This is a genomic window from Acinetobacter sp. TUM15071, assembly GCF_008980925.1.
Lineage (GTDB): Bacteria > Pseudomonadota > Gammaproteobacteria > Pseudomonadales > Moraxellaceae > Acinetobacter > Acinetobacter dispersus.
Genome location: NZ_BKGB01000013.1, coordinates 1 through 109,862, shown reverse-complemented (window position 1 = coordinate 109,862; position 109,862 = coordinate 1). Strand labels below are relative to the sequence as shown.

The 109,862-nt window shown below is 39.5% G+C and carries 110 protein-coding genes, 1 tRNA gene and 1 riboswitch; of the genes, 44 read left to right on the top strand and 67 right to left on the bottom strand.

Going from position 1 to position 109,862, the window contains the following annotated elements; all coding sequences use genetic code 11:
- The first annotated feature begins 210 nt into the window (after window positions 1–210).
- The 4 genes from GBI66_RS13475 (at window position 211) to GBI66_RS13460 (ending at window position 5,756) form a co-directional block, all read left to right on the top strand.
- Window positions 211–1,599 carry a spinster family MFS transporter gene (locus GBI66_RS13475; RefSeq protein ID WP_373885795.1) on the top strand — a complete coding sequence of 463 codons (1,389 nt, stop codon included), beginning with the start codon at window positions 211–213 and terminating at the stop codon, window positions 1,597–1,599.
- Between the two features lie 160 nt (window positions 1,600–1,759).
- Complete coding sequence (locus tag GBI66_RS13470; protein WP_373885794.1) at window positions 1,760–2,971, top strand: OprD family outer membrane porin; 1,212 nt, start codon at window positions 1,760–1,762, stop codon at window positions 2,969–2,971.
- Window positions 2,972–3,247: 276 nt separating this feature from the next.
- Entirely contained in the window at window positions 3,248–4,534 is a 1,287-nt protein-coding gene (locus GBI66_RS13465) for an acyl-CoA dehydrogenase family protein (RefSeq protein WP_171494315.1), read from the top strand.
- A gap of 22 nt (window positions 4,535–4,556) precedes the next feature.
- Window positions 4,557–5,756: an acyl-CoA dehydrogenase family protein gene (locus GBI66_RS13460; RefSeq protein ID WP_151716471.1), complete on the top strand. Its 1,200-nt coding sequence runs from the start codon at window positions 4,557–4,559 to the stop codon at window positions 5,754–5,756.
- 63 nt (window positions 5,757–5,819) lie between these two features.
- Here the strand turns inward: GBI66_RS13460 and gorA are convergent, their stop codons facing one another.
- On the bottom strand, window positions 5,820–7,172 hold the full coding sequence (gene gorA, locus GBI66_RS13455; protein WP_151716470.1) for a glutathione-disulfide reductase: 1,353 nt from the start codon (window positions 7,170–7,172) through the stop codon (window positions 5,820–5,822).
- Between the two features lie 157 nt (window positions 7,173–7,329).
- Window positions 7,330–8,574, bottom strand: coding sequence for an alkane 1-monooxygenase (locus tag GBI66_RS13450; RefSeq protein ID WP_151716469.1), 1,245 nt, complete (start codon window positions 8,572–8,574; stop codon window positions 7,330–7,332).
- 189 nt (window positions 8,575–8,763) lie between these two features.
- Between GBI66_RS13450 and GBI66_RS13445 the strand changes: the two genes are divergently transcribed.
- Window positions 8,764–9,696 carry an AraC family transcriptional regulator gene (locus GBI66_RS13445; RefSeq protein ID WP_151716476.1) on the top strand — a complete coding sequence of 311 codons (933 nt, stop codon included), beginning with the start codon at window positions 8,764–8,766 and terminating at the stop codon, window positions 9,694–9,696.
- 43 nt (window positions 9,697–9,739) lie between these two features.
- Here the strand turns inward: GBI66_RS13445 and lpxA are convergent, their stop codons facing one another.
- The 12 genes from lpxA to rimO form a co-directional block, all read right to left on the bottom strand.
- Window positions 9,740–10,528 (bottom strand): acyl-ACP--UDP-N-acetylglucosamine O-acyltransferase, encoded by a 789-nt coding sequence (lpxA, locus tag GBI66_RS13440; RefSeq protein ID WP_151716468.1) that lies wholly within the window; start codon window positions 10,526–10,528, stop codon window positions 9,740–9,742.
- Window positions 10,525–11,010, bottom strand: coding sequence for a 3-hydroxyacyl-ACP dehydratase FabZ (gene fabZ, locus GBI66_RS13435; RefSeq protein WP_005152665.1), 486 nt, complete (start codon window positions 11,008–11,010; stop codon window positions 10,525–10,527). Before fabZ ends, lpxA begins: the two co-directional genes overlap by 4 nt.
- 6 nt (window positions 11,011–11,016) lie before the next feature.
- Window positions 11,017–12,087: a UDP-3-O-(3-hydroxymyristoyl)glucosamine N-acyltransferase gene (gene lpxD / locus GBI66_RS13430; protein WP_151716467.1), complete on the bottom strand. Its 1,071-nt coding sequence runs from the start codon at window positions 12,085–12,087 to the stop codon at window positions 11,017–11,019.
- A 3-nt stretch (window positions 12,088–12,090) separates the two neighbouring features.
- Window positions 12,091–12,591: an OmpH family outer membrane protein gene (locus tag GBI66_RS13425; RefSeq protein ID WP_005212145.1), complete on the bottom strand. Its 501-nt coding sequence runs from the start codon at window positions 12,589–12,591 to the stop codon at window positions 12,091–12,093.
- A 44-nt stretch (window positions 12,592–12,635) separates the two neighbouring features.
- Window positions 12,636–15,152: an outer membrane protein assembly factor BamA gene (gene bamA / locus GBI66_RS13420; protein ID WP_151716466.1), complete on the bottom strand. Its 2,517-nt coding sequence runs from the start codon at window positions 15,150–15,152 to the stop codon at window positions 12,636–12,638.
- A gap of 34 nt (window positions 15,153–15,186) precedes the next feature.
- The gene (gene rseP / locus GBI66_RS13415; RefSeq protein ID WP_151716465.1) at window positions 15,187–16,542 is read right to left on the bottom strand and encodes an RIP metalloprotease RseP; all 1,356 of its coding nucleotides are present in this window, start codon (window positions 16,540–16,542) and stop codon (window positions 15,187–15,189) included.
- A gap of 5 nt (window positions 16,543–16,547) precedes the next feature.
- Window positions 16,548–17,744 (bottom strand): 1-deoxy-D-xylulose-5-phosphate reductoisomerase, encoded by a 1,197-nt coding sequence (gene ispC / locus GBI66_RS13410; protein ID WP_151716464.1) that lies wholly within the window; start codon window positions 17,742–17,744, stop codon window positions 16,548–16,550.
- On the bottom strand, window positions 17,745–18,569 hold the full coding sequence (locus tag GBI66_RS13405; protein ID WP_005188935.1) for a CDP-archaeol synthase: 825 nt from the start codon (window positions 18,567–18,569) through the stop codon (window positions 17,745–17,747).
- Window positions 18,570–18,571: 2 nt separating this feature from the next.
- Window positions 18,572–19,321 (bottom strand): polyprenyl diphosphate synthase, encoded by a 750-nt coding sequence (uppS, locus tag GBI66_RS13400; RefSeq protein ID WP_151716463.1) that lies wholly within the window; start codon window positions 19,319–19,321, stop codon window positions 18,572–18,574.
- Between the two features lie 7 nt (window positions 19,322–19,328).
- On the bottom strand, window positions 19,329–19,883 hold the full coding sequence (gene frr / locus GBI66_RS13395; protein ID WP_004807417.1) for a ribosome recycling factor: 555 nt from the start codon (window positions 19,881–19,883) through the stop codon (window positions 19,329–19,331).
- 343 nt (window positions 19,884–20,226) lie between these two features.
- Window positions 20,227–20,955, bottom strand: coding sequence for a UMP kinase (pyrH, locus tag GBI66_RS13390; RefSeq protein ID WP_005188940.1), 729 nt, complete (start codon window positions 20,953–20,955; stop codon window positions 20,227–20,229).
- A gap of 51 nt (window positions 20,956–21,006) precedes the next feature.
- Window positions 21,007–22,350, bottom strand: a complete 1,344-nt coding sequence (gene rimO / locus GBI66_RS13385) for a 30S ribosomal protein S12 methylthiotransferase RimO (RefSeq protein ID WP_151716462.1) — start codon at window positions 22,348–22,350, stop codon at window positions 21,007–21,009.
- 328 nt (window positions 22,351–22,678) lie between these two features.
- Here rimO and glnL point away from each other — a divergent pair, with 328 nt between their 5' ends.
- The 5 genes from glnL to GBI66_RS13360 all read left to right on the top strand — a co-directional run bounded on the left by glnL (window position 22,679) and on the right by GBI66_RS13360 (window position 27,757).
- The gene (gene glnL, locus GBI66_RS13380; RefSeq protein ID WP_151716461.1) at window positions 22,679–23,788 is read left to right on the top strand and encodes a nitrogen regulation protein NR(II); all 1,110 of its coding nucleotides are present in this window, start codon (window positions 22,679–22,681) and stop codon (window positions 23,786–23,788) included.
- A complete protein-coding gene (glnG, locus tag GBI66_RS13375; RefSeq protein ID WP_151716460.1) occupies window positions 23,775–25,268 on the top strand; it encodes a nitrogen regulation protein NR(I) in 1,494 nt (497 codons plus the stop codon). Before glnL ends, glnG begins: the two co-directional genes overlap by 14 nt.
- Before the next feature lie 146 nt (window positions 25,269–25,414).
- A complete protein-coding gene (locus tag GBI66_RS13370) occupies window positions 25,415–26,056 on the top strand; it encodes a TetR/AcrR family transcriptional regulator (RefSeq protein ID WP_151716459.1) in 642 nt (213 codons plus the stop codon).
- Between the two features lie 111 nt (window positions 26,057–26,167).
- On the top strand, window positions 26,168–27,088 hold the full coding sequence (gene argF, locus GBI66_RS13365) for an ornithine carbamoyltransferase (RefSeq protein WP_005152630.1): 921 nt from the start codon (window positions 26,168–26,170) through the stop codon (window positions 27,086–27,088).
- 144 nt (window positions 27,089–27,232) lie between these two features.
- Complete coding sequence (locus GBI66_RS13360) at window positions 27,233–27,757, top strand: protein tyrosine phosphatase family protein (protein ID WP_005188959.1); 525 nt, start codon at window positions 27,233–27,235, stop codon at window positions 27,755–27,757.
- Here the strand turns inward: GBI66_RS13360 and ispF are convergent.
- Complete coding sequence (gene ispF, locus GBI66_RS13355; RefSeq protein WP_005188960.1) at window positions 27,745–28,236, bottom strand: 2-C-methyl-D-erythritol 2,4-cyclodiphosphate synthase; 492 nt, start codon at window positions 28,234–28,236, stop codon at window positions 27,745–27,747. The two genes, GBI66_RS13360 and ispF, sit on opposite strands and share 13 nt — an antisense overlap.
- A 98-nt stretch (window positions 28,237–28,334) precedes the next feature.
- Between ispF and GBI66_RS13350 the strand changes: the two genes are divergently transcribed.
- Window positions 28,335–28,982, top strand: coding sequence for a hypothetical protein (locus tag GBI66_RS13350; RefSeq protein WP_151716458.1), 648 nt, complete (start codon window positions 28,335–28,337; stop codon window positions 28,980–28,982).
- A 47-nt stretch (window positions 28,983–29,029) separates the two neighbouring features.
- On the opposite strand, the gene GBI66_RS13345 is transcribed toward GBI66_RS13350, so the two are convergent.
- The 4 genes from GBI66_RS13345 to GBI66_RS13330 all read right to left on the bottom strand — a co-directional run bounded on the left by GBI66_RS13345 (window position 29,030) and on the right by GBI66_RS13330 (window position 33,803).
- Window positions 29,030–30,274, bottom strand: a complete 1,245-nt coding sequence (locus tag GBI66_RS13345) for a D-amino acid dehydrogenase (RefSeq protein ID WP_151716457.1) — start codon at window positions 30,272–30,274, stop codon at window positions 29,030–29,032.
- 179 nt (window positions 30,275–30,453) lie between these two features.
- Window positions 30,454–30,543, bottom strand: a riboswitch (glycine riboswitch).
- 136 nt (window positions 30,544–30,679) lie between these two features.
- Window positions 30,680–31,171, bottom strand: coding sequence for a hypothetical protein (locus GBI66_RS13340; protein ID WP_032858008.1), 492 nt, complete (start codon window positions 31,169–31,171; stop codon window positions 30,680–30,682).
- A 114-nt stretch (window positions 31,172–31,285) separates the two neighbouring features.
- A complete protein-coding gene (gene fumC / locus GBI66_RS13335) occupies window positions 31,286–32,680 on the bottom strand; it encodes a class II fumarate hydratase (RefSeq protein ID WP_151716456.1) in 1,395 nt (464 codons plus the stop codon).
- Between the two features lie 115 nt (window positions 32,681–32,795).
- A complete protein-coding gene (locus GBI66_RS13330) occupies window positions 32,796–33,803 on the bottom strand; it encodes an SDR family NAD(P)-dependent oxidoreductase (protein WP_151716455.1) in 1,008 nt (335 codons plus the stop codon).
- 69 nt (window positions 33,804–33,872) lie between these two features.
- On the opposite strand from GBI66_RS13330, the gene tusD reads away from it, so the two are divergent.
- Genes tusD through GBI66_RS13310 form a run of 4 tightly spaced genes read left to right on the top strand, consistent with a single transcriptional unit; the run spans window position 33,873 to window position 35,273 of the window.
- Complete coding sequence (tusD, locus tag GBI66_RS13325) at window positions 33,873–34,241, top strand: sulfurtransferase complex subunit TusD (protein ID WP_151716454.1); 369 nt, start codon at window positions 33,873–33,875, stop codon at window positions 34,239–34,241.
- A gap of 43 nt (window positions 34,242–34,284) precedes the next feature.
- Window positions 34,285–34,635: a hypothetical protein gene (locus GBI66_RS13320; RefSeq protein WP_005188979.1), complete on the top strand. Its 351-nt coding sequence runs from the start codon at window positions 34,285–34,287 to the stop codon at window positions 34,633–34,635.
- Window positions 34,636–34,646: 11 nt separating this feature from the next.
- Window positions 34,647–34,922 (top strand): hypothetical protein, encoded by a 276-nt coding sequence (locus GBI66_RS13315; protein ID WP_151716453.1) that lies wholly within the window; start codon window positions 34,647–34,649, stop codon window positions 34,920–34,922.
- Window positions 34,923–34,961: 39 nt separating this feature from the next.
- Entirely contained in the window at window positions 34,962–35,273 is a 312-nt protein-coding gene (locus tag GBI66_RS13310) for a TusE/DsrC/DsvC family sulfur relay protein (RefSeq protein ID WP_005188985.1), read from the top strand.
- A gap of 8 nt (window positions 35,274–35,281) precedes the next feature.
- Here the strand turns inward: GBI66_RS13310 and GBI66_RS13305 are convergent, their stop codons facing one another.
- Window positions 35,282–36,145, bottom strand: coding sequence for a DMT family transporter (locus GBI66_RS13305; RefSeq protein ID WP_151716452.1), 864 nt, complete (start codon window positions 36,143–36,145; stop codon window positions 35,282–35,284).
- Between the two features lie 125 nt (window positions 36,146–36,270).
- Here GBI66_RS13305 and GBI66_RS13300 point away from each other — a divergent pair, with 125 nt between their 5' ends.
- Window positions 36,271–37,668 (top strand): PLP-dependent aminotransferase family protein, encoded by a 1,398-nt coding sequence (locus tag GBI66_RS13300; RefSeq protein ID WP_151716451.1) that lies wholly within the window; start codon window positions 36,271–36,273, stop codon window positions 37,666–37,668.
- Window position 37,669: 1 nt separating this feature from the next.
- Here GBI66_RS13300 and GBI66_RS13295 read toward each other — a convergent pair whose 3' ends face one another.
- The 8 genes from GBI66_RS13295 to GBI66_RS13260 form a co-directional block, all read right to left on the bottom strand.
- Window positions 37,670–38,152, bottom strand: coding sequence for a helix-turn-helix domain-containing protein (locus GBI66_RS13295; RefSeq protein WP_005188988.1), 483 nt, complete (start codon window positions 38,150–38,152; stop codon window positions 37,670–37,672).
- Window positions 38,153–38,333: 181 nt separating this feature from the next.
- Entirely contained in the window at window positions 38,334–39,563 is a 1,230-nt protein-coding gene (locus tag GBI66_RS13290; RefSeq protein WP_151716450.1) for a molybdopterin molybdotransferase MoeA, read from the bottom strand.
- Complete coding sequence (moaCB, locus tag GBI66_RS13285) at window positions 39,563–40,486, bottom strand: bifunctional molybdenum cofactor biosynthesis protein MoaC/MoaB (RefSeq protein ID WP_005188992.1); 924 nt, start codon at window positions 40,484–40,486, stop codon at window positions 39,563–39,565. The genes GBI66_RS13290 and moaCB overlap by 1 nt, the downstream gene beginning before the upstream one ends.
- 17 nt (window positions 40,487–40,503) lie before the next feature.
- The gene (locus GBI66_RS13280; RefSeq protein ID WP_151716449.1) at window positions 40,504–41,043 is read right to left on the bottom strand and encodes a molybdenum cofactor biosynthesis protein MoaE; all 540 of its coding nucleotides are present in this window, start codon (window positions 41,041–41,043) and stop codon (window positions 40,504–40,506) included.
- A gap of 2 nt (window positions 41,044–41,045) precedes the next feature.
- On the bottom strand, window positions 41,046–41,297 hold the full coding sequence (locus GBI66_RS13275) for a MoaD/ThiS family protein (protein ID WP_151716448.1): 252 nt from the start codon (window positions 41,295–41,297) through the stop codon (window positions 41,046–41,048).
- A gap of 24 nt (window positions 41,298–41,321) precedes the next feature.
- Window positions 41,322–42,353: a GTP 3',8-cyclase MoaA gene (moaA, locus tag GBI66_RS13270; protein WP_151716447.1), complete on the bottom strand. Its 1,032-nt coding sequence runs from the start codon at window positions 42,351–42,353 to the stop codon at window positions 41,322–41,324.
- Window positions 42,354–42,645: 292 nt separating this feature from the next.
- On the bottom strand, window positions 42,646–44,925 hold the full coding sequence (locus tag GBI66_RS13265; RefSeq protein ID WP_151716446.1) for a molybdopterin-dependent oxidoreductase: 2,280 nt from the start codon (window positions 44,923–44,925) through the stop codon (window positions 42,646–42,648).
- A gap of 18 nt (window positions 44,926–44,943) precedes the next feature.
- Window positions 44,944–45,822, bottom strand: a complete 879-nt coding sequence (locus GBI66_RS13260) for a MaoC/PaaZ C-terminal domain-containing protein (RefSeq protein ID WP_151716445.1) — start codon at window positions 45,820–45,822, stop codon at window positions 44,944–44,946.
- A gap of 295 nt (window positions 45,823–46,117) precedes the next feature.
- On the opposite strand from GBI66_RS13260, the gene GBI66_RS13255 reads away from it, so the two are divergent.
- Entirely contained in the window at window positions 46,118–47,149 is a 1,032-nt protein-coding gene (locus GBI66_RS13255) for an AraC family transcriptional regulator (RefSeq protein ID WP_005189006.1), read from the top strand.
- A 17-nt stretch (window positions 47,150–47,166) separates the two neighbouring features.
- On the opposite strand, the gene GBI66_RS13250 is transcribed toward GBI66_RS13255, so the two are convergent.
- Entirely contained in the window at window positions 47,167–48,471 is a 1,305-nt protein-coding gene (locus tag GBI66_RS13250; protein ID WP_228267297.1) for a hypothetical protein, read from the bottom strand.
- Window positions 48,472–48,900: 429 nt separating this feature from the next.
- Here GBI66_RS13250 and GBI66_RS13245 point away from each other — a divergent pair, with 429 nt between their 5' ends.
- A complete protein-coding gene (locus GBI66_RS13245) occupies window positions 48,901–49,779 on the top strand; it encodes an SDR family oxidoreductase (protein WP_151716444.1) in 879 nt (292 codons plus the stop codon).
- Window positions 49,780–49,828: 49 nt separating this feature from the next.
- Here the strand turns inward: GBI66_RS13245 and GBI66_RS13240 are convergent, their stop codons facing one another.
- On the bottom strand, window positions 49,829–51,238 hold the full coding sequence (locus GBI66_RS13240) for an iron-containing redox enzyme family protein (protein ID WP_151716443.1): 1,410 nt from the start codon (window positions 51,236–51,238) through the stop codon (window positions 49,829–49,831).
- Between the two features lie 443 nt (window positions 51,239–51,681).
- On the opposite strand from GBI66_RS13240, the gene GBI66_RS13235 reads away from it, so the two are divergent.
- The 3 genes from GBI66_RS13235 to GBI66_RS13225 all read left to right on the top strand — a co-directional run bounded on the left by GBI66_RS13235 (window position 51,682) and on the right by GBI66_RS13225 (window position 53,058).
- Window positions 51,682–51,864 (top strand): hypothetical protein, encoded by a 183-nt coding sequence (locus tag GBI66_RS13235; RefSeq protein ID WP_151716442.1) that lies wholly within the window; start codon window positions 51,682–51,684, stop codon window positions 51,862–51,864.
- Window positions 51,865–51,957: 93 nt separating this feature from the next.
- Entirely contained in the window at window positions 51,958–52,278 is a 321-nt protein-coding gene (locus tag GBI66_RS13230; RefSeq protein WP_005212099.1) for a hypothetical protein, read from the top strand.
- A gap of 102 nt (window positions 52,279–52,380) precedes the next feature.
- Window positions 52,381–53,058, top strand: coding sequence for a DUF421 domain-containing protein (locus tag GBI66_RS13225; RefSeq protein ID WP_151716441.1), 678 nt, complete (start codon window positions 52,381–52,383; stop codon window positions 53,056–53,058).
- A gap of 30 nt (window positions 53,059–53,088) precedes the next feature.
- Here the strand turns inward: GBI66_RS13225 and GBI66_RS13220 are convergent, their stop codons facing one another.
- The 7 genes from GBI66_RS13220 to GBI66_RS13195 form a co-directional block, all read right to left on the bottom strand.
- Window positions 53,089–53,316, bottom strand: coding sequence for a hypothetical protein (locus tag GBI66_RS13220; protein ID WP_151716440.1), 228 nt, complete (start codon window positions 53,314–53,316; stop codon window positions 53,089–53,091).
- Between the two features lie 51 nt (window positions 53,317–53,367).
- Window positions 53,368–53,796, bottom strand: a complete 429-nt coding sequence (locus GBI66_RS13215) for a hypothetical protein (protein ID WP_005212095.1) — start codon at window positions 53,794–53,796, stop codon at window positions 53,368–53,370.
- A gap of 277 nt (window positions 53,797–54,073) precedes the next feature.
- Window positions 54,074–54,328, bottom strand: coding sequence for a hypothetical protein (locus GBI66_RS13210; RefSeq protein ID WP_005189037.1), 255 nt, complete (start codon window positions 54,326–54,328; stop codon window positions 54,074–54,076).
- A 185-nt stretch (window positions 54,329–54,513) separates the two neighbouring features.
- Window positions 54,514–54,675 carry a hypothetical protein gene (locus GBI66_RS19490; RefSeq protein WP_005189039.1) on the bottom strand — a complete coding sequence of 54 codons (162 nt, stop codon included), beginning with the start codon at window positions 54,673–54,675 and terminating at the stop codon, window positions 54,514–54,516.
- Window positions 54,676–55,138: 463 nt separating this feature from the next.
- Window positions 55,139–55,681: a glycine zipper domain-containing protein gene (locus GBI66_RS13205; protein WP_151716439.1), complete on the bottom strand. Its 543-nt coding sequence runs from the start codon at window positions 55,679–55,681 to the stop codon at window positions 55,139–55,141.
- A 245-nt stretch (window positions 55,682–55,926) separates the two neighbouring features.
- On the bottom strand, window positions 55,927–56,406 hold the full coding sequence (locus GBI66_RS13200) for a hemerythrin domain-containing protein (RefSeq protein ID WP_151716438.1): 480 nt from the start codon (window positions 56,404–56,406) through the stop codon (window positions 55,927–55,929).
- Window positions 56,407–56,489: 83 nt separating this feature from the next.
- Window positions 56,490–56,942 carry a hypothetical protein gene (locus GBI66_RS13195; RefSeq protein ID WP_005189051.1) on the bottom strand — a complete coding sequence of 151 codons (453 nt, stop codon included), beginning with the start codon at window positions 56,940–56,942 and terminating at the stop codon, window positions 56,490–56,492.
- 344 nt (window positions 56,943–57,286) lie between these two features.
- Between GBI66_RS13195 and GBI66_RS13190 the strand changes: the two genes are divergently transcribed.
- Together GBI66_RS13190 and dsdA are read left to right on the top strand one after the other, a co-directional pair.
- Window positions 57,287–57,739: a hypothetical protein gene (locus GBI66_RS13190; RefSeq protein ID WP_151716437.1), complete on the top strand. Its 453-nt coding sequence runs from the start codon at window positions 57,287–57,289 to the stop codon at window positions 57,737–57,739.
- Between the two features lie 82 nt (window positions 57,740–57,821).
- Complete coding sequence (gene dsdA / locus GBI66_RS13185; protein WP_151716436.1) at window positions 57,822–59,147, top strand: D-serine ammonia-lyase; 1,326 nt, start codon at window positions 57,822–57,824, stop codon at window positions 59,145–59,147.
- A 60-nt stretch (window positions 59,148–59,207) separates the two neighbouring features.
- Here dsdA and GBI66_RS13180 read toward each other — a convergent pair whose 3' ends face one another.
- Window positions 59,208–60,116, bottom strand: coding sequence for a LysR family transcriptional regulator (locus GBI66_RS13180; protein WP_151716435.1), 909 nt, complete (start codon window positions 60,114–60,116; stop codon window positions 59,208–59,210).
- 247 nt (window positions 60,117–60,363) lie between these two features.
- Between GBI66_RS13180 and GBI66_RS13175 the strand changes: the two genes are divergently transcribed.
- Window positions 60,364–61,521 (top strand): YbfB/YjiJ family MFS transporter, encoded by a 1,158-nt coding sequence (locus tag GBI66_RS13175; RefSeq protein ID WP_151716434.1) that lies wholly within the window; start codon window positions 60,364–60,366, stop codon window positions 61,519–61,521.
- Here the strand turns inward: GBI66_RS13175 and GBI66_RS13170 are convergent.
- The 5 genes from GBI66_RS13170 to GBI66_RS13150 all read right to left on the bottom strand — a co-directional run bounded on the left by GBI66_RS13170 (window position 61,518) and on the right by GBI66_RS13150 (window position 70,664).
- On the bottom strand, window positions 61,518–62,144 hold the full coding sequence (locus tag GBI66_RS13170) for a molybdenum cofactor guanylyltransferase (protein ID WP_151716433.1): 627 nt from the start codon (window positions 62,142–62,144) through the stop codon (window positions 61,518–61,520). The two genes, GBI66_RS13175 and GBI66_RS13170, sit on opposite strands and share 4 nt — an antisense overlap.
- Window positions 62,141–64,921 (bottom strand): nitrate reductase, encoded by a 2,781-nt coding sequence (locus GBI66_RS13165; protein ID WP_151716432.1) that lies wholly within the window; start codon window positions 64,919–64,921, stop codon window positions 62,141–62,143. The genes GBI66_RS13170 and GBI66_RS13165 overlap by 4 nt, the downstream gene beginning before the upstream one ends.
- 184 nt (window positions 64,922–65,105) lie before the next feature.
- On the bottom strand, window positions 65,106–66,725 hold the full coding sequence (gene nirD / locus GBI66_RS13160) for a nitrite reductase small subunit NirD (RefSeq protein ID WP_151716431.1): 1,620 nt from the start codon (window positions 66,723–66,725) through the stop codon (window positions 65,106–65,108).
- 11 nt (window positions 66,726–66,736) lie between these two features.
- Entirely contained in the window at window positions 66,737–69,283 is a 2,547-nt protein-coding gene (gene nirB, locus GBI66_RS13155) for a nitrite reductase large subunit NirB (protein WP_151716430.1), read from the bottom strand.
- Between the two features lie 28 nt (window positions 69,284–69,311).
- Window positions 69,312–70,664: an MFS transporter gene (locus GBI66_RS13150; protein ID WP_151716429.1), complete on the bottom strand. Its 1,353-nt coding sequence runs from the start codon at window positions 70,662–70,664 to the stop codon at window positions 69,312–69,314.
- Between GBI66_RS13150 and GBI66_RS19485 the strand changes: the two genes are divergently transcribed.
- From GBI66_RS19485 to accC, 6 genes are all read left to right on the top strand, one after another.
- Window positions 70,582–70,776 (top strand): hypothetical protein, encoded by a 195-nt coding sequence (locus GBI66_RS19485; RefSeq protein WP_171494309.1) that lies wholly within the window; start codon window positions 70,582–70,584, stop codon window positions 70,774–70,776. The genes GBI66_RS13150 and GBI66_RS19485 overlap by 83 nt on opposite strands.
- Before the next feature lie 421 nt (window positions 70,777–71,197).
- Window positions 71,198–71,788 (top strand): ANTAR domain-containing response regulator, encoded by a 591-nt coding sequence (locus GBI66_RS13145; RefSeq protein ID WP_005189070.1) that lies wholly within the window; start codon window positions 71,198–71,200, stop codon window positions 71,786–71,788.
- Complete coding sequence (locus GBI66_RS13140; RefSeq protein ID WP_151716428.1) at window positions 71,789–72,820, top strand: ABC transporter substrate-binding protein; 1,032 nt, start codon at window positions 71,789–71,791, stop codon at window positions 72,818–72,820.
- A 731-nt stretch (window positions 72,821–73,551) separates the two neighbouring features.
- The gene (gene aroQ, locus GBI66_RS13135) at window positions 73,552–74,001 is read left to right on the top strand and encodes a type II 3-dehydroquinate dehydratase (RefSeq protein WP_151716427.1); all 450 of its coding nucleotides are present in this window, start codon (window positions 73,552–73,554) and stop codon (window positions 73,999–74,001) included.
- 26 nt (window positions 74,002–74,027) lie between these two features.
- The gene (accB, locus tag GBI66_RS13130) at window positions 74,028–74,447 is read left to right on the top strand and encodes an acetyl-CoA carboxylase biotin carboxyl carrier protein (protein ID WP_004807532.1); all 420 of its coding nucleotides are present in this window, start codon (window positions 74,028–74,030) and stop codon (window positions 74,445–74,447) included.
- Between the two features lie 17 nt (window positions 74,448–74,464).
- Entirely contained in the window at window positions 74,465–75,829 is a 1,365-nt protein-coding gene (gene accC / locus GBI66_RS13125; protein WP_151716426.1) for an acetyl-CoA carboxylase biotin carboxylase subunit, read from the top strand.
- A 51-nt stretch (window positions 75,830–75,880) separates the two neighbouring features.
- Here accC and GBI66_RS13120 read toward each other — a convergent pair whose 3' ends face one another.
- A complete protein-coding gene (locus tag GBI66_RS13120) occupies window positions 75,881–76,360 on the bottom strand; it encodes a hypothetical protein (RefSeq protein ID WP_005189081.1) in 480 nt (159 codons plus the stop codon).
- Window positions 76,361–76,564: 204 nt separating this feature from the next.
- Here GBI66_RS13120 and GBI66_RS13115 point away from each other — a divergent pair, with 204 nt between their 5' ends.
- Window positions 76,565–78,055, top strand: coding sequence for an amidase (locus GBI66_RS13115; protein WP_151716425.1), 1,491 nt, complete (start codon window positions 76,565–76,567; stop codon window positions 78,053–78,055).
- Between the two features lies 1 nt (window position 78,056).
- On the opposite strand, the gene GBI66_RS13110 is transcribed toward GBI66_RS13115, so the two are convergent.
- A complete protein-coding gene (locus tag GBI66_RS13110) occupies window positions 78,057–79,229 on the bottom strand; it encodes an MFS transporter (RefSeq protein WP_151716424.1) in 1,173 nt (390 codons plus the stop codon).
- A gap of 178 nt (window positions 79,230–79,407) precedes the next feature.
- Window positions 79,408–80,796, bottom strand: coding sequence for an amino acid permease (locus tag GBI66_RS13105; protein WP_151716423.1), 1,389 nt, complete (start codon window positions 80,794–80,796; stop codon window positions 79,408–79,410).
- A 356-nt stretch (window positions 80,797–81,152) separates the two neighbouring features.
- Between GBI66_RS13105 and fahA the strand changes: the two genes are divergently transcribed.
- The 4 genes from fahA to GBI66_RS13085 all read left to right on the top strand — a co-directional run bounded on the left by fahA (window position 81,153) and on the right by GBI66_RS13085 (window position 84,706).
- Window positions 81,153–82,457 carry a fumarylacetoacetase gene (fahA, locus tag GBI66_RS13100; RefSeq protein WP_151716422.1) on the top strand — a complete coding sequence of 435 codons (1,305 nt, stop codon included), beginning with the start codon at window positions 81,153–81,155 and terminating at the stop codon, window positions 82,455–82,457.
- Window positions 82,444–83,076, top strand: coding sequence for a maleylacetoacetate isomerase (maiA, locus tag GBI66_RS13095; protein WP_151716421.1), 633 nt, complete (start codon window positions 82,444–82,446; stop codon window positions 83,074–83,076). Before fahA ends, maiA begins: the two co-directional genes overlap by 14 nt.
- Window positions 83,077–83,095: 19 nt before the next feature.
- Window positions 83,096–83,644, top strand: a complete 549-nt coding sequence (locus tag GBI66_RS13090; protein ID WP_004653219.1) for a VOC family protein — start codon at window positions 83,096–83,098, stop codon at window positions 83,642–83,644.
- A gap of 282 nt (window positions 83,645–83,926) precedes the next feature.
- Window positions 83,927–84,706 (top strand): IclR family transcriptional regulator, encoded by a 780-nt coding sequence (locus tag GBI66_RS13085; RefSeq protein ID WP_151716420.1) that lies wholly within the window; start codon window positions 83,927–83,929, stop codon window positions 84,704–84,706.
- A gap of 68 nt (window positions 84,707–84,774) precedes the next feature.
- Here GBI66_RS13085 and hppD read toward each other — a convergent pair whose 3' ends face one another.
- A complete protein-coding gene (gene hppD / locus GBI66_RS13080; protein ID WP_005189102.1) occupies window positions 84,775–85,830 on the bottom strand; it encodes a 4-hydroxyphenylpyruvate dioxygenase in 1,056 nt (351 codons plus the stop codon).
- 474 nt (window positions 85,831–86,304) lie between these two features.
- Here hppD and GBI66_RS19655 point away from each other — a divergent pair, with 474 nt between their 5' ends.
- The 4 genes from GBI66_RS19655 to GBI66_RS13060 all read left to right on the top strand — a co-directional run bounded on the left by GBI66_RS19655 (window position 86,305) and on the right by GBI66_RS13060 (window position 91,104).
- A complete protein-coding gene (locus GBI66_RS19655) occupies window positions 86,305–86,538 on the top strand; it encodes a hypothetical protein (protein ID WP_151716419.1) in 234 nt (77 codons plus the stop codon).
- Between the two features lie 442 nt (window positions 86,539–86,980).
- A complete protein-coding gene (locus GBI66_RS13070; RefSeq protein WP_151716418.1) occupies window positions 86,981–88,372 on the top strand; it encodes a GntP family permease in 1,392 nt (463 codons plus the stop codon).
- Window positions 88,373–88,408: 36 nt separating this feature from the next.
- Entirely contained in the window at window positions 88,409–89,572 is a 1,164-nt protein-coding gene (locus GBI66_RS13065; RefSeq protein WP_151716417.1) for an iron-containing alcohol dehydrogenase, read from the top strand.
- A gap of 35 nt (window positions 89,573–89,607) precedes the next feature.
- Entirely contained in the window at window positions 89,608–91,104 is a 1,497-nt protein-coding gene (locus GBI66_RS13060) for a CoA-acylating methylmalonate-semialdehyde dehydrogenase (protein WP_151716416.1), read from the top strand.
- A gap of 44 nt (window positions 91,105–91,148) precedes the next feature.
- Here GBI66_RS13060 and GBI66_RS13055 read toward each other — a convergent pair whose 3' ends face one another.
- Window positions 91,149–91,898 carry an IclR family transcriptional regulator gene (locus tag GBI66_RS13055; RefSeq protein WP_151716415.1) on the bottom strand — a complete coding sequence of 250 codons (750 nt, stop codon included), beginning with the start codon at window positions 91,896–91,898 and terminating at the stop codon, window positions 91,149–91,151.
- Between the two features lie 272 nt (window positions 91,899–92,170).
- Between GBI66_RS13055 and GBI66_RS13050 the strand changes: the two genes are divergently transcribed.
- Window positions 92,171–93,841: an FMN-binding glutamate synthase family protein gene (locus GBI66_RS13050; RefSeq protein ID WP_151716414.1), complete on the top strand. Its 1,671-nt coding sequence runs from the start codon at window positions 92,171–92,173 to the stop codon at window positions 93,839–93,841.
- A 53-nt stretch (window positions 93,842–93,894) separates the two neighbouring features.
- Here the strand turns inward: GBI66_RS13050 and GBI66_RS13045 are convergent, their stop codons facing one another.
- The 9 genes from GBI66_RS13045 to GBI66_RS13000 all read right to left on the bottom strand — a co-directional run bounded on the left by GBI66_RS13045 (window position 93,895) and on the right by GBI66_RS13000 (window position 101,453).
- The gene (locus GBI66_RS13045) at window positions 93,895–94,476 is read right to left on the bottom strand and encodes a hypothetical protein (protein ID WP_373885793.1); all 582 of its coding nucleotides are present in this window, start codon (window positions 94,474–94,476) and stop codon (window positions 93,895–93,897) included.
- A gap of 71 nt (window positions 94,477–94,547) precedes the next feature.
- On the bottom strand, window positions 94,548–95,276 hold the full coding sequence (locus GBI66_RS13040) for a hypothetical protein (RefSeq protein ID WP_151716413.1): 729 nt from the start codon (window positions 95,274–95,276) through the stop codon (window positions 94,548–94,550).
- A gap of 50 nt (window positions 95,277–95,326) precedes the next feature.
- Window positions 95,327–95,845, bottom strand: a complete 519-nt coding sequence (locus GBI66_RS13035) for a DUF4124 domain-containing protein (RefSeq protein ID WP_151716412.1) — start codon at window positions 95,843–95,845, stop codon at window positions 95,327–95,329.
- An 83-nt stretch (window positions 95,846–95,928) separates the two neighbouring features.
- On the bottom strand, window positions 95,929–96,957 hold the full coding sequence (locus tag GBI66_RS13030) for an alpha/beta hydrolase (RefSeq protein ID WP_151716411.1): 1,029 nt from the start codon (window positions 96,955–96,957) through the stop codon (window positions 95,929–95,931).
- Window positions 96,957–98,093, bottom strand: a complete 1,137-nt coding sequence (locus GBI66_RS13025; RefSeq protein WP_151716410.1) for a YdcF family protein — start codon at window positions 98,091–98,093, stop codon at window positions 96,957–96,959. Before GBI66_RS13025 ends, GBI66_RS13030 begins: the two co-directional genes overlap by 1 nt.
- A gap of 8 nt (window positions 98,094–98,101) precedes the next feature.
- Complete coding sequence (gene murB, locus GBI66_RS13020) at window positions 98,102–99,136, bottom strand: UDP-N-acetylmuramate dehydrogenase (RefSeq protein WP_005189129.1); 1,035 nt, start codon at window positions 99,134–99,136, stop codon at window positions 98,102–98,104.
- 13 nt (window positions 99,137–99,149) lie between these two features.
- Window positions 99,150–99,659 carry a low molecular weight protein-tyrosine-phosphatase gene (locus tag GBI66_RS13015; protein ID WP_151716409.1) on the bottom strand — a complete coding sequence of 170 codons (510 nt, stop codon included), beginning with the start codon at window positions 99,657–99,659 and terminating at the stop codon, window positions 99,150–99,152.
- An 837-nt stretch (window positions 99,660–100,496) separates the two neighbouring features.
- Entirely contained in the window at window positions 100,497–100,964 is a 468-nt protein-coding gene (locus GBI66_RS13005; RefSeq protein ID WP_151716407.1) for a BLUF domain-containing protein, read from the bottom strand.
- 39 nt (window positions 100,965–101,003) lie between these two features.
- Window positions 101,004–101,453, bottom strand: coding sequence for a BLUF domain-containing protein (locus GBI66_RS13000; protein WP_005189145.1), 450 nt, complete (start codon window positions 101,451–101,453; stop codon window positions 101,004–101,006).
- Window positions 101,454–101,998: 545 nt separating this feature from the next.
- Here GBI66_RS13000 and GBI66_RS19750 point away from each other — a divergent pair.
- Complete coding sequence (locus GBI66_RS19750; RefSeq protein ID WP_005203261.1) at window positions 101,999–102,334, top strand: hypothetical protein; 336 nt, start codon at window positions 101,999–102,001, stop codon at window positions 102,332–102,334.
- 114 nt (window positions 102,335–102,448) lie between these two features.
- Here the strand turns inward: GBI66_RS19750 and GBI66_RS12990 are convergent, their stop codons facing one another.
- From GBI66_RS12990 to bla, 4 genes are all read right to left on the bottom strand, one after another.
- Window positions 102,449–102,658 carry a cold-shock protein gene (locus GBI66_RS12990; protein WP_005189149.1) on the bottom strand — a complete coding sequence of 70 codons (210 nt, stop codon included), beginning with the start codon at window positions 102,656–102,658 and terminating at the stop codon, window positions 102,449–102,451.
- Window positions 102,659–102,762: 104 nt separating this feature from the next.
- Window positions 102,763–102,984, bottom strand: coding sequence for a hypothetical protein (locus GBI66_RS12985; RefSeq protein ID WP_005189152.1), 222 nt, complete (start codon window positions 102,982–102,984; stop codon window positions 102,763–102,765).
- Window positions 102,985–103,180: 196 nt separating this feature from the next.
- A tRNA-Met gene (locus tag GBI66_RS12980) sits at window positions 103,181–103,257 on the bottom strand.
- A 212-nt stretch (window positions 103,258–103,469) separates the two neighbouring features.
- Window positions 103,470–104,327 carry a class A beta-lactamase gene (gene bla / locus GBI66_RS12975; RefSeq protein WP_151716406.1) on the bottom strand — a complete coding sequence of 286 codons (858 nt, stop codon included), beginning with the start codon at window positions 104,325–104,327 and terminating at the stop codon, window positions 103,470–103,472.
- A gap of 227 nt (window positions 104,328–104,554) precedes the next feature.
- Between bla and GBI66_RS12970 the strand changes: the two genes are divergently transcribed.
- A complete protein-coding gene (locus GBI66_RS12970; RefSeq protein ID WP_151716405.1) occupies window positions 104,555–105,187 on the top strand; it encodes a glutathione S-transferase family protein in 633 nt (210 codons plus the stop codon).
- A 147-nt stretch (window positions 105,188–105,334) separates the two neighbouring features.
- Here the strand turns inward: GBI66_RS12970 and GBI66_RS19475 are convergent, their stop codons facing one another.
- The 5 genes from GBI66_RS19475 to GBI66_RS12950 form a co-directional block, all read right to left on the bottom strand.
- Window positions 105,335–105,508 carry a hypothetical protein gene (locus GBI66_RS19475; protein ID WP_159884052.1) on the bottom strand — a complete coding sequence of 58 codons (174 nt, stop codon included), beginning with the start codon at window positions 105,506–105,508 and terminating at the stop codon, window positions 105,335–105,337.
- Between the two features lie 49 nt (window positions 105,509–105,557).
- Window positions 105,558–106,019: a hypothetical protein gene (locus tag GBI66_RS12965; RefSeq protein WP_151716404.1), complete on the bottom strand. Its 462-nt coding sequence runs from the start codon at window positions 106,017–106,019 to the stop codon at window positions 105,558–105,560.
- 230 nt (window positions 106,020–106,249) lie between these two features.
- Complete coding sequence (locus tag GBI66_RS12960; protein ID WP_005189164.1) at window positions 106,250–106,450, bottom strand: hypothetical protein; 201 nt, start codon at window positions 106,448–106,450, stop codon at window positions 106,250–106,252.
- Between the two features lie 106 nt (window positions 106,451–106,556).
- A complete protein-coding gene (locus GBI66_RS12955; protein WP_151716403.1) occupies window positions 106,557–106,787 on the bottom strand; it encodes a hypothetical protein in 231 nt (76 codons plus the stop codon).
- Between the two features lie 77 nt (window positions 106,788–106,864).
- Entirely contained in the window at window positions 106,865–107,086 is a 222-nt protein-coding gene (locus tag GBI66_RS12950; protein ID WP_005189167.1) for a hypothetical protein, read from the bottom strand.
- Between the two features lie 301 nt (window positions 107,087–107,387).
- On the opposite strand from GBI66_RS12950, the gene GBI66_RS12945 reads away from it, so the two are divergent.
- Window positions 107,388–108,548 carry an iron-containing alcohol dehydrogenase gene (locus GBI66_RS12945; RefSeq protein ID WP_151716402.1) on the top strand — a complete coding sequence of 387 codons (1,161 nt, stop codon included), beginning with the start codon at window positions 107,388–107,390 and terminating at the stop codon, window positions 108,546–108,548.
- Window positions 108,545–108,985, top strand: a complete 441-nt coding sequence (locus tag GBI66_RS12940; RefSeq protein ID WP_151716401.1) for a thioesterase family protein — start codon at window positions 108,545–108,547, stop codon at window positions 108,983–108,985. The genes GBI66_RS12945 and GBI66_RS12940 overlap by 4 nt, the downstream gene beginning before the upstream one ends.
- Window positions 108,986–109,026: 41 nt before the next feature.
- On the opposite strand, the gene GBI66_RS12935 is transcribed toward GBI66_RS12940, so the two are convergent.
- On the bottom strand, window positions 109,027–109,862 hold an 836-nt coding region (locus GBI66_RS12935), incomplete at its 5' end, for a DNA polymerase III subunit gamma/tau C-terminal domain-containing protein (RefSeq protein WP_308464064.1).

The window sequence follows — 109,862 nt, the reverse complement described above, 5'->3', positions numbered from 1 at the left end:
AATACTTATCTCTTATTTCCTATAAAAATCATTCTATTTTTTCAGTCAAATTAAAAATTAAGCTTTATTTAAGAATAGCTATTGAATCAAATCCATAAAATAAAATAGACTAAAAATGACACTAAATTATAAAAATAAAATTTATTTAGTATCACTTAATCCTCAGTCATCATAGGAAGATGCAGAATGAATGATAACCACCCAGAAAGTATGCTCAGGAATGAGCAAAAGGCAGAACTATCGCCAGAACAAGTGATTCGTATACATCCTGAGCCGCATTCAGAACACGAGCATTATGGCTACCAATGGTATGTCGTCGTGATTTGCATGCTGGCTTATATTCTTTCATTTGTAGATCGTCAAATTTTATCCTTAATGATCGAACCCATTAAACATGACCTGATGCTGTCTGACACTCAATTTAGTCTATTGCAAGGTCTGGCTTTTTCTTTGTTCTATGCCTTTATGGGCATCCCGATTGCCGCACTCGCTGATAAGAAATCACGGATTAAGATTATTTCGATTGGTATTGCATTCTGGAGCTTAGCAACAGCCGCATGTGGCTTAAGTAAAAACTTTGCTCAGATGTTTCTCGCACGATTAGGTGTAGGTGCTGGTGAAGCTGCATTATCCCCTGCTTTTTACTCCATCGTGACCGATTTATTCCCCAAAGAGAAACTAGGCCGTGCGTTAGGGCTATATGCGATTGGTGCTTTTATTGGCTCTGGTTTGGCTTTTTTAATTGGCGGTTATGTGATTAGTCTTTTAAAAAATGTTGATTCAGTCGTCCTGCCAGTCATTGGTCAATTAAAAACATGGCAACTCACCTTCTTTATCGTCGGGCTTCCAGGTGTTTTACTCGCTTTAGTTATGATTTTAACGGTAAAGGAACCGACACGAAAAGGCTTAAAAGTTGATCAAAATGGGCAGGTAATCCAAGCATCATTTAAAAACTCTATTGCCTTTATCAAAACCCATAAAAAGACCTTCTTTTGTCACTTTATTGGTTTCTCGTTCTATACCATGATGTTGTATTCACTGCTTGGATGGGCACCTGCATTTTACATGCGACACTTTGGCCTAGATGCCAGCCAAACAGGCTATATTCTCGGCAGTATTATTTTGGTTGCAAACACGGCTGGAGCACTATTTTGTGGATGGCTCATCGATTATTTCTCTAAAAAGGGTTATAGCGATGCAGCGATTCGAGCAGGAATGATCGGCTGTGCTGCACTTATTGTTCCAAGTGTGCTGTTTACCCAAGTCGATAATATGTACTTATCCTTTGCCTTAATTTTTGTGGCTATGTTTTTCTCGACCTTTCCGATTCCTGCATCAGCTGCTGCAACTCAAATGCTTACCCCTAATCAATTACGTGCTCAGGTCTCAGCGAAATTTTTACTGGTTTCAAATTTGATTGCCCTAGGTATAGGTACAACCGCTGTTGCGTTATTAACAGATAAATATTTCCAAAATACATTGATGGTGGGTAACTCTATCTCGATTGTAAATGCAGTTGCAGGCTTACTCGGTGTATTTCTGCTCTACAAAGGCTGTAAATATTATCGTGAAAGTATCCAACACGAACAGCTCAGCTAAAAGTTGTTACCTCCCTTCCTTCAAGCTGTATGAAGGAAGGTGCTCAATCTGAATTTTAAAATAATAGCGCCGAGGTATGGCGTACAAAAATTGGATATGGATTATGAATCACGTACATAAATTTAACCCGCTATACTTAAGAGCAGCAATTTTATTCGTCATGCTTGGATGCTCCAGCTCGATAGTTGTTGCAGCTGAAAACAGCCAATCTACTCAGGAAGAGTGGAAATTTACCCTGAAAAATGCCTATATCAACCGCGACTATGACAACCCAAACCTTAAAGATACAGGCAGTTGGTCACAGGCAGCTTCGTTATTTTATACATCTCAACTACATGACACGCCGCTACAAATCGCAGATAAGCCTGTCACGATTGGTGCAGATGCTTCTGTTCAATATGCGGTACGTTTAAGTAAAGACAAGCATGTAGCCGATACCGTCTTACCATTTGACACACAAACCCAATCACAAGCGTCTGATTATTTAAAATATGGAGCAACGCTTAAACTCGGTTACGACAAAACCCTATTCAGTATTGGTGAACTATGGCTAGATCTCCCTGTCACCGCAGTTGATAACAGCCGCCAATTACTCGCTTCTTATTGGGGAGCCAACTTAAAGTCTCAACTCTCTGATCAGCTCTATGCCGAAATAGGCCGAGTCACCAAAGTATCTCCTCGTAATGAAGAAGATTTTCGCAAGTTTTCCTTCACTGCCAATGGCAAAACCGAATATTCCGATGGTTTAAATTATCTGGATTTACGCTATCAGTTCACCCCATCCCTCAAAGCAGAATATTACTTTGCTAATTTAGAAGACTTGTACAACAAGCACTATCTAGGCTTAGACCATACATGGAAGCAGCCAAATTTCAGCCTTAACTCCAAGTTCAAATATTTCAATGCCAAAAATGTTGGCAATAACTTTGATATTGATGCCCAAAATATTGGAATTCTGGAAATGTTAAAAGCGAATAATCAGTCCTTTGGTTTGGGCTATCAGCAGATTATCGGTGAGTCTGCCTACCCGCTACCAGATGGCTTCCTGCCTGAAACCTATTTTATTAACTGGAATGCCACAGGCTTCTTTAAAAAGAATGAAAAGTCTTATCACCTGATGTATGGCTATGATTTTAAGGACTACGTGCCTGGGCTAAATGCGATGGTGAAATATGTCTATGGTCATGATTTTAAAGCAACCAATGGTGAGAAAAATCATGAGACTGAATCCAATCTCATTCTGAACTATGCCTTTCAACAGCCCTATCTCAAAGGCTTTGCACTGCAATACATCCGCATTGACTATGATGTGAAACACGGTAATGACTTTGGCGAGGACCGTTTGTTTGTGAACTATAGTAAACGCTTCTAAGAAGAAATCATGATCACTGGCAGACATTTCGATATGACCCAGTGATCATACAACGATTCAATAACATCAGCAGTCTGTCAGTTTGGTCAATTTTTTTTAATTTCATTTTTTGTTATTTTTTAAAAGTCATTAAAAAACAAATGGATAAAATAGCATAGTTAGTCAAATTACCCTTTATCTTTCTCCAATCGGCATGTCAAACAAGACATAGTCTTTTTCATTGGAGCATGTCAGCATAATTTTACAACCATCCTCTAGGATAAAACCATGTCGAATATGATGAATAAAGCGCAAGGATTTGGGCTATCTTTGATCACAAAAATCGCAGGAAGCGAAGTACTTGATCAACTCAAATTAAGAAAATTTGTAGAGAAATCATTGTATCAAGGTTCTAAAACGGGCTTTAAAGTACTTACAAAAACACAAAAAGCATTTAAGCCACAAGCGATCGATAAACAACGTCTCCCAAATCAGGTCAATAAAAATCTGTTTGATCTCAGTCTGACTGAAGAACAGCAAATGACCGTTGACGCGATGTCACAATTTGCTGAAGAAGTTTTATATGCTTTGGCGCATGATGCAGACCATAATGCCCAGTTTCCAGAACAACTTTGGCAGCATCTAGTCGATTTAGGCTTGAATTACTATGCTTTACCAGAAGCTTTAGGCGGTGTGGCTGCCGAACAAAATATTGTCAGTAATATTCTGATTGCTGAAAGTCTTGCCAAGGGAGATTTTAGTCTAACCGCTGGCCTACTGAGCAGTTTCAGTGTAATTAATGCGATTACGCGTTGGGGTTCAACCCAAGTCCAATCGATGTATTTACCTGTGTTTGCAGAAGATACTGATGTCACCGCAAGCTTTGCTTTTCAAGAAGCAACGCCAGCCTTCAATCCATTCCAGTTAAAAACCACAGCAACCGAAGCCAATGGACAATTCTATATCACAGGTGAAAAAACCTTGGTGGTTCTAGGTGATACTGCGGATGTATTCCTTGTGAGTGCAGAGTTTAATGGTCAGCCTGATATATTCGTGGTGCAATCCAATGAAAGTATCTCCATTCAAGCTAACCCTGCAATGGGATTAAAAGCAGCAGAAACCGCAACACTCCAATTCAATCAGACTCCTGCCTTACGTTTAGGTGATAGCGATTTTGATTACACCGCATTTGTTGATCTTGGCAATCTGATGTGGTGTGCCATGGCTGTTGGGACCTGTGAAGCCATCAAAGCCTACTGTATTAAATATGCCAATGAGCGTACAGCCTTTGGTGAACCTATTTCACATCGTCAAAGTGTAGCCTTTATGATTGCGGATATGGCCATTGAAATCGATGCCATGCGCATGCTGGTGCTTAGTGCAGCAAGCTTGGCAGAAGTAGGCAAACCGTTTCATCGTGAAGCCTATTTAGCTCGCCTGCTCTGTGCAGAAAAATCAATGAAAATCGGTACAGATGGTGTGCAGATCTTAGGTGGTCATGGCTTTACCAAAGAACATCCTGTTGAGCGCTGGTACCGCGATCTACGTGCAACTGCAGTTTTACATTCTGGCTTACATGCTTAATTGACGACCTAAGGAGAATACAATGAACTTACAAAGTCCTAAAAAATTCAAAATGATGGTCGATCAGGCACATGAAGTTGCATTGAATGTACTACGCCCAATCTCACGCAAATATGATAAAGCCGAACATGCTTATCCAAAAGAACTCGATATGCTTGCTTCGTTAATTGATGGTATGAACGAAGGCGGCGAAGGTATTAATGCAGGCGCAGCAGTGGGCAAACGAGGCGAAACTGAATCAGGCAATAAAAATGGCAATAATATGTCAACTGCACTGGGTGTGATTGAAATGTGCTATGGCGATACTGGCCTATTATTGAGTATGCCACGCCAAGGCCTTGGAAATTCTGCTATTGCCGCTGTCGCCAACGATGAACAGTTAGAACGCTTCAAGGGTACTTGGGCGGCTATGGCTATTACAGAACCCGGCTGTGGCTCTGATTCTGCGGCAATTCGTACCACTGCCACTAAAGATGGTGATGAATACATCCTCAACGGTGAGAAAATCTTTGTCACTTCAGGTGAGCGTGCTGACTCTGTGGTGGTTTGGGCAACTTTGGATAAAAAACTAGGTCGTGCTGCAATCAAATCTTTTGTTGTACCAAAAGGTACAGCAGGAATGAATGTCGAACGTCTTGAGCACAAACTGGGGATTAAAGCCTCGGATACTGCCGTAATTAGCTTTATTGACTGCCGTGTTCCTGCTGCCAATTTGTTGGGTAATGCAGAAATTGATGTTGCCAAAGGCTTTGCAGGCGTGATGGAAACTTTTGATAATACCCGCCCACTGGTTGCGGCAATGGCCATTGGTTGTGCCAAAGCCTCTTTGGAACGCATCAAAGAAATCTTTAAAGATCAGCTTGATGCAGACTATAAAACACCATATTTACAGACCTCAAACCTTGCTGCACAGATTTACCGCATGGAAGCTGAATGGGAAACTGCCCGCTTGTTAACGATCAAAGCAACTTGGATGGCAGACAATAAAAAGCCAAACTCTAAAGAAGCTTCAATTGCTAAGGCAAAAGCGGGTCGCGTATGCAATGAGATCACACTGAAATGTGTCGAACTTGCTGCAAGTGTTGGTTATGCTGAGGATGAATTATTGGAAAAATGGGCACGTGACTCAAAAATTTTGGATATTTTTGAAGGCACCCAACAAATTCAGCAACTGATCATTGCCCGTCGCGAATTAGGTAAATCATCAAGTGAATTAAAGTAAGAATTTGATGAGTCAAAAAAAAAGGACGTTGCAATAACGTCCTTTTTTTATCCAGACCATTAACTATCGCATGGTCACGAACTCTTCCGCCGAGGTTGGGTGAATCGCAACAGTATTATCAAAGTCTTTCTTGGTTGCTCCCATTTTCAAGGCAACAGCAAAACCTTGTAAAATCTCATCCATGCCAAAACCGATACCGTGAATACCAACAATTTTTTCATTTTCACCCACACAGACCAGTTTCATCTTGGTTGGCTGACGATGTTGAGTAATCGCACTATACATCGCAGTAAAAGATGAGTTATACACTTTAACCGCCTCCTGACCATATTGCTCAATGGCTTCCTTTTCAGTAATCCCCACTGTTCCGATTGGAGGGTGGCTAAAGACCACAGTTGGAATATTGTCGTAATCTAAATATTCATCTGACTTATGATTAAAGAGTCGTTCCGACAATCTGCGCCCAGCAGCTACAGCCACAGGTGTCAGCTCCATTTTCCCCGTAATGTCACCTACAGCATAAACTCCTTGCTGTGAGGTATTCTGGAATTTATCGACTTGAATATAGCCTCGCTCATCCAGCTGAACATTGGCTTTCTCCAGATTTAAACTCGCAGTATTTGGCTCTCGACCTGTTGCCCAAATCAGACAATCCACTTTATGCGTTTCGCCATTTTCCAAATGCAGTACCACACTACCATCTGTATTTTTTGTAACCTTTTGAGGAACAGCTTGGGTATGTACAGCAATACCATCTGTTCGCATCACTTCGACTAAGGTTTCACTTAAAAAAGAATCAAAGCGTCTTACAGGTAAATCCTTACGAATGAACAATCCAACCTGAGAACCCAAAGCATTGAGCACACCTGCCAATTCCACTGCAATATAGCCCGAACCAATCACAGCGGTGGTTTTTGGTAAAGCACTTAACTCAAAGAAGCCATTCGAATCTATGCCATATTCCACTCCATCTATCTTAGGAAGTGAGGGCTGTGTACCTGTTGCAATCAGGATATGATCCGCCGTAAAGCGATCACCATTAACCTCAATGGTATTTTTATCAATGAAATAAGCTGCACCCTGAATAAGATCGACTTGATTTTTGCTTAGGCTATTTTGATAAGATTGATGAATTCTATCAATATAGGCCTGCCGATTTTTGATTAAAACCTGCCAATCAAATGACTCAACCTTAGTATTAAAACCATAATCAGGACCATATTTCTGAATCGATTCAGCGACATGGGCGGCATACCACATCACTTTTTTAGGAACACAACCGACATTGACGCAAGTCCCACCTATTTCAGATTTTTCAATTAAGGCACATTTTTTTCCATACATCGCAGCACGATTCACTGATGCAATACCACCACTACCACCACCAATCGCAATATAATCATAATGTTTTGTCATCTTTGCCTCATAAACCAATTACAAGATTATTTTAAGTTATACATAGATATACAGTAAGAATATTCAAAATCTGTACTTGGTTAAGCTTTTTATACAAGAAAATAAAAAGGCACTGACGATTGCTCATCAGTGCCCTGCTTTAGGAAAGCAGTTTGGATTATGCTGTAGTCACTGTCTCGCTAGAAACTTCAGTCAGCGACTGATCAACCACACCAAATTTCTTAAACAGTTTTGCACGACGTTTCGGGAAAATATTGGCTTTATTTAAATCACCTTTATAGTGATCAAATACACGTTTATCCATCATTTTTGACCATAGTGGTGGAATCAAAGCTGGCAATAACATACTTGCATAGCCACTTGGCAATTCAGGTGCTTCATCAAAATGACGTAAAGCTTGGAATGGACGCGTTGGGTAAGCGTGATGATCCGAATGACGTTGTAACTGATACAAGAACAAATTGGTCACAATATTATTATTGTTCCAGCTATGTTCTGGCATGGTACGCTCATACTTACCATTCTTATCCTTTTGACGCTTTAAACCATAGTGTTCGATATAGTTAATAATCTCGAACAAACTAATGCCATAGAACGCTTGAGTCGCTAAATAAGGAATAACACCCTTACCAAACAAACCCACCATTGAACCATGAAAAGCTGCACTCATTCCCCAGCCTTGTAATAGTTCATTCTCAGTTGACCAGAATTCTTTACCTTTACGTTTTAGACGATTGGTTTCAATCTCAATTGCAGATTTAAAAGAACCAATCACGGTACGTGGCCAAAACTCATAGAATGTTTCACCCATTTGTGAAGATGCTGGATCTTCAGGTGTCGCAGCACGTTTATGGTGGCCATAAGGATGTTCAATTCGGAAATGGTTATAACCTGTTGGCACTAAGGCTAAATGCGACAGAATATGGTCAATACGATCATGTTTATGGCTTAATTCATGTGCGGTATTAATCGCAATCCCGTTGATTGCACCCATTGAAATACCAAGAAAAATCTTATCAATAAACGATGTTTCTTTACGGCTGGTTAAATAACATGCATAGACATTAGCTGCATATTGTAATGGAATAAAGCTTTTAACCAATCGAGAATAATAAGGGTCTTTTTCAAGTAGTCGAATATCTTCATCCGTTGGATTATTAGCATCTTTACCAATAATGGTATCAATTGTTGGAATCACAATATGCAAAACAATTGGGCCGCCTAAAGCAAAGATTTTCTTCAATGGCCGTGGTGCAAATTGATAACCTGCTAAAATACCAATCCCGATTGCAGGTAAAGCTGGGCTAATCGCCCATAAATAACGTTTACGATCCAACTGAGTTTTTGACTTTGGAATGCTTACTGGCGTAAGTTCTTGCTCAACATTTACTGGCGCATTCATCATCGAATCCATGTCTTTGTATATATAAGTATATTTTGAGGAATTATGAAATTCATGACAGTTGCAAGCGTCCAAAAAAGCTATGTCAAAGTCTTTGGCATCATCCACCCTGTTTTTGTCCTATAAACACATATTGAGTTATTGGCGCAGCTCTCTATAATTTAAATGAATACATCGTTAAAAAATCATATGGATGCTTTAAGTAAAATATTTGCTGATATTCATTTAAATCACACTGAATATATCTACTTGAAAACTCAAGGAGAATGGAGTTTTATCTGCCAAGATCAAACGGCCTTAATTGTTCATATTGTTTTAGTTGGTTCTGTTTTTATTCAAATTGACGCACAAAACTGTTTAACTGCACATGCGGGTGAAATTGTGGTTATTCCATCAGGAAAAGCACATACAGGCGCAGATAATACGATTACTAAACTGGTCGATGCCGTTGATATTTCAAAGCTGTTCGATGGTCATAAAGAAGATGCTATCGAATTCGGTACTCAGTCATCTGAGAAAAACCTCATTCTAACCGTGCGTTGCCAGATTGATACCATTATGGCCCGTCCTTTTATTCAGGCCTTACCTTCAATCATTCATCTCCAACATGGAGATACCAATGCACCTGAATGGCTGCAAATCGGCTTACACTTTCTGGCCTTAGAAACGCAGAATATTCAAGCTGGCCGCGATATCATCATCGATCATTTGGTCAATATTTTATTAATCAAATGTATTCGAGATCATATTCAACAAATCTCAAGTCAACATGGTTGGCTCAGCGCTTTAAATCATCCTGAGCTCAGTAACAGTTTGGCAGCCATTCACAATCATCCTGAAAATGCTTGGACGGTTGAATCATTGGCAGAACAATGTTGTATGTCGCGCTCAAAGTTTGCCAGTCTATTCCATGAAGTGATTGGTGAATCACCTCTCGCTTATTTACAGCAACATCGTATGCGCTTAGCAAGCCAATATCTGCGTAAAAGTAATTATTCAATTCAACAAATTGCCAATAAAGTGGGTTACTCATCAGAAACTGCTTTTAGTCAGGCTTTTAAACGTACTTTTGAGCACTCGCCTAAACAGTATCGGCAACAATTTGTAGAACAGGAAAATTAAGCATAAAAAAAGACACCTCAGTGTCTTTTTTTCAATCTAGCAATTAACGCACAATACCACGAGTTGACTTCTCTAAGGAGTCAATAAACAATTGCGCTTCTGGCGTTTTCACTAGAATTTCACTACGAATCTGTTCAATTGCCTGCTCAGCAGTTAGGCCAGATTTATAAATCAGCTTATAGGCCTCTCTTAAGCCCTGAATGGTATCTCTCGACCATCCTTTGCGACGCATACCTTCAATATTCATACCATAAGCACGCGCTGGGTTACCAGAAGCCATGATATAGGCTGGTACATCTTTAAGAATTAAAGCAGCACCGCCAATCATACTGTAGGAATCAATACGGCAGAATTGATGAATACCAGCATTACCACCGACGATCACGTGATCACCAACATGGACATGCCCAGCAACACCCACATTATTGGCAAAAATATTATGATCGCCAATCACACAGTCATGTGCGATATGCGTATTGACCATCAACAGGTTATGGCTGCCAATTTTGGTCAGGCTATGATCCTGAACCGTTCCTCTATGCAAAGTACAATGTTCCCGAATCGAGTTGTGATCGCCAATTTCTAACCAAGTTTCTTCGCCCTGATATTTTAAATCCTGACAAATTTCCCCAATACTCGAGAATTGAAAAATATCATTATTTTTTCCAATTCTGGTAAATCCACCAATGACAACATGTGAATGCAATTTTGTACCTGAGTCAATACTTACATTTGGACCCACAACGCTATACGGACCAATTTGTACATCAGATGCGATTTCTGCAGACGGGTCAATAATTGCTGTGGGATGTATTAAATTTTGACTACTCATGTCTGCTCAATTTTCTGGTGGGAAATAATAATCTCTGCCGTCGCAGCAACAATGCCATCGACACTAGCAGTACAATTGTACTTGTAAATGCCACGTTTTTGCATCACAAGTTCTGATTTTAAGACAAGCTGGTCACCTGCAACAACTTGTTTCTTAAATCTGATTTTTTCTGCACCAGCAAATAAGAACAGCGAACCTGCTTTCGGCTTTTGATTAGTTAAGACAAAACCCAAAATTCCAGAAACCTGTGCTAATGCTTCAATCATCAGTACACCAGGCATAATTGGATAAGTCGGGAAATGCCCTTGGAAAAACTCTTCATTAATAGAAACGTTTTTATAACCGACAATACTATTCTCAGTAATTTCTGTAACGCGATCAACGAGTAAAAATGGATAACGATGAGGTAAATATTCACGAATCGTAAGAATATCCATGGGTAATTCAGGCATCGTGAATGCAGGTAATGTAGTCTCAGTCATAATAAATTATTTACGTAACTTAAAGGTTGATTCAAGGGACTCTAATTGAGCTTGCATATGATCAAGCCTTTTAGTGATTTGGGTCAATGGCACATCTGCTAATTGTCTGAGACGTACAATTGTCTTTTTCCAATGACTATTTTCAAAAAGTCCCATCCCTGAAGAATACGTTCCAGCTTCAGAAATATTTTTTGTGACCATTGACATCGCGGTAAGAATGACATTATCGGTTATTTCAAGATGTCCAACCACCCCTGAGGCGCCACCCATGATACAGTTTTTGCCAATTTTTGCACTTCCTGCAATTCCGCAATTTGCAGCAATCGCAGTATTTTCTCCAATTTGAACATTGTGAGCAATTTGCACAAGGTTATCAATAATGACACCATCAGCCAGAATTGTATCGTCCAATGCACCGCGATCAATACTGCAGTTAGAACCAATCCGGACATCATTTCCGATACGAACTGAACCCAGCTGCGCAATACGATGCCACTTATTTTGATAAGGTGCAAAGCCAAACCCTTCTGAACCAATCACTGTATTGGCATGAATACGAACACGATCTTTTAATTTTGCAGCACCCGTAATCGTAACGTGTGCATCAATAAAGCAATCTTTACCCACTTCTACATCATCATCAAGGAACGCATGTGCTTGGATAATTGTATTATTGCCTACAACGCAGTTTTCACCAATAACAACGTAATGCCCAATATAAGCATCATCGGCAATAATGGCAGAAGGATGAATTTGAGCACTACGCTCAATACCTCGCTGAGAAATCTTTTTTTCAAACAAGTGCGTTAACATAGCAAATGCTAAATAAGGATTATCAACAACAATAAAATTTTGTTTACTTGCGAGTTGTTGTTTAAGTGCGGCTGTAACGATATATGCACCCGCATGACTCGCTTCTGCTTGTGCTAAATATTTGTCATTATTTACAAAGCAAATATGCTGTTTTTGTGCACATTCAAAACTTGCCAAATCTGAAATTTGGAAATCTTTTTCACCGAAAAGCTCACCTTTGACAAGGTGAGCAATTTCCTCTAAACGATAAGTACGTCTATTCATTGATTATTTAATTGCGTTAACCTTTTGAATCATTTTATCAGTTAAATCATACTGAGCGTCAGAGGCTATCGTAGAATTTTTATTCAAAATGAAGTCAAAGTTGTTTTCTTTACGCAATTGTTCAGCAGCTTGCTTCACGCGAGATTCAAAAGTTGTATTCATTGCTTGTAAGCTTGACTGAACTTTGGTCTGTAAACCTTGTTGAGTGCTATTAAACTCACTTAACTTCGACTGATACTGAGCAGTGAGCTTTTGGATATCCGCCTGATTCATTTTTTGACCATCAGTCTGTGCTTTTTGCTGTAAAGACTCTAACTCTTTACCCAATTGCTCAAGTCGAGTTGAAGTAGGTTTTACTGACTGAGTAAGACTCGCATTTTGTTGTTTTAGATAAGTACTGCTTTCAACAACTTTAGCCAAATCAACTACAGCAAGACCAGCAGCATTTACAGTTGCAGAAACCGTAAACCCTAAACCTAACATCAACATTGTTAATTTTTTCATTATTGCATCCTTTATATATTTTACCGCGCTAAACGAGGTCGTCCTTAGAAGGTACGACCGATTTCGAATTGGATAGATTTGGTGTCATCACCCTTTTTATCATTCAATGGGAATGCATAGCTCAGTGATAATGGACCAATCATGGTAATCCATGTGAAGCCAACACCAACGCTATAACGCATATTACCAAAGTCTAACTTGTTGTTATCTTTACAGTATTGTTTGATATCAACTTCTTTGCCATCAATCGTGACATTACCTCTTGGTACATCACATTGTGTATCAAAGACTTGAGCACCTTCAGCAAATAGTACTGGGCGCACTTGACGAGTCCAATCACCTTTAAATGGTAAAGGAAGCGCAAGTTCTGTACCAAACTGCACTAAAGCATTACCACCAACTTCTTCTGGATCAAGGTCATTTTGTTTGGTTTCTTGGAAAATAACACTTGGATATCTTGGACCAAGAGAACTGTTATCATAGCCACGTACTGAGCCATAACCACCCGCATAGAAGTTTTTATAGAATGGTAAATCATTACCATAACCTAACTTACCATAACCACGAAGGACGAACCCACCCCAGAGCGATTTAAATGCTTGGGCATCATAAGTCATTTTTTGATAATCAACATCGCTGCCTGGTAAACCAATTTCTAAACCAACACGATGTGACATACCAGAAGTTGGGAAAATTGGTCTATTCAAGGTGTTATATGACCATCCTAAGTTCAAGTTATACGTTAAGAAAGTACCTTCAAACGCATTATCATAAGTTATAAGTTTTCCATCTTGACATTCACCAGTTAATTGATCAGTTACTGGATCCTTTTTCAAATATTCCAGTGGACAATAACTACTGCTACCAGTCGCTTTGCCGCCATTCGCTAACAAATAATCACGAATATAAGTTGAAACACTTGGACCTGTTCTTACTTTGGTTTGATCAATACCTAAAGACGCACTTAAACTTTGGTTTTCATCAATTGGATAACCAAAACTTAAGCTACCGCCAATACTATCGGTAACGTAGTTGTTAACGTTATAATCTTCGTTTAACTTGGTTTTACGATAGTAAACGTTATAACCACGGCTGACACCATCAATGGTAAAGTATGGGTCCGTCACACTTAAGTTATAGTAATCTTGAGTTTCTGAACGAGACAAATCGATCGCAACACGATTACCCGTACCCATAAAGTTGGTTTGACTTAAACCTGCTTGGAAGGTTACACCACCATTTTGCGAATAACCTACAGCCAGTGTGGTTGTACCTGAATGTTGCTCTTCAACATTCACATTTAAATCAACTTCATCTGGAGAGTTTGGAACACGAACAGGTTTAACATCAACTGTTTTAAAGAAGCCTGTACGCTCTAAACGAACTTTAGATAAGTCAATTTTTTCATTACTTGCCAATGCACCTTCCATTTGGCGCATTTCACGACGCAATACCTCATCAGCAGTTTTACTGTTACCAGTGAAGTTAATACGACGTACTGTTACTTGCTGACCTGGATTAATATAGTAATTTAAGCCAACAATACCTGTTTCATTATTAATATCAGGTACAACATTCACTTCAGCATAGTAATAGCCCGCATTACCATACTTACGCAATAATAATTGCTTGACTGCATTCACTTTTTCTTGCGAATACGTTTCGCCATCTTTATATAATTTAAGTGCTTGCAACTCTTCAGGTTTATAAAGTGCATCACCTAAGAACTTCGTTTCACCAAACTTAAACTGACTACCTTCATCAACTGAAACCTCAATAAAGATATGTTTTTTATCTTCACTGATATTTAATTGAGAGTTAATGATATTAAAGTTGATATAACCTTTGTTTAAATATAAGGCACGTAAAGCTTCCAAGCTTGCAGCCATTTTTTCACGTGCATAGCGGTCGTTACGGGTAACAATAGAAGCCCAGCCGCTTTCTTTCACTGCAAAGGCTTGCTTGATATCGCTATCACTAAAGACCGTATTACCAATAATATTGATATCGAATACTTTAGCTGCCGTACCTTCATTAAAGTTAAGTTTTAACTCAACACGGTTATTCGGACGAGCCACCGTTTCAACCGTTACATCTGCATCATAACGACCTTGTTGGGTATATTGTTGCTCAAGCTCAGTTTCAATGGTCTGCAATGCAGACTTCTTAAATACTTCACCTTCAGCAATACCCATCTTCTTTAAGCCTTGTTCTAAGGCTTCTTTCGGAATAAGTTTATTGCCTTTAAATTCCAATTTCGAAATAATTGGACGTTCAACAACTTTAAAGACTAAAACATCATTTTCTTTATAGGTTTTAATATCGTCAAATAAACCAGAGGCATATAAAGTGCGGATTGACTCAGCAATCATTGGGTCACTTACTCTATCGCCACTATTTATTGGTAACATAGAATAGATACTTGCAGGTGTTAAACGCACTAAGCCATCAATTCGTATATCTCGTGCAAGAAACTCATCTGCTGCGTATGCTTGTTGTACCACTGCCATCGCACTAACCAGTGCCAAAGGCATTAATAAATGTGTGTGACGCATGCCCATATATTTTCCAGTAAGTTAAATTCCATTTGCGTTGTTATAAACGCATGAAGTCGTTAAATAAAGCCAAAAGCATCATGCTACCGAGCAGTACCATACCAACTTTTAGACCAAACATCTGTATTTGTTCAGAAACAGGTTTACCACGAATTGCTTCGATAAAGTAATAAACTAAATGACCACCATCCAACATCGGAATAGGCAATAAGTTTAGAATCCCCAAACTTACACTCATCAAAGCCATGAATGAAATAAAGGTTTGCCACCCCATTTCCGCACTTTGACCAGCAACTTTGGCAATTGTGATTGGACCAGATAAATTATCTAAACCAATTAAACCACGTACCATTTTGATAATAGAGTTAAAAATCATGCCCGAAAGCTGAGTTGTCTTTTCAAATGCAACACCCAGCGCTTCAATAGGTGAATATTGAATGGTTTGCTTGTAATCATTCGGGATCGTGATTTTACCAGCATCACTTTTCACGCCGAGCATCCCAGTCGTATTACCCATATTATCGCGCTGCCCTTGAGGCATCACTTGCAAATGGACAAGTTGACCTTGACGCATCACATCAATATTTAAAAGCTTTTCTGGCGAGCTTTGGACAACCGCAACGACATCAAACCAATCTTTCATTGCAACATTATCAATTGCAACAATTTGGTCGCCAGCTTTCATACCTTGGCGTATTGCAGCACCATCAGCGCTTAATTCTTTAACCACTGCAGGAATCTGAGGACGATATGGTAGAAAACCCAATACGTCCAAAGGCGACTGACTTTGATCTTTTAAAAATTCTTTAATAGGTAGACTAAATTGTTTTTCAGTTCCAGCACGATCAACAATGACCGAGACTTGCCCAGTTTCACCCACACGATTGACTAAAGCATAATTTAGCTTTTCCCATGTTGGCGTTGTTTGTCCGTCAACATTGATAATCTTATCGCCCACTTTTAAATCAACCTGAGCGGCTGGCGTATTTGGTATCACTTTACCAATACGAGTATTCAACTGCTCTTGTGCTGGTAAAAATAAAATCCAGAACAGAAACACTGCAAAAATCAGGTTAATCAGCGGACCAGCAGCGACAATCGCAATCCGCTTCCACGGTGATTGACGGTTAAATGCATAAGGCAAATCTTGCTCAGCAACATTACCTTCTCGCTCATCCAACATTTTGACATAACCGCCTAGAGGTAATGCCGAAAGCTGATATTGAATCCCTGATTTTTTAGATTGCCATTTCAATAAAGTTGGACCAAAGCCGATGGAATACACCAACACTTTGACACCTAATCTTCGTGCAACCCAATAATGACCAAATTCATGAATTGCGATCAGAGGGCCAAGCAATAAAATCGCTGCAACAATCATAAATAGTGCATTCATACGATTTAGCCTCCTATACTCACAATATACTTTTCTGCAATCCGTCTTGCGATCATATCAGTCTGCAAAATGATGTCTATGTTTTCTGCTTTAGCATTTTGTACAGTTTGCAAAGTATTTTCGACCACTTGAGCAATCTGAGTAAATCGAATCCTTTGCTGCAAAAATGCTGCAACCGCAATTTCATTAGCCGCATTTAAAATGGTTGGTGCTAAACCACCCGCACGCATTGCCTGACGTGCTAAATCCAATGCTGGAAATTTAACAAGATCAGGTGATTGGAAATTTAATTGAGCTGTTTCAAATAAATTTAAAGCAGGAACATGTGTTGCCAAACGTTTTGGCCATGCCAATGCATGTGCAATCGGCGTACACATATCAGGATTACCCATTTGTGCCAAAGTTGAACCATCCACGTATTGCACCATGGAATGAATAATACTTTGTGGATGAACAACAACTGTAACAAAATGTTCTGATATTGAAAACAAATGACAAGCTTCGATCAATTCCAAGCCTTTATTCATTAAAGTTGCTGAATCAACCGAAATTTTCTGCCCCATAGACCAGTTTGGATGCTTACATGCTTGTTGCGGTGTTACATCATGCAATTGTTCTAAGGTGTGATTCAGAAAAGGACCACCCGATGCAGTTAAAAGAATTTGCGAAACACCCAATTGTGGCTGGCCTGTTCTTTCTGCATTTAAATAATCATGAGGTAAAGATTGAAAGATTGCATTGTGCTCAGAGTCCACAGGCAATAACAACGCATTATTATCTTTTGCAGCCTGCATCATGATATCGCCAGACATCACCAACGATTCTTTATTCGCCAATAGAACACGCTTACCTGCTTTTACAGCAGCAAGTGTGGGCAACAGTCCAGCCGCACCGACAATCGCAGCCATCACAATATCGACATCAACATGTTCAGCGATTGCGATCAAGCCGGCTTCATCTGTTAAAATTTCAATCTGTTTTAGATTTTCTTGATTGAAACGTTGTTGCAACTCAAATGCTTTTTCATTGGGTACAACAACAATTTTCGGGTGATATTTTTTACAAATTTCTAAAAGTTCATCTAAACGACTATATGCAGAGACTGCAAATACAGTGTATTGATCTGGGTGTTGTTCCAATACTTTTAAAGTACTTTGTCCAATCGAACCCGTAACACCCAATATACAAACAGCTTGAGTCATTTAAAGATCTACACCAATAAGTTTTAATATATACATACCTGTCGCAAAAATCGGTGCAGCAGCAAGTAAAGAATCTATACGATCTAATACACCACCATGCCCAGGAAGAACACGACCTGAATCTTTGATTCCCGCACGACGCTTAATCATAGATTCAAACAAATCACCTAACACAGATGCAAACACGGTAACTATTGAAAGGATTAAGAATAAAATAAGCTGTACGACACTTAAATTTAAATAGAAATATTGTACAACCAACATAATGATAATCGTCGTTGCAATGCCGCCATATAAACCTTCAACAGATTTATTTGGGCTTACGAATGGTGCGAGTTTTTTCTTACCAAATTTACGCCCAACGAAATATGCACCACTATCTGCGCCCCATACCAACAGGAACAAGTACATCAACCACCATGGCGAACTATGCCAAACGGCATAAAGTGCGGTAACAGCAGCAGATATCAGAATAAAGCCAACCACATACAAAGATACGTTGTACCAACTATCTGATTCAGGGAAATTTTTAACCCAATAAATACTGCCTAACCACGTGAGAATGGATGCCGCCCACAGTAAAAGTGCGACATCATCAAAGAATAATGCCAGTGTTGATATTGCTGCAACACATCCACCATATACCCACGCTTTAGGTTTTGACACAGGCGCGACTGCACGAGGCATAAGCTTAAACCACTCATAACCTGCAACCCCCGCAGCTAAAATCATAAGCATAAACATTGGATAATGTGATTGCGTTGCAAACATGCAACTTAAAACAACAGCAACTAACACCAATGCGGTAATAATCCGCTCTAACATTATTAATTCTCTATTTTCGCTTGTTGAATCTGTTCTGAGGTTTTACCAAAGCGTCTTTCACGTCCTGAAAAAACACGAAATGCGTGATCTAACTCTTTCACTGTAAACTCGGGCCATAAAGTATCGGTAAAATACAATTCGGCATACGCAGCTTGCCAGAGTAAAAAGTTAGACAAACGATAGTCACCGCCTGTACGAATTAACAAATCGACAGCAGGAAGATCATTTAGACTGACATATTTATCAAATAAATCAACATTTATCTGATCTGCTTGAAGTTTTCCAGCAAGCACATCTTGAGCAATGACTTTTGCGGCCTGAGCCATATCCCACATACCACCATAACTAATGGCAATGGTGAGTGTCATTGAATCAAAAACTGCTGTTTTCTGCTCTGCATATTGCATTAAATCACGCAACTCATTTGATAACCGAGAACGGTCTCCAATGAAACGAAGCGCGATATTGAATTTCTCCATACGAGGCAGCTGCTCATGAATTGTTTCTTCCAACAATCTCATTAACAGATCAACTTCATACTGTGGTCGATTCCAGTTTTCGCTTGAGAATGCAAAAACCGTTAATGCACGAACACCTTCTTTTTTACAATACTCAACAATAGGATCCAAGACATTCTTGCCTTCCCGATGCCCATCGCCTTTTTGCATTTGCTTTTTTTTGGCAAAACGATTGTTGCCATCCATGATGATGGCAACATGTTGAGGAAGAAGCGGTTCTTCTTGCAAGGTCATAGTAATATCAGACCTTCATCAACTCTGCTTCTTTCGCTGCAAGACGCTTATCAACTTCTGCAACATATTTATCAGTCATTTTCTGAATTTCATCTGATGCACGGCGATCATCATCTTCAGAAATTTCTTTTTCTTTCAACAATGCTTTGATATCACCTAACACATCACGACGAATATTACGAATCGCAACTTTGGCATTTTCAGCTTCTGAACGAGCAACTTTTTGCATATCACGACGAGTTTCTTCAGTTAATGCCGCCATTGGTACACGGATTGCATCAGCAGTAATTGGGTTCAATCCTAATCCTGCTTCACGAATCGCTTTATCAATCGCAGCAACCATCGAACGCTCAAAAGGTTGTACCAATAGTGTACGTGAATCTTCAAGTCCAACGTTTGCCACTTGATTCAATGGAACATCAGAGCCATAGTAAGAAACCATCACACCATTTAAAATAGACGGGTGCGCACGACCTGTACGAACTTTAGCAAAGCCTAACTCTAATGAGTCAAGCGACTTCTGCATACGTTGTTCGCCATCTTGTTTGAGATCGTTAATCATATGATCTTCCTTACTTATTCATAGGTATTACAAAATATTTAGACATTAGTATAAAGAGCTTTATGGCTCACGTACATGAGGGTTTATTAACATTTCACAGATGATTGCGACAGAGAATGTTTTTTAGGCGATACAAGGCATGTTTTATGAAATTTAGCCATTCTAAATAAATTAAACATAACGCAGTAGCGCCAAAAAAGATTCCTGTCCCTCTGGGTTATGACTAAAACTGCCACAAACGTCGTTATGAAACTCAATAAGGGTATCGCCATTATTTTCGCTTCATGCCTAGTTTGTGTTGTTTTAGTCTATAACGCAATGCATGGTGAAATATTAACAAACCCTAATTAGTAACGTGAGTACCCTCTTTTTCGCCCATTACAACAGAAAGTAACGCACCAGATTTGTTCATATCAAAAACTTGTAATGGAACATTGTGGTCACGACATAAACAAATTGCCGTAAGATCCATTACACCAAGCTTCTCATCTAAAACCTGATCAAAAGTTAAATGATCATATTTAACTGCATCGTCGTACTTACTTGGATCTTTATTATAAACGCCATCAACTTTAGTCGCTTTTAAGATCAAGTTTGCTTCAATTTCGATACCACGCAAGCAAGCAGCTGTGTCCGTGGTAAAGAATGGGTTACCTGTACCGGCAACGAATACACAAACTTCACCTTGGCTCAAGTGACGAATCGCATCTCGGCTTGAATATGGCTCAACCACGGTACCAATCGACAAAGCTGACATTAAACGCGTTTTGATATTACGGCGTACCAATGCATCACGCAGTGCCAAACCATTCATTACCGTTGCCAACATACCCATTTGGTCACCCGTAACACGACCAACCAAACCATCTTTTTGCAATTGGCTACCGCGATACAAATTACCACCACCAACGACAATACCAACTTGAACGCCTAAACCAACCAAGTGAGCGATTGAAAGTGACATTTGATCTAATACTTGGGCATCAATACCCATATCTTTATTGCCTGCTAAAGCTTCACCTGAAAGCTTTAGCAAAATACGTGCATAACGTGGATTCTTAGAAGCTGACATACTTTTCTCCAAACCGACCAATCTCAAAACTTTCTTAAATTTAATTCAACATCAAGCAGATTTAATCTGAATTAACTTTGCAAACAAGTCATACTCATCCGCATCCGTAATTTCAACTTCAAGCAAGTTACCTGCTTTAATCAGACTCTTATCAATATCTTCAACAAAAACGTTGCCATCAATTTCAGGTGCATCTGCATATGAGCGAGCAACGGCCACAGGGAATTCTTCTTCCAAGCTATCAACCAATACTGTCATTCTCTGACCAATACGTTTTTGCAATTTAGCTGCCGAAATTGCTTGCTGCACTTCCATGAAGCGTTCATAACGCTCTTGCTTAATCTCTTCTGGCACATGATCAGGAAGATCATTTGCTGTTGCGCCTTCAACAGGTGAATAGGTAAAACAGCCAACGCGATCTAATTGCGCTTCTTTTAACCATTCCAACAACATTTGGAAATCTTCTTCCGTTTCACCAGGGAAACCAACAACAAAAGTTGAGCGAATCACCAATTCAGGGCATTTTTCACGCCATAGTTTCAGGCGCTCTAAAGTATTTTCACTATGAGCTGGTCGCTTCATCAATTTTAAGATGCGCGGACTGGCGTGCTGAAAAGGAATATCTAAATAAGGCAGGATTTTGCCCTGAGCCATCAAATCAATCGCAGCATCCACATGCGGATATGGATAAACGTAATGTAAACGTACCCAAATACCCAACTGACCGAGTGCTTCACACATATCATAGAATTTGGTTTTGACTGGCTGACCATTCCAAAAATCTAACTTGTACTTGGTATCCACACCATAGGCAGAAGTATCCTGAGAGATCACCAGAATCTCTTTTACACCCGCACGTTTAAGTGCAGCTGCTTCATCCAACACTTTTCCAACAGGGCGAGACACGAGGTCGCCACGCATGCTTGGGATAATGCAGAATGTACAACGGTGATTACAGCCTTCTGAAATTTTCAAATAAGCATAATGCTTCGGTGTTAAACGAACACCTTGCTCTGGAACTAAATCAATAAACGGGTTATGTTTTGGCGGTGCTGGTACATATTCATGTACTGCTTCCATGACATCTTGATAGGCTGCTGCACCTGTTACTTTAAGAACATTTGGGTGCATCTGGCGAATTTTGTCTTCGTCTTTACCTAAACAGCCAGTAACGATTACTCGACCATTTTCACTCATGGCTTCGCCAATCGCGGCTAAAGACTCTTGTACTGCAGATTCAATAAAACCACAGGTATTAACAACAACCAAATCTGCACCGTCGTAATCTGATGCGACTTGATAACCTTCAGTCTTTAACTGAGTTAAAATTCGTTCAGAATCTACCAATGCCTTAGGACAACCTAAAGATACAAAACCGACTTTGGGGGTCTTCATGAATCTGCGCTCCACTAGAATCGGCGTATTGTATGACTTTTCTTTGCTTACGCATAGCTGCAAAGCCATCTCTTTGTGTAATGCACCAAAATACAACCAAAATTTTAAATAAAATCCAACAACGCACCAACTTGGAACATAATAAAATATTGAAATAAGCGGATGTATGTGAAAAATACCGTATAAATCGATTCTTTCAGATTTAAGTGATTGAAATTTAGTTAATACAAAGTTGGCTTGTATTTTGCATAAAGTACATTTTAGAAGTTAATGGCTATTCATTAAAATTTATATTTATTGCGCCATTTTAAAACAGGATGATTCACAAATGGATCAACAGAACACTATCGACTATCGACTCTTAGTAGATAATCTGAGCACTGCCATTTTATTGGTCGATAGTAAGCTTAATATTTTTTATTTAAATTCTGCTTGTGAAGCATTATTTGACATCAGCTTGCTCCGTGCTTCGGGTCAACCTGTATTAAATTTACTGCATGCGCATGATGATTCATTTAATACACATGAAGCATTATTAAACACTTTAGAAAGTGGGCAACACTATACCCGTCGTGAAGCCGTGATCAATGTGAATTTCAAACCGATCCATGTCGATTACACTGCATCACAACTCAATGCAGGCAAAAGCTATCATCCACTCCTGTTAATTGAACTCAATCCGATTGACCGTATGTTGAAAATTTCGAAAGAAGAAAACCTCGTTCAACAACATCAAGTGGCTCGGCAGTTAGTTCGCGGTGTAGCACATGAAATTAAAAACCCACTAGCAGGTATTCGTGGTGCAACACAACTACTTGCCCGAAGCTTGGGTGATGATAACTATCGTGAATTTACCGACATTATTATTAGTGAAGTCGATCGTTTGACCAATCTTGCGGACACCATGCTCGGTTCACGTCAGTTACCAAGCTACGAGCATGTCAATGTGCATGAGCCACTGGAACGCGTTCGCTCACTCATTGCAAATCAAACCAAGAAGAAAATTAAGATCACACGCGACTATGACCTTTCTTTACCCGACGTTATGGCCGATCGGGACCAACTGATTCAGGTCATGCTCAATATCAGTGTTAATGCCGTACAGGCCATGACTGAGAATAAAGACTTTTTTACCGACTCAGAACCAGAGCTGGTTTTAAGAACCCGAATACAACGCCTTGTCACCATTAATGGTGTGCTGAATCGCTCAACGGTTCGCATTGACATTGAAGACAATGGCCCTGGTGTTCCCGAGGGCATCTTGGAGTCCGTTTTCTATCCGCTAGTCACTGGTCGTGCCAAAGGCACAGGACTGGGTCTCAGTATCGCTCAAAATATTATGCATCAACATAACGGAATGATTGAATGTCAATCAGTTCCAGGAAAAACCGTATTTAGCCTATATCTACCTTGGGAGTTAAACCATGTCACGAAATAAAATTTGGGTAATAGATGACGATCGTGCCATGCGTTGGGTACTGGAAAAAACCTTTAAAGAAGAGGGTTTTGATGTCACCAACTTTGAAGAGGCACAGACTGCGCTTGAACGTCTACATGATGATGCGCCCGATGTGATTTTAACCGATATCCGTATGCCAGGGATTGATGGCTTAACCTTCTTATCTAAAGTTAAAAATACGCATCCAGATCTACCTGTCATCATCATGACAGCACACTCTGATTTAGAGTCAGCTGTTTCGAGTTATCAAACAGGTGCTTTTGAGTATTTACCAAAACCATTCGATATCGATGAAGCATTGGCTCTAGTTAATCGTGCGATTTTGCATATCAATAAACTGCAACAACAAGAAGCAACCAAAACCGCTTCACCTTTGCAATCGACCGAAATTATTGGTGAATCACCTGCAATGCAGGAAGTATTCCGTGCAATTGGTCGCTTATCACAATCACACATTACTGTATTGATTAATGGTGAATCTGGCACAGGTAAAGAGTTGGTTGCCCATGCACTGCATAAACACTCACCTCGTCGCGCCAAACCTTTTATTGCACTAAACATGGCAGCCATTCCAAAAGACTTAATTGAAACAGAGTTATTTGGTCATGAAAAAGGCGCATTTACAGGTGCAAATACACAGCATCAAGGTCGCTTTGAACAAGCCAATGGCGGTACGTTGTTCCTTGATGAAATCGGTGATATGCCATTTGAAACGCAAACACGTTTGCTTCGTGTTTTAGCAGATGGTGAGTTCTACCGCGTAGGTGGTCATATCCCAGTCAAGGTTGATGTACGTATAGTGGCCGCAACACACCAAGATTTGGAAAAACTGGTGAATGAAGGACGTTTCCGTGAAGACTTATATCATCGTCTAAACGTCATTCGTATTCATATTCCAAAGCTGTCTCATCGTAGCGAAGACATTCCAATGTTGGCACAACACTTCTTGGCACGTGCGGGCAAAGAGCTTGGAGTCAGTCCAAAAATCTTGCGCACTGAAACTACGGATTATATGCAACAACTGCCTTGGCCAGGGAATGTGCGTCAGTTGGAAAATACTTGTCGCTGGTTAACGGTGATGATCACCGGACGTGAGGTCTATCCAGAAGATCTGCCTGCTGAGCTTAAACAAGCGTCTGTGCATAAGAACAGCGATGCTCAAGCAGTATCAAATACCAGCCCAGCTTTAGTTGAGCGCATCGCAGTTCATCATTGGGATGAGTTATTGGCACAATGGGCGATCCAAAAGCTTAAAAATGGTGAAATGAAGCTTTTAGACATCGCAACACCTATGTTTGAGCGCACACTGATTAATGCCGCGTTACAACAAACGCGTGGACGTAAACGCCATGCCGCTGAGCTTTTAGGTTGGGGTCGTAATACCCTTACCCGCAAACTCAAAGAGCTCGGTATGGATTCCAGCGATGATGATGATGACGAAGAAATTCGTTCTGCTTAATTAAAAGATTATAAAAAAAAGCGAGTACACGTTACTCGCTTTTTTATTTGAATTGAGAAATTTTGAAACACTCATCAATCTCATAACCATACAATGGATATGGTTTTTGTTATACTAGAATTAACCCAACCACCCCAAAGTAGATAATGTCTGATATTTGCTATCCAAGCTGTGCTAAACCTCAAACTCGCCGCGGAGAAGAACGTCGTCTCGCACTATTATTGTGCGCAACCGATTTATTCCTAGAAAAAGGTTATGAGGCAGTCTCTTTGGATGATATCGTCAATCATGCAGGTGGTTCAAAAACATCTATTTATAAATACTTTGGTAATAAAGAAGGCCTATTTACTGCAATTTGCGATTATCGTAGAGAAGTTTTCTTTAAAGGTGTTTGTTTTCCTTATACACCCGAAAAACCAAATTTAAGAAGCTACCTTACACAAACCCTTCAACGTTTTTATCACCACATTATTCAACCTGAAAATATCGCCTTCATGCGGATGTTTACCGAGCAAACCCAAAAGGATGCACAGCTCGCGCATTATTTTTATGATCAATGTGCACTCAATATTCAAAATACCATTGCTTTTGCACTAGAGCATGCCCATAACAGCGGTGAGATTTATTGTACAAAACCCCAATTCTCCTCAACCATGTATTTTGGCATTTTACGCGATGTCGAGTGGCGTAATCTAATGGGTTTAGACGTACCAGCAGATGATGCCGAAATCATTGATTATATTAACTATTCTGTAGATTTGTTTTTAAAAGCCCACCAAAAGGTCTAATTCTTTTGCTTTTTTTTGCGCGTATAGTATAGTATTCAATTCCTTTTTTTCCACACCCATTAATCATCACTTAATTATTGTTTTTATTCAATAATTATTGGGGGAGCAAATATGGCGCTTCGGCATTTTCTTACTTTACGAGACCTATCCTCTTTAGAATTGCAGCGTATTTTAGATCGCGCACAAGAACTTAAACGCATGCAACATAGCAATACGGTCTATCAACCTTTTGCTGGTAAAGTTTTGGGAATGATTTTCGAGAAATCGAGCACACGTACGCGTATTTCTTTTGAAGCAGGTATTTGCCAATTTGGTGGTAACGCAATTTTTCTTTCACCACGCGATACTCAATTAGGCCGTGGTGAGCCGATTGAAGATTCTGCACGTGTCATTTCGAGCATGCTCGATATTGTCATGATCCGTACTTTCGGTCACGATATTGTAGAGCGTTTTGCATCTTACTCGACGGTACCGGTCATCAATGGTCTGACTGATGATCACCACCCTTGTCAGTTGCTTGCTGATTTGCAAACCTTCCAAGAACACCGAGGCAGCATTGAAGGTAAAACCGTTGCATGGATTGGTGATGGCAACAATATGTGTAACTCATATATTGAAGCGGCACATATGATGGGCTTTAAGCTAAAAATCGCATCGCCTGAAGGTTATGAACCACAAGCAAGATTCCTCACCGAGTTTGCTGATTGCGTAGAAGTCTTCAATAAAGCTGAAGATGCAGCTGTCAATGCAGATCTCATCGTGACGGATGTCTGGGCTAGCATGGGTCAGGAAGAAGAACAGAAGTTACGTGAAAAAGCATTCTCAGATTTCCAAGTCAATGAAAAACTTATGGACTTAGCACACCCTGATTGCTTATTCATGCACTGCTTGCCTGCGCACCGTGGTGAAGAGATTTCAGAAAATATGTTAGACCACAAAAATGCTGTGGTTTGGGACGAAGCAGAAAACCGTTTGCATGCTCAAAAAGCGTTGATGGAATTCTTACTGAATGAGAATCTGAAAAAAGACTAAGTTTAAAAAAACAGCATCATTCGATGCTGTTTTTATTTGTGTGTTCTAAATTGAACACCCGAATAAAAACACTTATAGTAAGACAAGCCCATTAGATTAAGTTTCTCATGATATGAGAACTTCACTCAACACACAGCGGATGTTATGACTTCACTCGAACAAGCCTTATCTCAAATACCAAGCTTTTCTTTGGTGCATGAGCATCTGTTTAGCTCTGCTCAACCGACTGCTGAGCAACTGCAACAGATCAAAGAATATGGTTGCAGTACTGTCATTAATCTTGCGACCAGCAAATCAGATAACCATCTATCTGAGCAAGATCAAATTTGTTTAGACTTGGGATTAAACTACATTCATATTCCAATCGGCTGGGATGTACCTTGCTCTGAACAATGTCTTTTTGTTTTGGATCTCATTGATCATCTCGTTCAAAATGAAATTATTTGGCTACATTGCGACGATAATATGCGTGTCAGTAGTTTGATGTATCTCTATCGCCAATTCTATATGAATATCGACCTGCCCACCGCCCAAGAACTTTTACACCAAATTTGGGAACCGAACGAAACCTGGACAGGCTTAATTCATAGCATTACTTTACAACTGCAAGGTCGTAAAGCAACACAAGAACTTGAACAGTCATTAATAAACAGCAATCATTTTGCTTGATGCGAAATTAACACCGTTGCCGTTGCCAAGATCCCTTCTTGGCGACCAGTAAATCCTAATTTTTCAGTTGTTGTGGCTTTAATACTGATTTGAGTCACATCAACATCTAAAACATCTGCAATACTTTGACGCATTTCTAAATTATGCTTCGCTAATTTAGGGCGTTCACAAGCTACCGTAATGTCTGCATTATTCAGCTGATAGCCACGATCTAAAATCAATTGATAGACATGTTTGAGTAACAAACGACTATCTGCACCTTTGTATTCAGGGTCTGTATCTGGAAAATGCTGACCAATATCACCGAGTGCTAACGCGCCTAACAAGGCATCACTCAGCGCATGTAATACCACATCCCCATCCGAATGTGCCTTTAAACCATGCGTATGTGGAATTTGGACACCTGCCAAAGTAACAAAATCACCTTCTTCGAACGCATGCACATCGATCCCTTGTCCAATCCGAATTTGAGCAACCATATGATTTTCCTTTTACAATATACCGAACAAATCTTGTATTCAGGCTTTCTATTTCGCTATAGTACGTTGAGCAAATTAGACTGAAAGTATAAGTGATTATGCTGTTTAACACTGTAAGAAATCAATTAAAGAAATCTGGCTACATCATCACATTGAGTTGTTTTTGCTCAACATTTGCCTATGCGGAATCAATTGACTGTACAAGCAAGGATTTGGAAGCACAAAAAATCTGCGCTAAGCAATATAAAGAGCAGCGCCTGAAGCTCAACGCCAAATTTTTAACCGCTTATTTGGTAACTGATGCCCCATTACAGTTATTACATGACACCCAAACTCTGTGGCTGAATCAAGCACAGCAGTGCAAAAGCAAAAGCTGTTATCAGCAGCAATTTGATGCACGTTTGGATGATTTGAATTTTTATACCTCAATGAACCAAACCTTGACACAGCATTATTTGAAATATGAACACGGTAAACTAGCAGCTCAACCTGTGCATTTACAGATCCATCAGCTGGATAAGGATAAACTCAAAATAGAAGGCACTGCATACCGCAATCCCAATAATCGTCTAGAAACTCAAACCGTATCTTTATTGGCATATAGTACACCTGAACAAAAAGACCAAATCATTGATAATGAAAAAAAATGCCAATATCAGTTTGATTTTCAAAAAGCCTTATTGATTATTAAATCTACGCAGAAAGATTGCGGCAGATTTACAGGGATCTATCGCCTGTACGATTAATGCTCTTAACATTTAAAAGCCGATGTTTTCACATCGGCTTTTTTGATTCAGCTTGGGAATTTTTCTGCAATCTCTTGGCTAATCAATATCGCTGTTGCCGCAGACAAAGTCCAGCCCAAATGTCCATGTCCAGTGTTATAAAACACTCGTGGTTGCTTACCCTGTTTTACCACAGGCAGCATGTTCGGCATCATTGGACGCAAACCTGCCCACGGCACAACATGCTCAGTTGAAATATCAAAGTTTTGGTTGACCCAATTAATTAAAGGCTGGATACGATCTGCACGAATATCTCGGTTATATCCATTAAACTCAGCGGTACCTGCAATACGTAAACGATCAGCACCGAGGCGAGAGGTCACAATCTTGGCACTTTCATCAAGTAAGCTCACCCACGGCGCATTTTTTACACTACGCTCATCTTTCAGCTGCACTGTAATTGAATAGCCTTTGACAGGATAAACATTCACACTATCACCGAGCATATCGGCTAATTGGTAACTTCCTACACCACCACAGACCAAAACCAAATCGGCAATAATTTCAGTGATCCCATCCGAGCTTGGATTAACATTTTCGGAACTGTTTTTGCAGTGGACAACCGCTTTGTCTTGCGTAAATTTGACATCAACAACATCTAAGCCAAAACGATATTTCACACCATTTTGCTGAGTTTTTTCAGCCAAGCCAACAGAGAATTTATGAATATCTCCTGTTGCATCCCCAGCCGTGTAATACCCACCAAAATAATCACCTGTTAGTGTGGGTTCAATGACTCTCATTTCGTCAGGTGTAATCGCATTTCGTTCAAGCTTTCCTTCAACCAACACATCATTGACCTTTTTGGCAATCTCATAGTCTTCCTTGGTGTGATACATATGTAAAATGCCACGTTTTTCCAAGTCAAACGAAATACTTTCTTTTTCTGCAATCTCAAACAAGCGTTGTCTCGCCAAAAGCGCCAAACGTACGGTCTCAATGGTATTGGCTTTATAGTTTTTAATATGCGTTAAGAATTCAATCAACCAGCGATATTTATGTGCACTAAAGGATGGATTGAGCAATAAAGGTGCATCCTTTTTACTCATCCATTTAATACCTTTAAGTACGGTTGCCTTTTGATTCCAAACCTCGGCGTTACAGGCAGACAACTGCCCGCCATTGGCAAAAGACGTTTCCATGGCTGGAAAGAGATGACGATCAATCACCGTCACCTCATAGCCTAATTTATTTAATTCATAGGCAGACGTTACACCCGTAATCCCCGCACCAATGACAACAACATGTGGCATAGCAAACTCCTAGAAATGCATAACATTTCTTAATGCATAGCCCCATCTGTCATGGTACCTGAGAGTTTTGGCAGATGATTACCAATTAATCATTAAGCCTTCCCCTTCGGTGAGTGTTTATCATAGAAGAAAAATATTGTTAATTTCTACAAGTTGAGCACTGCTCTCCAGATTGTATTTCTATTATTACAGTCCTTCTGCCTGAGAGTTTCCGGGGTCGTTGCTCCTTCGGCGAGTTCATTGAAGAACTTCTCTCCCGCAATAATATTTATATCCTTATAAGCAATATATATGCCGCCTAAAAATACCGACACTAAATTCTTGTAATTGTTTGTAGGCGAAGAAGTGTTCTATTTCAAGTTACTTAAGCAATAAAAAAGCAGACTCAAAGTCTGCTTGCAAATATTAAAATTTACATTGCAAAATCTGATCTGAGAACTGACCTTTCCAGAGTTCACGTAATGTTGGTAAATAGAATTTTTCACCAATCATTACCAACTCTGCATCAATCAGCGCATGAATTTCATGCATCAACACATAATCCAAAGCAATAAGTGATAATTGCGGCTGACTTTGGGTAATTTGCTTACGTCTAACTTGGGCTTTTTTTACTAGTTCATTGGCAAAGTTTTTGTCTTTATAGGTGGTGATCGCACTTAAACGCAGCTCGATAATTCCCCAACCTTCCAATAATTTTTTAAATGTCTCAAAGTCTTTTGATGTTGCTTCCCATGTTACATTTTCTAAATTACTGTCCTCAGGTAGTACGGGCAATAATAAATCTGCAGTGCTCGGAAAGATTTTCTTTAAATTCAACAGAAACTTAACAGGATTTTCATTAGGAAGATCAGAAAATTGGATGTTGGTTTGGGTATCTGTTAAATAAATATTCAGCATAATGAAGCAACAATCAGGTAAATCAAAACTATATTGTACGCAGTTCACTTTATAAAAACTACTCATAAAAAATCCCTCTATGAACAGAAGGATTTTTAATTTCATCTATAAAGCTTACTTACTATTCGGTGACACCATATTTTCAGGCTTAACCACTTCATCAAATTGTTCAGCAGTCACTAAACCCAGTTCAACCGCGACTTGCTTTAAGGTTTTATTTTCCTTATAAGCCGTTTTCGCAACTTTGGCAGAGTTTTCATAGCCAATCACAGGATTCAATGCAGTGACCAACATCAATGAGTTATGTAAGAAGTGATCGATCTTGTCACGATTTGGTTCAATACCCACTGCACAGTGATCGTTAAAGCTATTGCATGCATCGCCCAACAACTGAATCGATTGCAGTAAGTTATAAGCAATCACGGGCATAAATACATTGAGCTCAAAGTTACCAGAAGCACCTGCTACATTAATTGTAGTGTCATTCCCTAAAACTTGAGCAACAACCATAGTCATCGCTTCACTTTGAGTCGGATTAACTTTACCGGGCATGATGCTTGAACCAGGTTCATTTTCCGGAATACGTATTTCACCGAATCCACAGCGTGGACCACTTGCCAGCCAACGAATATCGTTGGCAATTTTATTTAAGCTTGCAGCAAGTGTTTTTAATGCACCTGATGCAAACACAGCAGCATCGCGCCCAGCCAATGCTTCAAATTTATTCGGTGCTGTCACGAATGGCAGACCAGTTAATTCAGCTAATTGCTCCGCTGCTTTAACCGCATAATCTGGATGTGCATTTAATCCAGTACCAACCGCTGTCCCACCCAAAGGCAATTCATATAAACCAGACAGTGCTTGCTGTAAACGCTTCAAGCCATGCTCTAATTGTGAAACATAACCACTAAATTCTTGGCCCAAAGTCAAAGGTGTCGCATCTTGTAAATGGGTACGGCCAATTTTGACGATATCATCAAATTCTTCTGACTTACGCTGTAATGTATCTTTTAGCTTAGCAACGGCTGGAATGAGTAATTCATTAATTTGAATACTTGCAGCCACATGGATTGCAGTTGGGAATGAGTCATTGGTTGATTGTGCACGATTGACATGATCATTCGGATGAACTGGTTTTTGTGCACCCAATACTTGGCCTAATTTCTGATTGGCAATATTGGCAATCACTTCATTACAGTTCATATTACTTTGCGTACCTGAACCAGTTTGCCAAACCACCAATGGAAATTGCGTATCCCATTGTCCAGCAATTACCTCTTCAGCAGCACCAACGATATATTGGCTTAAATCTTCAGGAAGTTGTTTTAATTCAGCATTGGTAATAGCAGCAGCTTTTTTCACCAAACCCATTGCTCGAATCATGGTACGTGGCAAGCGTTCTTGACCAATCTTAAAGTTTTGTAAACTTCGTTGCGTTTGCGCACCCCATAAGGCTTCATTCGGGACCTCAATGTCACCCATTGTGTCGTGTTCAATTCGCATTTGCATAAACAACCTCTACTCTATTTGGTTAAAGTTCTCACGGGCTGAAGCAAAGTGATGCTTTGGCTAGTTGCCGTTATCCTAATCAAAGCAGATATAATTGTAAATAAGAATCATTATCTTAATTGCCTTTTAAGGTATTCAGATAAAAGCGCCATTCATCTTCAATCATCTGCGCTAAAGGCCGTTTTGGCGACCAGTTAAGAATTTTCTCTGCCTTATCAATGATTGCACCTAATTGTGCAATCTCATCATGCTGAAATACTGCGGGCTGAACATGCACTTTCGCCTGAGTCACTTTCTCAATTTCATTTAATAAGTTTTGAATCGAGGTCAGTTGTGAATGTGCGATATTGAATGACTCCATACAGTTGTTCTGGGAACTTAACCAATTTAGGGTCATTAAAATGGCATCACATGTATCTAAAACATGCAGAAAGCTTCTTTCAACAGTTCCATCAGCAGTCGAGGCCTGATTCTGCAACTCAATACATTCACGCTGCCTAGCGGCAACTTGTAAAGCCAATGGCACGATATTCTTAGGCAGTTGAGTAACAAATTCACCTAATACGCCATGCTCAAATGCACCAACAATGTTGGACAACCGCAAATTTACAATCCTCCACTCGGGATCCACACGATATGTATCTGCAATAATATCTTCAACCATTTGCTGAGATCGAACATAAGGATTCGAGTATTTATAATTAAACTCAGTCTCTTCCTTAAGTTCAGCACTTGATTGGCCATAAACCGCTAGACTAGACAAATTGATTAACTGTCTGACTCCCATGCGTTGCATTGCTCTTAACAAGCTCATGATGCTGCTAACATTATCATTATAATATTCAAGAGGTTTTAGGGCCGATTCTTCTAATGATTTAAAACTGGCTGTATGAATCACAGTATCGATTGAATACTGCTCAAACACTTTATTCAGGGCAGGTGTATTACGAACATCAAGTTTCGCGAATGGGATATACATGCCTGAAATATATTCAAGACGTTCCAAGGTCTGCAAGGTTGAATTAGCTAAGTTATCTACAATGACAATCTCTTGCCCATGAGCCAATAAACTCAAAGCAATGTGTGAACCGATAAAGCCTAAACCACCTGTCACCAAAATCATTGTATACTTACCTTCCCTTAAATCTGTCCATCATCATTTTTGCCAACTTCAACCCATAGTGAATATTCAATGAGTACACTACTGCTAATTACTTCTGCGCCTACATCCATTATGGCTTGGCATGCTTTTGGTTTAGCTCAAGCTTTACAAAGTAAGCATGAAGAATTTCGTGTCTTCTTTTACCAAGATGGTGTTCAGGTCGCGAATGACTTACAGTGGTTTCCTGATGATCAACGCAATCTAAAACAAGAATGGCAAAAGCTTGGCATCCGACTCCCTGTCTGTGTCAGTGCTGCCCTTGCTCGGGGAATCACTGATGCGGACAATGCAAAACGTCATTCACTCCAACAGCACAACTTAGCCAATAGTTTTGAATTGGTTGGTCTCGGAGAGCTTGCTGACGCAGTGCAAAGCTGTTCTCGATTAATTCAATTTTAATTAAAGTTCTTTACTAGAGTGTTGCTTTGAAAAGGTAAATTGTGTGAAATCTGTACTCGTCATCCTAACGCAACCTAACTTAACAAGTTTGCAAGTCAATGAAAGCTTGTCCGCAACTATGGTTTTAGCAACCTTTGGTATTTCTGTCAAAGTATTATTAAAGTCTGCGGCTCTTAGCTTATTAAACAATAATTTAGAATTTGATCAATTTAAACACGAGTTCAAAATTGCAGCCAATATGGTCGAAAGTTTCGAGTTCTACGATTTAACTCCAATTCTAATTGAATCTAAAAATCAAGAACTTAGCATAGTTAAAAATACCGATCAGGACATTGAATTTATTGATATGAATCCTGAGTTTATTCAATCATTTGATCATATTCTGTATTGGTAAGGTGTCTCGCTATGGAAAAAACAACACTCATTTTAGTTCAATCTACAGCTGATCTGATTTGGTCTGAACTAGCAAAAATGGCACAATCTGATGACTGTATCGTAATTATGGGTGAAGCAGCGATTCATGTCCCGACAACCATTACCAAGGTTTATCACAACATTTATTGTTTAACCAATGAATACAGCCTTCTTCCCGATGAAGTTAAAGATCAGATTCAAGCAATTAACTATACGCAATTTGCAGATTTAGTCTTAAAATTTAAGCGTTGTATTTCATTGAAATAATATTTATTCGGTTCATCTAAAATTTTGTTAGGCTATTTTATGCAGTTAGAGTTAGACCAAGACGGCCATTTGGTTGATTACACCATTTGGAATCAAGACGTTGCTCAGGAGTTAGCAAATTCTCTAGATTTACAGTTAACAGATTGGCATTTTGAAATTCTGCATGCTGTCCGCCAGTTTTACCAACAGTTTGGACATTCACCAGCAACACGCCCATTGATTAAGTTTTTAATGAAAACCGTTAGCCCTGAAATTGATAATGCAACATTGCAGCAGAAATTTAATACAGGTTTAGTCGCTCGCCATTTAAGTCGTCTAGCTGGCGTACCTAAACCTGCAAATTGTTTATAATTTTTTATTTACGCAAATTTCTTGGCACAAGCAACACAGGCAATCACTGCAATTGTGACGCCAAACATGGTTGGGCTTACTTGTTCATGTAATAACACTGCGGCAATGGCCAAACCAAAGATTGGTTGCAATAGCTGGAGTTGTCCAACTGTTGCAATCCCGCCTTGTGCCAAGCCCTTATACCAAAAGAAAAAACCAATCAGCATACTAAATAAAGACACATAAGCCAGACCAAGTTTTGCCGATGTTGAAATTTGTGCAAAGCTCACAGGCATATACAGATATGAAATGAGCAGCATGATCGGCAATGTAATAATCAATGCCCAGCAAATCACCTGCCAACCTCCCAAATGTTTGGAGAGCTTTCCGCCTTCGGCATAACCGAAACCACAGAATATAATGGCCAATAACATGAAAATATCACCATAGTTAAAGGCCCAACTTCCCGTTTGGACTAACATATACCCAAAAACCAACGAAGCACCTAAAACTGCAAATAACCAAAATACAAAATTTGGTCTTTCTCCACCTCGTAGCACACCAAAAATAGCAGTCGCCAATGGCAATAAACCGACAAAGACAATCGTATGTGCAGCACTGACGTACTGAAGTGCTAATGCTGTAAATAACGGAAAGCCAACTACAACCCCTATCGCAACATAAAATAAAGGCAACCAATCTTTTCGTGTTGGTAATTGCTGACGTGATAATAGAATCAAAGCCAACCCAAGAAGACCCGCTATTGCGGCACGAGCAGCAGTTAAAAAGGTAGGGCTGAAATCCATAACCGCAACGCGTGTGGCTGGTAGTGAACCGGCAAAAATAATCACACCGATCAAACCATTCATCCAACCACTACTGAAAGTTTTCATTTAAATTCTCCAAATCTATATGAAGAATTTAAACTGTGCTATGGTTTAAGCACCATACACAGTACAGTACAATTCCAAATAACTGTATTGGCTTACCAACCCATACAGTTTAAAGATAGATCGAGATGAAAAGTACAAAAATTGATTTCGTGATCCAGCACATTCATGAACAAATCAAAACCCGCTCTTTACTGCCAGGTTCACGTCTACCTTCAGTTCGCGCTTTAGCTGGCTTGCTGCATTTATCTGTTTCAACCATTGTTGAAGCTTATGAACGTCTTGCCTCTCAAGGGATTATTGAAGCCAAAACAGGTTCGGGCTTTTTTGTTGCAGGACCACTTGCGCCTTTGTCTATCTCTGAAATCCATCCAAAGATTGATCGCAGTATTGATCCACTCTGGATTTCTAGACAAGCCTTGGAAGCAAAGCCAGATGTTTTAAAACCAGGATGTGGTTGGTTACCTGATGACTGGATGCCACACGAAAATATCCGCAAAGCCATTCGCAAGGTATCTAAAGCCCCTTCCAACATTTTGACTGATTACTCAACACCTTTAGGACTAGCACCTCTACGTGAATTACTTTCAAGAAGAATCTTGAGCAAAGGCATTGAAGCGCGTCCAAATCAGATCTTATTGACAGATTCAGGTACGCAGGCGATCGATTTAATTTGTCGTTATTTTCTTAAACCGAACGATGTGGTTCTGGTTGATGATCCATGTTATTTCAACTTTCATGCCCTACTCAAAGTTCATCAGATTCAAATCATCGGTGTCCCTTATACTCCGACTGGACCTGATCTTGAAGCATTTTCGCAGGCGATTCAAAACTACAATCCACGCCTCTACATTACCAACTCAGGCATTCATAACCCGACTGGTGCTGTGTTAACGGCATCAACGGCTTATCAGGTGTTAAAACTGGTTGAGCAATCTAATTTGATCGTGATTGAAGATGATATTTTTGCAGATTTAGAATTGCATAGTGCCCCTCGTCTCGCAGCTTTGGATGGCTTATCTCGTGTCATTCACATCGGCAGTTTTTCTAAAACTTTATCTGGCTCAGTCCGTACAGGATATATTGCAACCAAAACAGAATGGATTGAGGATTTAATGGATATCAAAATTGCGACTTGCTTTGGAGGGAGTAATTTATCTTCAGAAATTTTATATGCTGCATTAACTGATGGAAATTATCGTAAATACCTAGAAGAATTGAAGGTCCGTTTATCTAAAGCAATGGATGCAACAATCAAACAACTTGAAAAACTGGAAATCAAAATCTGGGTTAAACCCACTGCTGGGATATTTGTATGGTGTGAATTACCGCACCACTTCGATACAGCAGGTATTGCACAACGCTGCTTAGACAATGGCGTGATTTTGGCGCCAGGAAATGCATTTAGCCAGAGCCAAAATTTCAAAAACTTTATTCGTTTTAATGTAGCGCAATCACTGCAACCCAAAGTTTTTGAGGTTCTATCTCATGCCATTCAACAAGAGACAGAACAACAAAATTTATAACTCAGGCACTTTGCTTTTTTTGCTCGATAAAAGCGAAATAACCAGGCCCAGCCGCGACACGAACATCTTTGGCTTTAATCGGTTCATCACACTCAGAACACACCACTTTGGGATTGATTTTCCGACCACAACTTTTATGGGTAAATTCAACAGGTTTACCTAGTCCCAAATCCATCCATTTATCGGCCCATTGCACCATTGAGAGAATGATTGGATAGAGATCTAAACCTTTATCGGTCAGTTGATATTCAAAACGCTCTTGACGATCAACATACGGCACTTTAGTCAAAATTCCATGCTCAACCAAACGTTTTAAACGCTCTGAAAGTACATGGCGTGTAAGCCCTAAACTACGCTGAAAATCATCAAAACGGCGTATACCCATAAATGCGTTACGTAAGATGAGCATTGTCCAACGATCACCCAATACTGAAAGCGTCCTCGCCACTGAACATGGCTGGTCGCCAATTTCGTCCCATTTCATTATTATCACCTAGTCATTTTTTTAAAGTTTTATTTAAAAGACATCTATGTCTTGAACCGTCATGTTTAGAAACTAAACAATATAAAATATACACTAAACCACCTTATCCATCAGATGCAATATTGGCACTTGGCTAAAAATACCAATATTCAGTCATTTTACATAAATTCATCAAAACAATTTAGTTGTAAATGAATAGCCCAGAAAGGATTTGTCCTGCTTCCAATTTTGTATTTGCTGGGATACGCACCAGACTATTTGCTTGCATTAAATTGCTCAGCATATGTGATTGCTGTTTTGCCAAGCTTTGGAACTTGAGCTGCCCTTGATCAAAATAAGCCTGCATTCTTAAAAAACGTTCACGTGCATCCGATTTTAAATCATGGGTCAGTACGCCACTCAACCACTGCAAGGGTTGACGTTGGTTTTGCAAGGCATCTAGTAAGGCTTTGCCATAGACTTGCATACACACATACACGGCGGCAGGATTACCGGGTAAGCCTAACAAATAGCAACGATGATCTTGCTGTGTGTATTCGGCAAAGAATAATGGCTTACCGGGTTTTTGTTTTACCTTCCAAAAGATTTGTTCAAAACCTGTTTCAAAGGCACACGGACGAACAAAATCATAATCGCCAACGGAAACACCGCCCGTGGTAATGATCAAATCATATTGCTGTTTTAAGTGCTCAAAACACTGCGTCACATCTGCGGCTTCATCTGCAATGTGTAAGATTTCTGCATCTATGCCATAGTCTTGTAACCAAGCTTTCAATAACGGGCCATTGGCATCAAAAACTTTCCCTGTCTGCAAGTCCTCAGGGGTTTCAGCAACTTCATCCCCTGTAATGACCACAATCACTTTAGGTGATTGAAAAACATCAATACTTTGCACACCCGCCATACTTAGGGCTGCCAATGCACCAATATTGATTCGTTGTCCAACATCCGCCAATTGCTGACCCCGTTGCACTTCTTCACCGACAAAACGAATATCCGCTTGAGGCTGAATGTGTTCAGTCAAGCGAATGGTTTGATTGGCTTCAACGACGACAATTTCTTGTCGAGCAACATGCGTTGTTCCCTCAGGTGTTTTCCCGCCTGTAAAAATACGAATTGCTTGCCCATCTTTGAGCTGATAATCAGATTCACTACCCGCTTTAATTTCACCCATCACATCAAAGACTACATCTGGCAAATGATCAGCCGAACTATTCAGTGCATAACCATCGACTGCACTTTGTGAAAAACTCGGTAAATCCACATTTGAACAGACAGCTTTGGCTAAATAGCGATTCAGACCATCGGCTAAAGACAATGTCTCAACTTTTAAAGCTTTCGGTTGGGTTTGCACCAACGCTAATGCCTCATCAATACTGATCAAACCTTTTTCAGCACCACATCCTGACATTATTCATAACCTCCCGGATGTGGTAAATCACGACAGACATCAAAAATATGAACCAAGGCTGGTAGGATTGCCGCCATTGATTCACTGGCCCCGCCACGACTTCCTGGTAAAGTCACCAGCAATGAACGGTCAATAAAGCCTGCAACACCACGTGACATGGCTGCATATGGCGTGCGTTTTTGTCCAAATGAACGTGCCGCTTCCATTAAGCCGTCGAGTTTGCGTTCTAATAGTGGTTCTAGGGTATCCACGGTGATATCACGCTTACCAATACCAGTACCTCCGACCGTCATAATGCATGCATAAGATTTGGTCAGTTCTAACACTAAATCTTTGAGCTGATCTGCTTCATCTGGCAAAATCTGATAATGAATCGGATCAAAGCCTGCTTCAGTCAAAGTCTCAACCACGGACTTACCTGCAGTATCAGGTTTACGGCCCGCTGCAACCGTATCTGACAGTACAATTACAGCCGCTGAAACAGGTTGGCGTAAAGTACGTTTAAAGTGTGATTTTCCACCCTTTTTCTTCAGCAATTTACACTGATCTAAACACAGCTCTTCTGGCTCACAGTGCGGTTTTAACATGTCATATAAGGTTAAGCCCGCTAAGCTCGCAGCCGTTAGAGCTTCCATTTCCACACCTGTTGGGCCAATGGTTTCAACTGTGGTCAGAATCACCACATGGTCGTCATGTAGATCATAATCGACATCGGCACGATAAATCGGTAATGGATGACAGAGTGGAATCAGCTCGTCCGTACGTTTAGCTGCCAAAATACCTGCGATACGTGCAGTTTTTAAAGCATCACCTTTTTCGGTATTACCGTCTCGCAATAACTGAATGCAATGTGCCGGTGCATGTAAAATCGCTTGCGCTTCTGCAACACGATAACTCTCGGGTTTCATCCCAACATTTTTCATTTTAACTTCCTGACGCTTTATTCGTGCGTATGCTCATGGCTACAATTTTCATGGTGATGCACGGGTAAATCCCTCTTTAATAAAGGGGGACTTAGGGGGATTTTCGCTTGAACATTATCGGTTTGATCTTTACGAATACAACAGCCTTCTACATATTGACTGGTGCCGTCCATAAAAAATTCTTCTTTCCAGATCGGCACTTCATGTTTGACCCGTTCTACGGCTTCTTCACAGGCTTGAAAGGCTTCACGGCGATGTGCTGCATAGGCAATCGCGATAATCGCGGTTTCACTGACATCCAAGTAACCTATCCGATGCATGACACGTACATAAGAAACCTGATATTTATCTTTGATTTCCTGTTCAATTGCGCGAATCATCTTTTCTGCGACAGGCGTATAAGAGGTATATTTCAGTGCTTTAACCGCTTTTCCTTCGTGGTGATTACGCACAGTTCCAATAAAAATATCAACCCCACCGCATTCAGGAAAGGATTGAATCGGATCAAAGTGATCGAGGCTTAAAGCCTGATCTTGGACGCGGGCAAATTCACGCATATTTATCCTCCCGCCACTGGCGACAACAAAACTAAAGTACAGGATGTAGCTAATGCGGTTTGACGTGTCACGATATCCTCACCAATCGCACAGGCACATTTTTCCATCGCTGGGCTGGCATCTGGGTAAAGATTGGTAATATGTGAGAGTACATCTTTGACCATTTGATCTTTTGCAAACTCAAATGCCAGCGCTTTGGGTAATAACCGTTCAATTGCACCAAAGGCTTCTATTTTTATCTCAATGGTTTGCATATTTTCTCCAAACAACTTTCCTCACTAACCACCAAGCATATGCATACTAATTTTACGTGCTTGCTGATGTTGTATTGCATGATAACCCTGCGCCTTATTCCAAATATAAGGCTTAATTTTTTGATCAAGTTGATGAAATGCTAACGATTTGAGCTCAGCTTTTTGTTTGATTGCCTGTTGTAGATCAGGTTTTATATTTAGACCTTGTCTTGCAAATAAACAATTATATAACTCACCTTGGGCCGTCAGTCGAATTCGATCACAGTCCCCACAAAATGAATGGGTAATGGTTGAAATAATACCGAGTTTATATTGGCCATCGAGCTGATAGAGCCGTGCAGGTTCATGCTGTTGTTCTAAGACCTGAATGTCATAATACGCTGAGAGCTGCTTTAAGATTTCCGCTTCACTGACCACAGCTTGATCTGTCCAGTGCTGATCACCATCCAGCGGCATAAACTCGATAAAACGCAACGGAATATTATGCTGTTTGGCCCATTTCACCATCGGTACAATTTGGTCATCATTCTGACCTTGCATCAATACACAATTAATTTTGAATGGCAGACCAGCTTTTGTTGCGGCTTCAATACCAGCAAATACAGGGGCAAGTTCTTTTTTAGTCAGTTGTTTAAATTGAAGCGGATCAAGGCTATCCAGACTAATATTGAGATCGTCCAAGCCTGCCTGCTTCAATGGCTCAGCATACTTCGCCAAATAATGACCATTGGTTGTAATTGAAATACGTTTCAGCCCCAAAGCTCTTAAACTTTGCAAATCACGGATAAAATGCACCACACCTTGACGCATCAAAGGTTCACCACCGGTGATACGGATATTTTCAATGCCTTGTCCAACCATGTATTGACAGAAAATAAACAGTGCCTCGAAACTGAGTAGATCTTGTTTTTTCATCCATTCAGGATGTTCAGGCATACAGTAAATGCATTTGAAATTGCAACGGTCTGTCACGGAAATCCGTAACTTACGCTTAATACGACCATACTGATCTTGTAAGATCGGTATACTCGTGTCATCTATTTCATGCTTCATCATATGCACTCATATTGTGAATCTTTGAACTGGGTTTAGCACAAGTTCTGTGCGTCCTTGTTTTACTCATCACAGTGAATTGTTTTTATTACAGCAATAATTATTCCAGTTTTACCCTATTTGTGTTGCCGATGCTGCTTATTCATTCAAACGAGCAACTCTTTCAATCTATAAACAAAAATAGGTTTTGTCCTGAGTATTTTTGTTCAAATCACTTTGCACCATCCCATGGCATGTTTTATTTCATATGCAATAAGATGGTGCAAATATCTGATTAAATCAACTCACCGATCGTCTAAGTACTTAAGCGTTCCAATCGAACGGGTACGTATTTATGATATGGCGTCTTTGACAGAGGATCACAATGCTGGGTAGAGGTTAGACGATTCAATTGAGGCCCTATTGGCTCGCCACCGCGATAACGTAAGCCATAACCATGTGGTAAAGACACCACGCCCTTGCGCATTCCTTCATCAAGTTCAACCGTGACCTGAATCTTGCCATGCTCAGAAATACATTGCAGCGCATGACCTGTTTCAACGCCAAAACTCAATGCATCTTCAGGATTCATTCTCAAGCGACCTTCGGCATCAACTTTACGCCATGCAGGATCACGATAAATTTGATTGGCGTTATAACTACGACGTTCACCCGCAAGCAAAATGAAAGGATATGCATCGGTTAAGGTCAAAGACTGTTGTTTTAACTGTGCTAACTCGATAAACATTTCAGGAATTGCCAACCGAATTTTTTTGTCTTTATAAGCAATCAGGCTCCACACATCAGCATAGTCATGTTGCGACAACACCACACCCGACCGTCGCTGCAAAATGGTCTGGAATAACTTAACGCCTAGATTAAATCGATTACCTTCGTATCCTGCTTGCTTAACCGCTTTATAGTGCTGAGCCGCATATTGCATACACAATGGAAGTAATAAGGCTGTAGAGGCTGCATCATTTGGCAAAGTCTTACCCAAGGTGCGATATACAATCGATGCCGCATAAGGAATTAGCTTTTTATTTTTCGCAAAGTTTGCACCAAATGCAGCAAAATAAGCAAGATACGCGGTATTGGCCGAATCTTTTTCTGCAATTTTACTTAGGATAGGAAACTGTTTCGGCATCACTTGCATAGCTTCAAGCAAACGTGTGTAGATCTCGGCCTCAGGTAAACTATTGCCTTGGGCTTTGAAAAGTGGATGGCGTAAGTGAAAACCATTTTTAGGAAATTCCAAATTAAACCCTGTGAATTCCCACTTTTCAAATTGGCTATGTGCAGGCAAAACATAATGCGCTAAACGTGCTGTTTCAGTCATTGCTACATCGACCACCACCAATAGCTCAAGCGACTGGAATGCTTGCTCATATGCTGCGGTATCAGGATAGGTCAACAAAGGATTACAGCTGTCCACAAACACCGCACGAATTCGCTTTTCCCCTGCTTTTAGAATTTCATCGGGCAAGATATTCGGTGGAAAGAAACCCGAAATCGGGAACATTTTATGATAAACCGTACGGCGATACTTTGGGTTGCGCTCATCAGTGTTGGTTAAAATTGGAATAAACATGGTATGTAGATTATTGCCACCCTGTTTACCAAAATTTCCTGTCAGCAAATATAAAAGCTTTTCCAAATAACCATTTAAAGTGGTGTTTAAGGTGTGTTGAATACCAAGGTCAATCCGGACACAAGCATGTTGCGCTTGAGCAAAATCGCGGACAATCTGGTATATCAGTTCAACTGAAACATCGGCTTTTTTGATATATTCATCAATTGGAACAGCCAAGAAAGCTTGTTTAACCTGATCGAAACCATGGGTATGCTGCTGAATAAATTGTTGATCGTATAACCCTTCTTGCAGCATGATCGCGATCATAGCCGACATCAGATAAGCATCCGTACCTGGTTTTAATTGCACATGAATATCGGCTTGTTTAGCCGTTTCGGTCACGCGTGGATCAAACACCACCATGGTTCGGTTTGGATCTTTTTTGATATGTTTTAAGGTATCTCTGGCATTTGGAATACCGTGCGCCTGAAAAGGATTGGTTCCGATAAACAACACATAATCTGCATATTCCACATCTTCGGTGGTATGACAAGCTTGACTGCCAAACAGACGTCCATTCACCCAGAAATCACCTGTTTTTTCCTGCGCCAAAGAGTTGTAGGCATAGAAACTTTTCATGGCGTAGAGCAACTGACGGCCATAGGCTGCACCCAAGTGATTGCCCTGTCCACCACCACCAACAGATGCAAATGCTGTTCCACCATGGGTATTTCGAATCTGTACAAGCTGCTCAGCAATTTCCTGAATGGCCTGATCCCAACTAATCTCTTGATAGGAACCATCTGACTGACGTTTTAACGGTGAAGTTAAACGATCAGCATGTTGTTGGTAATGCTGTAAACGTGCGGCTTTTTGACAGATATACCCCTGCGAGAAAGGATGATGTTCATCGCCTTTAATTTTCTTGAACTGATTATCTTCAATTTCTACACTGAGTCCGCAATTACGTGAACATAGAATACAAGCGGTTACATCCTGTTTGATTGCTGTGGCAGTCGTCATTTTTCTCACCTTATTATTTTATGAATATTGACCCATTAAACAGATTTGCCCTGCCGAACCGACAACACGGACATACTTTTGCATCTGCTCAGTACAGGTTTCCACTCGATTATGTTCTGAAGGAAGTTTAACTGGTTTTAGGAATCGAATATCGATTTGCTGTATTGTTTCAGGCAACAATTCAAAGCTACGCGCAAACACACCAAAGCCATGCAGCACTTTTTGACCAAAGTTTGATAGTTTGGCTAATGGTGTAATCCAATGAATCGGATTAAAGTCGCCTGTTAATAAGGCAAATTTCAAACCATCATCTGCTGTCGCAGACCATTCACCTAAACGCTGCCAAGTTTTATGATCCGCTGTTTCTGTACGTTTAGTTTTCTCAAAATGCGGCAGAATAAATGCCATATGCAGCACTGTTTCGACTAATTCAGGTTGTGTAATCGTACCTGTAGTAATTTGCACAGAAACGCGCGCCAACCCATTACGTTCATCTACATTGGCAATCTTGGCTTGGATGAGCAGCTTTTGATCTCGTGGAAGCTTGCCATGAACCTTGAGACTTACGCCTTGATTGATGACTTGACTCAATGGATAGTTGGTTTGTAACAGCAAACGTGTTGCAAATGACAATCCCCATTGCGACACCATATGCGGTGGAATTGAAGTTTGATATTTACTCGGCTCAGCACCACTCCAACGTACATAGTGGTCTATCAATTCAAGGCTTGGTGGGTCAATCACTTCATTAATCGATGCTAATGACTGCCAATCGGCTTGTTGCGTGTGCTTATGCTTTTTGAGACTACGCAAACCAATTTTCCCAAGCCCTGTTAAAGTTGCCTGATGTTCAAATAAAAATTGCAATGGAATCTGTTGGTAACGAATCGCAAACATATGAAACTCCTGTTCCTTTTATTTTTCTCAGTTTCAAACCATAGCTGGGTTAATTCGAGTCTTGATTAGACAAGCCTGACATGGTCGAAAATCAATTAAGTTCCAAAATAGAACTCATTTTAATAAAGGTCAAGTGCACCCATCATAAATTTAACAATAAATAGATGCCTAGAAATTCTATTCCGTTGTTAGCTAGATCTATTGAAAAAGCAATTTGATAAAGAAAACTGATATGCCTTCTCTTTAATTCCCTTAATCGCTAATATATCTTTTTTAGCCAAAATATATTCAAAAAATGAAAAAGGGATTTAGTGTTCATAAATATGTTGTTTTGAATAATAGAAAGGGATTCTATTTATGGGCAATGAAAAATGATCAACTAGCACTGTATGAGTCAATTTCAAAAGATTGGGTCGTACTCGAAAATTTTTCAGGAGAACGCATCCCACTTGAAATTGTAAGCCAAGAAATTAAAACCATTGTTACTCTTGCCAATGAGCCAAACTTAGGTCTGAAAGTCATTGATAGTGGTGATATTAAGCTCTCACCTTTTTATAAAATCGTCACACTTTCTTTAGGGCCAGCTTTAAATAAAAATATTCCTTTACCTAGTGCTTTTTTAATACGACTAATTGTTCATTATTTCAAAATTTTGACCGAAGTTGTCGATATTGATCTACAAGAAACAGGACATAGTATTCACATTATCTTTAGACCAAACCTCCCCGAGCTTTTCAGTTACCACCAAGTTGAAGGCGCAATGCTTGCCGTTACACGCATGATCGCCCATTTACAAAACCATTGGCCGAATCAAATTGAGTTTGAGCATAAGCCTGATCTTATTGATCTTGGAATTTATTTAAAAACATTTAGGACTTACCCACTTTTTGAGCAAGTAAATAATCAATTAATCTACAATTGCACCGAATATACAGCGTTAGATGCAACCATCTTAATCAATCCGTTTATCAATTCTATTGAAAAACAATTTCCTGAAATCTCTTATAAAGAGAAAATAAACCTCGTCATTTGTACGACGCTAGGTTTCCTGAGTCCGAACATAAAAACCATAGCAAACTCATTGAGTATGAGTGTTAAAACCTTACAAAGGCGATTAAACAGTGAAAATACGACCTTCAATGATATCTTGCTCGAGGTCCGTAAAAAGCGAGTGATTGAATATCTTGTAGCACAACAATTTACCTCACAGCAAATCAGTGCACTATTGGGTTATAAGGCAAAAAGCCAATTTTTAAGAGCATTTCAAGTCTGGTTTGGAATGACTCCAAAACAATATAGGGCGAGGCTATGTAACCCCACCCCATAATTCGTTTTTTTATCGCATCAGAAATTTAATTTTTGATACGGATTACAACCCAGTGCTTCGAATTCTGCTTGAGTGTAATATTGTGCCTGCGGTAAATATTCACCCATGATTGCCTGCTCATCTCCAGGTGTTTGGGTATTTTGAACTGCATTGTGAAAATGACTTGATGGCAACATATTGCGAACAATCACTCGGGCATCATTTTTATGATCCGTATGACCTTGAGCGATAGAAAAACCATCACCATTCTCAGGCCATTTTAAGAATTCAACACCACATGCTTTTGTTGCATTACTTGGACGATCACGTTCTAAACCCGTCACAATAGTATATTTACCATCAGGATTAATCGTAATATTTTCATCATACAAACAATCTGTTACTTTCTGCGAATAGAACTCATTCTGACACATCGACCAATAACGAAGCTGCGTATTTTTACTATCAAAACGTTCCTCTCCATTTAATGTCTTTGGTACAGTAGGAATTTTACCGCGAATGACAACAATCGGTTTAATACTACGATCTAAGAAAGTGGCGATATATTGATTATCAAGATTTGCATAAAAAGCTACTCTACGAACAGGGTTGGTATCACAAATACCGTAAAAGTCACACTGCAAGGTATATGCCATATTATAACTTGATCGCCAAATTGGAATTTCTTTCGCAGGGTTATTCTTTCTGGCTTGAGCATAGGTATCTGCTGGAACCAGCGGAATAGTGAGTATTTTATTCTCGGTATTTAATGCCATACATGCAGCCTCACCATTTAGGACTTGCCCTTGTCTGGTGGTAAGTTCAATTTTAGGTAAACTCACTCCACCGAGAAGATCTTTCCCTTTGTTGGGTACATATACACGATATGCTAGCACTGCCGCCTCACCGTCTTTTGCTGCATCATAAAGTGTATTGGCTGTTCGAATTGTGGGTACATCACCTGCAGCAATAGTTAAAGTATATGCGCGATTTGGACTATTTCTGATATTCCCATCAACAAATGGATTTACTGCATTTTTATTTGGAATAATGCTGCTATCGCTAATCGCATCGGCTGGTGATGCATCTGTTTTATAGCTGTTAATCGACATATATCGTGCATAAGGGAAATCGCCTTTGATTCTAAGCGTGGCACCTTCAGGTAGGGTGTATTTTGCACTCCAATAGCTGCTCCCCGTATCAGGATAAGCAAAATTCGTTTCAGGATTTTCTATGACATAAGGTCCTTGCCAAAAACAGTCACTTGTTTCTGCAACTGGTGGCGTGACCAATCCAACTTCTTCATTTGAGTTATTTCCACAAGCACTTAAACCAAACGTCATCAAACTAAGGCATGCAATAAAATTAATGGTCTTAAATATATGTCCTCCTAACATTTTGCTATCGACCTAAGCAATGATAAAGAGGCACATTTTGTAGATAAGACGTTATTGACGACACTTTTCCTTGTTAAGGTCGCATTTAACGACAAAATAATAAGGCTTAAACATTTTTAGATATTTTGAGGGGGCAAGTGAGAACTAGTAAAACATGCTGCAATGAATCAAAAATTTTTAATTATGCAGATTATTATATAAAGATTTTTTATTAATAAGTTCTACTCAACTTTATAACCAGAAAATTTATATTGCTTTACTTCCCCTACCTAAAAAATACAAATAAAACCAATCAGAACATAGTCCTTACTCAAGTTAACAAGTTTTTAAAAGATGATTGAACTTATTGTGTTTAAGTTTAAAGGACGCTAAAAAATGAACAATAAATCGAATCATTATCCTACTTCCGCTCCAGCGCAACATCAACAGCACCAATCTGGTAGCCAAGCAGCAATGCATCCAGAACCTGAAATTATTAAGAGCACGCATCAAGGGAGCAACAAACTCAAGAATAAAGTTGCCCTAATTAGTGGAGGAGATAGCGGTATAGGTCGCTCTATCGCTGTACTCTTTGCGCGTGAAGGTGCGGATATCGCTATTATCTATTTAGAAGAAGATGAAGATGCTAAAAAAACCAAACAGCTTGTAGAACAAGAAGGCCAACAATGTTTACTGTTAAAACACGATATTACCGATCCCAAAGTGGCAAAAAAGTGTGCTGAAGAAACAATAAAAGCTTTTGAAAAGATTAATATTTTGATCAATAATGCTGCTGTGCAATTCCAGCAAAAAGAAATTGTAAATATCAGTACGGAACAACTCGAAAAAACCTTTCAAACAAATATCTTCTCCATATTCTATTTAACTAAAGCTGTGCTTCCCCATTTAAAAGAAGGCGACAATATTATTAATACGACAAGTATTACCAGTTATCACGGCCACGATGAACTAATCGATTACGCCAGTACAAAGGGTGCAATCACGACATTTACCCGTAGTTTATCCAATAATCTCATGAAGCAAAAAAAAGGAATTCGTGTAAATGGTGTGGCCCCAGGTCCAATTTGGACACCTTTGATTCCAAGTAGTTTTGATGCTGAAACCGTCGCCAAATTTGGTCAAGACACACCTATGGGCAGAATGGGACAACCAAGTGAAGTTGCTCCAGCATATTTATTTTTGGCCTCTGATGATGCCAGTTACATCACAGGACAGGTTATTCATGTCAATGGTGGTGAAATTGTCAATGGATAAGCAAATAAAAAGCCTCCAAAAGGAGGTTTTTTATTTTCATCAAAACAGGCTAAGGGAAAGCGTTTTTTAAATAGGGAAATAGCAACTCTACGTATTTTTGGGTACTCCACAAACCAATACTTTTATGATGAGATTCTGGTGCCAAGAATGGAGCCAACTTACACAACTTCAGTCCCCAATTATCTGTTTGATTGATCATTTTCTGTAGATTTTCCAGCTCACCATCTGAAACATAGCTAAATAGAAAATCATGTAAAGGTTGATCTTTATTTATACTCTGATGATAAGGAAGAACCGTTGTCGAGTATTGATCGCCAGCAATCCAATCATGAATAATCTGTCTTTCTGCGGGAGTAAAAACACCGTACATCTTTCCATCTTCATGACTAATCATTCGCCAAAATATACTTTCTTCAGGATCAAGGTCGAATTTAATCCATTTTTTCTCAACCAGTTGCTGAATAAATTGACTAATTTCCTGTGGATTTGCTAACCACTGATTAATAGATTTACATCCGATCAATTGCTTTTGGTTATGCACCAATTGGCCAATTATTGCTTTGTGCTTTAAGATTTTATGAACGAAGCTTTCTAGATCCAGATTTTGAATGACCTGTGTGGATGAAATGCCATTTTGATTTAAGGCATAACCACGTTTCACCTTATCCATAAAAATCGTTTTATCTTTATATTTCCTATAGATATTTTCCAATATCTTCAAGGATTTATACGCATGACCATTGGTGAGATTATCAATCGTAATGTGTAAATTGAAGTATTTGGCATCGATAGCTAACTCTTTGAGTTCATAATTGCTAATTAAAAGATGCAAAGGGAGTTGTTCATATCCTAGATTAAACCCAATGATCTCAGGAATATACTCAGGTGGTGCGTATCCTAAAGCCAATTGAATTGCGGCTTGATGGTAATATTCATCATGAAGAAAAAATTCAAAGTCATCTAAACCTAAATTACGAAGCAAATCATCATATATACACACATGATTTGATCTCACCTGCCCTAGCCCTAATTCTTCCAAATAAATCACAATAAGATCATGAAATATCGGATCATTCCAATAATTGACTATACTATATAACCAAGAACCATCAACTTTTTTGGTCGGTGCCACTTTAACCAGAAACTCAAAAGCCTGTCCTATATTTTTAAAGTACTGACGTTCTTCTCCAGACTTTCTCTTAGATAAATATTCTTGATAGCTTTGACATACTTTTCTGTTTTCAGATTGATACCAATTTTTTATTTCCTCAATATTATTGGGTATCTGTGATTTATTTACGTTAACCGCTTCTAATTCATGAGTTAAAAAGTTAACGGCTTTCTTTTCTTTTTCAAAATTAGATATATCTCCATCCAAAAAGAAACTAACTAAATCGTAATAATTCTTATGATCGTCCTGTAATAAATCAAGTAATCTTTTCTTTACGACTACTGGCATTTTCATTCTCCGAATCGAAAATATAAAATCACATTACCTTCTCCACTCCTTACTCTTACTTTAATTTTGTTAATTTCGGTTAATATTGCAACAGCATTTTTGCCAAAAAACCATTCATATCAAAACCATATGTTTTGCAACGCTTTACATTCTAATGTTTTGAATTATTCATTTAAAAATAAATCATAAAAATATCTAAAATAATGCTAAATAGAACCAATCTGTTGCAACATGTAATTAACGTATAAAGTTACATTAATACTGTTTTCAGTTTAAAAACAAAAACCAAGATAAGTTCTTAAAAAACAATATCTACCAACTTTAATTAAGTTACATTTAAATATAGTGAAACAGCCCAGCTCTACTTAAAATAAAAAAATATGTTTTAATTAAATCATCTGATTTACTCAGATAATATCTAAAACCAAATGAGGTGTACGATCATGAGTAATACAAATAATCAACGCAATGATGAGCGTAATAATCCACAGCAACAACAGCAGAACCAAAACAATGACAATCGTCAACAACAGCAACAACAGCAAAATGACAATCGTCAGCAACAAGGATCTCATCAAAAAGATTCTAACCGCCAAGGATCAAACCAAAATAATCAACAGAAATAACTTCTGATTATTTTGATCCACAGATATTTAGGAGAATAATAACAATATTCTCCTAAATTTTATCTAATCTGCAAAGTTAGCTGGAGAGTTATCATGACAAACCCCAATTTAACCAATACGAATACTCAAGCTTCACGTGTAAATATCGATCCCAATGATCATTGGCGCCAAAGTTATGTGACCCGCCCTTATTATCAAGAAGCTTCACTCGATACACCAGACCTTGATTATGATCGAGATTTTTCCAAGGCTTATGAGCTGGGCAGTCGTGCACGTTCTGAACACGACCGTAACACTCAGTTTGAAGATGTTGAAGGAAGCCTCAAAGAATCTTGGGAAGAACTGAAAGCCGAATCAAGATTGAAATGGGAACAAGCGAAGCAAGCCATCAAAGATGCTTGGGACAGAATATAAAGTCAATGATGCGACAAAAAAATGAGCTTATTGGAAACATAAGCTCATTTTTATTGCGTAGAATATATAGACTTACCAAATATAATAAAGAGTATCTAATTAATGGATTTAATAGGTATCTTCCTCCACGACACAACATGGACTCTGGTTCTTGAAATAATCATTCGATGTTGTGTGATGTTCCTCCTAATCCTGATTTTTCTAAAACTTTCTGGTAAGCGTGGGATTAGACAATTATCTATCTTTGAAGTTGCCATCATTCTTAGTCTTGGTAGTGCAGCTGGCGACCCTATGTTTATTGATGATGCGCCGATTGCTCAAGCTTTTGTAGTGATGTGCACAATCATTATTTTATATCGCTTTGTCACTTGGGCAATGATGAAGAGTAAAAGCGTGGAAATCCTTTTGGAGGGAAAGCCCCTGTGCATCGTAGAAAATGGGTTATTAGTGATACAAGATATGCAGAAAGAAAAATATTCACACGATGAATTCTTTGCTGAAATGCGTCAGAAAAGTGTTGAACATTTGGGGCAAGTTAAAGTTGCCTTACTAGAAACCGATGGTTGTTTAAGTATTCTGTTTTATAACAAAGAAGAAACCAAATGGGGCTTACCCTTATTTCCTCAACATTATCAAAAAGCAGAAAAAGTAAATTCTCAGCTTTTATACTCTTGCATGTATTGTGGTATGACTGAGCATTTACATCATTTAGAGCAAGAATGCTCTCGTTGCAAAAACAAAAACTGGGCTGAATCACTGCATACACCACACACGAGCTAAATCTCATTTGATCCACTCACGACTACACCTTTAAGTTCCTATTTTAAAAATTTTTCCAGTGCGTGGATGGATAAATGTTAAGTCATCATTGAGTTGAATCACAGTATCTCTAATGACCACTTTAGACAATGGTGACCATGATAAGTTGCTGATTTCTAAATCAGTATCAGGTTCCTTTTCATAAATTTGCTCGACAATGATTTTATCACCTGTGTCACTCCTGGCATCGACTTCTTTCAACATATATTGTTTTCCCATTTTTAAACCCCTTCAATATAAATTAGTAAAGTTTGGGTAAAATTTCATATATCAGACAGACTGCTTATCCTTAAAATATGAAACAATTGCTTCACCATTATTTTTTGATCGATTCACAATATTTCCAACGTCATCATAGTGGTAGTCTGGCACGATCACTTTACTGTTTAAGTGAGCTGCTTTTTTATTCTTGGATATTGTTACTTTCTCAATAAAACTGGCAAGCCATAGAATATATTCGGTTCTATTTTTACTTTTCGGTAAAATACTAATATCCAAACTCAAAGGTAAGTCTTTTGAATTCATGAGTAGATCTTCAAAATTTATATAATTATAAAGTATTTTAAAATCTGTTTCTTTTATTTCAATCCGTAGTTCAATCATTAAATTATTTAGATCTTCTAAAGGTTCATCTACAAAGCCTTTTGAATTTTTAACATTCAAATATATTTTTTCTGCTAATTTTAAATATTGAGGCATGAGATTATTCCTTTAATTTTTCTATTATGCGATTTTGCTCTATTTAAAGTAATCAATTGTTAATATTGTTTTGACTTATGCTACTAAAATAAAAAATTGTATACATAAAAATTACAAGATAAGTGCCAAGAATATCAGTTATAAGAAATAATGAGCACTACGTCACACAAAATCAAAATCCAGCTTTATATTTTTTCGCCTAAAACGACTGAAAAAGCTGAAGTTATTGTCAAAACTTCAACCTTTTCCTATAAACTTTTGTATTGAGTATTAACAGCTAAGGGGTTTGCTGCGTGGTGGCGCTGCCAGTATGTGCATCGGATGTACCATGTTCGTTTGTTACAGGTGCTGAAGCATCATGCTGCATATCATCGTGTAACTGATTACTGTTTGGCACAGGTTCAGCTTCCATCGAATGAGGTGTTGTTGTTTCCTGTCTAAGCGCTGAATTATCTGCTGTTTTGTTCTTTTCACATGCTGCAAGTGTGAAAACAAAACTTAATGCTATACTTTTCAAAAGTAAATTCTTCATTTTCATTACCTCTCGCTTGTTTAAGATTTCACTAAAATAGATAGAAAATCATGCGCCATCAAAATTATTATTTGATGCTATTTCATCACTATTTTTTCGATTATCTCTGCTTAGTTCCATTTATTTATATTCCAAGGCTATGGCTGGTATAAAAGAAGCTTGTAACCAAGCTTCTTTTTTCTAATCTATTTGAGAAACTTACTCAGTACCTTTTTACCTTTCACATCATCAGCAACATGAATATCCTCATCTCTTTTCTCATCCGACAATTTAGTTTTATCCTTATGAGACTTATAATAGCAGCCTAAAGCAACACCTGTTCCTAAAGTAATAATTGTCTTTAACATGTGACACCTCATAATATATTTCAAAAACCCTATACTGCCCATTTTTCATGTAACATTCTCTTCCATTTATTTTAATTTTCTTAAATAATGAAATTTTATGTAATTAATTTAAAAACTTAAATACAACAAAAAAGAAGCAATGGCTTTAAAAATAAGGTCTTATATTTTTAACACATTTCTTAACAAACATCTGGAAACAAGTTCAATCTAAATAAAAACCAAGCGATTAACTTGTATAAACTTAAAGTGCAACCATTTTCACTCATAGACTTTGACATAGATTTTAAATCTCACTTTGTAAAATCAAATATTCGCTATCAGATGAAGGTAAAATTCATATTCGGTTTATTTGGCTTTATCAAAACGATCAGCCTATAGAAAAGCAAATAACAGCGAATATCCCTTCCATAAAAAAACCCTATTCATTTTAGAATAGGGTTCCAAGTATTAGGAATAGCAATCTCTATTTGCTATGCTTTCGATTTCTATCCCAAGCATCACGTGAAGCATGTCTCGCCTCATCCCAAGATAAGCGTGATTCAGCTTTAGCCTGTTCCCAGTTGGTTCTCAATTCTGGTTCAACTTCTTCAAACGCCACATCTGGGTCATAACCATAACGTTTTTCATAACCCACTCTATAGGCATCACGATAATCTCGATCATAATCTAGATTTGGATATTTGGTGTTTGCATCGCGATAATAAGGCTGATTCAGGTAGTTTTCACGCCAATAGGCATCTTCAATGGTAGGGTCTATTGCTTCTCCTACAGCCTTTCCAGCCAGACCACCTACAACTGCACCTACTGCACCACCAACCACAGTACCCACTGGACCACCTACACTCCCTACTACAGCACCTGTTGCTGCGCCACCCGCAGCTCCGATGCCAGTCCCAATAGGATGTGAACCAGGCTCTCCTGTAATGGGATCTGCATTTAGATCTTGTTTAACTTCATCTGGTGCATTTCTAATACGTTCACGATCATAATCATCATGGTTTATCATCTTTATTCTCCTTTAAGAAAAGAATTCACTCGAAACATAATTCTCAATCGGAATTTGAATAAATGAATTGTGTACTTCCACCATAAGCAAGTTTCTTGTTAAAAACAGTGATAACAAATTTTTTTAAGTTAATGTTTATCACTTATGGTAAATAAAGAAATATTTTGAAATAGGATAAATTTTCGAACTTTTAAAATAAAAACCCCTCATATTGAGGGGTGAATATTTTTATAAACTTTGATGATTTAAGTAAGACTGTCTTTGTCTTTATTTAAATATTTTACGTATTCTGCATGATACTGTTGAGCTAATTCTTTTTTCTGCCGATCAGGTAAAATTTTTCCTGCTTGTTGAAAAAAACGATGCTCTTCTTCCTCTAAATGATGATGAACGACATGTGATAACTTTTTAGCGAGACTCAACCAGCCAGTATGACTAAATTCCGTTTCTGTAAGTTTTTCCAGCAGCTCATCCATTTCATGATGCTCTGACAAAGCATGCCGCGTAATATTCAATCCAGCATCTGACATCATCAATGGAATGTATAAATATCGATCCTCTGCGACAGCATGGGCGAACAGCTCATTTTTCAGAAGCTCAAAAAGTTCTCTTCTTTCTGGGCTATCACCCGAGGTTTTAATTAACTTTTCTGAAAAACTTCTTTGTTTTTCATGGCTCTCACGTAAAACTTCAAATATTGTCAATGCATTATCGCTCTTTGGCATATCCTACACCTTGATTTGAAAGACGTTTTTTCTTCTCATAAAGATAGTTTTTAGTTAAGTCGTAATGAAATCTTTTATAGATTTCAAATACCTTTAATTTCATCAGCAAAATCATCACTTCTAAAGTAAGAAATAATTCTTTCCCCGCTATGCTCATTTCGCATATCCAAAATAACATTTGGGTCACTTTGAAAAGTAAATTCTGGAGGGATATCCTTATGTATAGGTGGTAAACGCTTCACCCCACCTTCTGTTATTTTTTCAATAAATCCCGCAAGCCATAGAACAAACTCATCCTTGTGTTTATAACTAGGAATAAGACTAATATCTAGACTGATCCGCCCATCTTTAACAGGTTCTTTAAATCCATCAACAAAATCGATGTAGTTATAAATCAACTTTAGATCCGTATCGATCAACTCTTTACGAATTTGCTTAATGATCAGATTTAAACAGTCTTGTTTATCAATCATAAACTGATCATTTTGCTCAAATTTTCGATAGATGTTTTCAGCAATTTTCAGATATTGAGGCATTTCTTTCCATCCTCTCAAGTTATGTACTTAGTTTTATTATGAAATGGAAATTATTCTTATTTGTAATGATTCACTTTAAACTTGTAAAAAGTATGATCATTATGCAATTTTTTAACATTTCGTAATAATAAACGATCAGCAACTCTCTTCTAAATTTCAGATTTCTGGTTCATAAACAACAAAAAATACACCTGAAATTTCATTTGTAAAACAATCGTTTAATTAAAACCAGTTTAGCTTACATCAGCTAATAATTTTAACAATTCAGTAAATAAATTAAGTTAAATCTTACATTTAATACCCTTAACTTGGAAGAACACTTATTAGCAAAAGAATTAGAGCATATGGCTTATCAAAATGATATTCAAACCCTGACAAATATTGCCCAAGCATTTCGCGAAGCTTTAGATCAGGTCACTCATGGCTTTATCACTGGAGCATTTAACAAGTTTCCAAAAGAATGCGGTGCAGATGCATGTGATCTCTTGCAGTACTACTTACTCAATGTTCACGCGATCAAATCGGACTATCGGGTTGGCAAGGTTCAAATTTCACCTCAAACGCCTGAAATTGCTCACTGCTATCTGCTTGTGAATGGCATTATAGTTGATATTACTGCTGACCAATTTCATCAAGAGTGGTTTGCCAAAGTGATTGTATGTGAAAGTAATGAATATCCCCTGATTCCTTATTTTAAGTACGTCCGTAGTAAGTCTGGTCAAACACTGGTGCCATTGAATGATTATTTGGAATCTATTTACAGACAGGTTATAAAAGTTTTACAGGCTAAAGTGTGAAAAACAGTACATCCAAAAGACAAATTACTTTAGGCTGTATATCGTCAAGCATTAACTTTCTTTAGTTTTTTTGAGTACGCTTATGCAATATGAACAGATCAAACAACTTGCAGCAGAATATCCTATTGTTAAAGACTTAATTGAACTAAAAGAGACGATCTGGTTTAACCCGTCATTCACTACACTTGAGCAAGGCTTGCCCTATGTTGGGCTGACACAAGCCGATATTGATGATGCACGGGACCGTTTACAGCGTTTTGCACCCTACCTCATGGCGGTTTTCCCAGAAACGAGTGTAAGCAAAGGCATTATCGAATCAGAGCTGATCGATATTCCGAATATGCAGCAGGCACTTGAAACGCACTTCTATCAGAAAATCACAGGCAAACTATGGTTGAAAAAAGACAGCCATCTCCCCATTTCTGGATCAATTAAGGCCCGTGGTGGTATCTATGAAGTGCTTTTTCGAGCCGAGCAACTTGCTCTACAAGCCAATCTGCTCAGTATTCACGATGATTACTCCAAACTGAATAGCCCAGAATTTAGAAAGTTTTTTAGTCAATACAGCATCGCGGTCGGCTCAACAGGTAATCTCGGCCTCTCGATTGGTATCATGAGTGCAAAACTCGGCTTTGATGTGACGGTGCATATGTCAGCCGATGCACGACAATGGAAGAAAGATAAATTACGTGCTCATGGCGTAACCGTGATTGAATACGAACAAGACTACGGCATTGCGGTGCAAGAAGGCCGGAAAGCGGCGTTGAAAAATCCAAATTGTTTTTTTATTGATGATGAAAACTCTAAAACCCTGTTCTTAGGTTATGCCGTTGCAGGTGAACGTTTAAAGAAACAGTTGGATCAACAGCGTATTGTTGTGGATGAAGATCATCCTTTATTTGTTTATTTACCTTGTGGTGTCGGTGGCGGGCCTGGTGGCGTTGCATTTGGCCTAAAAATGGCCTTTGGCGATCATGTGCATTGTATCTTTGCCGAACCCACTCATTCTCCATGTATGTTACTCGGTGTCGCGACTGGCCTACATGATGAAATTTCAGTTCAGGATATTGGCATTGACAATATTACGGCGGCAGATGGCCTTGCTGTGGGCCGCGCTTCAGGCTTTGTTGGTCGTGCCATGCAACGATTATTAGATGGTTTTTATACATTGGATGATCAAACCATGTATCGCTTGCTCGCAATGCTCAACCAGTCTGAAAACTTGAAACTTGAGCCTTCTGCGCTCGCTGGTATGCTGGGGCCAGTTTTAGTTAGCAAACATCAAGATTATAAAAATCTACATCAATTGACTGAGCAGCAGTTACAGCAAGCGAATCATATTGTGTGGGGAACAGGTGGCGGGATGGTTCCTGCAGAAGAAATGCAAAATTATCTAGCAAAAGCATGAGTATGTTCTAGTTAGCAATATAGAAACAGAGAAGTTCTGTCTTCTCTGTTTTCATTTGTACTAAACCAGTATTCCCTCTCTTTTCTCATCCTGCTGAATCATGCCTTTCACATACTCGACAAAATGATGCATATTGGTTGCCCATGTACTCATATCACGATGTGCAATTAGATAGGTATTAATCTGGGCTGTAGCTGAGTCGGTGGGATGAATCTTCACACTTTGGGAAAAATGAGATTGCTGTACATAGCTGATCGGTAAAATTGCAAGGCCAACATCTAGACTGACACAGCTGATAATGCCATCTAGACTACCCATTTCAATCACATTGGCTGCGGGTAAATGATGGGCCGATAAGAACTGATCAATGGCTTTGCGGTAACTACAGCCTTGCTTAAAGGCAATAAATTTCTTTTGAATCAGATCTTCTTTTGTAAGTCGTTCAGGCACATGCTTTGAGGAAATAAGTACCAACTGCTCAGTCCATACATGTAAATTAAACATCCCATCAATCGGTGTATGATGTGCTACAAATGCACAATCCAGCTTGGATGCATGGACCAAATCAATCAAATCTCGTGTGGGTGCTGTCGATAACGCAAAAGGAAAATCTGGGCTGTGCTGTTGTAAATCGCGGATCAACGCTGGCAGTCGAACCGCAGCCGTGGTTTCCATACTCCCAATCGCTAAAGGAAAATTGGCTGTCAGCTGACTATGGGAAAATGTGTCCAACAGCTCTTTTTGCAGATGCAGCATTTTTTCAGCATAACCATACAGTTGTACCCCAGCTCTGGTCGGTTGAATTGGGTTCTGCCGATGTAGCAATTCAACATTCAATTCTGTTTCCAGTTTTTTGATATGACTGGTGACATTGGATTGTACGGTATAGAGCGTTTTTGCCGCCTCGGAAAAACTGCCTAACTTCACCACCATCATAAAAATTTCTAAAGATTTAATCTGCATCGCCATCACTATTAGAGATAGTTTCTATCAATTCAAATCATTTTACATGATTAATAGCGCTTGTTTAAATAGCTATTCATTTCTCAACACCTAAAGATGGGTCAAACAATGTCTGGTACTAAGCTGTTATTTTTAACCTGTATTTTAAGTTGCTTCAGCTATGCACTCTATGTATTTGACTACAAATTTCTTGCCAAAGCACAACCTCTCGCGCATATGAGTCATAGCGACTAATTGGTGGAGTGAACAGGCCATGACTAAGCTAGTAAAAAACAGCAACAACGCCATGCAATCAGCAATCAGTGCCGCCTTGATTATGGCAATTGGCATGGGTTTCGGGCGCTTTGCGTTTACTGCAGTCTACCCCCATATGATTGATGAAGGCATCATTAATCTACAGCATGCCAGTTTGGCTGCTTCTGCAAACTATGCGAACTATCTGTTGGGTGCTTTATTTGCGATCAAGATGAAATCCCAGCAGAGTTATCTCGGTAGTATTGTTGCCACAGTGGGTACCGTCCTTTGTCTGATCCTACTCAGCTGTATTAACACGATTGGCCTAATCATCTTGATTCGTGGTTTGGCTGGCGTTTTTAGCGCTTTTGCCATGGTATCTGCTTCATTATGGCTGCTTGAACAGCAGAAACAAACGCAACAAGCCCCTATCTTGTATGCAGGCGTTGGCCTCGGGATTGCGCTCTCTGCCGAGCTTTTGGTTTTTGGCTCGCATCTAAGTTGGCACAGCAAAATATTATGGTTATTGCTCGGTCTATCCAGTCTGGTCCTTGGTTGCATTGCAATGTTTGGTTTATCGCGGGCTCAACCGAATACTGTTTCAACTCAGCAGATATCGAGCACAAATCGCAAAGTACCCCATACCTACGCTCTGATTTTGATTTATGCCTTGGCGGGTTTTGGCTACATCATTACCGCAACCTATTTACCTTTATTGGTGAAACAGGCCTTACCGAATATTGATGCGGCACAGATCTGGGCAATCTTTGGTTTAGGTGCGATTCCTTCGTGTTTTTTCTGGCATCGTATCCACCACAACTTCGGTACACAAGTCGCCTTATCCTCTAATTTAGGATTACAGGCTTTTGGTGTTGTATTGCCGATCATATTACCCACCGCTTTGGGTTATCTGTTAAGTGCATTACTGGTGGGAGCAACCTTTATGGGAACGGTGACCATTGCCATGCCTGTGGCACAGGATATCGCTCGCCAAGCACAAAATAATTTAATTGCCTTAATGACCGTCGTCTATGGCTTGGGTCAGATCATAGGCCCAATCGTAGTGAATGCCCTATTCACGATCTATCATACGCTCAATAGCTCACTGATTACCGCGGCTGCGGCACTATTAATTGCAGCAGTAATTAGTCTGAAATCAGCTGAGGCGATCCATTAACCAGAAATAGATTGCTTAAAAACCTTCATCTGCTTGTATTGTTGCAGTTCATCTAATGAGTTAATGCTATGACAAAATAGGCCCTGCTTTTGAAATGCCACTGTCTGTGCATCCAATTGTTTAAAACAATCTCGTAAACTCAGTCTATTCTCAGCAATCGCTTGCTCTAACACCGATATACTTTCTCGCTTAAGTAAACAAAATGGATATAAAGCGTCACCATTGATATTGACATAGGCCACTTGCGTCAGCGGTTGCTTTTGTAAAGCACGATGCAGTTTAAACACAACCTGACTAGGAATATAAGTCACATCGCAGGGAATAAATAAAGCATAGTCAGCTTGCAGATGTGACCAAGCACTCTTCATCCCCATCAACGGGCCAAGGAAACCATTTTGATCATCTGCATAGCATCGAATATCAGGTTCAATCTGTTTATATATCGAGTTATCACGGTGGCTATTTACCCAAATGTGTTGAACCTGAGTCTTAAAACTTTCACATATTTTTGACAGCTGAATCTGATCATCAAACTGTTGCAGCAGTTTGTTTGTCCCGTTCATACGGCGCGCTTGCCCTCCCGCCAAGATCACTAGATCTGTAGCGGGATATTCTGTATTCATGCTTCTGCCTCCAATTGACAGGTTTTAATCAGACCACGAATCTCAGGTAAACAAGAACCACAATTGCCACCTGCTTTTAAACATGCCGTGACTTGTTTTTCATGGGTGATGTTTTGCGTTTTAATGGCTTCAATAATTTTATTCTTACCCACTTTAAAACAACTACAAACCAATGGTCCATCGTTATTTGCAGCAGACATTGGCATCCCTGCCAGCAAAGCTTTACGATGCAAGGCACTTAAACGTTCACGTTTAAATAGACTCGCCACCCAATCCCGATTTGGCAATAAATCGACAGGTGCAATATATAAACTGGCAATCAGTATACCGTCTTTTAAAATCACACTATGGCTGAGCTGCGATGAAATGTCCTCCAGACTTAACCATTCATAGGTTTCATCGACAAAAGGCAGGAAGCTTTTCAGATTCTTTTGGGTCTCATCAATACTATGACGATCAGCAATTTCATAACGCATCGCTTTTGCGGTTTTGATCTTGGTCCACCATGCACAACTTTGTAAAGATGTTTTGATATGATGTTCAAAGCCTTCACGTACATAGAGCACCCCTTGCCAAGTGGTATGGAATGGCTGAATCGCAACGGGTGTATGTTTGAATTCAGGTTCACCTGAGATCGCATCCACCACTGGATTGACCACTTTACCAATCCGCGCATCAGAAGCGACTTGCTCAGTCCAATGAATCGGGGCAAAGATTTGGCCACGACGCACACCTTGTGCCAGCGTCACACGCAATACACAACGCCCCCATTGTGAGCGGACTTCCACCAAAGCTTTATCTCGGATCCCAAATTTTAACGCATCATTCGGGTGAATCTCGCAAAATGGTTCAGCGCGATGCGTAGTTAGATTTGCCGATAGCCCCGTGCGGGTCATAGTATGCCATTGGTCACGAATACGTCCTGTATTCAACACCAATGGATAATCTTCGGAGATGGCATGCACTGGATCAATGGCGACAGTAGGAATCAGTTTGGCTTTTTTGTTTTTATGACTAAAGCTGCCTCGATCAAATAACTGTTCAACAGCAATACTTTGCCCTTTCTCCCACACAGGCCATTGGGTTGGACGTAAATGGTTATATTCATCCAGACTTAAATTCATTAGCCCTTTTAAATTGAAATAACGAAAATTTTCAACTTGGTCGCGTTGATCAACACTGGCATTTTGATAGGCCGATAAAGCCGCGTGTTCATTAAAAATGTCACAGGCATTGCTAAACTCAAAACCAGTAAAAACCAGTTTTTTCGCAACTTCTGCCACCGCCCACCAATCCGCTTTGGCTTGCTTTGGCGGATTTAAAAAGGCACGTTGCCGTGAAATACGGCGTTCAGAATTGGTGACCGTACCATCTTTCTCTCCCCAACCTAATGCAGGCAACAACACATCGGCATAGGCTGTGGTATCAGTATCCGCACAAATATCAGAAACCACCACAAATTCACATTTTTCCAAGGCGCGTTTGACTTGATCTGCATCAGGTAAGCTCACCACAGGATTGGTCGCCATAATCCAGATCGCTTTGATTTTGCCGCTTTCCACCGCTTGGAATAAATCAACTGCTTTTAAACCTGCTTGCTTAGCAATCACAGGACTGTTCCAAAAGCTTTGCACCAGATGTTGATGCGAAGGATTATCCAAATCCAGATGTGCTGCCAGCATATTGGCCAATCCACCCACCTCACGACCGCCCATGGCATTGGGTTGACCCGTCATTGAAAATGGTGCTGCACCTAATTTGCCAATTTTTCCAGTGAGTAAATGGCAGTTGATAATACTATTGGCTTTATTCACGCCCTGAGATGACTGATTGACCCCCATCGAAAATAAAGTAATCACTTTTTCTGTTTGAGCAAATTTATCAAAAAACAGCTGTAATTTTTCTGCAGAAATTCCTGTACGTTTCACCAAAGCATTAAAATCTTGCTCGCTTGCACTCGCAGCTAACAGTGCTGCTAAACCTTCGGTATAGGTCTCTACAAAATGATGGTCAATATAATCATGATGGTAAAGATGCTGAAACAGGCCATTAAATAAAGCCACATCCTGACCGGGTAAGATCGGCAAATGTAAATCCGCTTGCTCGCAAGTACTGGTAAAACGAGGATCGACCACCACCACAAATAAATCTGGATTCTTGCTCTTGGCTTGCATGATGCGTTGATACAGTACGGGATGACACCATGCTGTATTAGAGCCAACTAAAACAACCATGTCCGTATGTTCAAAGTCTTCATAACTGGCAGGTACGATATCTTCACCGAAGGCACGTTTATGCGCTGCAACCGCAGACGACATACATAGGCGTGAATTGGTATCAATATTGGCAGTGCCCAAATAGCCTTTTACAAACTTATTCACTACATAATAGTCTTCAGTCAGCAACTGTCCTGAGACATAAAATGCAACGCTGTCTGCTCCATATTGGTCAATGCACGCTTGAAACTGATCTGCAATTTTCTCAATCGCCTGATCCCATGTCGTGACTTGACGATGGTTTTTACGGCCAAACATCGGATGCAAGACTCGAGTTTCCAAGCCTAAAGTATCAGCTAAATTACTGCCTTTAATGCAGAGTCGTCCAAAGTTTGAAGGATGATCCAGATCACCCGCAACTTGTACCGTCGTGCCATGCGTTTTATGTTGGACACTGACATCCACGCCACAACCCACGCCACAATAGGGACATGTTGTTTTTGTAATGATTGTTTCTGCTTGATCGGAGCGACTGTGTTCTAAATTTTGAATACTGTTCATGACTGCCCCTTTGAATCCCACCCAGCCTCCCTTTGTCAAGGGAGGAGTAGCGCGAATTCATATCTTAAATATAATTGAAAAACAGTCCCTCTTTCATTTAGTGAAGGAAGCTACGAATCATCGTCATTACTTAAATCCGTGGCATTCCCCCGCTTTTATAAAGAGGGGGTTAAGGGGAGATTCATCACCCTGCCTTTTTCATAGCAAAATCCTTACCAAATAACAGCTTGTTTCTAAAGGTAGAAACAGGCGTTTGATCTGCAATCAACTCGGCATACCACATCCCATCTTCGGTATCACCAAACAGAACCGCACCAATTACTTTGTCCTTTTGGATAATGATACGTTTATAAATTTGACGCTTATCATCATTAAGGATGATGTCTTCATAATCTTCTTTCGGTTCAAAGTTCCCAGCCGAGAATACATCGACACCACTGACTTTTAACTGCGTTGGTACGGTCGGTGATTTAAAGGTTAAGCTGCCATGTTCAGCCAAATGCGTTGCACAGATAAAAGCCTGTCCCCATAACGGCTCAACCAGACCAAAGGTTTGATTACGATGTTCGATGCATTCACCAACCGCATAGATACTTGGATCAAAAGTTTGCATGGTGTCATTGACTAAAATACCTCGGTTACAACGCAGTCCAGCACTTTGAGCCAAGGCAATATTCGGGCGAATCCCAACCGCAAAAATCACTAAATCTGCGTCCAGTACCGTTCCATCTTTAAGACGGACTTGACTGACATGACCCTCTTCGCCAATCAATGCTTCAGTATTCGCCTCGGTAATAATATTGATCCCTTTTTGCTCAATACTATGGCGCAACATACGGCTGGCACGCCCATCCAACTGACGTTCCATAATTCGATCCATCAGGTGTAGAACCGTCACATTCATACCACGTTGTTTCAGTCCATAGGCAGCTTCCAGCCCCAACAAACCACCACCAATCACCACCGCATTCTTCTTACTTTCGCAATATTTGATCATGGTGTTGACATCATAAATATCACGGAAGCTGATCACGCCTTTTAAATCCACGCCTTGTACAGGTGGAATAAATGGTGATGAACCTGTGGCAATGATCAAGCGGTCATAATCAACACTTTCACCTTTCTCGGTATGTACCACTTTACGGGTACGATCAATCTTGATTGCAGGGTCATCGGCAATAAATTTGATGCCTTTGTCGCTATACCATGCATGTGGATGCAACATGATGTCATCAATGGTTTTTTCACCTGAAAGTACTGGCGACAACATAATACGGTTGTAATTACCCCACGGTTCCTCGCCAATCACGGTGACGTCATAGCGATCTGGTGCCATATCCAGTAGGTCCTCTAGGCAACGCATGCCCGCCAACCCATTGCCAATCAGCACCAGTTTCAGCTTTTCTTGAGCAGCGCCATTGTTGGTAATATAGGTTTTTTGCGGAACAGACCCGACCCAAACACGACCATTTTCAATTTTGGTTGGAAAAACCAAGAGCTTTTGATCTTTGTCTTCCAAACAACGACCCGTCGCTAAACTAAAATGTTGTTTATAAATCGGGGATGCAATCACGCGTTCACCTTGTAAATCGCCAATGATGCCGCGACACATCACATTGGCTTGGCTAAATGGATCTTTATTGCTAAGCGCATAAATCCGCTTTTCGTGACCGACACGAAACAGTGCAACGGATTGACCTTCGATCAGTGCGCCCACACCCGTATTTGGTGTGATGTCTTCCAAAGCACACACCTCGACCCATTGATTTTCTGGCAGCATATCGATGTTTTTTAAACTGGTCATTTGAGTTCTCCTTATGCTTCAACCATTGGGATACGATCGACTGAACGTTCAGCGTCATTCAAAGGGCGAATCTGATCACGTACTTGGGTAAATTGAATATGCGGATCAGCCTGCTGTTCTGCACTGGCATTAATATAGGTTTGGAAACGTTTACGAATCTCTGGGTCTTCAACCGCAGTACGCCATTCATCTTGATAAGTCCCAATCACATGACTCATACGACTTTCAAGCTCTTCAGCCAATCCTAAGGAATCATCAACAATCACTGATTTGAGATAATCCAAACCGCCTTCCATATTGTCACGCCATACGCTGGTACGTTGTAAACGATCTGCAGTTTGGATATAGAACATAAAGAAACGGTCGATATAACGAATCAAGGTTTCGGTATCAAGGTCAGAAGCCAATAATTCTGCATGGCGTGGTTTCATACCACCATTACCACAGACATATAAGTTCCAGCCTTTCTCAGTTGCAATTACCCCAACATCTTTACCTTGCGCTTCAGCACATTCACGCGTACAACCTGAAACTGCCATTTTCAATTTATGTGGCGAACGTAAGCCTTTATAGCGGTTTTCAAGTTCAATCGCTAAGCCCACAGAATCGTCCACTCCATAACGGCACCATGTACTACCAACACATGATTTCACGGTACGTAAAGATTTACCGTAAGCATGACCTGATTCAAAACCTGCTGCATTGAGTTCTTCCCAAATAAACGGGAGTTGATGGATTTGTGCACCAAATAAGTCGACACGTTGTCCACCGGTAATTTTGGTATACAGGTTATATTTTTTGGCAATTTGACCGACAGCAATTAAGCCATCTGGTGTGACTTCACCACCTGCCATACGCGGCACAACCGAGTAAGAACCATCTTTTTGAATATTACCCAAGTAGTAATCGTTACTGTCTTGTAAGCCCGCATGGCTAGGTTCTAGTACGAAATCATTCCAGCATGAGGCCAAAATATTAGCCGCCATTGGTTTACATATATCACAACCTAAACCATGGCCATGTTGATGAATCAAATCATCAAAAGTCTTGATTTCATTGACTCGTACTAAGTGATAAATTTCTTGGCGTGAGTATGGGAAGTGTTCACAGACATGGTTATTGACTGTTACGCCTTGGCGTTGCAGTTCAGACTTTAATACTTGCGTGACTAAAGGTGCACAACCACCACAGGCTGTCGCTGCTTTGGTACATTTCTTCAAAGCACCGAGTGAGGTTGAACCGTCACAAATCGCTTGGCAAATATCGGCTTTAGACACGTTATTACACGAACAAATGGTTGCACTATCTGGCAATAAATCGACACCGCTCCCACCTGCCTTCGCACCTGAATCGGCAAAACCTGGCATGATCAAGCTTTCAGGCGTTTCTGGTAGTGCCAGCCCATTCAACATCATTTGTAGCAGGTCGTTATATTCTTTGGCATCACCGACCAAGACCGCACCGAGCAACTTGGTTTTATCGGCATCGACCACGATCTTTTTATACACAAGGCTATCTTCATCGGCATAGAAATAGCTAAGTGAGTTTGGTGTCATACCATGTGCATCACCGACGGATGCCACATCAACACCCATCAACTTCAACTTGGTGCTCATATCTGCACCCGCGAAACAATGGGTTTCTTCGGCTAAGATATGTTTTGCGGCAATACGTGCCATGTCATAGCCGGGTGCGACCAGACCATAGATTTTATTATCCCACAGTGCACATTCACCAATTGCATAGATATGCTCATCTGAGGTTTGGCAATAATCATTAATTTTAATCCCGCCCCGTTCACCTAACGTTAAACCACTCAAGCGCGCTAATTCATCACGTGGGCGAATCCCCGCTGAGAATAAAATGATGTCTGTTTCCAGCTCACTGCCATCCGCAAACTTCATGATGTGTGTCGTGCTACCACCCGCCTCAATACATTGCGTGGCTTTTTGAGTGTGGACTTTTACCCCAAGATTTTCGATTTTACGGCGTAGCACTTTGCCACCAAGATCATCAATCTGTACCGCCATCAAACGTGGTGCAAATTCCACCACATGCGTTTCCAAATTTAAATCACGTAGTGCTTTGGCTGCTTCCAACCCCAATAAGCCACCACCAATCACCACACCTGTCTTCGCATTCAGACTTGCTGTACGAATCGCATCCAAGTCTTCGATGGTACGATAGACAAAACAGTTTTCACGGTCATTGCCTGAAATCGGAGGAACAAAGGCATACGACCCTGTTGCTAAGACCAATTTGTCATAATGAATCACATCGCCAAAGTTGGTAGTCACCGTTTGCTCAGCTGCATTAATTTCTACCGCTTTGGTATTCAGTCTTAAATCAATACCGTGCGCGTCTGCAAAATCAAAGCGAGCCAGTGATAAGTCTTTTGCTGTTTTACCAGAGAAGTATTCAGTCAAATGTACGCGGTCATAGGCAATACGTGGTTCTTCTGCAAGGATGGTAATTTCTAATTCATCATCAGCTTTCTCTAAGATGGCTTCGATGAATTTATGCCCCACCATACCGTGACCAATCATCACTAATTTCATTGTGTTTCTCCTCAAATCGAATCTTTGATTAAGCTGCACTGCTTTGTTCTGAGCTACGTTCCAACATGGCTTGTTCAAACAGCTGTTGTTCTTTTTGTTTATGCTCTACCGAGAATCGGATCAGCATCACCGAGCTTGCAGCAATCACCACCAAGCCGCCTAAAACCATTAAACAAGTTTGAAAATCGACCATTCCTTTCAGCAAGAATCCTGCTGCGACTGCACCGACATTGCCGCCTGCACCAATAATGCCAGCCACACCACCGAGTGCTTCACGATCAATAAAAGGAACCAAGGCATAAGTCGCACCACATGCCATATGGGTAAACAGTGCGAAGATGGTCATACTAAGAATTGCGAATACCGCGCTGTTCATATGCGCGAATAGCATCAGGAACAATCCTTCCCCCAAGATCAACAGGAACAAGATTTTGGTGCGTCCATCCAAACCTTTTTTCAGCGCCACTTTGTCTGAAACAATACCGCCAAGTGCACGGGCAAACAGTGCCAGCAAACCAAAAACACCTGCTGCCAGTCCTGCTTCTTTTAAGCCAAAGTTGAAGTGTTCGACGTAATACATCGCAATGATGTTGTGCATGAAGATTTCAATACCAAAACATGCCGCATAAGAGCAGAATAGAATCCAGACCCGATAGTTGCGTGCTGCATGCATTAGGATTGCCAAGCCACCTTTTTTATCGCTTCCCACCACAACACCTTGCGCACGAAGTTCTTTAAAATCGCCTTGCGGGCAGTCTTGGGTCAGCTTCCAATAAAGCACACCTACGATCAGCATCATCACACCAGGTACAAGCAATGCAATTCTCCACCCCATGGCTTGTTCTACACCGAACATCACCAAAGCAGACAACAGTAAAGGCATCAAGGCTTGTGTCGCACCACCACCTGCATTCCCCCAGCCCGCTGAAGCGGCATTTGCGGTGCCTACAACATTTGGCGCAAACATAATGCTGGTATGGTATTGAGTGATGACAAAGCTGGCGCCAATTGCACCAATCAATAAACGGAAGAATAGGAAGGATTCATAACTATTTGCTGCAGCAACACCAAATACAGGAATGCTGCCCAACAATAACAATGCAGTATACGTTTTACGCGGACCATACTTATCACACAGTGGACCAACGATTAATCGAACCACAATCGTGATTGCAACAGCAGCAATATTAATATTGGCGATCTGATCTTTGGTGAGATGGAACTCGCCTGCAATCACTGGCATTAACGGTGCACAAGCAAACCAAGCAAAGAAACAAACGAAGAAAGCAAGCCAACTCATGTGGAATGCCCGCATCGCTGGTGCGGAAAAGTTGAATAACTTAATTGATGTGGCTTTTTTCGCCGATAAATCTAAAGACATTGCCATCTCCCATACTGAACGTATCATGTGTTGTTCATACAGCACGCTGTATCAACAAACCGATCAGATCGGACATCGTTGGCCGTCTTACAAGTTTGCAAGTCATCTTTGACTCAAGGAATAGTTAGCAAATGCTGTGCCAAGTTCTAACCACAATCACACCAACACAACATTAGTTATTGTTTTATATTAATTTTATTCATTTACTCTTTATTTTTAATGAATACCAATTCGGTTGAAGAGAACAAGTTCAGTACAACGACCTGTTTTAAAGCAGAATTCGCACTGCTTCAAAACAACTCTTTTTACGCACTTAAAAAGTGCAGTTTTTATTCTGGAGGATATAAGTCAAATTTTTCATTTCTTCTACTTGGTCACAGCGATACAATAAAGCGCATAAACAATACGCCCCATGGAGCGATTGCACCGAATAAGAAATCAAAATAGCTTCACTGGCACTATTTTTGCTTCAAAAACAATACGCACAGCACTTTAATCTTTGTGCATAACCCCACCGTTTGACCTATATACTTATGCCGAAACTCAAGATCGCACTTATTGATGACGACCAGGCTCGGGCTGAATACATAAAAACCTGTTTAATTGAACATGACTTTGATGTAGTGGCTTGTTTTACTCTCGATCATCTCAATATTTTTAAACTCGAACATCTTCAAGCCGATGTCATTCTGCTTGATATGGATCATCCACATCGCGATGTGATTGAAAGTTGTGTCAGTAATTTTGATCTGCCTACGGTCTTATTTACCAAGAACACCGATAAAGACACCATCAAACAAGCCATCGATGCAGGGATTACCGCCTATATCGTCGATGGTATAGACCCAAGCCGCTTACACACCATTTTAGATATTTCGATTGAGCAGTATAAAAAGCATAAAAAACTGGAATGTGACCTGAAAGATGCCAAAACCAAACTTGCAGATCGTAAAGATGTCGAAAAGGCCAAAGTGTTGCTCATGCAACTGCATGGCTTAACTGAAGACACCGCGTTTCAATTACTCAGAAAAAATGCCATGAGCCACCGCATGACTATTGGAGAAATGGCACGCCGTTTACTCGATGCCCAACAACTTTTAAATAATCAACTAAAGGATGAATAGATGAGCCATTTAGTCGAATTAGCAAAAGTAGAAAAAACCGAATTACAACTGGGCTATATTCCCTTACTTGATTGTGTCGCATTACTCTGGGCAAAACAGCGTGGTTTTTTTGAAGAAGTCGGTTTAAATGTCAATTTAGTCAAGGAAGCCTCTTGGGCCAGCTTACGTGATCGTTTAGCTTTTGGCTTACTCGATGCTGCACATTGCCTGTCTGCCATGCTGCCAGCGGCAGCAGTCGGAACCGATCAAATTGGGATTCCATTACAAACCCCTATCGTATTGAGTGAAAACCGTGCCTTTATTAGCTTAAGCCAGAAGCTCTGTTATACGCTGAATATTCAGAAACAAGACAGCGCAGAGAGCTCCGCACAGAAACTGACGGATTATATCCAGCAAGATCAAAACGTCCCTTTGGCGCATGTATTCCAACATTCGATTCATCACTATTGCTTAAGAGAATGGCTTGCTTTGGCCGCCCCTCAACTAGCGCAAACCATTCAAATGAAAACCCTGCCACCTCCCTATATGGTTGAAGCGATCAGTAATCATTTAATAGATGGGTTTTGTGTCGGAGAACCTTGGAATACTCAAGCTGAGTTACAAGGTCTAAGCCAAATTGTCTGTTCAAGTCAGCACATTATCCCGAATGTTGCCGACAAAGTCCTAGCGGTCACGCAAGAATGGGCGCAACAACATCCACACAGCTTGATTGCCTTAACCACTGCCATTCTCAAAGCGCAACAAGAATTACGTCAACTCGAAGATTTTGCACCAGTATGGCAACTTCTGATTGAATTTGATGTGATTCAGTTCCATTGCACGCCAGACATTCATGTTGAAAAATACTTTACCATCCAGAATATCATTCGTAATTTTGTACAGAACAGTGCTGAACCGAAAGCCCAAGATTTTGAATGGCTATTTCAACAAATGCATAAATGGAATGCTGTAGAACTTGAACGAGACACCTATATGATTCAAGCACAGAATTGCCTACTGCTTGAAATCTACAAAGCAGCTGCGAATAATTGATAAAACAAAGGACAAAAAAAAGCTGTCTTTAAGTATCAAGACAGCTTTTGAAAGACCCAAAAGGGATTACGCCAATCAAAAGTAACCCCTTAAGTAATAACTATCATATTGAAAGCAGAGATATCTTTTTCGGACATTTTTATGTCATTAACTGCCATCTAGAATGCGAATTTTTTATCATTTCTGCCAACTGAATAAGCGATAACAGTGTTCAATCTCTAATCATCTTACATTGCAGTTATCAAGCGCTTCACAATGTCACGCAATCACCAAGTAGCATCAGAAAATGTTCAATATTTATATTTTAGCAACTACAGGTTTAAGATCTTCACAAATAATAATTTAAGCACATAAAAACAATATGTTAGTGTAAAACCATTACCCTAATGAGTCTCATCAAAATACGCTTTAATCGATTCCTTTCTAAGGATTTAAATCGCGCTAAAATACCAAAATATAAATAGTTTGACTGCTGAGTTACACAAATCCCATGAACGAAATGGGGTAATTCAGTTTAGAATGTTTAAAAATAAAATTACGCTAAATTTTGTCATATTTTAACATTGCCAATTCCTTGCAAAGTTTTCATTATATGCACCATGCTTGGCATGCAAATTTCTTCATCGATTAAAACAAATTATAAAAAAATTGCAGAATTTTGTGCCATAATAAGCAAACTTTGCAGACATCTTGCAAAAAACTTTTGCAGATTTAGAATTGGAGCAGGCTGAATGAGCTCAACCATTTTGGTAATTCATGGACCGAATTTGAACTTGCTAGGAAAACGCGAACCAGAGGTATATGGTTATCTCACGCTAGATGATGTTAACCAGCAACTCATCGCTCAAGCCCAACATGCATCACAGACACTAGATACTTTTCAAAGCAACTGGGAAGGTGCGATTGTCGATCGTATCCATCAAGCACAAAACGAGGGTGTGAAATTTATCATTATCAACCCTGCTGCCTTGACCCATACCTCAGTTGCTTTACGCGATGCCTTACTTGGCGTTGCGATCCCATTTATTGAGGTTCATTTGTCAAATGTTCACGCCCGTGAATCATTCCGTCATCACTCATATTTATCAGATAAAGCCATTGGCGTAATTTGTGGCTTAGGTGCAAAGGGTTATTCCTTTGCTCTCGATTACGCTATCGAAAAAATTCAATCTTCTAACTAATTTAGACTTTTTAGGAATGCTCACTCATGGATATCCGTAAAATCAAGAAGCTCATCGACTTGATGATTGAATCTGACTTACAAGCGATTGAAGTTAAGGAAGGCGACCAATCCATCTCATTAACTCGCCCTACTCCTGTTTATGCCGCGGCTGCTGTAGCTGCAGCTCCAACGGTTGCTGCTCCAGCACCAGCAGCAAAAACACCACGTGGTGCAGTTGAATCATCACCAATGGTTGGTGTGTTCTATGCAGCGCCAAGTCCAGGTGAAGCACCATTTGTAAATGTAGGTCAAACAGTATCTGCGGGTGAAACATTGGGGATCATTGAGGCAATGAAAATCATGAACCCAATTGAAGCAACAAAAAGCGGCGTAATTGAAGAAATTCTAGTGAAAAATGGTGAAGTGATCCAATTCGGTCAACCACTTTTCCGCTACCGTGCTTAATCAGTTTGGGGATTCCTATGTTGCAAAAAGTATTAATTGCAAACCGTGGCGAAATCGCTTTACGAATTACTCGGGCTTGTAAAACTCTTGGCATTAAAACAGTTGGTATCTATTCAGATGCTGATAAAGACTTAATGCACTTACGCTTCGTTGATGAAGCAGTGTGTATCGGACCGGGTGCAAGTAGTGAAAGCTATTTAAATATTCCTGCAATTATTACTGCTGCAGAAATCACAGGTGCGGATGCAATCCATCCTGGTTATGGTTTTTTATCCGAGAATGCGGAATTTGCTGAAATCGTTGAAAGTTCTGGCTTTATTTTCATTGGCCCTCGCCCCGAACATATTCGCCTGATGGGGAATAAAGTATCAGCGATTATTGCCATGAAAAAGTCAGGTGTACCAACGGTACCTGGCTGTGACCATGCAGTAACGATTAATAATGCGCTTGCTGAAGCAAAAGAAATCGGCTTCCCATTGATCGTGAAAGCGGCTTCTGGTGGTGGCGGTCGTGGTATGCGTATCGTAGAACGTGTCGACACCCTACTTGAATCGGTTCAAGCGGCGCAACGCGATGCAGAGATGTGGTTCGGTGACGATACCGTCTATATGGAACGTTTCTTACAAAAGCCTCGCCATGTCGAAGTACAGGTTCTCGGTGATGGTAATGGCCATGCGATTCACCTCTATGATCGTGACTGTTCTTTACAACGTCGCCATCAAAAGGTATTAGAAGAAGCACCTGCTCCAAACCTCCCTGAACAAGCGCGTGCTGATATTTTAGAAGCATGTGTGAATGCTTGTAAGTTGATGCAGTATCGTGGTGCGGGTACATTTGAGTTCTTATTTGAAGATGGTGAATTCTTCTTCATCGAAATGAATACTCGTGTGCAAGTTGAACATCCTGTCACTGAAATGGTGACTGGGGTTGATATCATTGAACAGCAACTTCGTATTGCAGCTGGTTTAGGTCTTGAACTTGAACAAGAGCAAATCGAAGTTAATGGCCATGCGATTGAATGCCGTATCAATGCTGAAGATCCAACCACGTTCCTACCTTCTCCAGGTAAAATTGAAAGTTTCTATGCGCCAGGTGGTGCTGGTATCCGTTTGGATTCACACATCTATCAGGGCTATAACATCCCGCCTTACTATGACTCAATGATTGCAAAATTGATTTCTCATGGTAAAGATCGTGAAACATCATTAGCTCGCATGCGCCAAGCATTAGATGAAATGATTTTGACAGGGATTAAAACCAATATTCCTTTGCATAAAGATTTGATCTTACAAGACAAAAATTTCTGTGAACAGGCAATGGATATTCATTATCTTGAAAAACATTTGCTAAAGCAGCTTGAACAAAAAGCTGAAACAGCCTAAATAAAAAAAGCCTCTTACTCAAGAGGCTTTTTTATGTCTAACTCAATCTTATTAAGGTAAAACACGACGCAAGGTCGCAAAACACTTATCACCTTTCTCACTGGCACAAAAATCGATGGTGGAATCATTGGCCCATTTTACAAAGTATTGGGAAACTTCACCTGTTTGATCTTGTTTTTGACCTGAACAGTCCATTTCATTATTGTCATATTTGATTTGCAGAACCAATGCAGGCAAGCGCTCTTTATGATCTTCTGATGGCTGATAATCATATAAGCCATACGACCATTCTTGACCACTTTTAATCACCACATCACTGGCACCACGAAAGTTATAGTATTCGACACACTTCTTATTGTTCGGAATTTCCATTCCCCACAGCCCCATAATCTCAGGGCGAGTTGTGACCCGAATCGCATTTGCTTTAGCTATTTGCTGGGGTGTTACTGCTGCTTTGTCATTTACGACCGTCTCTGCCATAGTCCATGTTGAGCAAGCCCATAATAATCCAATAATATAAATATTTTTCATAGATTTAATTAAGTCGTCATCTTAACGGTGCATAGGCTTAAATTAGCATATTTTTTGATAAAAGCATGCATTCATAACCATATAAACACAATATTTTTACCATGTAATTTAATTGCTTGTTTTGACACTTTTTCAGGTATTCTATTTTTCAAATTGTATTTAACTTTTTACTTTATAAAGATTTTCGCTTTAGGGATAAAAGCCATGAAATTTTCAGAATACGTACTGCACGATGGTTTGGGGTTAGCTGAATTAGTCAAAAACAAAGAAGTTCAGCCCTCAGAGTTATTGGAAATCGCATTAGAACGAAGCAATCAGGTCAATCCAAAGCTAAATGCCATCATTATCCCAATGTATGAGCAAGCCAAACAACGCGCTCAACACGCTTTATCAGGTCCATTCGCAGGTGTTCCATTCTTAGTCAAGGACCTTTTCCAAGAATACCGCGGTGTGCCAACCTCTTATGGCAGTCAAGCATTAAAGAAAATCAATTACACGCCAGACTTTAATGCAGAAATTGTCAATCGCTGGGAACAAACTGGTATTGTCACTTTTGGACGTACTAATACGCCTGAATTTGGTATTAAAGGGATTACCGAGCCTGACGCTTGGGGAGCATGTCATAATCCTTGGAATTTAAAGCATAACAGTGGTGGGTCTTCAGGTGGTGCTGCTTCAGCAGTCGCAGGCGGCTTAGTCCCTATTGCGGGTGCTGGTGATGGCGGTGGATCAATTCGTATCCCTGCTTCTTATTGCGGTTTATTCGGACTTAAACCCAGTCGTGGACGTACGCCATGGGGACCACAATTCAGCGAAGCCATGCACGGCGCTGCCATGCAACATGTACTCAGCAAAACAGTTCGGGATAGTGCAGCCATGCTTGATGCAGTGCAAGGTCCTGAACAAACCTCATTATTTCGAATTGAAGCCCCTAGACAAAACTACTTAGATATCATTCAACAAAGTCCAAAAAAACTTCGTATCGCATTTAATACCCAATCGCCAATTGGTACCAAGATTTCTAAAGATGCAATTCAAGCTGTGCAACAAACCGCGAAGCTATTGGAATCATTGGGTCATATTTTGGTTGAAGACCGACCTAAAATTGATGGCCTCGAACTGGCAAAAGATTTTGTCACCACATGGTTTAGCCAATTCTCTTATATGCAGGCACAAATCAAACAAATGGCGGGTGCAACAGATCGTGATTTCGAACTCGATTCAATTGCTTTGGCTGCCTTTGGAGCGAAGACCACCGCGACAGAATATATTCATACCCTCAATAATTGGGGGCTGTACAGCACCCAGATGAATATTTTCTTTGAAAAATATGACTTATACCTCACCCCAACCACGGCCTCAGTCGCGCCTAAAAATGGTGAGGTTGCTACACCTGCTTGGCAGAAGCCAATCCTAAAAGGCTTGTTAAAACTAGGAAAAGCCCACTACTTGGCACAGGGTAAACTGGTAGAAAAAATGGTACAGGACAATTTAAGCTGGGTACCATTTACCCAACTTGCTAATGTGACAGGTTTACCGGCCATGTCAGTCCCTTTGTATTGGAATAAACACGGTATGCCACTCGGTAGTCAGTTTATCGCGCCGTTTGGACGTGAGGATCGTTTGTTGCAACTTGCAGCTCAACTTGAACAAGCACAACCATGGTTGCCGCAATATAAACACATCCAAATCTAGTCTAAGTTTTGGCTGCTGTTTCCACTTGATTCGGCAGCCATAGCACCAGTAATAAACCAAACAAGACCACCACACTGGCACAGTAAAAAATGGTCGCGCCTGAAAAAACTTGCCAATAGTGCCCTGCCAACAAACTTCCAGATGCCACCCCCAAGCCCCACATGGTGCTATACAATGCCTGTCCTCGGCCTTGCTGCTCTGGTGTAAAGTTTTGGAAAATCACTTTCATGGCAATCAGGTGGAACAGGCCAAAACTAAAAGCATGTAAACACTGAGCAAGCAACTGTCCAATATAATTGGTTTCTAAGATACCAACCAAGAACCAACGTAAACTGGTCAAAACTAAGCAAATCACCACCAGTGTCCGCCATGAAAAGCGAGTGAAGAATAGCTTTTGTGCCACCGCAAACATGACGATTTCAGCAATCACTCCTATTGCCCATAAACTACCGATTTGTGTGGTACTAAACCCAATCTCTTTAAGGAAGTTACTATAGAAGCTATAAAACGGCGCCAATGAAAATAGTAAGATAAATTCAATACTAAAAAATGCAGCAACAATGGGCCGTTTCAAAATCGGTAGTAGCGGTTCAAGCCTTTTCTGAGAGCTTGGCGCATGCTCTGGTTCTTTAATACTAAATGACCAGAGAAAAGCCAGGAATGAAACAGAGAGCAATAAAATAGGCAGCATTGAAATCGGAATGATTTCTAGCAAAGCCCCTATTACAAATACGCCAACAATAAAACCAACAGATCCCCATTTACGAACTTTGCCATAAAGTTCAGCACGTTTTTCTCCAAGCCAGAATAAAGTCACCCCTTCAAATTGTGCCAAGATAGCATTTTGGAAGAAGCTAAAAATCAGCATCAATAAAGCCACTGATTGGAAACTATTCGGAATTACGAAGATGGCGAACCAGATACAGGCTTCCATCCATGTTGCAATACGAACCAAAAGCATTCGTTTACCTGATTTATCGGCAATCCAGCCCCAAATCAGCGGTGCAAAAAAACGCGTGATAATCGCAATTGACGAAAGAATGCCGATCTCTTGATAATTGAACCCCTGATCTTGTAGATACAGGTTCCAATACGGCATGAAAGTTCCAACTATGGCATAGTAGAACAGGTAGAAACCACCCAATCGTGTTTGGATACTTAATGATTGAAGCAATTCAAATGCCTTTTTTAAGGTGTCAAATAAGAATAAACAGAGAAAATAAACTCGATTGATATAAGCGAATTTTAGCTCATTTCACCAAACAATTCGCCAAATATCAGCATGAATATCAAAGCAGACATCTAAAAAAAAGGGCTGAATTTTCAGCCCTTTTTAACTATCAATTTACAACTTAAGCATCTGTATTCAACGCCACACTCGGCTGAGCATTTCTTAATTTTCGCTGTTTCAAAAAATAGGCCAGCATCAAACACAGAATCCATGCAGGAATCATCATGACTGCGATACGCATATCTGCAGTCATTGACATCACCACAAGAATACTAAGCATAAAAATAATGCATAGATAATTACTGAATGGATAAGCAATACTTGGGAATTTGGTGGTTAGCCCTTGTGCTTGCATGGCTTTACGGAACTTTAAATGCGTCCATGAAATCACCACCCAGTTAATCACAATCGCAGCAACTACCAGCATCATTAACAAACCAAATGCTTTCTCAGGGAATGCATAGTTCAACAACACACACAGTACAGTGACAAATGCAGATACATAAACCGCATTGGTTGGAATACCACGTTTATTGATTTTCTTAAGGAACTTAGGTGCATTACCTTGTTGAGCCAAGCCCAATAACATACGGCTACTGCAATAGCTGGTTCCGTTATAAACAGATACAGCCGCAGTTAAGATCACAAAGTTCAACATTGTTGCCACGCCTTGGCTATCTAATGATGCAAAGACCATCACGAATGGGCTACCACCTTGCGCCATTTGGTTCCAAGGGAACAGCGCGAATAAGATGAAAAGCGTTGCAATATAGAAAATCAAAATACGATAGATAATCTGATTCACTGCTTTCGGCAAGGTTTTATCAGGATCACGTGCTTCTGCCGCAGTAATACCAAATAACTCGATGCCACCAAAGGCGAAAATGATCACAGCCATTGCCATGACCAAACCTTCTACACCAAATGGAAAGAATCCACCCAATGCCCAAAGATTACTGATACCAGCCTGTGGCCCTGCTGTTCCTGTTGCAAGTAAATACGAACCAAAACCAATCATGGCCAAGATTGCTAAAATTTTGATGATAGAGAACCAAAACTCCATTTCACCAAAAAACTTGACATGCAAAAGGTTGATACCGTTAATTAAGATAAAAAAGGCCAATGCCGAAACCCATGTCGGGATTTCAGGCCACCAGTATTGAATATATAACCCAATCGCTGTGAGCTCAGCCATACAGACCAGCACATTGAGTACCCAATAGTTCCAACCTGACATGAAACCTGCAAATGAGCCCCAGTATTTGTAAGCAAAATGGCTAAATGAACCACTGACTGGCTCTTGTACTACCATTTCGCCTAGCTGTCGCATCATTAAAAATGCAATAAGCCCTGCAATCGCATAACCTAGAATGACCGATGGGCCCGCCAGCTTAATCGATTGTGAGATACCTAGAAACAAACCTGTGCCAATCGCACCACCTAGCGCAATAAGCTGGATATGCCGATTGCTTAAACCTGGGTTCAGGTTTCCTTGCTCCTGTTTTGACATATGATTATTCTCATCCGTGTCGCGTAATTTTTCTGTCTAAAATTACGTATATCATAAGTTAATCACAAATGCCTATATCTAACTCGAAAAATAATTAATTCACTTTTCGAATAACCGCGCATATAAACAGAAAATTCAATAAATAACAAATATTATGAATAATGTAATTAAATTATGTATTGCGTAATTAATTATTTTAAGTATGATAGAAATTAAGACACAGGGATTTTTGCTCTAAGCAAACTAGAATTGACCGATAAAAACCTATACATCATTTTATCTTTCAATCGCTTAATCAAAACACTCCCTAAATAACCAGATTAGACCGACAGAATTAAAGACAAGGAAAGCGAATCATGGCACATCATTTAACTTCTTTTCTTGAGATTGATGCCCAATCAGATTTCACAATACATAATTTGCCATACGGCATTTTCAGCGAGACCGCACAAGCTGAAAAGCGCGTTGGCGTTGCAATTGGTGAATGGGTGCTTGACCTTGCAGCATTAGAGCAAAAAGGCTTATTACAGCTCACAACAGCGAACTGCTTTAATCAGCCAACACTGAATAAATTCATCGAAACAGGCAAACAGAATTGGCATACGGTTCGCAGCACTTTGCAAAGCTTATTGTCCGCAGAAACCCCAACCTTACGTGATGATGCCGATTTACGTCAGCAAGTGATGTTTAAACAAAAAGATGTGGTTTTGCATTTGCCAATTCATGTTCCTGGCTATACCGACTTCTATTCATCTAAAGAACATGCCACCAATGTCGGTACCATGTTTAGAGATCCTAAAAATGCGCTATTGCCGAACTGGAGCGAACTTCCTGTAGGCTATAACGGACGTGCCAGTTCTGTGATTGTAAGTGGTAAAGACATTGTGCGCCCGTCAGGCCAAATCAAATTACCTAATGAAGAACGTCCTGTGTTCTCGGCAACCCGTAAACTCGACTTCGAATTAGAAACCGCTTTTGTAGTGGGTAAAGCAACTGAATTGGGCGAGCCGATTGCCATTGAAAACGCATGGGAACATATCTTTGGCATGGTGTTGCTGAATGATTGGTCAGCTCGTGATATTCAACAATGGGAATATGTGCCTTTAGGCCCTTTCAACGCCAAAACTTTTGCTAGCGCCATTTCACCATGGGTGGTGACGATGGAGGCACTCGAACCATTTAAAGTTAAAGGTCCAGAGCAACAACCAAAACCATTGGGCTACCTACAAGAAAACACTGCAAACAGCTATGACATTCACCTTAGTGTTGAAGTGCAAACACCTCAGTCAGAACAAGCCGATGTGATTTGCCAAACCAACTTTAAATATATGTATTGGTCAATGTCACAGCAACTGACTCATCACACCATCGCAGGCTGTAATGTTCAAGTGGGTGATTTAATGGGTTCAGGCACGATTTCAGGCCCAACTGAAGATTCTTATGGCAGCTTACTGGAACTGACTTGGAATACCACCAAACCACTCAACCTTTCCAACGGCGAAAAGCGAGGTTTCTTGGAAGATGGTGACCGTGTCGTGATGAAAGGCTACTGTGAAAAAGATGGAATTCGCGTGGGCTTTGGTGAAGTTGCCAATACCATTTTACCAGCACGTCACTTTCGTTTTAATGAACAAAAGGACGAGCACTATGAAACTGTATAGTTACTTTCGTAGCTCTGCGGCTTATCGGGTACGTATTGCACTCAACCTGAAAGCATTGCCCTATGAAACTGAAGCAGTGCATCTCGTTAAAAATGAGCAGCAACTGGCAAGTTATCGTGCCCTCAATCCGAGTCAGTTGGTGCCAACACTACTTGACCAAGATCAGACCTTTACTCAGTCGCTTAGTATTTTGGAATATCTGGAAGAACGTTATCCAGCCAAAGCGCTGCTACCTAAAGATCTAGTGGAACGTGCCAAAATCCGTGCCTTCGCACAAAGCATTGCCTGTGACATTCATCCAATCAATAACCTGAGAGTGTTGAAGTACCTGCAAAACGATCTTGCTATCAGCAACGAGCAAAAAACGCTGTGGTACCGACACTGGATTTTAGAAGGCTTTCACAGCTTAGAAATGCAATTACAGCATTCCAATGGGCAATTCTGTTTTGGCTCACAGCCGACTTTTGCAGACTGCTGTTTGATTCCTCAAGTCTACAACGCCAAGCGCTTTAAAATTGATTTAAGTGCTTTTCCCAAGATTGAGTCGATCTACCAACATTGCTTAACCCTTCCTGCATTCTTGAATGCTACCCCAGAACAACAACCAGATTGGGAATAGAGATAAAAGGAGTTTTATCATGAGCTTTGCAATTAAAAAAATTCATCATGTGGCTTATCGCTGTAAAGACGCCAAAGAAACAGTCGAATGGTACAAAAAAATGCTGCATATGGATTTCATTTTGGCCTTTGCAGAAGACCATGTGCCATCCACCAAAGCCTTTGACCCTTACATGCATTTATTCTTAGATGCGGGCCAAGGCAACGTATTGGCATTTTTTGAACTGCCGACTCAACCAGATATGGGCCGTGATGAAAACACACCGCAATGGGTGCAACATATTGCCTTTGAAGTAGAAGACTTAGATGCGCTCATGGCAGCAAAAGCACATCTTGAAGCCAATGACGTCAAGGTATTAGGAGTGACCAACCATGGTATCTTCCATTCGATTTACTTCTTCGATCCAAATGGTCACCGTCTGGAACTGACTTACAATGATGTCCATGCCGATGCCAAAATTGCACGAATTACCGAAGAAATGAAATTAGAAATGCTGGATGAGTGGAGTCGCACCAAACGTGCACCGCATCATACTCACTTCTTACACGAAGATGAACTCGGTGCATAAATCCAGTTCAATGAAGAAGGCATTAGCGTTGTAACATGCTAATGCCTTTTTTATGGTCTGAATTTAAAGCATTCTGTATGTTTTTAAGGCATAGTAGGCTCAGCAAAATAGTGTGCAATCGCTCTAAAAACAATTGTATGCTTATGCAATTCACCGATTTGATTCATTTAAAAAGATGATTTCTATTTTGCCCAATGCTCAGGCATTATGTGCTGGATGTAAATTGTCCATGATTGACAGCAACAAATACGGCGTGAAAGCACGCAGCTTAAGGGTTATTGAATGATTGAAGAAAAGTTATCTGGTGGGGTTCAATCACTTGAGGTCGGCTTAGCCGTGCTCAATGCCCTTTTGGAACATAACAAGCCCATTATATTAAAAGACCTATCCAGCAAACTGGATATGCATCCTGCCAAGGTACACCGCTATCTGGTCAGTCTGATTCGTATGAATTACGCCAAGCAACTCACTGATGGTCAGTATGCATTAGGCGATCAAGCTTGGCGTTTAGGCTTGAACTGTATCCAGCATACTGATGTATTACAGCTGGTTCAGCACCTGATTTATGAATTACAAAACAAGATTGGCTGTGGTATTCAAATCAGTAAATGGTCGCCTAAAGGACCTTTAGTGGTTCAATCGATTGAATCCAATCATCCGATATCGATTGTGACTAAAGTCGGTTCGATCATGCCATTGGTCAATTCAGCAGCGGGTCGTGTGTTCGCTTCTTATATGCCTGAAGCAATGATCAAACCACTCATGCAAGCGGAATGGGAAAAAGCAGCACATAACCATTACCCGATTAAACCCACAGATTGGGATGAGTTTCTATTACTCAAAGAGAATGTCCTGCAACACGGCATGTCGATTGCTCAGGGTGATCTTCTTGTCGGGATTAATGCAGTGGGTCTACCAATCTTTAATGCGCATCATTCAATGGAGTTTTGTATTGTCGCGTTGGACAGTGAAATGTTTTTCTCGGTTCATAAAGGCAGCGAGAAATTAGAACTGTTTAAACGTGAAGTTGCAGCGATCAATCAATATATTCAAACCCGTTAATAACTCATCCATATAAAAAGGCCAAGAAGCAAACTTCTTGGCCTTTTTGTTTCAAGCTTTGAGCTGAATTATTTTGCTTCTAGTACACCACGGCGGATCTGGTCACGTTCAATAGATTCAAACAATGCCTTGAAGTTACCTTCACCAAAACCATCATCATCTTTACGTTGAATAAACTCAAAGAACACAGGTCCAAGCATGTTTTGCGAGAAAATCTGTAACAACAGCTTTTTCTGACCATCTTTGGTATTGCCATCTAACAAGATACCGCGTTTTTGCAACTCTTCAGTTGGCTCACCATGATTAGGTAAACGCTCTTTCAACATTTCATAATAGGTTTCAGGCGGTGCTGTCATAAACTGCATGCCGATCCCCTTTAACTTGTCCCATGTTGAAAGCAAGTCATCGGTAATAAACGCGATATGTTGAATGCCTTCACCATTGAAATCTGCCAAGAACTCTGCAATTTGACCATTACCTTTGTCTGAATCTTCATTCAATGGAATACGAATCATGCCATCTGGCGCAGTCAAGGCTTTAGAGGTTAAACCTGTATATTCGCCTTTGATGTCAAAGTAGCGGATTTCTTGGAAGTTAAAGATTTTTTCGTAGAAGTTCGCCCAATACTCCATACGTCCTTTATAGACGTTATGAGTTAAATGGTCGATTTCGTTCAGGCCTGCACCTTTTGGATTTCTGTCCGCATCATCAAAGAAAACGAAGTCATTTTCATAGATATCACGATCCACAAGGAAAATTGGCATGCCTCCAATCCCTTTAATCGCAGGGATATTTAATTCCATTGGCCCAGCTTGTGAATACATTGGCTCTGCACCAAGCTCCACTGCTTTGCTAAATGCTTTGGCTGCATCACGAGTTCTGAAACCCATTGCACAGGCTGAAGGACCATGTTCTTTAAAGAAGAATGAAGCATAAGATTCAGGCTGGTAGTTCAAGATAATGTTGATATTACCCTGACGCCATAAATAAACTTTTTTAGACTTATGCTTTGCGACTTTAGAAAAACCGATGGTCTCAAAGATCTGATCTAATCCGTTTTCCGTCGAAACAAATTCAATAAAAGCAAAACCACATAATTCTAATGGGTTATCTAAAATGTCCATCTAGTTTCCCTTATTTAGATAAATTCATCCGTTTAATGCTCTGCATAGGTCCTATTCTTCAATTGCTTAAAAAGCTGTCTAAAAGCATCAACCTATACATGCGTTATCAGAAAAGGCGACAGGTGTTTTTATAAGTATGTAAAAGCATCCGTGTTTAAGCCCTTTCCGTCCATGAGTCAGCCAAATGAAGAAATCATCGTTCTTAATCTTGGCTCTCAGCTATAAATTCATGCTACAAGAAAGTCTAAATTTATGCAATACATAATTAAATTATGTTATGTGTAATTTTATTGCTGTTTGGCTCTGCCAATAAAGCTCGCTATTAAAGAATAATTGGCAATATCACTAAATCAGACCATGGTCTCAAGCTGTTACGAATAAATGTATTGTGATTAGACTACTTGTCTTATTTCCTTAACAAAGTTCGATTAGCTTAAACCTGTGATTTACAAAGGCGAATGAGATATTTTAGACATGACGCAAACTTCGATTTTCGAACAGTTAACTCAACTCATTGACAGCTATAGCCATGAACATGGTGGTAGACCGCAAAAGATCTTGATTGGTTATAAGGCCTATTATGACTTGATGGGAAATTCGAGTTTTGCCACTGAGGTCACTGACTCGGCTTTGAACCCGAATAAAAGAAAGTATAAAAAGATTAAAATAAAAGTCACCAAAGATGACTATCAGCTTGAGCTAGAGTAATTTTTTTGCCTTGAGAAATACTTTTTCCTACATTCTTTCATAAAGCATAACACCCCACCAAAACAACAATTAAAAGTTGTGGGGTGAATAATAAATATTGAATTAGATCATATCAGCACTAAGGTCTTGATCACTCTCTTTTACTCCTAGTTTTAAAACACGATTCCTCAATAATTTTCTTATAGGACTTTGTTTTTAATTTATTTTTTAAGAAAAAAACCGCATGCAATCTAAAATTCACCAAAGAAACATGATTAGTTCATTTTTATCTTTTTCTAAGTTTTCTATTCATCATCTCCCGAAAATTATTTTTATAAAATCAGCCAACCTTCCAATTACTTTAGGCTAATTTCGATACTTGACTTCAGTTAGATTAAATTATATACATTAATAATGATACGTTTCGTATCATTATACAAAATTACAAGAACAGGTGTATAAAATGGTAGGACTAATTGGAATAGTCTTGTCCTTAATATTGTTGATGTATTTAGCATATAAAGGATTTAGCGTAATCGTACTTGCACCCTTACTGGCATTATTTGCTGTCGCATGGAGCGGTCTCAGCGATCAACTACTTGGGTTTTATTCCCAAGTGTTTATGACAGGTTTAGGCGGTTATATCATCAAATACTTCCCTCTATTTTTACTAGGTGCAGTATTTGGAAAATTAATGGAAGATTCTGGCTCAGCACAAACCATAGCCAATTTCTTTGTTGAAAAGCTTGGTCATCATAGAGCGATGCTTTCGATCGTGCTGTCTTGTGCAATTTTAACCTATGGAGGCGTTTCACTTTTTGTTGTTGGTTTTGCAGTTTTTCCGATTGCTTCGGCATTATTTAAAGAACTCGGCATTCCTAAACGCCTGATCCCCGCAGCGATTATGCTAGGTGCACTCACCTTTACCATGACCGCATTACCAGGCACACCAGCTATTCAGAATGCAATTCCAATGCCTTTTTTTGATACTGATCTCTATGCTGCACCTGGTTTAGGTGTTTTAGCATCTATCTTTATCTTGATCACAGGCATGTGGTGGCTCAATCGGCGAGTTAAAAAAGCGGATTTAAATCTCGAAGGATATGGCAACCATCTCGAAAGTCATCTTGAACAAAATCCAACGAGTGCCAAACCAAGTCTTATGGTCGCGTTTATTCCAATTTTCATAGTGATTGTGAGCAACTTAGTCCTCACTAAACTGATCTTACCTTCACTGGATACCGCCTATTTAGCAACGGATCAATTTGGGAATACCTCACTTAATTCAGTGATTGGATTATGGGCAATCATATGCGCCTTGGTTTTGGCTTGTTTAAGTATCATTGTTCTCAACTGGAAGTCTATTGTTGATATCAAAAACTCAATTCAACAAGGTGTTTCCTCATCCTTTCTACCCATTTTTAATACCGCCTCAGAAGTCGGCTATGGTTCAGTGATTGCGTCTTTAGCTGGCTTTATTATCTTACGAGACTTTCTTGTCGGTATTGCCCCCAACAACCCACTTATTTCAGAAGCAATCGTGATCAATGTATTAGCAGGTATCACAGGTTCTGCTTCAGGTGGTTTAAGTATTGCGTTGAATACCATGGGAGAAACCTATAAGGATTTGGCCTTCCAACATGGCATTTCACTCGAACTGATGCATCGAGTTGCCTCTATGGCTTCCGGTGCACTGGATTCACTTCCTCACAATGGTGCTGTGATTACCATTATTACCTTGTGTGGTTTAACCCATAAACAATCTTATTACGACATGTTCATTGTCGCCGTCATCATTCCATTGATTGCGCTAAGTGGCGTGATCACATTGGGAACAATATTCGGTTCATTTTAAAAACAATCAATTTTGACTTTAATACGGAGAATTAAAATGTCATTTTCAACTCACCTTCCAAGGATTATGGAAATTGGAAAAAATGCGAGAGCTAAGCTTCCGATGATTCTAGAAAGCTTAGGTGCAAGCAAGCCACTGATTATTACCGATAAAATGATGGTTTCACTTGGCTATATCCAGCAAATTCAAGACCTACTCAAAGCAGCACATATAGACAGTGACTATTTTGATGAAACCATTCCAGAGCCGACCTCTAGCTCCATCGAAGCAGGTGTAAAATATATTCAGGCGCAGCAATATGATGCCATTATTGCGATTGGCGGTGGCAGCCCGATTGATAGTGCCAAAGCGATTAGTATCTTAAGCAAACATGGCGGGGACATCTCTGATTATAAATTCCCTAGACAAGTCAATGAGCTAGGTCTGCCCATCATTGCCATTCCAACCACAGCAGGAACAGGCTCCGAATGCACGCGTTTTACCATTATTACCAATGATAAAACCAGTGAGAAAATGCTGTGTGCTGGGCTCGGTTTTCTACCAATCGCGGCGATTATCGACTACGAACTCACCCTATCTCTGCCTCCACGTACAACCGCAGATACAGGTATTGATGCACTTACCCATGCCATCGAAGCTTATGTCAGCAAGAAAGCCAGCCCATATAGCGATGCACAAGCGCTTGCAGCGATGAAACTGATTGGTCCAAATTTACAGATCGTTTATCACCAACCCAACAATGAACGAGCACGTGAAAAAATGATGCTTGGCTCTACTTTGGCAGGTATCGCTTTTTCAAACGCCTCTGTTGCACTGGTGCATGGTATGAGCCGACCCATTGGTGCTTTCTTTCATGTTCCGCACGGCTTATCTAATGCAATGCTGCTTCCTCTTATCACAGAGTTTTCTATTCAGGCAGCACCAGAACGCTATGCCGATTGTGCCAAGGCAATAGGTTGTGCACATGCAGATGATCCGATTGAGGTCGCCAATCAAAAACTCATAAAAACCTTAATCGCGATTAATCAAGATTTGAAAGTCCCCACATTGGCTGAGTTCGGTGTAGACAAACAATATTTTGATGAAGTTGTTCAGACCATGGCCGAGCAAGCACTTGCCTCAGGTTCACCATCCAATAACCCTATTGTGCCGACGATTGAGCAAATGGTCAGCTTGTATCAACAACTTTGGTCAGCATAAACGCTTTCATTTTTTATAACAGAGGAAAAATTCACATGGAACTCATTGGACATTTTATTCAGGGTGCAATCAATACAGCACATACACGCACGCAAGCCATCTATAACCCGTCATTAGGGATACAAACAAAAGAAGTCGCACTTGCCAGCAAAGCAACCGTGGAGGAAGCAATTGCAGCGGCAGAAGCGGCTTTCCCAGAATGGCGCAATACCCCAGTGATCAAACGGGCTCGCGTCATGTTTAAATTTAAGGAATTGCTGGAAAACAATGCTGAAAAAATCTGCCAGCTGATTGGTGAAGAGCATGGCAAAATCGGACATGATGCCGCAGGTGAATTACAACGTGGCATCGAAAATGTTGAGTATGCTTGTAGTGCCCCTGAATTTTTAAAAGGTGAATTTAGTAAGAATGTCGGACCTGCAATCGACTCATGGAGTGAGTTTCAACCTTTAGGGGTTGTTGCAGGGATTACCCCATTTAACTTTCCAGTTATGGTTCCATTGTGGATGTTCCCAATGGCCATTGTGTGTGGAAACACTTTCGTGCTTAAACCTTCCGAGCGTGATCCTTCATCAACGTTGTTTATTGCCCAACTGCTCAAAGAAGCAGGACTCCCAGATGGCGTACTGAATGTCGTGAATGGAGACAAAGAAGCAGTTGATACCTTGCTGCATGATCCACGTGTTCAAGCCGTTAGCTTTGTCGGTTCTACACCCATTGCAGAATATATCTATAAAACCGCGACTGCGGCAGGTAAACGCTGTCAGGCACTGGGGGGCGCAAAAAACCATGCCATTGTCATGCCTGATGCAGATTTAGATAATGTAGTCAGCTCTTTATTAGGTGCAGCATTTGGTTCATCTGGCGAACGCTGCATGGCACTTTCAGTCGCAGTCGCGGTAGGTGATGACATTGCCGATCAAATGATTGCAAAATTATCCAAAGAAATCGATTTGCTCAAATATGGTCCATATTCCAATAAAGACAATGATTTTGGTCCAGTGATTACGGCGCAACATAAAGCCAAAGTAGTCAACTATATTGATAGTGCAGAACAACAAGGCGCCAGCGTGATTGTCGATGGTCGAAATGCTGCTCCTGAAGGCTATGAAAATGGTTTTTATGTCGGTGCAACGCTGATTGATCAAGTAACACCAAATATGACCAGCTATAAAGAAGAAATCTTTGGTCCCGTACTGCAAGTCATCCGTGTAAAAACCATGCAGGAGGCAATGGACCTGATCGACAATCATGAATATGGAAATGGCACCTGTATCTATACTCGTGATGGTGAAGCCGCACGCTATTTTAGCGATAATATTAAAGTGGGAATGGTCGGCATCAATATCCCACTCCCAGTGCCTGTCGCTTACCATAGTTTTGGCGGTTGGAAGCGTTCACTGTTTGGCGATTTACATGCCTACGGACCAGATGGCGCCCGTTTCTATACGCGTCGTAAAACCATTACTCAACGCTGGCCGAGTACCAATGTTCGTGAAGGCGCTCAATTTTCAATGCCGACACTCAACTAATTTATTTACTCACTAGAAAAGAGTGAGCATTCAGCTCACTCTTTTTATACATCGATCAGTTTATTTAAATCACTTGCCGCCTGACGTAACAAAGGCTCATAAGCCACTAGATCTTCAAGAGACTTTCTTATTGTGGGTGCATGCACATATAGGCATGCGACAATGGTACCTGCTCTTTGAATCGGGACTGAACACGCCACCATACCCGAAATAAACTCTTCATTATCCGTTCCAAGTTTATTCAAAAAAATTTGCTCTAGATTTTCTTCAAGTAATACTGGATTGGTAATGGTATTTTTGGTGAGTTGCACAATCGGGAGATGTTCTAATATATTTTTCCTACGATTCACAGGCTGAAAACTTAAAAACAGTTTTCCACTCGAAGTACACCACAAAGGTACTGTCGCACCAACGGGTAAATACACCTGTAGCGGCCAATTCGCCTGAACCCTGTCGGTGTAGAGCATTTGATTATCACTGAGTATCGCAATACCACAGGTTTCATTAATCTGATCAGATAGTTTTTGCAGGATTGCTAAGCGTTCCATCTTTCGAGGTTCCTGCTCCCAAGCATTCATCAGCAGCTTATAGGTGCGATCACCTAAAATATAACCACCATACATATCCGTCTTCACAAACTTTTCTTGTTCTAAAGTTTGCAATAAACGATGGATACTTGGCTTTGGGATATCCAACTCTACTGAAAGGTCTAAAGGTGATGGTGGATGTTTTGCAGTTGAAATTGCCTCAATAATGTCTAAAACCCGAGTAATTGATGAACCTTTTTTATTCATTTTTAAGTCCCAAAACCTGCATGTAGCCAATTTCTTTTCGAATAGAACGCATCTATATTTATGAAAGTTACCAATATTCAAGATAGTAATCGTGTTAGGAACATGGATTCAAGTAAATCTTCCGCTGTAAATAGGAAAGTTACTTTCTAATAAAGAATCAAATAAGCTGGCTTATAAGAGAATAATTCTCATATCTAACAATTCATTACTTGAGCTTGCGTGAGCTTCTTGGCATCGTTTGTCAGTTGCTTCATTATGGGAATCTCCTGCCGATGGCTAGTCCAGCGCAAGCTATAAGACATAAATTACTTAACACTTTCTTTTCAAGACATTCTGTTTGGTTTCTTTGTATTTTTACTGCTTTAACCATTACTTGGTTTAAATTTACCTATACCCCACATACCATTTATTATTTTATATCCGATACGCTTTTAAACGGTCTTTGGTTAGTCACTGGATTACTCAGCATTGTTGGTTTACGCGATTTACTGCAAAAGAAACATGCCATCTTAAGAAACTATCCAATTTTGGGACATTTTCGTTTTCTTTTTGAAGATGTTCGCCCTGAAATTCGTCAATATTTCATAGAATCAGATCAAGATGCCCTGCCTTTTTCACGTATGCAACGCAGCCTTGTTTATCAACGTGCAAAAAATGAAAATGCAGATAAACCGTTCGGTTCAATTATAGATGTCTATGATCCAAACTATCGCTTTATTGTGCATTCAATTGCCCCTTGCCCACCTGCAAACCCAGAATCTTTCCGTGTGCTGATTGGTAATGCGCAATGTAGCCAGCCTTATAGTGCATCGATCATGAATATCTCCGCCATGAGTTTTGGTAGCCTGAGTGCTAACGCAATCCGAGCTCTTAATAAAGGCGCGCATTTAGGCAACTTCTACCACGATACAGGTGAAGGTAGTCTAAGCCCCTACCATTTAGAGCATGGTGGCGATATTGTCTGGCAAATTGCCAGTGGTTATTTTGGTTGCCGTACCGCTGAAGGCTTATTTGATCCAGAAAAGTTTGCACAGCAAGCCAAAAATCCGAATATTAAAATGATTGAGGTCAAGCTCTCTCAAGGTGCAAAACCAGGTCACGGCGGTATTTTACCTAAGCATAAAATCACTGAAGAAATTGCCCGTATTCGTGGTATTTCTAGAGATCATGACTGTGTTTCCCCTTCTAAGCACCCTAGTTTTAACACCCCAATTGAAATGATGCATTTCATCCAAAAACTCAGAGAGCTTTCAGGCGGTAAACCTGTTGGTTTTAAATTATGTATTGGCCAACCATGGCAATTTATGAGTATTGTCAAAGCCATGCTCGAAACCAAAATTGTGCCTGACTTTGTGGTGGTTGATGGTTCAGAAGGCGGAACTGGCGCAGCACCAATCGAGTTTAGTGACTATATTGGTACACCACTCAGAGAAGGTTTACGCTTTGTGCACAATACATTGGTGGGTGCAGGGCTTCGCAATCAAGTCAAAATTGGTGCCAGCGGTAAAATGATCAGTGCCTTTGATATTGCCAGCACCTTTGCCTTAGGTGCGGATTGGGTCAATTCCGCACGCGGCTTTATGTTTGCGGTAGGTTGTATCCAAGCCCAAAGCTGTCATACCAACCAATGCCCTGTTGGTGTTGCGACACAAGATAAAGATCGTCAAAAAGCGATTGATGTTCCAAGCAAAGCAGAACGCGTGTTTAATTTCCACAAAAATACGCTGCACGCCTTATCTGAAATGATTGCTGCTGCAGGTTTGCATCATCCATCCGACATCAAAGCACATCATTTGGCACAGCGTATGAATGATCGTGAAATCAAAAACTATGCACAGATCCACTTCTTCTTAAAAGAAAATGAATTGCTGCATAGCGATTTAAATGATGACGAGAATTTCTACTATCGTATGTGGAAAATGGCGGATGCCAATCAGTTTTAATGAAAAAAAAAAGCCACCGCAAGGTGGCTTTTTTTTCATCTAATATCTACAAGTTAGCGACTTACCAGACGATAAATACCGAAAATCACAACCATTAAAATCACTAAAAATTTGAGATAAGAGGTCCAATTATATTGCGAGCCTTTACCCTGCCAGACCTGAACCTCAACGGACTTAAACTGAATGTTTGAAGCTTCCATCAGTTCCGCATGAATACTATAGATCATGCCGTTATTTTGTTCATTTACCGAGAATGGATCGGAACTAACGACCAATAATAGAGGTTCATTTAAATCATAGGAGTGTTTATCATCACTTTGAAAAACCTCAGGATGGTAGCCATTAGAAGACTCGCTCTGCACACCTCCAATCCATTTTAACTCGACTTTACCCTGTTGCTGGGTCACTCCTTTTGCAACAATAACAAAACGATATGGATTTTTGCTGTGATCTGCTTGAAAACTAATACCTATGTTCGGCCTTTTAAAAGTGTCCTTTGGCTTTTCAATAACAGCTTTATTCAATGCATCAATTTCACTTGAGGTTAAAAGAACGGAATTAACTAAACTTTCCCCGTATTCACCAACTTTAGGCTCATGGGCTACTTTTCCACACGCAGCCAAGCTAAACATCATGAATAATAGAAGTGTGAACTTAACCAATTGGTTTTTTAAATTTACATACATTTTTTTATCAAAACCTTCATTTAAAAAACACTCACTGAAATATGCCTATTTAACATCCAACGAATCACAGGAGCTTGTTCTTCTGGGGGGAGAGACAAAATATATTCAAAAGTCCGTATGACCACCTCACACTGTTTATTCTTGTCTTGTGCTGTTTCCCCAGCATTGAGTAAGTCAGCATCTTGACCGTAATCTTGACGTAATTTATCAGCAATCTGTCCCCATGCCTGTGGAGCTTGCATACGATCAACGGAAGAATGAGCTCCTTGATGTGTTAGAATATATGTTAATGCCGCTACAGTTCGCTGCTGTGTAGCTGAACTCAGTAATGCCTTTCGCTCATCTATACTGGTTTTACCATAGAGAGGGAAAGCAATTGGAAAACAATTTCCTTTACGTTTGGCATCATAAAGCTGTTGTAAATAAGCTTTTGTCCATAACCTTTGCCCTTCATCATCCGCTTGTTTTTCGACAATATCACGTAATTTCCACCACAATGTGCTACTTACAGCAGCAAGCATTTCTTCTGGCTGTACTGAAGCATTCGCGGTTTGCTGTAGCGTTTCATAATCCTTGGGCAAGTGTTGCTTTAACGGCTGCAATAAAGAGATTTGATCTAAAGCCTGTTGTCTTTGTTCAATTGGATTATGATTAATGGACTGATCTGATGTTGCATCGCGATGAGAACAACGATTTAACAAGAAAAAAGTTGCAAAAATAACCCCAATTACAATAAATGCTGCTTTCACGACTAATTACCATTTTTTAATATTTATCAATGTATGTCTTTAAAAAACTTCTACCTTTTCAATGGGCAAGTCGGACTGGTCTGAGTCAACAATGTATTGGTGGCTGCATTACAACTCACATATACGCTGCCATCATCCGTACAAACTCTTGCGGCATAAAATCGACTGTTATTTTCAACTAACTGAGAGCGACGATCAGAATAACGAGCAAATCTTTGCAAAGCCATAATGCGCTGTTTACATTCAGGGAATTCAACAATTGCTCGTTGAAACTCGGATTGTCTCGTTTCTGTTCTGGTTTTATTATTTGCTAAATCCTGTGTATAAGCATTTTTTTCATAAGACATTCCTTGCTGCCTTTGCTGTTCCATAGAACGGCAATCACCCGAAAAGCCGTCCGCAACTGAGCCTGTGCATGCTGTCCTTTGTGCTATCTTTGTTGCACATGGTCTACTTTGATATGTTGTTCCCTGACTGGTTACGCACTTATATAACTCTTGTGCGAAAACAGGAAAAGAAAAACATAACAAAATAAAGACACAAAAACCCCTTAATGTACCTATTTTCATTATTACCCCAAACATCTAATTTATTGATATTTTTTTAAGATATGAGAAATTCTATCATTTAAATAATAACGAAAAAAGTACAATTAATAGTAATGGTGATTTGGTTTTGCATGCAGGAAAGCAGGAATAAGCCCTGTCAGTGCAGCACGAATATCTGCACGTTCATTAATTAATTGATGTGAGCCTTCTTCCAACATCAATAAAGTCTGCAATCTAAACTTACGGCGAATATATTCAATGTTATAACGCCAATCTACGGTTTGATCTAAAGCACCTTGTGCGAGCCAGACAGGAATACGACATGCAGGTCGTTGTTCCATTTCCAGCATCCATTTTGACATGGCCAGAATCCAATCCATGCCCATCATACGAGGTTGTAAAGGATCTTTTAAACGAACAAAACGTAGAAACTCTGGATTATGGTTATTACGACGGAAATGCCGTGGTACTTGGCTTTTGATCCGGCGGATAATACCTAGCCCAACCGAGTTGTGCCACCATGCCGTTTTTGCAGGCCGGATCAATGGCGACAACAATAATACACGGTCAACAATAGGATCTTCTCTGCGCTCTGCATATTCAAGTAAGTGATGCATCCAAATTGCACCGCCCGTACTCTGCCCAATCCCTAACCACGGCTTTGGTAATTGTTTCGCACCACGCACGGCATCATAAACTGCATGTAACACTTGCTGATAGTGATCAAAATTCTGAATGCTGGCTGGTGAACCATTGCTTAAACCATGCCCAGGCAAATCGTAAGTGACGATGCTAAAGCCTTGATCTAGGATTTCTTTAATAATCGGCTGGTAAATGCCACTATGTTCCAAATAGCCATGTAACAAACACACTGTACCTTGGATTTTTTGTTGTTTGGGCTGAAATACTTGGACATGTAAGCGAAACAATGGCATTTCTACATAACCCTGCCAATGTTCACAATCCAATAAATGTAAACCATATAATTTACGATAGGCTTGTAATGGTTTCGAGATTTCAGTGACACCAGATAAATCCAAAGGTTCAAGCACCTGTGGCGTTGTCTCTCGATTGGGTACAGGTAAATCCAGTTGTTTTAAAATTGTCGGATTTAAAAATGGAAGATCGGACATTATGGTATCTCTCGACAATCACTTGAGCCAAATAACATATCACGTATCGTTGCCAGCATTTCATAGTTCGCACGGCGGCTATGATCATAGTTTTGTTCACTTGGACGCCATTGAGTTAACGTTGTTGGCATCGGAGCAACCACAGGAATCGTTTCAATTCCATTCAAGGCAAACAAACGACGAGTACGAGGCATGTGGTATTCATCAGTAATGAGGATTACTGTTGGTGCACCGCCTTTCTTTTGCAGCAATAAAGAACTGAATCGAGAGTTTTCACAAGTATTCATACTGCGATTCTCAAGTAGCTTCGCTTCAACACCACGTTCTTTTAACCATGCTTGCATATAAGGTGCTTCAACACCACTCAGTACAATTGGTAATGCATATTTCTTCTCGACTTGTAATGTTTTTTCCAAGCGCAAGCGAGTGTAGTTATTCACCACAATATCTTTACCATTTGCCCCAAGCGTCAACCCGCCACCCAATACAACAATTGCATTCGGCTGCGAAATACTTTGTTGCTCGGCCGCACTATCTTTGTTTTTTTTGAGTTCAATCAAGTCTTTATTGGTCTGATCTTTGTCATCCTCGCTCACAGGCAATGCAATCGGATAAGTTTCTAAAAAGGCAATATATTTCCCCATGAGTGCCTGATTATCAGGTGTATTCCATTGTAAAAAATCCAATGGCGTATTGATCACAACTGCAGAACTCTCCTGATCTTGAACAGGCTGCTGTTCACTCATTAATGGAATATTCGGTTGCTTTTTCTCATCTTGGTTTTCTTTTTCTTGCTCTTCAGCAATCAATTCTTGCAGCAATTTATAACGCGCTTGAATTAACCTTAAATCCTCTGATTTTTCAGATTGAAAGGTTTTTTCCATAAGCTTCAAATAGGCCTGACGAGCAATCCACAAATTAGAACCTGGTTCAAGCGTTTCATGTTCACTTAAGGCTGCAGGTCGTTGACTTTGTGCCGCCACTTCATTGACATCGACAGGAACAAAACGATTCAAACCTTTTACAACAAACTGTGAGTAAAAAGGTGAATATAAAAAAAGTACAAAACAGCCTAATAGCACGAATAATATGGTAATTACCCGTACTAAACTGACCATCCAATGTACTTTCGCCATAGATTTCTTCACCCACTATGCGCTTGAATCAAACCTTGTTCACTGTATAACACAGGTTCAGGTTCCAATAGAATACTAAACTTTTGTTTTACATCACTTTGTACAGCCTGATAGGTATTTTGCACATCCGCTAGAGTCGCCTCAGCATAATTCACCAAAACCAAAGCTTGCTTATGAAACATTCCAACCGAACCTAATTGCTTACCCTTCCAACCTGCTTGATCAATTAACCAGCCTGCAGCCACTTTAACACTGCTATTTGCCTGCGGATAATGCGGAATGTTTGGAAATTGTTGAGTAATTTTATCAAATTCAACTTGTGCCAAAATTGGATTCTTAAAAAAGCTTCCAACATTTGGGAATTCTTTTGGGTCTGGCAATTTACTTTGGCGAATCTGTATCACCTGATTTTGTAAGTTCTCTGCGGTCAGTGTATCGCCTACTGCTTGCTTAAGATCGCCATAATTCAGTTTAAGCTCAGCTTGTTTCAATAGTTTAAAAGTCACACTGACAATGATGTAACGATTGGGATGATCTTTGAAAATACTATGGCGATAAGCAAAATGGCAATCTTGAGCAGAGATCGAATCAAACTGTTTTAGTTCACGATCATAAACTTGTACCGATTCAATAAACTCACCCGCTTCAACGCCATAAGCACCAATATTCTGTACAGGTGAAGCACCGACTAGCCCCGGTATCAAAGCAAGATTTTGCAATCCAAACCATTGCTGTTGCGTACTATACAAAACAAAGTCATGCCATACTTGCCCAGCACCCACTTTAACTGTAATGGTATTTTCATCTTCAGAAAGGACTTCAATGCCCTGAATATTTAAATGCATTACCAAGGCTTGTACTTGCTGCGGCAATAAAACATTACTGCCACCCGAGAGCACCAAAACGTTTAAATGCTGCTGTTCCGCAAATGCTAATGCCGCAATCACCTCATCTGGATGATTGATTTGCACATAATGTGAAGCAATCGCATTCAAATTTAATGTATTTAAGTTTTTAAGCTGAACCTGCGCTTTTAGCTGCATATTAAATTAAATCCTATTGCCCTGCTTTCATTTGCTTTTTAAAAATATCGACCCATGCTTGGCTGCTGGATTCACACTGATCGAGTACTCGATCAAATCCATCTGCACCACCATAATAAGGATCTGGTACAGCTTGTTGACTAAACTGCGGATCATGTTCACTCATCAATGCCAACTTGGCGCGAATCTGATGTCTACCAAACTGTTGCACAGCCTTTGACATGAGTGTTTGAATATCATCGAAGTTTTCATGATCCATTGCTAAAATCAAATCGAATTCAACGAAGTCTGCTAAAACAATCTGTCTGGCTCGTAACGCAGATAAATCATAACCACGTTTTACCGCATGCGCCTGACTGCGTGTATCAGGTGCTTTATTCGGATGGTAATTGCTTGTTCCAGCAGAGTCGACTATGACATTTAGGCCATGTGCATCACAATAATGTCTGAGAATCGCTTCCGCAGTTGGAGAACGGCAAATATTCCCTAAACAGACACATAACACCTTATATTGTGCTGTCATCAGAGAAAAGTCCCAATATTTTGTTTTATAAGGAGATTAAAATATTGCATGCAAAATTCCTGCAAAATAAACGCAAAATGATTAAATGTCATTATGCCTGAATTGACCTTTCTGACATCAGCTATTTTGTCAAAAATTGCTTTGATTTGAAAGGAAATAGTGTTTGTCTCTTTTGAATATTCTGTATGAATATGTACTTTTTTGGAATTAACAATGTGTACCAGGCACAACCGTTGTAAGAAACCTTACTGAACAATCAGATTGATAAAGAAACTTAATTTTAAAGTTTAGGCATACAAAGCTTAAATGTAAGAAAACCGAGGAAATATGAGATTCCTAAAAATTAAGATCTTTCAAATTATAGACCTACAGAACAAAGCTGCGCTTAAATAAGAATTCGATATAGACAGTTACATCTTCTAATTTATCTTAAAAATTATTTTACATTCTGAAATGTGACTCTATCCTCGAATTGTATAAAATTACCACTACCTATCTTTTTTAAGAGGCATTTTTTTGAAGATTAATGCAGTGGTTCTTCAGGATGAAGACTTAAAGTTACATAAGCTCCAAAAAGTTCAAGACTCCGTGTACGAGTCAACCCACAAGAATAGAGTCTCAAATTGGCTATGGATTTATGCTGAAACAGCCGAGTTTTTTAACTTTGATATATGGGATGAGCTAGACAATGCCTACGTCAATAAAGTAATTCATTATAAGAACAAGCTTTACAAGGTCATTGAAATTAACTCTATAGGTAAAATTAGATATTCCTGAACCACTTAAACAATACACATTTACCTAAAATCTATCCTCTCATAGCTTCAATCAATTTTTTCAAAGATATGGGTGAATACCTCTTTGATTTAGACCCACTCTTTTACGAACCCGAGTTTGATTTTCATTCAATAATGCTTCAAGCAATCCATTCAAATTTTGATCATTCAAAACAGATGGGATAAATTCTTCACAGCCTAACCGATTAAAGAAAATATCGACTTTCGAGCTTTTTTGAACATACTTCATAGACCAGTTTTTAAAACTATATTTCTGAATTTTTTTAACTTCAAATTCAATAATACTGTTATGTCTAGCGTCTTTTTTGATACTTTGGAATAAAGGTAAAACAATAAAGTCTTCCCCTTCTAAACATTGGAAGAATGCATTATTTGCATAATACAAAACTCCAAATACAGCATTCTTGGAATTAAAGTCTCTTGCTACAGTCAGGATATTGCTTAGATCATCAATCAGATCGTCAGCAAGACCTTGTCGTGAACTTGCATAGCACAATTGAATCTTCATTTTCTTCTCTTATGTACGATGCATGGTTAAAATTGGATACTAGTCATTTACTTCAAAAACATATGGCTCTGTCGCATACTCTGAAGCTAGAAGCTCAATGAATGATGGGATTGAATTTGTAGTAAGTAAGAAAGGATTAAAATCATCTCTATGGTTTTCTAAGAAGAAATCCCCTAATCTTTTATTAATTGGCGCAAACTTCATGTTCCAATGTTTAAAAAGTCCAAAATCACATTTTTCATAAAATAAAATTTCGCAGTTTTTATGACGATCATCTTTTAAAATTTTTTCATAGAAAAGCTCGTCAATTTTACTCTTACGCCCTTCTAAACACTGAACAAAGTATCCATGCCCATAGTAAAGAACGCCTGTAATTTCATTTCGAGAATTGAAATCTACAGCTGTATCCAAGATTTTTATCAAATCCTGTTTAAGATCTGGATAGATATTGGTGGCCTTGCTTGCGTATAAAACTCTCACGAACTCCATTTTGATCACTTCCAGCTATAAAATTACATAATAGGGAAAAGCTAAACCTACCGGCTAAAGTGGAAAGTCTATAGGATCAGCGACTACAATAAAACTGTCTAATACAATACATGCATTTGTTTTTTAATACTATTTTAATTTTTTACTTCATTACGTATGCCTTCTGCCATACTTCTGTTAAAAAATATTAATGGATTTTTGAGAATTCCAGAGATATTAAAATTAAGCATTTGATATAAATAAATATTAGATTTTAATTTGAATTATTTATTGATCAAATAATAATCAAATGTACGAAATTTCTTATGATCATGTAAGCCAAAGATTATACCGTTAGATTTTTGAATAACTATAATTTTCTCATACACCAGTATTTCGATAATCCATTATTTTTATTGAGTTTAAAATTCTAGCCATGATTATTTTAGACGACAAAACCAATAGATAGGCTTACTTTAAAAATGGTGTACATACAAATCCCCACCTTTGAGATGAGGCCCTTAAAGGTGGGGATTTTCTTTTCAACTTGAATTAGAGGAAAAACAATGAATATCATCAAGAATTTTTTTATTTTTGCTCTTTCTGTAATAATTATTTCTCTAGTTATAATCGTGTTTGACAAGATGGGAATGAACCAAAACTTTAATTTATTCTTTTCCTCACTCTTATACTCTGTATTTATCACACTGTATTTTAAAAATTTTTTGGTCAGTCTTCTATGCTTTTCTGTGTTTTACACGATACTATTTCTATTAAGTCATTCTCTAGAAGTTTTGTTGATGCTTTTGACTTCACTATCTACGCTCATTTTAATTGAAACGCTTATGCCAAAGCTAAAAAAGAATGTAGTCATTCCACTTTATAAAACTGATGCTTTTTAATTTCTTAGTCAATATTCGAATACAAGGCTGCTAGACGTAGTGAGAACTCAAGGTCCGATCAATTGAGTAAAAAAAAGCCCACAAGAAGTGGGCTTTTTTACTGTTCTAAACGAGTTAGATAACAGTGATCAGCGTTGCTTGTGGTCCTTTTTTACCTTGTCCAGGCACATAAGAAACACGTTGGCCTTCGCTCAAAACTTTGAAGCCACTGCTTTGAATTTCGCTGAAATGAGCGAATAAATCTTCACCTGAATCAGCTTGAATAAAACCAAAACCTTTAGTTTCGTTGAACCACTTAACTGTACCAGTAGATGTATTAGACATATTTTAAACCTTTTATACTTTACTTAAAGATCAAATCAAAGTTTCAGTAATGACTTGATCCATTTAATCTTTTTTAAAAAAGATACTACAAATGTGTGAATTATTTATATCAATCGATAAAGCTGATTAATATCAGTATAGAAACTTTTTCCATCTAAATTAAAATCAATTTCCAGACCCGAATCTAAAAGTATTTTTTTTCCAACCTCAACCCATTTAAAACCTTCCAACGTATTTTGTTGACGCTTCAGTGGGATAATTTGCACACAAATTTCATTGCCATTGCTGGCTTTGGCTACACGCCATTCATTAATAATTTTTAACACACAATCACTCTTTAAAGAGCTCAAATGATTGATTTTATTTACTATACGCTAGACAGATAAGAGATGATAACTGAGTTTCTAGAATTTAATAATATTTAGCTTTATTTAGGATTATATAAGCTAATTTCAATTGCTATTTGTTCTTTCCAGAATAGCAACTTTAAATACATCAAAGAGCAAAATTAATTAAATCGGTTGGTAGCGGGAGCTGGATTTGAACCAACGACCTTCGGGTTATGAGCCCGACGAGCTACCAGACTGCTCCATCCCGCACCGATGAGTTAGCTTTATAGGCTCATTATGCTAATTAAGCAAGTTTAATATGGATTAATAATGACATACGCTCAATTTACAACCTATTTATCCGTTTTTCAGGATAAAATATGCTTTTATTTGAGAATCAGCTCCTGTTCACACAAAAACAATTATTGAAATAGATAGCCCTCTAATAAGGACTATCTGACTGATCTAAAGAATAGTCTTCTTTATTTAATCAAATGCTCTTTTACAATATGATCACTTAAAAGTTTAATTACTTCTGAGCGTTCATCTAGAGAAGTTTCACTTTTTCTCACATAAATACTGATAAATACAGGCGCATGGCTTTCCGACCATACCATTGATGTTAAACCTCTGATGCCATAATCACTGGCGCCTGTGCGATCTGCAATTTTCCACCCTTTAGGTAAAGCAGCTCTTAACATATTGTCTGCAACTTTATTTCCTATCATCCAATCTTTTAATTGCGCTTTTGAGCTTTTAGATAACACATTGCCCATCAATAACTTTTTCATACTGGCATTCATAGCATTGGGACTGGTTGTATCTCGCATATCACCTTCGGGATTAATGACAAGATCTGGTTCATATCTATCGGATCTTGTCACTTCATCACCAATTGAGCGCATAAATGAAGTTAGACCTGCAGGTCCTCCACCAGCCTCTATAGCAAAGTTTGCTGCCGTATTATCACTATATGCAGTTGTAATTTCACAAGCCTGTTTGATCGTCAGTTTTTTATTTACATAATCTTTGACGACTGGCGAATAAGTAATGAGGTCTTTTTGCTGAATCGTTTTTGAATGATCTAAGCTAAGTTTTTTAGCATCAACCTTTGCTAAAACATTCGCACAAGCAAGTGCTTTTACCGTGCTGTCTAATGGAAAGCGTTTATCTCCATTAATAGAAATCAATTTATCATCCATATCTAATATAGATACACCAATCTGCCATCCCTTTTCGGATAGTGTTTTGACCTGCTCTTCGAGGGTAGCAGCCATGCTAACTGACACCGAAGAACCAAACAAAACCACAGCCATGGCAGATTTCAATAACGATTTCATATTGCATCCATATATTAAAAATTTTAAAGCAATTAAGCGTAGCATGGTAAAAAACGGCAAGCTTTCACTCCTGTTGTTTTTTCACTCAAATAAATGTAAAGCAATAACTCTCAAGACCAAGTTCGGAGTTGATCTTTTGTAATTTATATGTAGAACTTCACTATCATTCGAACCATGACGAAAAACTTGGGTAATTTTCCCATAAAAATTTAAACACAGGATTAATTATGATTACATTATTTCATTTAGACCAATCACGCTCTTTTCGAATTTTGTGGTTACTCGAGGAAATCAAACAACCGTATCAGTTGCAACGCTATTACAGAGATTTAAAAACGCATTTGGCACCTGAGTCCTTAAAGGAGATTCACCCCTTAGGTAAATCTCCTTTGATTGAATTTCAAGGTAAAATCATTGCTGAGTCTGGAGCAATTGTAGAGTTGTTAATTCAGAAGTTTGCACCCTCTTTGGCACCTGACATCAATGATCCAACTTACGCAGATTACTTGCAATGGATTCATTTCGCGGAAAGCTCTGCCATGTTGCCTTTTTTATTGAAAACTTTTAATGCAATAGAAACTAAACATGGTACGCAATTGGTATTTCTAGAAAACTACACCCAAGTTGAATTTGATAAGGTTTTTGGTTATTTAAATAATTATCTAAAAGATAAAGAATACTTGGTGGACAATCGTTTGACAGGTGCAGACTTTATGATGGGATTTGGACTTCATGCCCTAATTCATAATATGGCACAAGGTAAAAATTTCCCACACATTCAAAGTTATGTAGAGCGTTTAAGTTTACTACCAAGTTGGAAAGCTGCAGAAAAAATTGAACAAGGCGGAAAAGTGACCTAAAAGAATAGATATTCTTAATTCATTGAATAGAGAAGAATAGTTAAGCAATTTTTTAAGACTGATGAATGTTTGTAAAAGCTCTCCTTAGAGAGCTTTTACGCATATACCGACATGGATATTGTTGTTAATCATATGCCCTGTACAACCTCAGGTGCTAATAAATAATGGAATCACCGAGCGCCTGCATTGATAAATTACTTTTTTTAAGAACAGTTCACGCTCTACAGCACGGCAGCGAACAAGCCCACCTGAAACTGCCCCCATTCTTACTCCAACAAGCAAATTAATCAGCAATACCAATAATGGGAAAATTTTTGCCATAAAATACAAAGCCCATCTTTCGATAGGCTTTAGCCATTAACTAACGATCTTATTCTCCAATTGGGATTGAAAATTTAAGTTGATTACTTCTCTGATCCAATGGCACTGGGTTATGCTTGGCAATTCTTTGCTGGTAGTCTTTTTCAGACATTAAACCTCTATTTTTTGCCTTTAAAATTGAGTTGAACTGTTGCTCATGTCCTTGTGCATTCAAAGCATCGAAATGTCTATGTTCCAGATAATATTGAGATCGATCATAAGGACTCATATTGGATGTATGCTGTTGCGCTACCTGCGCTTGCTCTAATTCATAATTGCGTTGATTAATACGATCTTGTTCTTGTTGCTTCATCGACTCAAAGAAATCAAATTGCTCACCACTTTGGATCTCTTTGTGATGCTCTTCATTATTTAGAATTAAAAGTGATTTATCTTTGCTGAAGATATCATCTGCACTATACACCGAACCACAAATTACCGTACTTATAAGAAGAATTACTATTTTTTTCACAAAAAACACTCAACATAAAACAAATAAAGACAAGTGTATATTTTATTATTTCTTCACAATTATTTCAAATTAAATATTAAAAACAAAAACTTATGATTATTCAATAAAATCATAACCCCACTTCTCGACTATTAATGATATCTACATTTTGGAGTATTTTTACTTCACAAATAAAGTAAATACCCAATAACAAAAAACCTCCCGAAGGAGGTTTTAATTTCTTGATTTGATTAAAGATCAGTTCCAATAAACACACTAGAAATAAAGAACTCTGCATCTTCATCATCAGTTGAATCAAACTCTACTTCAAGATGAATGACTTCTGCTCCAGTCTTGTCTTTGAATTCTGCAAATTTCTTCTCAAGGAAATCTGAAATCTCATTTTCTAATGTTGCTCGTTCTTGGCGATATTGTTCTATTGCTTCTTTCATGATGAGTTCCTATTAATCTGAACAACCATAAAAGCAAACTATTATGAAAATAACAAGACAACAAAAAAGCCCATCATTCGGTGAGCTCAGTCTTCAAAGTTTTAAATTAAGAAAGATATACATGTTTTTTCGCTAGATGTTGGTTAGCGATCTTTGTAGTTTCAAAATATGGCAATTCAGCGCAAAGCCAAAAATGATAAGTATCTTCACCCACAATGTAAGTTTGTCGATTATAAGTCGATGTTTTGCTAGGATCTATTACGCTTGCATCAAAAAAAGTGTTTTCGCGGCTAGCAACCACTTCACCATCTAAATCACCACCAATACAAATGTGCATCTTAATAATCCATATAATTATGAATCGCAGCTTAACACATAAAGTCAGAAACTATTTTTCAGGAATGAAATTTGAACCTAAGCATTACCGAGATATGCTGTTATCCTTTGCGCTTTAAGGCTTTCATCTAGTCCCTCATACACCCAGAATGTGTAAGCTAAACCATTCGTATGTATCTTTATTTTCAAATATTTTTCTTGTTGCAATGTATCTATATTCGTTAAATGAAATGTTTCATCTTCAAAATTTTCAATATGGAAATCTGTCTCATCCAAAGACCCTCCAATAAATTTATTCATTGTTAATCTCCTCTAAAAAAAACAATCTACCACAAAATGGCAAAAAGCCCATCTTCTCATGAGTCATTAAAAAAACTTGTGTACCCTAAATAGGATAACGAGTTCTTAAATTAGAGTGACCTCAACTTCTAAACAGTTTTGTATAGTCTTAAGCAACGGCATATAGAGCATTTTGGACTGCATAATCACCTCAAAGCTACACTTTTTAATAGCGTCTTATGCTAATTTATTGAGACAGTGAAACTTATAGTCACTTGATATAAAAATGTTGTATTTATTATGAAAAAATAAGGATGTATGTATGAACCCGTTTCAATTTCAAACTGTCCCTAACATCATTGCGGGGCTAGGTTCGATACAAGAACTTAAAAATGTTTTAACACAAAAAAACTATCATAAGGCACTTATCGTGACAGATGCAGGAATGATTCAGCATCAACTACATCAGCCCATCTTAAAGATTTTAGAAGAGATCAATCTCAACAGCATTATTTACTCGGATATTCAAGCCGATCCCCCTGAACACATTGTGTTGGAAGCCGTTGATTTTGCGAAACAAGAAAAGATAGATGTGATCATCGGTTTTGGTGGCGGTAGCTCAATGGATGTTGCCAAAATCATCGCGCTACTCGCCCATTCAGAACAACAACAAAACTTAAGTGAAATATACGGGGTAAACCAAGCCAAAGCACCTCGCTTGCCACTCATTCTTATCCCAACCACAGCTGGAACAGGCTCGGAAGTTACGCCTATATCGATAGTCACCACAGGTGCAACCACCAAAATGGGAGTGGTCTCGCCAATCTTATATGCTGATGTTGCCATTTTAGATGCAACTTTTACGCAAGGCCTGCCTGCACATATCACTGCTGCAACAGGTATTGATGCGATGGTGCATGCAATTGAAGCCTATACATCAAGTATAAAAAAGAACTTCTACTCAGATATGTTAGCTAAAAATGCACTGAAACTATTGAATCACAACTTAGCTAAAGTATTAAAAAACGGTGCTTATCTAGAAGCTCGCCAAAATATGCTGGTCGGTTCAATGCTTGCAGGTCAAGCATTTGCCAACGCTCCTGTCGCAGCAGTACATGCCCTCGCTTATCCACTGGGTGGACATTTCCATCTTTCACACGGCCATACCAATGCTTTAGTTCTGGTTGAAGTGTTAAAGTTTAATGCACCCAAAGCCAAACAACATTATGCCGAGCTAATGCAACTGTTAGATCCGCGCAGTACAGGTTGTACCGATGGTTTATGTGATCTTTTCATTGACCATATGCAAAATCATTTAGACCAAAGTGGACTCACTTTGAAATTAAAAGATTTGGATATCCCTGAGTCGAAATTACCGCAACTTGCCAAAGATGCCATGTTACAAACTCGACTGTTGCAAAATAATCCAAGAGAAATGACAGAACAAGACGCTTTACAGATTTATCAGGCGATTTATGCATGAGCAAACCGACTTTAAAACAACGAGAACAATTTAGGTTCTTTTTCCCGATCCAAACTCGTTGGGCAGACAACGATATTTATGGCCATGTCAATAACGTGACCTACTATAGTTATTTTGATACGGCGGCCAATTCCTTATTGATCCAAAAAACAGGATTTGATATTCATAATAGTGAAGTCATTGGCTTAGTAGTGGATTCGGCTTGTAGCTTCTTACAGGAATTGTCTTTTCCAGAAGTCGTCGAGGTCGGCGTTGCGATTGGCAAAATTGGCAATTCATCACTCAGATATGAGTTAGCAATTTTTAAACAGGACCAACAACATGCTGCTGCGCAAGGACATTTTGTGCATGTATTTGTAGATAGAGAAAATCGAAAAAGTACCGCTATCCCGCAAGCGATGCGAGAAGTACTGCATCAATATTTACTTATAGAATAAATAGGAAAGGCAAAGATAAAATTTTACCTTTCCTAGATATATTAAGGTTTTAATTGAACCTGATGAAGTTCCGCATCAAATGTTTCGACTAAACTTTTAATAGTGGGTTCTTGCTGCAATAATTCTACTGCACGATTAAAGGCTTTTTCCTTACGTGCATTTTGCATAATTAATGGCGTACTTGAACTCACCTCACCATACTGCACATCAAATTGCGTATTCGACCATTGTGATTTCAAGGCATCTTCTAAGCCATGCTGCAATTGCGACAACATCCCTTCATATTCTTGCGGAATATGAAATACAGAGACACCATTAATTTGCCCTTGCATAATGCCGTGCTGCGCCAACTCTTGCACAGCTGGAGAAAGCTGGCTGGTCCTAAACCAATATTCCCACTTCTCTAAACTCCATTCGCCTTCCAACACTTGCTCAGGTAACTTTAAAATATCTTGTGGCATGAGATTGTTTGGTGGTTCTTGAGCCAATGAGATGGTTGCAACTGGAGCTCCAGCTTGTGCTTTTGCAATCGGTTCTTCCATAACAGAACTATGTTGCTCTGACACGACAACAAAACTTGGCTCAATCTGCTGCTGTTCTAATTGAACTTGTACTTCAACCTGCTGCTCGACAGGAAAAATCAGAACGTCTTCAGAATCTGTAATACTCGACTGAGTGATTTCTACTTGCGCAGAAACCTCCAATCCAATCAATTGCCCAGCTTCTGCATCAAACACCATCAAGTTACTATCTGGGTTTTGCTTAACAGGTTCAGGTTCAGGTTCAGGTTCAGGTTCAGGTTCAGGTTCAGGTTCAGGTTCAGGTTCAGGTTCAGGTTCAGGTTCAGGTTCAGGTTCAGGTTCAGGTTCAGGTTCAG

What these genes read in the sequence shown, in the direction of transcription:
- tusD (WP_151716454.1), top strand. Translation starts at nt 33,873, where the DNA reads ATGAGTACACTACTGCTAATTACTTCTGCGCCTACATCCATTATGGCT.
- GBI66_RS12960 (WP_005189164.1), bottom strand. Translation starts at nt 106,450, where the DNA reads ATGAAAGAAGCAATAGAACAATATCGCCAAGAACGAGCAACATTAGAA.
- moaA (WP_151716447.1), bottom strand. Translation starts at nt 42,353, where the DNA reads ATGATGAAGCATGAAATAGATGACACGAGTATACCGATCTTACAAGAT.
- GBI66_RS13175 (WP_151716434.1), top strand. Translation starts at nt 60,364, where the DNA reads ATGACTAAGCTAGTAAAAAACAGCAACAACGCCATGCAATCAGCAATC.
- GBI66_RS12940 (WP_151716401.1), top strand. Translation starts at nt 108,545, where the DNA reads ATGAGCAAACCGACTTTAAAACAACGAGAACAATTTAGGTTCTTTTTC.
- GBI66_RS13170 (WP_151716433.1), bottom strand. Translation starts at nt 62,144, where the DNA reads ATGAATACAGAATATCCCGCTACAGATCTAGTGATCTTGGCGGGAGGG.
- GBI66_RS13190 (WP_151716437.1), top strand. Translation starts at nt 57,287, where the DNA reads ATGGCTTATCAAAATGATATTCAAACCCTGACAAATATTGCCCAAGCA.
- GBI66_RS13060 (WP_151716416.1), top strand. Translation starts at nt 89,608, where the DNA reads ATGGAACTCATTGGACATTTTATTCAGGGTGCAATCAATACAGCACAT.
- GBI66_RS13360 (WP_005188959.1), top strand. Translation starts at nt 27,233, where the DNA reads ATGACTTCACTCGAACAAGCCTTATCTCAAATACCAAGCTTTTCTTTG.
- GBI66_RS13205 (WP_151716439.1), bottom strand. Translation starts at nt 55,681, where the DNA reads ATGATAAACCATGATGATTATGATCGTGAACGTATTAGAAATGCACCA.
- fumC (WP_151716456.1), bottom strand. Translation starts at nt 32,680, where the DNA reads ATGCAAATGCGAATTGAACACGACACAATGGGTGACATTGAGGTCCCG.
- moaCB (WP_005188992.1), bottom strand. Translation starts at nt 40,486, where the DNA reads ATGAAAAATGTTGGGATGAAACCCGAGAGTTATCGTGTTGCAGAAGCG.
- GBI66_RS13165 (WP_151716432.1), bottom strand. Translation starts at nt 64,921, where the DNA reads ATGAACAGTATTCAAAATTTAGAACACAGTCGCTCCGATCAAGCAGAA.
- glnL (WP_151716461.1), top strand. Translation starts at nt 22,679, where the DNA reads ATGGATCAACAGAACACTATCGACTATCGACTCTTAGTAGATAATCTG.
- maiA (WP_151716421.1), top strand. Translation starts at nt 82,444, where the DNA reads ATGAAACTGTATAGTTACTTTCGTAGCTCTGCGGCTTATCGGGTACGT.
- GBI66_RS13260 (WP_151716445.1), bottom strand. Translation starts at nt 45,822, where the DNA reads ATGTTTGCGATTCGTTACCAACAGATTCCATTGCAATTTTTATTTGAA.
- murB (WP_005189129.1), bottom strand. Translation starts at nt 99,136, where the DNA reads ATGCAGCTAAAAGCGCAGGTTCAGCTTAAAAACTTAAATACATTAAAT.
- GBI66_RS13275 (WP_151716448.1), bottom strand. Translation starts at nt 41,297, where the DNA reads ATGCAAACCATTGAGATAAAAATAGAAGCCTTTGGTGCAATTGAACGG.
- GBI66_RS13230 (WP_005212099.1), top strand. Translation starts at nt 51,958, where the DNA reads ATGACAAACCCCAATTTAACCAATACGAATACTCAAGCTTCACGTGTA.
- dsdA (WP_151716436.1), top strand. Translation starts at nt 57,822, where the DNA reads ATGCAATATGAACAGATCAAACAACTTGCAGCAGAATATCCTATTGTT.
- lpxD (WP_151716467.1), bottom strand. Translation starts at nt 12,087, where the DNA reads ATGAATAGACGTACTTATCGTTTAGAGGAAATTGCTCACCTTGTCAAA.
- GBI66_RS13195 (WP_005189051.1), bottom strand. Translation starts at nt 56,942, where the DNA reads ATGCCTCAATATCTGAAAATTGCTGAAAACATCTATCGAAAATTTGAG.
- bla (WP_151716406.1), bottom strand. Translation starts at nt 104,327, where the DNA reads ATGAAATCGTTATTGAAATCTGCCATGGCTGTGGTTTTGTTTGGTTCT.
- GBI66_RS13475 (WP_373885795.1), top strand. Translation starts at nt 211, where the DNA reads ATGCTCAGGAATGAGCAAAAGGCAGAACTATCGCCAGAACAAGTGATT.
- GBI66_RS13245 (WP_151716444.1), top strand. Translation starts at nt 48,901, where the DNA reads ATGAACAATAAATCGAATCATTATCCTACTTCCGCTCCAGCGCAACAT.
- GBI66_RS19750 (WP_005203261.1), top strand. Translation starts at nt 101,999, where the DNA reads ATGAATATCATCAAGAATTTTTTTATTTTTGCTCTTTCTGTAATAATT.
- bamA (WP_151716466.1), bottom strand. Translation starts at nt 15,152, where the DNA reads ATGGGCATGCGTCACACACATTTATTAATGCCTTTGGCACTGGTTAGT.
- GBI66_RS13350 (WP_151716458.1), top strand. Translation starts at nt 28,335, where the DNA reads ATGCTGTTTAACACTGTAAGAAATCAATTAAAGAAATCTGGCTACATC.
- GBI66_RS13045 (WP_373885793.1), bottom strand. Translation starts at nt 94,476, where the DNA reads ATGATGTTTAGCTTGGCTGCGTGTGGAAAAGTAGCCCATGAGCCTAAA.
- GBI66_RS13295 (WP_005188988.1), bottom strand. Translation starts at nt 38,152, where the DNA reads ATGAAATGGGACGAAATTGGCGACCAGCCATGTTCAGTGGCGAGGACG.
- GBI66_RS13210 (WP_005189037.1), bottom strand. Translation starts at nt 54,328, where the DNA reads ATGAAGAATTTACTTTTGAAAAGTATAGCATTAAGTTTTGTTTTCACA.
- GBI66_RS12950 (WP_005189167.1), bottom strand. Translation starts at nt 107,086, where the DNA reads ATGAATAAATTTATTGGAGGGTCTTTGGATGAGACAGATTTCCATATT.
- nirB (WP_151716430.1), bottom strand. Translation starts at nt 69,283, where the DNA reads ATGAAATTAGTGATGATTGGTCACGGTATGGTGGGGCATAAATTCATC.
- GBI66_RS13235 (WP_151716442.1), top strand. Translation starts at nt 51,682, where the DNA reads ATGAGTAATACAAATAATCAACGCAATGATGAGCGTAATAATCCACAG.
- GBI66_RS13180 (WP_151716435.1), bottom strand. Translation starts at nt 60,116, where the DNA reads ATGGCGATGCAGATTAAATCTTTAGAAATTTTTATGATGGTGGTGAAG.
- GBI66_RS13200 (WP_151716438.1), bottom strand. Translation starts at nt 56,406, where the DNA reads ATGCCAAAGAGCGATAATGCATTGACAATATTTGAAGTTTTACGTGAG.
- GBI66_RS13470 (WP_373885794.1), top strand. Translation starts at nt 1,760, where the DNA reads ATGCTTGGATGCTCCAGCTCGATAGTTGTTGCAGCTGAAAACAGCCAA.
- GBI66_RS13145 (WP_005189070.1), top strand. Translation starts at nt 71,198, where the DNA reads ATGCCGAAACTCAAGATCGCACTTATTGATGACGACCAGGCTCGGGCT.
- GBI66_RS13305 (WP_151716452.1), bottom strand. Translation starts at nt 36,145, where the DNA reads ATGAAAACTTTCAGTAGTGGTTGGATGAATGGTTTGATCGGTGTGATT.
- ispF (WP_005188960.1), bottom strand. Translation starts at nt 28,236, where the DNA reads ATGGTTGCTCAAATTCGGATTGGACAAGGGATCGATGTGCATGCGTTC.
- GBI66_RS13025 (WP_151716410.1), bottom strand. Translation starts at nt 98,093, where the DNA reads ATGGCGAAAGTACATTGGATGGTCAGTTTAGTACGGGTAATTACCATA.
- GBI66_RS13450 (WP_151716469.1), bottom strand. Translation starts at nt 8,574, where the DNA reads ATGAATGCGCCAGTAAATGTTGAGCAAGAACTTACGCCAGTAAGCATT.
- GBI66_RS13120 (WP_005189081.1), bottom strand. Translation starts at nt 76,360, where the DNA reads ATGAAAAATATTTATATTATTGGATTATTATGGGCTTGCTCAACATGG.
- GBI66_RS13065 (WP_151716417.1), top strand. Translation starts at nt 88,409, where the DNA reads ATGTCATTTTCAACTCACCTTCCAAGGATTATGGAAATTGGAAAAAAT.
- GBI66_RS13090 (WP_004653219.1), top strand. Translation starts at nt 83,096, where the DNA reads ATGAGCTTTGCAATTAAAAAAATTCATCATGTGGCTTATCGCTGTAAA.
- GBI66_RS19485 (WP_171494309.1), top strand. Translation starts at nt 70,582, where the DNA reads ATGTGGAATGCCCGCATCGCTGGTGCGGAAAAGTTGAATAACTTAATT.
- GBI66_RS13460 (WP_151716471.1), top strand. Translation starts at nt 4,557, where the DNA reads ATGAACTTACAAAGTCCTAAAAAATTCAAAATGATGGTCGATCAGGCA.
- GBI66_RS13215 (WP_005212095.1), bottom strand. Translation starts at nt 53,796, where the DNA reads ATGCCTCAATATTTAAAATTAGCAGAAAAAATATATTTGAATGTTAAA.
- GBI66_RS13070 (WP_151716418.1), top strand. Translation starts at nt 86,981, where the DNA reads ATGGTAGGACTAATTGGAATAGTCTTGTCCTTAATATTGTTGATGTAT.
- uppS (WP_151716463.1), bottom strand. Translation starts at nt 19,321, where the DNA reads ATGACCTTGCAAGAAGAACCGCTTCTTCCTCAACATGTTGCCATCATC.
- GBI66_RS13015 (WP_151716409.1), bottom strand. Translation starts at nt 99,659, where the DNA reads ATGACAGCACAATATAAGGTGTTATGTGTCTGTTTAGGGAATATTTGC.
- GBI66_RS13405 (WP_005188935.1), bottom strand. Translation starts at nt 18,569, where the DNA reads ATGTTAGAGCGGATTATTACCGCATTGGTGTTAGTTGCTGTTGTTTTA.
- GBI66_RS19655 (WP_151716419.1), top strand. Translation starts at nt 86,305, where the DNA reads ATGACGCAAACTTCGATTTTCGAACAGTTAACTCAACTCATTGACAGC.
- GBI66_RS13220 (WP_151716440.1), bottom strand. Translation starts at nt 53,316, where the DNA reads ATGGGAAAACAATATATGTTGAAAGAAGTCGATGCCAGGAGTGACACA.
- argF (WP_005152630.1), top strand. Translation starts at nt 26,168, where the DNA reads ATGGCGCTTCGGCATTTTCTTACTTTACGAGACCTATCCTCTTTAGAA.
- lpxA (WP_151716468.1), bottom strand. Translation starts at nt 10,528, where the DNA reads ATGAGTAGTCAAAATTTAATACATCCCACAGCAATTATTGACCCGTCT.
- GBI66_RS13140 (WP_151716428.1), top strand. Translation starts at nt 71,789, where the DNA reads ATGAGCCATTTAGTCGAATTAGCAAAAGTAGAAAAAACCGAATTACAA.
- GBI66_RS13255 (WP_005189006.1), top strand. Translation starts at nt 46,118, where the DNA reads ATGAAAAAGGGATTTAGTGTTCATAAATATGTTGTTTTGAATAATAGA.
- GBI66_RS13330 (WP_151716455.1), bottom strand. Translation starts at nt 33,803, where the DNA reads ATGATTTTGGTGACAGGTGGTTTAGGCTTTATCGGTTCACACATTGCT.
- hppD (WP_005189102.1), bottom strand. Translation starts at nt 85,830, where the DNA reads ATGGACATTTTAGATAACCCATTAGAATTATGTGGTTTTGCTTTTATT.
- fabZ (WP_005152665.1), bottom strand. Translation starts at nt 11,010, where the DNA reads ATGACTGAGACTACATTACCTGCATTCACGATGCCTGAATTACCCATG.
- GBI66_RS13465 (WP_171494315.1), top strand. Translation starts at nt 3,248, where the DNA reads ATGATGAATAAAGCGCAAGGATTTGGGCTATCTTTGATCACAAAAATC.
- GBI66_RS13115 (WP_151716425.1), top strand. Translation starts at nt 76,565, where the DNA reads ATGAAATTTTCAGAATACGTACTGCACGATGGTTTGGGGTTAGCTGAA.
- GBI66_RS13345 (WP_151716457.1), bottom strand. Translation starts at nt 30,274, where the DNA reads ATGCCACATGTTGTTGTCATTGGTGCGGGGATTACGGGTGTAACGTCT.
- GBI66_RS13030 (WP_151716411.1), bottom strand. Translation starts at nt 96,957, where the DNA reads ATGTCCGATCTTCCATTTTTAAATCCGACAATTTTAAAACAACTGGAT.
- rimO (WP_151716462.1), bottom strand. Translation starts at nt 22,350, where the DNA reads ATGAAGACCCCCAAAGTCGGTTTTGTATCTTTAGGTTGTCCTAAGGCA.
- accC (WP_151716426.1), top strand. Translation starts at nt 74,465, where the DNA reads ATGTTGCAAAAAGTATTAATTGCAAACCGTGGCGAAATCGCTTTACGA.
- GBI66_RS13240 (WP_151716443.1), bottom strand. Translation starts at nt 51,238, where the DNA reads ATGCCAGTAGTCGTAAAGAAAAGATTACTTGATTTATTACAGGACGAT.
- ispC (WP_151716464.1), bottom strand. Translation starts at nt 17,744, where the DNA reads ATGACTCAAGCTGTTTGTATATTGGGTGTTACGGGTTCGATTGGACAA.
- aroQ (WP_151716427.1), top strand. Translation starts at nt 73,552, where the DNA reads ATGAGCTCAACCATTTTGGTAATTCATGGACCGAATTTGAACTTGCTA.
- GBI66_RS13000 (WP_005189145.1), bottom strand. Translation starts at nt 101,453, where the DNA reads ATGGAGTTCGTGAGAGTTTTATACGCAAGCAAGGCCACCAATATCTAT.
- GBI66_RS13250 (WP_228267297.1), bottom strand. Translation starts at nt 48,471, where the DNA reads ATGACGTTTGGTTTAAGTGCTTGTGGAAATAACTCAAATGAAGAAGTT.
- GBI66_RS19475 (WP_159884052.1), bottom strand. Translation starts at nt 105,508, where the DNA reads ATGGCAAAAATTTTCCCATTATTGGTATTGCTGATTAATTTGCTTGTT.
- GBI66_RS13005 (WP_151716407.1), bottom strand. Translation starts at nt 100,964, where the DNA reads ATGAAGATTCAATTGTGCTATGCAAGTTCACGACAAGGTCTTGCTGAC.
- GBI66_RS13265 (WP_151716446.1), bottom strand. Translation starts at nt 44,925, where the DNA reads ATGACGACTGCCACAGCAATCAAACAGGATGTAACCGCTTGTATTCTA.
- GBI66_RS13050 (WP_151716414.1), top strand. Translation starts at nt 92,171, where the DNA reads ATGGCTAGTCCAGCGCAAGCTATAAGACATAAATTACTTAACACTTTC.
- gorA (WP_151716470.1), bottom strand. Translation starts at nt 7,172, where the DNA reads ATGACAAAACATTATGATTATATTGCGATTGGTGGTGGTAGTGGTGGT.
- GBI66_RS13280 (WP_151716449.1), bottom strand. Translation starts at nt 41,043, where the DNA reads ATGCGTGAATTTGCCCGCGTCCAAGATCAGGCTTTAAGCCTCGATCAC.
- GBI66_RS13310 (WP_005188985.1), top strand. Translation starts at nt 34,962, where the DNA reads ATGCAGTTAGAGTTAGACCAAGACGGCCATTTGGTTGATTACACCATT.
- pyrH (WP_005188940.1), bottom strand. Translation starts at nt 20,955, where the DNA reads ATGTCAGCTTCTAAGAATCCACGTTATGCACGTATTTTGCTAAAGCTT.
- GBI66_RS13055 (WP_151716415.1), bottom strand. Translation starts at nt 91,898, where the DNA reads ATGAATAAAAAAGGTTCATCAATTACTCGGGTTTTAGACATTATTGAG.
- GBI66_RS12970 (WP_151716405.1), top strand. Translation starts at nt 104,555, where the DNA reads ATGATTACATTATTTCATTTAGACCAATCACGCTCTTTTCGAATTTTG.
- GBI66_RS13105 (WP_151716423.1), bottom strand. Translation starts at nt 80,796, where the DNA reads ATGTCAAAACAGGAGCAAGGAAACCTGAACCCAGGTTTAAGCAATCGG.
- GBI66_RS13340 (WP_032858008.1), bottom strand. Translation starts at nt 31,171, where the DNA reads ATGCTGAATATTTATTTAACAGATACCCAAACCAACATCCAATTTTCT.
- GBI66_RS13315 (WP_151716453.1), top strand. Translation starts at nt 34,647, where the DNA reads ATGGAAAAAACAACACTCATTTTAGTTCAATCTACAGCTGATCTGATT.
- glnG (WP_151716460.1), top strand. Translation starts at nt 23,775, where the DNA reads ATGTCACGAAATAAAATTTGGGTAATAGATGACGATCGTGCCATGCGT.
- GBI66_RS12955 (WP_151716403.1), bottom strand. Translation starts at nt 106,787, where the DNA reads ATGCACATTTGTATTGGTGGTGATTTAGATGGTGAAGTGGTTGCTAGC.
- GBI66_RS13035 (WP_151716412.1), bottom strand. Translation starts at nt 95,845, where the DNA reads ATGAAAATAGGTACATTAAGGGGTTTTTGTGTCTTTATTTTGTTATGT.
- GBI66_RS13290 (WP_151716450.1), bottom strand. Translation starts at nt 39,563, where the DNA reads ATGTCAGGATGTGGTGCTGAAAAAGGTTTGATCAGTATTGATGAGGCA.
- fahA (WP_151716422.1), top strand. Translation starts at nt 81,153, where the DNA reads ATGGCACATCATTTAACTTCTTTTCTTGAGATTGATGCCCAATCAGAT.
- GBI66_RS13085 (WP_151716420.1), top strand. Translation starts at nt 83,927, where the DNA reads ATGATTGAAGAAAAGTTATCTGGTGGGGTTCAATCACTTGAGGTCGGC.
- GBI66_RS13225 (WP_151716441.1), top strand. Translation starts at nt 52,381, where the DNA reads ATGGATTTAATAGGTATCTTCCTCCACGACACAACATGGACTCTGGTT.
- accB (WP_004807532.1), top strand. Translation starts at nt 74,028, where the DNA reads ATGGATATCCGTAAAATCAAGAAGCTCATCGACTTGATGATTGAATCT.
- nirD (WP_151716431.1), bottom strand. Translation starts at nt 66,725, where the DNA reads ATGACCAGTTTAAAAAACATCGATATGCTGCCAGAAAATCAATGGGTC.
- GBI66_RS12990 (WP_005189149.1), bottom strand. Translation starts at nt 102,658, where the DNA reads ATGTCTAATACATCTACTGGTACAGTTAAGTGGTTCAACGAAACTAAA.
- GBI66_RS13445 (WP_151716476.1), top strand. Translation starts at nt 8,764, where the DNA reads ATGGATGCTTTAAGTAAAATATTTGCTGATATTCATTTAAATCACACT.
- GBI66_RS19490 (WP_005189039.1), bottom strand. Translation starts at nt 54,675, where the DNA reads ATGTTAAAGACAATTATTACTTTAGGAACAGGTGTTGCTTTAGGCTGC.
- frr (WP_004807417.1), bottom strand. Translation starts at nt 19,883, where the DNA reads ATGATTAACGATCTCAAACAAGATGGCGAACAACGTATGCAGAAGTCG.
- GBI66_RS13150 (WP_151716429.1), bottom strand. Translation starts at nt 70,664, where the DNA reads ATGTCTTTAGATTTATCGGCGAAAAAAGCCACATCAATTAAGTTATTC.
- GBI66_RS13425 (WP_005212145.1), bottom strand. Translation starts at nt 12,591, where the DNA reads ATGAAAAAATTAACAATGTTGATGTTAGGTTTAGGGTTTACGGTTTCT.
- rseP (WP_151716465.1), bottom strand. Translation starts at nt 16,542, where the DNA reads ATGAATGCACTATTTATGATTGTTGCAGCGATTTTATTGCTTGGCCCT.
- GBI66_RS13300 (WP_151716451.1), top strand. Translation starts at nt 36,271, where the DNA reads ATGAAAAGTACAAAAATTGATTTCGTGATCCAGCACATTCATGAACAA.
- GBI66_RS12945 (WP_151716402.1), top strand. Translation starts at nt 107,388, where the DNA reads ATGAACCCGTTTCAATTTCAAACTGTCCCTAACATCATTGCGGGGCTA.
- GBI66_RS13370 (WP_151716459.1), top strand. Translation starts at nt 25,415, where the DNA reads ATGTCTGATATTTGCTATCCAAGCTGTGCTAAACCTCAAACTCGCCGC.